The sequence below is a fragment of the Tenacibaculum crassostreae genome, from assembly GCF_964512405.1.
In the GTDB taxonomy this organism is placed as follows: Bacteria; Bacteroidota; Bacteroidia; order Flavobacteriales; family Flavobacteriaceae; genus Polaribacter; species Polaribacter crassostreae.
In genome coordinates this window covers 173,014-288,356 of the sequence record NZ_CAZELE010000003.1, presented here as the reverse complement: position 1 = coordinate 288,356, position 115,343 = coordinate 173,014, and the positions used below count along the sequence as shown (strand labels likewise).

The window sequence follows — 115,343 nt, the reverse complement described above, 5'->3', positions numbered from 1 at the left end:
TAAAAGAACGTGTTGGTGAAAATTCGCCTAATTTATGACCTACCATGTTCTCAGTAACGTAAACTGGTACAAACTGCTTACCATTGTGTACAGCAATTGTTTGCCCAACGAAATCTGGAGTAATCATACTTGCTCTTGACCAAGTTTTGATAACTGACTTACTTCCTGCTTCTACGTTAGCTAACACTTTTTTCTCTAACTTATAGTGAACGTAAGGTCCTTTTTTTAATGATCTTGCCATGGTTTATTATTTCTTTCTACGTTCTATAATATACTTATTACTAGCTTTGGTCTTAGATCTTGTCTTGAATCCTTTAGCTGGGATACCGTTTCTAGATCTTGGATGTCCTCCAGAAGAACGTCCTTCACCACCACCCATTGGGTGATCAACTGGGTTCATACGAACAGCATTCGTTCTTGGTCTTCTACCTAACCATCTACTTCTACCTGCTTTACCAGATACTAATAATTGGTGGTCAGAGTTAGACACAACTCCGATAGTTGCCATACAGGTTAATAAGATTAATCTTGTTTCACCTGAAGGTAACTTTACTGTTGCATACTTACCATCTCTTGCCATTAATTGAGCAAATGAACCAGCTGAACGAGCCATAACAGCTCCTTGCCCTGGGTGTAACTCGATACAAGAAATTGTAGTACCTAATGGAATATCGCTTAAGAACATAGCGTTACCAACTTCTGGCGTAGCTTCTTTTCCTGATACGATTGTTTGACCTACTTTTAATCCGTTTTGTGCAATTACATAACGTTTTTCACCATCAGCATAACTAACTAATGCAATAAATGCAGTACGGTTTGGATCGTACTCGATAGTTTTTACTGTTGCAGGAACACCTTGCTTATCTCTTTTAAAATCGATAATACGGTATTTTTGTTTATGACCTCCACCGATGTTACGTGTAGTCATTCTACCCTGATTGTTTCGACCTCCAGATCGTTTTTTCGGAGCTAATAAAGATTTCTCCGGCTTATCAGTAGTAATGGTGTCGAACCCATTTACAACTCTAAAACGCTGACCTGGTGTTATTGGTTTTAATTTTCTAACTGACATTCTGTCTTTTCTTAAAGATTGTTATAAAAATCAATAGTTTCTCCTTCAGCTAACTGAACGATTGCTTTCTTGTATCCACTTGTTAATCCAGTAACTAAACCTTTTTTAGTGTATTTAGTTTTTCTTAATGCTGGATAATTCATAGTTTTTACAGACTCTATCGCTACACCATAAGCAGCTTCTACAGCTCCTTTGATTTCTAATTTGTTAGCTTTCTTGTTTACAACAAATGCATAACGGTTATTTAACTCGCTATCATTTGTAGCTTTTTCTGTAATAATAGGTTTAATTAAAATGCTCATTTTCTTCCCTATTTACTTAAATTAGACTCAATTCCTTCTAAAGAGCTTTCAGCAATAACTACAGTGTTAGCATTTAAAACGCTATATGTGTTAACCCCTGAAGCATCTACTACTTTAGAACTTTTTAAGTTACGAGATGATAAGTAAACATTTTTACTTGCTTCACCTAATACGAATAAAGACTTTTTAGTGTCTAATTCTAAAGCTTTTAATACATTGATAAACTCTTTAGTTTTTGGAGTTTCAAAATTGAAATCTTCAACAACAACTAAATTGTTTTCTTTTGCTTGAATACTTAAAGCAGACTTACGTGCTAAACGCTTTAAGTTTTTATTTAATTTGAAAGAGTAATTTCTTGGTCTTGGACCGAAAATACGCCCACCACCTCTAAAAACTGGAGACTTGATACTACCTGCACGAGCTGTACCTGTTCCTTTTTGTTTTTTAATCTTTCTTGTACTACCAGCAATCTCAGCTCTTTCTTTCGATTTGTGAGTACCTTGTCTCTGATTAGCCAAATACTGCTTTACATCTAAATAAATTGCGTGATCGTTTGGCTCAATTCCAAATACTTCGTTAGAAAGTTCAACTTTTCTACCAGTATCTTTTCCTGTAATATCTAATACTGCTACTTTCATTATTTCTCGATAGTTACATAAGAGTTTTTGTGACCAGGAATAGCTCCTTTTACTACGATAAGATTCTTATCAGCAACCACTTTTAACACTCTTAAATTTTGAACTTTTACTTTGTCTCCACCCATACGACCTGCCATACGCATTCCTTTGAATACTCTTGCAGGGTATGATGCTGCACCAATTGAACCAGGAGCTCTTAAACGGTTATGTTGACCGTGAGTTGCTTGTCCAACTCCGCCAAAACCATGACGTTTAACAACACCTTGAAAACCTTTACCTTTAGAAATCCCTGATACATCAACGAATTCTCCTTCAGTAAATAATTCAACAGTAATAGAGTCTCCTAATTTGTACTCTCCATCAAACTCTTGGAACTCAACAACTTTCTTTTTAGCAGATGTACCAGCTTTTTTAAAGTGACCATCTAAAGCTTTATTAGAGCTTTTTGCTTTTTTGTCATCGAAACCAAGTTGCAAAGCGTTATAGCCGTCAACCTCTTCGGTTCTGACTTGGGTAACAACGCAAGGACCTGCTTCGATTACAGTACAAGGAATATTCTTCCCGTTCTCATCGAATAAGCTGGTCATTCCAATTTTTCTTCCTATTAACCCAGACATATTTGTTAATTTTAAGACGAATAGATCTAATTTTATCCAGCGCGTCTATTAATAAATGATTATTTGAAACAAAAGTTTCTGTTTTTTCCTTTGAGTTTTTCAAAAAAAAAGAGCGAAAAACGCCTTCACTCTGAATTTGTTTTTACCATTTTTCCTTCGCGAAACCCTCAGGACATGTTATTTCTGCATACTTTACAGAAATTTTTACACGCCGAAACGTAAATTTCGGTGTGCAAAAGTATAAAAAACTTTCGGCTTAACAAAATTAAACCGAAAGTTATTGATTTACTTATACTTTGATCTCAACTTCAACTCCACTTGGTAACTCAAGTTTCATTAAAGCATCAATAGTTTTTGATGATGAACTATAGATGTCTAATAATCTTTTGTAAGCAGATAATTGAAATTGCTCTCTAGATTTTTTGTTTACGTGTGGTGAACGTAATACTGTAAAAATCTTTTTATTTGTTGGTAAAGGAATTGGTCCGTTTACTACAGCACCAGTACTCTTTACTGTCTTTACGATTTTTTCAGCAGACTTGTCTACTAAATTATAATCGTAAGATTTTAACTTTATTCTAATTTTTTGACTCATCTTAATTAACCTTTAGCGTTAGCGATTACTTCTTCTGCAATATTACTTGGAGTTTCTGCGTAGTGAGAGAATTCCATAGTAGAAGTTGCTCTACCTGAAGATAATGTTCTTAATGAAGTTACATATCCAAACATTTCAGATAATGGAACGATTGCTTTTACTACTTTAGATCCAGCACGGTCGCTCATATCGTTAACTTGTCCACGTCTTCTATTTAAATCTCCAACGATGTCACCCATGTTTTCTTCTGGAGTTAACACTTCTAATTTCATCATTGGCTCCATGATTACAGCTCTTGCAGCTTTTGCAGCAGCTTTGTAACCCATTTTAGCAGCTAATTCGAATGATAATTGATCAGAATCTACAGGGTGGAATGAACCGTCAACTAATGTAACTTTCATTGCATCCATTTCGTATCCTGCTAAAGGACCATTCTTCATTGCTTCTTTGAATCCTTTTTCTACAGAAGGAACAAATTCTTTAGGAACGTTACCACCTTTAATGATAGATTCGAACTCTAAACCTTGCTTACCTTCTTCAGCTGGCTCCATTTTAAATACGATATCAGCAAACTTACCACGTCCACCAGATTGTTTCTTATAAACTTCTCTGTGTTCAGCAACAGCAGTAATAGCTTCTTTGTACTCTACTTGTGGTTGTCCTTGATTTACTTCAACCTTAAACTCACGCTTTAAACGGTCTACAATAATATCTAAGTGTAACTCACCCATTCCTGAAATTACAGTTTGACCTGAAGCCTCATCTGTTTTTACAGTAAATGTTGGGTCTTCTTCAGCTAATTTTGCTAAAGACATACCTAACTTATCTACATCAGCCTTAGTTTTAGGCTCAACAGCGATACCGATTACAGGATCTGGGAAATCCATAGATTCTAAAACAATTGGGTGTTTTTCGTCAGATAACGTATCCCCTGTTTTAATATCTTTAAACCCTACAGCAGCTCCAATATCTCCCGCTTCGATAAAGTCGATAGCATTTTGCTTGTTAGAGTGCATTTGGTATATACGTGATATACGTTCTTTTTTACCTGAACGGTTATTTAACACGTAAGAACCTGCATCTAAGTGACCAGAATATGCACGGAAGAATGCTAAACGACCAACGAAAGGATCGGTAGCAATTTTAAATGCTAAAGCTGAAAATGGCGCTTTTGCATCTGGCTTACGAGTTTCTTCTTCACCTGAATCAGGATTAGTACCAATGATATTTTCTCTATCAACTGGAGATGGTAAATAACGACATACAGCATCTAATAAGAACTGAACACCTTTATTTTTGAATGAAGAACCACAAACCATAGGAATAATAGACATATCCATTACAGCAGCTCTTAATGCAGCGTGCACTTCTTCTTCTGTAATTGAATCTTCATCCTCCATGTACTTCTCTAATAAGTTTTCGTCATAAGCAGCAACCTCTTCGATTAACTTACCACGTAACTCACGAGCTTCTTCTTTTAATTCTTCTGGAATATCTACAACATCGAAAGTTGATCCGTAGTTATCATCATGCCATACAATAGCACGGTTTTTAACTAAATCAACAATACCTTTAAAATCTGCTTCATCACCAATGTTTAATACGATTGGCACTGCGTTAGACTTTAACATGTCTTTTACTTGCTGACATACTGCTAAAAAGTTAGCTCCTTGACGGTCCATTTTGTTAACGAAACCGATACGAGGCACTTTATAGTTATCAGCTAAACGCCAGTTAGTTTCAGATTGTGGCTCAACTCCGTCTACTGCAGAGAATAAGAACACTAATCCATCTAATACACGTAATGAACGGTTTACCTCTACAGTAAAGTCAACGTGACCTGGAGTATCAATAATATTAAAATGGTATCCTTTAGCATCAGCAGTAGGCTGTCCATTTTCTGTTGGGAATTGCCATGTACAAGTTGTAGCTGCAGAAGTAATAGTAATACCTCTTTCAGCTTCTTGCTCCATCCAGTCCATTGTAGAAGCTCCATCATGAACTTCTCCAATTTTATGAGACACTCCCGTATAGAAAAGGATACGCTCAGTTGTTGTTGTTTTACCAGCATCAATATGAGCAGCAATACCAATATTTCTTGTATATTTTAAATCTCTTGCCATTTCTTATTAAAATCTAAAGTGTGAGAATGCTTTGTTTGCTTCAGCCATCTTATGAGTATCAACTCTTTTCTTAACAGCAGCACCTTCTTCTTTAGCAGCAGCTAAAATTTCAGCAGCTAAACGTTGCGCCATTGTTTTTTCATTACGCTTACGCGCATAAGAAATCATCCATTTAATCGCCATAGAAACCTTACGGTCTGGACGAATTTGCATTGGAATTTGGAAAGTTGCACCACCAACACGGCGAGAACGAACTTCTACGTGAGGCATCACGTTAGATAAACCATCTTTCCACACTTCTAAAGCTGACTTTTCTTCGTCAGTCTTTTTTTCATTTACGATATCCATTGCATCGTAAAACACTTTGAATGCTACAGATTTTTTACCGTCCCACATTAAGTTATTCACAAAACGTGTAACTAATTGATCATTGAATCTTGGATCCGGTAACAAAACTCTTTTTTTAGCTCTTCTTTTCCTCATGTCTTTACATTAAAAAAGTTACTAATTAATTTTTACTTTTTGTCTTTTGGGCGTTTTGCACCGTACTTAGATCTACGTTGGGTTCTACCCTCAACTCCTGCAGTATCTAATGCTCCACGTACCACGTGATATTTAACACCTGGTAAATCTTTTACCCTTCCACCTCTAACTAATACTATCGAGTGCTCTTGCAAGTTGTGCCCCTCACCTGGAATATACGCGTTGATTTCATTACCATTTGTTAAACGTACCCTTGCAACCTTACGCATCGCTGAGTTAGGTTTCTTAGGTGTAGTGGTATACACACGCGTACAAACTCCACGTCTTTGTGGACATGCTTGTAAAGCAGCCGATTTACTCTTCTTAGTTATTTTGGCTCTTCCTTTACGAACTAATTGTTGAATAGTTGGCATACTAAATTATTACTTGTTTTTAATTTGTACTTAAATCTCTAATTTTTAAGAGGGTGCAAATGTACAATATTTTTTCAATATTTCAAACCTTCAATACTCTTTTCAATACTTTTATCCACTTACACCTAAATTCACCCTATACAAAACCTTAAAAATTTAACAATTTTAAGTTTTTTTTAGGTTTTTTTTAGGTTTTTTAAGATTAAATTATGATTTTTGGCTCAATTAATTCAAATAATTACACAATGAAAACAAAGTTTAATGGAATTTTAACGCTTTTATTAGCGTTGGTCGTGCAAATATCTTTTGCACAAGACAGAGCTATTTCTGGTACTGTCTCAGACGAGTCTGGACCTCTTCCTGGGGTTACCATTCTCAAAAAAGGAACTACTCAAGGTACAGAAACAGATTTTGATGGTAACTTTTCTATCCAAGCAAAGACAGGAGATGTTCTTGTTTTTAGTTTTGTAGGCATGAAAAAAATCGAAAAAACAATTGGTTCTTCTAACACATACAATATTACAATGGAAGCAGATAATGTATTAGATGAAGTTGTTGTAACTGGTGTAGCTGGAGCTACAAGCAGAAAAAAGTTATCTGTAACGGTAAATAAGGTTAGTTCTAAAGAATTGGAAAACGCACCTTCTACTTCAGCTGCAAGCGCACTTCAAGGTAAGGTTGCTGGTGTAACTGTAACTAATTTTGGTCAACCAGGTGATGGTGCTACAATTAGACTAAGAGGAGCAACCAATATTTTCGGATCACAAGCTCCATTAGTTATTGTAGATGGTGTTATTGTTGAAGGCGGACTTCAAGATGTAAACTCTGATGATATTGCCTCTTTTGAAGTAGTAAAAGGAGCATCTGCTTCTGCACTTTATGGATCTAGAGCTGGTAATGGTGTTATTGTTGTAACTACAAAAAAGGGTAAGTTAGGTAAAATGCAAGTAACATTAAAAAGCGAAGTAGGTGTCTCTTCTGTTAACAACTTTATTAAATTAAACCAATCTCACCACTATGATTTAGCTTCAGACTGGCAAAGCGTACAAGGTGTTTACACAAAGTTTGCAGGAGTTACATACCCAAGCAACTATAATGGTTCAGACTACAGAAACGTATCTGGAGGTAGAATACTGTCATCAGACAACTATGCAGATAACCCATATGGTGTTTATTACAACAACCAAAAAGCTTTCTTTAAAGAAGGATTTAACAACAACCTTTATGCTTCAGTTTCAGCTGCAACAGAAAACACTAATATTTATTTCTCTGCAGAAAAAAACAACACTACTGGTGTATTGAAAGAAACTCAAGGATATGAAAGAGTTGCAGCAAGACTTAATGCCGATATTCAAGTAAATGATTGGTTAAAGTTTAGTGCTCGTAATCAGTTTGCTCGTACTTTTAACAGAACACCTGGTGGAACTAATGGTATCTTTTTTGACTTATCTGTTACTGCTCCAGATGTTAATTTAAATGCACCAAACTTAGACGGACAGCCTTATATTTTCACTCCAAACGTATGGGAAAACACAGTATCAAACCCTTTATACCCTCTATATTCAAACCCAGAGGAACGCAACAATAATAAGTTTTCTGGTAGCTATAGTATCAATACTCGTTTCGCAGACTGGGTTAACTTAGATGTAGAATATGCTATTGAAACTATAGACTCTAGACTTGACGATTACATATCTAGCACAACCTATCAAGCTGGTGGTGGAAAAGATGAATTATACTCTACATACTCTACAGGAAACTTCACCAAATCATCATTTAGAAATGTTTCTCAAAAACTTCAAGGTACTTTAAATTTTAAAACTGACTTTAACGACTTAACTGTAACTGGTAAATTAAGTACATTAATAGAAAACTCTTCTTACGAAGATTATTATGCTTTTGGTAGAGACGAAGTATTTAGTGGAGGAACTAAATCATTAGATAATTATTCTGATCAATTTATAGGATCTGATGGAACTGAGGAAAGAGCTATAAATCATTTTGCTATTTTAGGTTTAGATTATAAAGATCGTTATATTTTCGACGGTATGTACAGAGTTGACCAATCATCTTTATTTGGAGCTAATGAAAGAACTAATAGTTATTTTAGAGTATCTGGAGCATACAGAATTTCAAAAGATTTTGATATTCCTGGCGTTCAAGAACTTAAAATACATGGTGCTTTTGGTACAGCAGGGCAAAGACCTCAATACAACTGGCAGTATGGTAGAGTTCCAATAAATAACGGAACTTTAAACCCAGTCAGAACAAGAGCCAACCCTAACTTAAAACCCTCGAAGACCACTGAATTAGAATTTGGATTAAGTTCAGACTTTTTAAATAGATTCCATTTAGAAGCTGTATATTCAAAAGCAAAAACAGAAGATCAGTTCATGTTAGTAAACTTATTCTCACCTAGAGATAATCATGAAAATGAATTCCAAAATGTAGGTACGGTTAATTTTAATACTATTGAAATAGCATTAGATGCTAAAATTCTAAAAGACACTGAGTTAAAATGGGATATGGGTCTTGTTTTTGAAAAAACCAATAATGAGATTACTGAATTAAATATTCCTGCAAGAATTGTAGGGCCTACGAATGGTGACGTATTTAGACTTCAGGAAGGTATTGAATTTGGTACAATGTGGGGTAGAGAGTTTGTAACTAGTTTAGATCAAATGGCTTTACAATTACCTGCTGGAGAATCTATAGATAACTATGTTGTAAATGCTGATGGTGTTGTTGTTGATGCAAGAACTATAGGTACTATTAATGAAAAAGCAATTGTTAGACTGAATGCGGACGGTAGTGTTTGGCAAGGTGAAATTGGTAACTCTACAGAAGATTTCAAATTAGGTATTAGAAACAATTTAAGCTATAAAGGTTTTAACTTCTATATGTTATGGGATTGGAAGCAAGGTGGTGATATTTACAACAGAAATGGGCAATGGTTAACTAGAGATGACAGACATGAAATGATTGATCAAGCTGGGAAACCTGACCACGCAAAAAAAACAGTAAATTATTATCAATCTTTATACGATGTTAACCAAAATAACAAGTTTTGGGTAGAAGACGGTACTTTTGTTAAACTAAGAGAAGCATCTTTATTCTATACATTTGATAGTAAACAACTTGAAAATGTAGCTAACGGTTTCTTTACTTCATTAAAACTTGGAATTACTGGTACAAATTTATTAACATTTACAGATTATTCTGGTTGGGATCCTGAAGTACAGTTATACGACACTAATACTTTCCAATATTATTCTGTTGATTATCAGGTTTATCCTCTTAGTTCAACATACACATTATCTGCTACATTAAAATTTTAAATAAAATAAAATGAAAAAAATAAATTTTCTAGTTCTATTTTTCATGTTTTCGATGATTTTCACTTCATGTGAAGATTTCTCTACAGACTTAGAACCAGCTTTCGAACAAGATCCTACTCCAAGAGAAGCAGTAACCGAGAACACTGCTCAAGGGATATTTAAAGGATGGTATCAAACAGTAAATAATGTTTTTGATACTGGTGGACCAGGCTTAGCATTTACAACGATGGCTGATATGGGTACATGCTCATGGGGTAACTTAGCTATGAAAGATTTATCTAGTGAACCTCGTGTTGCATGGAATAACGCAACTACCTATGGAAACAAAGATGCTACTGAGGGTTTTTTTAATGCTTGTTACACTCTCTTAGCTGACTGTAATGCTTTATTAGCAAAATTAAAAAATGAAGGATCATCAACTTACGACGACCCAGCTAGAGTTGAAGCTTTAGCAAGATTCGGACAAGCCGCTTTCGTAGGCACTATTGCACTAACTTTTGATAGAGTTTGGGTGAGTAACGAAGACGGTCCTATGTTTGATGGAGAAGCAGTCTCTCCTAACGAAGCCCTTGCTGTTGCCTTAGAAAACCTTGATAAAGCTATAGCTATTGCTGAAAACAACTCTTTTACTTTAGATAGTGATTTCATAAATGGAACTACATTATCTAGTGCAGAGTTTGCTCAATTTTTAAACACCTATGCAGCTCGTTTAATGGTTAACATGCCAAGAAACGCTTCTCAAGCTAATTCTGTAGATTGGGCTAGAGTTTTAGCTTATACTGAAAAAGGATTGACTTATGACTTAAAAGTAACAAGTGACGGATGGACTACTTGGTACTCTGAATGGGCAATCATGTCTGTTTACCCAGGTTGGTTAAGAGTTGACATGAGAGTTATTAATTTAATGGATCCTAATACCATTGATTATTGGACTAGTTCTAACCCTACAATAGCTCCTTCAACAAGTGTAGACAACAGATTAGCTACAGATTTTGAGTATTTAGACGGTCAAAGTTTTAAAGCTGATAGAGGTTTATACCACTACTCTAGTTATAGATTCTCTAGATATGATGCAGTGGCTCAAGATTCTGATTGGACTGGAGCATTTAATGAAATGTTACAAGCTGAAAATGAAGTTTATAAAGCTGAGGCATACTTAAGACTAAATATGTTAGATAAGGCTGCAGGCGTTTTAAATGCTCCAACCAATGCTCGTAAAGTGAGAGGTGGTTTAGCTGATGTACCAGAAAATGCTATTGCTATAGCAGATGCTATTCATTACGAAATTTCTGTTGAGTTATTTGCTACTGGTATGGGGCTTGGTTTCTTTGAAATGAGAAGAAAAGATCTTTTACAAAAAGGTACTCTTTTACATTTCCCTATACCTGGATCTGCATTAGAAGCTGCTGGTATACCAAATTACACATTTGGAGGAACTACTGGTGTTGCAGGAGAAGATTACTCTAACGGTGGTTGGAGATAATCTAAAAAATTAAATCTAAATAATCAATAATGAAAAAAAATAATATCTTAAAATTAGCCAATATATTTACATTACTTGTATTTAGTATTCTAGTAAATATTTCGTGTTCTGATAATGATGAGTTACAAGATGACTCTTCAAAAGTGATCCCTACAATATTTGATTTCACAGGAGCTAACAAAGCTTTCTCAGGTACAAGTGAAATTTATTCGGTTCTTCCTAGAGGTGGTTCTGAGTTTATATGGACTGTAACTGGTGCAGAAATGGAAGCTATCCCAGGTAGAACAGATCAAATAAAAGTGAATTTTGTTCAATATGACGAACTAGCATCTGTTTCTGTTTATGAAAAAGCAGCAAATGGATCTGTATCTGAAACAAGTACTATTGATGACATCAAAGTTTTTGGACCTCCTTGTAATTGGTCTTTAGAAATGAACGATGCCTACGGAGATGGATGGAATGGAGCTAAGTTAGTCTTTACTTTTGATGGTTTTGATGGAGGTGAATTTACATTAAAAGATGGTGCAACAAGTACAATTAATGTACCTGTTCCTAATGGAAGTGAGCTTAAAGTTTCATTCGTTTCTGGTGATTGGGACGAAGAAGTAACTTACAAGTTATATGACGCAAATGGAACATTGATTAAGGAAGATGGGCCAACTCCAGAAGTTGGTGAAGTCGTTTCTTTAACTAATTCATGTCCTTTATAAAAATTATCCAAAATAATTTTAAAGCCATTTCAAAAGAAATGGCTTTTTTTTGTTAAAAAATTGTTTATTTAAGTTTTAATTAAGACTTTAGCGGTTAATTAATTCAAATAATTACATAATGAGAACAAAGTTTAATGGAATTTTAACGCTTTTTCTAGCGTTAATTGTGCAAATTTCTTTTGCACAAGATCGTACAATTTCAGGTTCAGTTTCTGACGAAGCTGGTCCATTGCCTGGTGTTACGATATTAAAAAAAGGGACCACACAAGGTACTGAAACTGATTTTGATGGTAATTTTTCTATCAAAGCCAATACAGGTGATATTTTAGTCTTTAGTTTTGTTGGTATGAAAACTCAGGAAATGACTGTAGGTATTTCTAACACTATCAATTTAGTTTTAGAGAGTGACTCTTTATTAGAAGAAGTAGTTATAGTTGGTTATGGTACAGCAAAAAAAGGTAAAATTGCTGGTTCTGTATCTGTTGTTTCTGCTAAAGAAATTGAATCTGTACCAATAGCTTCGTTTGATCAGATATTACAAGGGCAAGCACCTGGTTTATATGTTACTGCTGGATCTGGTCAACCAGGTTCAAGTGCTAAAGTAAGAATAAGAGGTACTAGGTCTATTAATGGGGGAAATAGCCCTTTATACGTTTTAGATGGTGTGCCTATTACTAGTGGTGATTTTGCAGCTTTAAATGCTAATGACTTTGAAAGTGTTTCTGTCTTAAAAGATGCTGCTTCAGTTGCTATTTATGGTTCACGTGGTGCCTCTGGGGTTATTTTAATCACTTCAAAAAAAGGTAGATATAATAGTAAAACAAATTTCACTTATAGATCTCAATACGGAGTGTCTGAAGTAGGAAAGGCTGGTTTTGATGTTATGAATGCTTTTCAAAAAATGACTTTTGAAAACATTTTAACTCCAGGTACGTGGAGTCAACAAGACTTAGAAAATGCTAAAGTAAATTCAACTAATTGGAAAGATGTTTTTTTTAGAACTGGTACTGTTAGTTCTCATGAATTGTCTGCAGCAGGTGGTGGTGAAAACTCAAGGTTTTTTGTTTCTACATCATATTTTGATCAACAAGGTATTGGACTAAGGTCTGATTTAAAAAGGATTCAATTAAGACTAAACCTAGAAAATAAAGCATCAGATAATCTTACATTTGGGGTTAACACTTCACTTGGATTTACAAAATCTAATTTTAATGATTCTGAGAATGCAGTAGCCTTACAAAACCCTTATGCAGCTGTATATTTAGCAAATCCTTATCATACTCTATACAATGAAGATGGAACCTTAAATGTTGGAAGTGGTAAGGTAGGAGGAAATGCCTATGAAAACTTAGTTAGAAACAAGAACAATTCTTTTGATTCAAAAATCGTAACTAATGTTTTTACTGAATTAAAAATAACAGATAACTTAAAAGCTAAAGTTAATTTTGGTTTAGATTATTTACAAAGTAGAGATGTTAGAGCTGCTAGACCTGATACAAATTCTGGCCAAAATACTACTCCTGGTAATGAAGGTTTTTACAGAACAGATAATAGTTACAGTGCAAACATAAATTCTTATGCTCAATTAACTTATAATACGACTATTAATCAAGATCATGAAATAGAAGCTAGTATTTTTGGTGAATATAATAAATTCTATTTTGATTCTAATGGTTTTACAGGTTATGGTATTAACCCAAAATTATTTGGATACGCCAATAGTATTACTGCTGCAACAGCAGACAATGGTCTTTTTCCTAACACTAGAGGTAATAATGTAGAGCGAGGTCTTTTATCTTATTTCATGACGGGTAAGTATAGCTTTCAAGATAAATACATTTTTGATTTTACTGTAAGACGTGATGCTTCATCAAGATTCTCTAAAGCTAACAAATGGGGTACTTTCTGGGCAGCAGGTATCTATTGGGATTTAATGAAGGAATCTTTTATGAATCAGAATGGCTTTTTAAATACACTTAAACTAAGAGCTAGTTATGGTACTACTGGTAACCAACAAGGTATTGGTTCTTTCCAAGATGAAGGAATTTATGGAACTTCAAGCTATGCAGGAGAATCAGGTATAGCTCCTACAAGTATTGGTAACAACAAATTAAAATGGGAAGAAACAGCTAAATTAAACTTTGGTTTAGATTTTGGTTTTTGGAATAATCGAATAAATGGTACTATTGAATATTATATTGATAAGACTTCAGATTTATTTATAAATCAACAACTTTCTGGAACCTCAGGGTTTACCTCAATCGATGCTAATGTTGGTAAAATGGAAAACAGAGGTATTGATGTTAACTTAAGTGCTATCGCTCTTCAATCAGAGGATTTTAGTTTAACTGTGAATGGTAACTTCAACTATAATAAAAATGAGATCACTGATTTAGGTCAAGAGTCTGAATATGAAACAGGAACTTCAATAGTTAGAGTTGGATTGCCTATAAACACTCATTACATTGTAGGTTGGGCTGGTGTAAACCCAGCTAATGGTCAACCTTTATACCTTGATGCTAACCAAAATGTAACTACTACATTTTCTGACAATAATAGATTAGCTATATTTGGTAGTTCTGAACCTGTATATACAGGTAGTTTTGGAGCTGACATTAAGTATAAAAACTTCTCATTATCAACTCTTTTCACTTTTGCCGGGGACTATTTCAGATTTAATAATCAATCATTTTTTCAAGAAAATCCAAACTTTGCACAATTTAATTTATCAACAGAAATGTTAGATATATGGCAACAACCTGGGGATGTTACAAACATTCAAGCTGCTCAATATAACAGAGAATTTACGTCTAAAGACATTGAAGACGCATCTTATTTAAGGTTTAGAAACGTTGTATTAGCTTATGACATGCCTTCTGAGATCTTTGAAAAAGCAAAATTTTTAAGCGGCGTAAGGTTTTATGTTCAAGGTCAAAATTTAGTTACATGGACTAATTTTACTGGTTTTGATCCAGAGGATGATAACAATATAGCTCAGTATGAATATCCTACTCCAACAACTTATACTTTTGGTGTAGATATTAAGTTTTAATTTTAACTGTAAACAAAATGAAAAAAAATAATATATATATATCTTTAATGGTATTCATTCTTGCATTTGTTACTTCTTGTCAAGATGCCATAGATGTTTTACCTAAAGATGAAATAACTGAATCTAGTGCTCTTGAGACAGTAGATGATATTGAAGATGCAGTAACTGGTGTATATGCTGCAATATCTGGTTCAAACCTTATTTCTTGGAATTCAAGATTTTCTGACAATCTTAAAAAAGGAGCGGGAAATAGAGGGCAAGGTGTTCAGGTCCATACTTGGAGTATCGTAACCTCTACTAATGAACCTGATGGTTTATGGCGTAATATGTATCTGGTAATAAACAGAGCTAATAGAATATTAGCTGTTATTGATAACATACCTACAAATTCGTCTGCTGATGCAAGTAAAATAAATGTTTTTAAAGGTGAACTACTAACTATCAGAGCTTTAATGCATTTTGATCTTGCTAGACTATTTTCTACAAGCTATACTGATTTAAACGCTTTAGCAGTACCTTATGTTGATTTTCCTGTAGTATTAGAAAAACCTGCACGTAATACTCTAGGAGAAGTATATACAAACATAGAAAATGATCTAATTGAAGCAAGTTCTTTAATTTCTTCTTCAAGCAGATCGAATATTTATGTTACACCAGACGTAATTCCTGCACTAAAAGCTAGAGTTGCTTTATATAAAAATACTAGTGCTGATAATACTGTAGCTATAAATAATGCAACTACAGTAATTAATAATAATAGTATTTCTTCTATTAGCAATATGCCGTCTGTTTGGACTGATGATTCAGAACAGGGCGTAATATTTAAGCTTAAAAGAACACCAACAAACTTTGCTGTTGGTACATTATTTACTGATACAAATGGAGATGTTTTCTTTAGTCCTGCTAAACAGCTAATGGACTTGTATACAAGTAATGATGCTAGAAAAAGTTCTTATTTTGCTTCTTCTGATGAAGTAGGTAAGTATCTTGGTACTTCATCTGTTTTTGGATTAAATGACATAAAAATGTTTAGAGTTGCTGAACAATATTTAATTAGAGCAGAAGCATATGCTAGAGAGAATATGTTAACTGAAGCTGCAGCAGATTATAATATGGTAAGAAAAAACAGAATTTCTTCTTACACTGATGAAAGCTTTGCTAACAAAACTGAGGCTCTTAATAAAATTAGAGAAGAAAGAAGAAGAGAATTAGCATATGAAGGTCACAGATTTTTTGATTTAAAAAGAGATGGATTACCTGTTACAAGGTTAGCTGATGATTGTGCTCCAAACTCTTTTGCGTGTGATTTACCTGCTAGCAGTCATAAATTTACATTACCAATTCCTCAAACTGAAATATTTGCTAATCCAAATATTGCTGACCAACAAAACCCAGGTTATAACTAAAATTAAATTTTAATATGAAAAAAATATTTTATATGTTATTTGCAGCGGCTTTAATTACCGCTTGTGGTGACGTCGAAAATCCAGATTTAGGAAAAGATTCTAAGTGGATACAATTTGGAGCAAAATCATATAGTGGTAATGAAGGTGATGGTAAAATAATGGTACCTATTCAACTTGCCTCTATTGATAACCCTGATGACTTATCTGTTCAATTTACTTTTGAGTCTTCTGATAACACAAAATTTAACGTTGTTCCTGCCGACGGTAATGTTACAATACCAAAAGGAGAATTTGAAGCTTTTGTTGAAATTACACCAGTAGACAACTCAGATGTAAACGAAAACCTTAGCATTAAGTTATCTTTAGTGGAAAATGACAAATATAAACTAGGATTAGCAGGTGAAGGTTTAGAGCAAAACTCAACTACTGTTACAATTCTTGACGATGATTGTCCTTTAGATATTACTCAGTTTTATGGAACTTATTTAGCAAATGAAGATGGGTATTGTGATGGATGTTACGAAGTTGTAGTTTCTGCTGGGCCTGTTCCTAATACCTTAACGTTATCAAATTTGTATGAAACTGGTGGTACAACAATTATTGAACTTGACAATTCAAACCCTAGCTCTCCTCTAATTACTTATAGAAGTAAAGAGTTTGATGCTGCTTTACAAGTTAGTTCCACCTATGGTAACGTATGGGCCACAACACCTAGCGATAATTCTTCTTCTTTTAGAACTTGTGATCAATATATGGATTTATACTTCAGAAGATGTGTATCTATAGGTTGTTTCTCTGGACAAGTACATATTCAACTTACAAAAAAATAAGTTTTATCATTATATACTTAACCAAACCACCTCTAACGAGGTGGTTTTTTTATACCATAAAATGAACTACATTTGCAGCATGGAACAAAACACAAATATTTTTGGTATTAGAGCTATAATTGAAGCCATAGAAAGCGGAGCTTCAATTAACAAAGTATATCTTCAAAAAGGATTACGAGGAGATTTATTTTTTCAACTAGACAAACTATTAAAGAAGAACAAAATATCAACGAGTGTTGTTCCTACTGAAAAGCTAGATCGTTTATCTAAACATAATAACCATCAAGGAGCTGTAGCTAAAATTTCTCCTATTGAATTCCACAATCTTGAAAGCTTGATAGAAGAAACTCTTAATTCAGATAGCACTCCCCTATTTTTATTATTAGACCAACTTTCTGATGTTAGAAACTTTGGAGCAGTTATTAGAACAGCTGAATGTACTGGTGTAAACGGAATTATTATTCAAAAAAGTGGTAGTGCTCCAGTAAATGCTGAAACTATCAAAACTTCTGCAGGTGCTGCATTTAAAGTTCCTATTTGTAAAGTAGATCATATTAAAGACGCCATATTTCAACTTAAGGCTGCAGACATTAAATTAGTAGCGGCTACCGAAAAAACGGAAGACTCTGTTTTTGATGTTGATTTTAATCAACCAATAGCAATTATTATGGGATCGGAACATAAAGGGGTTAGTACCTCTGTGCTAAAAATGGCAGACTATAAAGCGAAATTACCTTTGCTTGGTGAAATTGAGTCCCTAAATGTATCGGTTGCATGTGGTGCCTTTTTATACGAAGCTGTAAGACAACGTTTATAAAAAAATTGAATCCTGCTTTTCAGCAGGATTTTTTATTCCTCTTCTTTATAGATATATCGGTAGTTAATTTCTTCTAATTCTGATTCTTCTTCTACAATTGGTGGCATATAATTACCATTTTCATCAAACATTGTATCAAATTCGGATTTAGAAAACTTGAACTTTTCTTTTACAATTCCTCTTTTTCTGTATAATACCGCAAACACAAAGCCAGTAATTAATCCAGATAAATGTCCTTCCCACGACATTCCTTCTTTAATAGGCAAAACATACCAAACCATACTTCCGTATAAAAAAATTGTGATGAATGATACTGCTACTAATCGGTAATGCCTTTTAAAAATTCCACTGAAAAGTACAAAGCTAAAAAGTAAATATACGATTCCGCTTGCTCCTATATGATACGATTCTCGCGCTATAACCCAAGTTAAAAAACCAGTAATCATTCCTCCAAAAACCAAAACTTTTATCGCTACTTCCTTATAAAAATAAAAAAGACACGCTGATAGCACAAATAACGGAACAGAATTATTAAAAAGGTGCTTTGTGTCGCTATGAATAAAAGGCGAGCAGAAAACACCCTTTAAACCGTTAAAATTTCTCGGAAAAACACCAAATTTATTAAAATTCCATCCAAATTTAATTTCTAACCAATACACAAACCATATTATAAAAACAAACAAGAGTGGTAATGTAAAAACTGTTGGCGAAAATTTAAGCTGCTGTTCTGTATTCATATTTTGAAAATAACAAAAATAAATCCAAATTAGTATTTCTGAATTTCTGTCATAAATCTTTGCTATTTTTACCATATGAATCAACCTTTGGCAGAAAGAATCCGTCCGCAAAGTTTAAGCGATTATATTAGTCAACAACATTTAGTAGGCGAAAATGGTATTTTAACCAATCATATCAAACAAGGAATTATTCCTTCGCTTATTTTATGGGGACCTCCTGGAATAGGCAAAACCACTTTGGCTAATATTATAGCCAATGAATCAGGACGTCCTTTTTATACACTAAGTGCTATTAGTTCAGGTGTAAAAGATGTTCGAGAAGTTATTGAAAAAGCTAAAAAAAGTGGTGGATTGTTTACACAAAAAAATCCTATTTTGTTTATTGATGAGATTCATCGTTTTAGTAAATCTCAACAAGATTCTTTATTAGGTGCTGTTGAAAAAGGTTGGGTTACTTTGGTGGGTGCAACAACTGAGAATCCTAGTTTTGAAGTGATACCCGCCCTTCTCTCTCGTTGCCAAGTGTATATTTTAAATTCTTTTGATAAAAATGACTTGATAGCTCTTATAAATAGAGCTATGGAAAAAGATGAAATTATTTCAAAAAAGAAAATCAATTTAAAAGAAACTGACGCATTATTGCAAGTTTCAGGTGGTGATGCAAGGAAACTCCTCAATATTTTTGAGTTATTAGTTGCCTCGGATGATAAAATTGACATTACCAATAAGTTGGTTTTAGAAAAAATTCAAAAAAATACGGTTCGTTACGATAAAACTGGGGAGCAGCATTACGATATCATTTCTGCTTTTATAAAATCGATTAGAGGTAGCGATCCTAATGCTGCTGTTTACTGGTTAGCGCGTATGATTGAAGGTGGTGAAGATGTAAAATTTATTGCCCGAAGAATGTTGATTTTAGCTTCTGAAGATATTGGAAATGCAAATCCAACCGCATTGATTTTAGCTAATAATACTTTTCAGGCAGTTTCTGTAATTGGGTATCCAGAATCAAGAATTATATTGAGTCAATGTGCTGTATATTTGGCTAATTCAGCAAAAAGTAACGCTTCGTATATGGCTATTGGTGAAGCACAAAACTTGGTAAGAACTACAGGAGATTTATCTGTCCCTCTGCATTTAAGAAATGCCCCTACTAAACTAATGAAAGATTTAGATTACGGAAAAGATTATCAATATTCTCATAATTATGCAGCCAATTTTGTTAATCAAGAATTTATGCCTGATGAAATTAAAAACACAAAACTGTACGAACCAGGGAATAATGCTCGTGAAAATCAGTTTAGAGAATTATTAAAACAACGATGGAAAGACAAATATGATTACTAATTAAAATATTAATTTAAATTGGATTTTGAAAAGGAAATAAAAAAGGTAACTCATAACTTAAATACTGAACTACATTCAAAAAAAGAAAAAGTATATTTTTTAGACGGTCATAGAGAACCTTTTGAAACTTATAAAATTAAATTGAGTTATAAAAACTGTGATATTATAATGACTAATACCACAGGGGTTCAAGCATCAGGAAATATCACTTGTCATTTATCAAACAATGCAAAACTTATTGAGTTTGAAATTGATTCAATAAGTCATTTTATGAATTTATTCTTGAGAAAGAATAGCAGATTTAAGGTAAAATGTAAAAACAAAAACTTTAACTTTTATTTAAAAAATAAAGCTCTAAAAGAGCTTTCAGAATTAAGTAAAAAAACTGCTTTTGATCCTTATATATTTTCAAAAAAGCAAGGTGATAAAAACCTAATTATTACAGAATACCACCTTGCCTTTGAAAACTCTCCTTATGCCATCGAACCATTGTTAAAGTTTTATAAAAGTGTTATAGATTTTTTATTATCAAATTAAAACTTTACTTTGTATTCTTTAACTACTTTTCCATCAACTGTGTAACATTCTGCAAACCAAGAATTACCATTCTTATATAAAATTCCGTTTTTATCTTTAATGACAAAAACATCTTTCACATTGGTTTTTAACACTTGAAAAACTACTTCTGGCTTCATATTAACCAATTGAAATCCGTTAGCTATGGGTTGTGCATATAACACGTTCTTTTTATTAGTTTCTGGTTGATTAGCAACTTCAATAGGTTTACTTTCAACAACCTTTACTGTAGGATTTACAACAGCAGGAACATCATTTGATTTATCTATCACCTCATTTTTTAATGGTTGATACTTATATTTTAATGCTTGAACAGATGCAAATGCATTACGAATAGCTTCGTGATACGCTTTCTTGTATTCTTTTTCTTTACTTCTTCCTTCTTTAGAGGTAAAAACGACTTTGTTACCACAATCTCTTAATTCAATGATGCTTTTTGTAGTAAACATACTAGACTCATCTTTAACTGTTCCTGTTAAGGCTAAACATCTATTATTTACTACATCAGCAGGTAATTCTTCATCATCTAAAAAAGCAGTAAATCCATATTTGTTGAACAAAAATTTTGTTAGTGAACTCGTTTGATACTTATCTTTTTCTTTAACAAAATCGAATTTACTATGTACTATTACATACTTAAAATTATTAATTGATTTTTGAGCAAAACTTGCTGTAGTAATAAACAATGCTATTAAAAAGATTCTTTTCATGTTGTTATTTTATTTAATATTATAAATATTTCTTTAATTCTATAAGTGAAGATACTCTTTGTACTCCATTTTTTTTAGTTTCTTCAGAAAAATGGATTGCCATCATACCAGAGTTTAAAGCTCCCATAACATCAGCCTCATAACTATCTCCAATCATAATTGATTCATAAGGTTTAGCTTCTGCTTTTTCAAGTGCAAATTCAAAAACTTTTGGATTTGGTTTTTTTACTCCTACACATTCAGAAGTTATAATTTGTTTAAAAAACTTATTTATCCCAGATTTTTCTAGTTTCAAATTTTGAACTTCTTCAAAACCATTGGTTATAATATGCAGCTCATATTTGTTTTTTAAGTACTCTAAGACCTCAACTGTATTTGAAAACAGATAATTATGGTTAGGTAGATAACGAATATAATCCTCAGAAATTAAATCAATCAATTCATCTGAAACCTTATAGTCTAAAGCGTCGAATGTTTCTTTTAATCTATGATATCTAAGTGCTGGTTTTTCAATTTTATCTTCTCTGTATAATCGCCAATATTTTAAGTTTATTGGTATGTAAACTTCTAAAAAACCATCAATTGCTATCGATATATTTTGTTCTTTGAAAATTTGCTGAAATGTTAATTTCGAGTTTCTGTCAAAATCCCAAAGTGTATGATCTAAATCAAAAAAAATGTGTTTTATTTCCATAAAATTATTGTTCCTCTCTTACTATTTTCAACATTGAATTATATACTCTATTCCATCCTCTCCATCTTAAATAATTACTCAAGCTTTCATTATGAAATAAGGTGATAAAAGTTCCGTTTACTCTCTTTACTTCGTTTTTTAAATCACGAATTTTCCCCAAAGATTGTTTTGGTGTTAGTTTCATATAATCATTCAAAGTTGTGTCCATTAAAGCAAACGGGAATATTTTTAACGGAGTTTGAATTTCAAAATCTAAATCGTAAAAATAAAAAGGTGTACAAGTGCTCGCTCTAAATCCGACATGACTCGCATAACCCATCGAATAATCTTCTGTAATTTCTAAATCGATTAATTGCTGATATGTTTCAGGCAAAGAAACCCTTAAATAATGCTGTCTTGAACGATGAATTGGCATATTGGTAATTGCTTCTAATCGTTCTTTTTCTTTTTTTAACAACGAAACATCGTTCATGGTGTAATATGACGGGTGTAAACCTACCCGAGCATAATCTACCATGTCTTTTATTAATAATTTAAACTTTGCTTTAGATGCCGAAACATTCGTGTCAAATGTTGTATAATCACCTATTAAAAAGAAAAAAATTGTGCGGACTTTATATGTTTTCTTTAGTTCAATAGCTTTTTGAAAAGTATCAAACGGATCCTTTTTAAGATTGAATAATACAGCAAAACGGTCCCAAATAGTAAAAATTTTTAACTGAGAAACGTCTTTTAAAAATCCACCTAAAGTTCTAACAAAACTCTTGTGTTTATAAGCGAAAGCATTATCAACATCTATAGTAGAAATGTATTGATAACTTCTTGTTTTGTGCTCAAAATCTGGAAACTTGAATTTTAAAACTTCTAAAAATTTGTATGCCCAAATATCTACCAAAGGCTTTTCTAAAAAACCATGTTGATATGCTATACTTTGCGCTGCAGAAAAACGTCCGTGTTGATCTTTAATATGTGGTAAATACTCTTCATACCTTGAGACCAAATAAAAACTTGCAGCAAAAATATCAAACGGAATTTCAGAAGCTTCAACAGTTGAAAAAAAGCAAGGAATTCCATCCCATTCTTGCATATGTACCTCTACATCTTTAATTCCTTGTTGAAATAATAGATCATTACTTTTAACAAAAAACTCCTTTCCTAAAGCAACATTTGTGTACGAAAATTTAGGTCCGTTATACGCGACAAACTCTTCTACTTTACCTGTAAAATCGATTTCTACTTGTAAAATTCGTGTAAAAATATGCTTGAAAATATAGCGAACTCTTGGAGTTACTTTATGAGTGTAAATTAGTATCATACTTGTTAAAAACGAGTCGCAACTAACAACGACTATAAGATGCTTTCATCTGCAAAGCTAAAATACGCTTTTTCAGTAATTATTAGGTGATCTAGCAATTTTATATCTAATGTTACACCAGCTTGTTTTATTTTTTTAGTCAACTCAATATCCAATTGACTTGGTTCTAACTTTGCTGATGGATGATTATGACACACAATTAGTCCTACCGAAGAAAGTTCTAAAGCTCTTTTATAAATCAGTCTTACATCTACCAATGTAGCTGTAAATCCACCTTTGCTTAATTGATGCTTCGCTAAAACTTTATTCGAATTATTTAAATATAACACCCAAAATTCTTCATGCTGTAAATCGCCAATGAGTGGCTGCATAATATTGGCTACATCTATAGAACTACTAATCTTAGGAATACTCGTTTTATCATCAAACTGTTTGCGCTTACCAAACTCTAACGCAGTAACGATTGATATTGCTTTAGCTTCTCCTATTCCTTTAAATTTCATCAATTCCTCCACCGATAATTTAGCCAAAGCATTTAAATCGTTGTTTACCGATAGTAATATTCTTTTAGCTAAATCAACCGCACTTTCTTCTCTGTTACCCGAACCAATTAAAATTGCTATCAATTCTGCATCAGACAAAACTCTTTTCCCTTTTAACAAAAGCTTTTCACGAGGCCTATCATCTAACGCCCAAGATTTTATAGAAATCTTTTTCATTTCATTTTTAAATATCGTTGCACATAAATATAATTCATTTTTTGCACAACCAAAAGAAGCACAGTATCTTTGCAGTCTATCTTTTTTAAATTTTAATATGAAGATTATAATAGCCGGGGCTGGAGACGTAGGTTTTCATTTGGCTAAACTCCTCTCTTACGAGGCTCAAGATACATATGTGATAGATTTTGATGGTGAAAAACTTGATTATCTGAACAATCACTTAGATGTAATTACCAAAAAAGGTGATGCAACTTCAATAAAACTATTGAAAGAAATCGGTATAAACTCTGCAGACCTGCTCTTAGCAGTAACCGAAAGTCCTAATACAAACTTTACCATATCAGTAATTGGTAAAGCTTTAGGGGTTAAAAAAACTATTGCGAGAATTAGCAACCCTGAATTTTTAGACAACCCTTGTATCGATTTTAAAGAATATGGTGTTGATTTTATGATTTCTCCAGAAGAATTAGCTGCTGAAGAAATAAAGCTATTATTAAATCAATCATCTTTTAACGATACAGTAGCCTTTGAAAATGGTGTTTTCAATATTATGGGAACTACCTTAGGCTATAAATCTCCAATTTTAGATTTAACCGTAAAAGAAGCTAAAGACAAGTATAGTTTGGTAGATTTTATCACCATAGCTATCAAACGAGAAGGAACTTCTCAAACGATAATTCCACGAGGTGACACAGAATATAAAATGAACGATCAAGTTTATTTTTCTGTTCCAAAATATAGTATCGATAAACTTTACCCTATTATTGGTAAAGAGCATATAGACATTACCAATGTAATGATTTTAGGAGGTAGTGGCGTTGGAAGAAAAACTGCAAGAAAACTTTGTAAAGACAACTTTAAGGTAAAACTTATTGAAAAAGACAAAGATAAAGCTATGCAATTAGCCGAAGATCTTCGTAACACACTGGTTATTTATGGTGATGGTAGAGATTTAGAGTTGTTAGAAGAAGAGAGTATTAGAGAAATGGATGCATTCATTGCAGTAACTGGTGATTCTGAAACAAACATTATGTCTTGTTTAGTAGCAAAATCTAAAGGAGTTAAAAAAACCGTAGCCCTTGTTGAAAATATGGACTACATTAATATTTCTCAAACTATTGGTATAGATACACTTATCAACAAAAAACTAATTGCTGCAAGTAATATTTTCAGACATATTCGTAAAGGAGAAATTGTAGCTTTAGCAAATTTACACAACGTTGATGCCGAAGTTTTTGAATTTGAAGTACAACCAGGAGCTAAGGTTACCAAAAAAATAATTAAAGAATTACGTTTTCCTAGAGAAGCTATTATTGGTGGAGTTATAAGAAACGGAGAAGCTTTAATGTCTTTTGGTGATTTTCAATTGCAAAGTGGTGATAAAGCTATTGTATTCTGCTTACCAGAAGCCATAACAATTGTAGAAGATTTATTCAACTAATGGAAAACCTTAACCTTAAATTAGTTTATCGTTTTTTAGGAGTAACAGCTATCCTAAACGGATTGTTTATGTGGCTTGCTTTACCCTTTAGCTTTTATTATGATGAACCTGCTAAATTAGGAATTCTAAATGCAGGAATTATAACCATTGCTTTAGGTTCACTTCTTTATTTTGTTAACAAACCAGATAACAAAAACATCAACAAAAAAGAAGGATATTTAATTGTATCTTTAGGTTGGCTAACACTTTCTTTTACAGGAATGTTACCTTATTTACTTACCGAAAGCATCCCAAATGTTACCAATGCATTTTTTGAAACCATTTCTGGGTACTCAACTACAGGATCATCAATTTTAACAGATATCGAATCGATGCCAAAAGGTATTTTGTTTTGGCGTAGTTGTACTCACTGGATTGGAGGTATGGGAATTATTGTACTAACCATCGCTATTTTGCCTTTATTAGGTATTGGAGGAATGCAGCTTTTTATGGCTGAAGCTCCAGGACCTTCAGCAGATAAATTACACCCAAGAATTACCGATACAGCTAAACGTTTATGGTTAATATATGTACTGTTAACAAGTGTTGAATTCCTTTTATTAAAAGTTGCTGGCATGACATGGTTTGATGCTATTAATCACGCTATGGCAACAGTAAGCACCGGTGGTTTTTCAACAAAAAATGCAAGTGTAGCTCACTGGAATGGAACACCTTTGATTCAGTACATTATTATCTTTTTTATGTTCATAGCAGGTACAAATTTTGTACTTACCTATTTTGCTTTAAAAGGTAAAGTGAGAAAAGTAATTCAAAGCGAAGAATTCAAATATTATTTATTTGGAATTGCTGGTATTTCTGCAATTGTTGCGATAATGATTATCTTTTTTCAGGATCCAAACTTACAAACTACAATTGAACACCCAAAAGTATGGGGTGAGACAGAAAGTGCTATTCGTCACTCGTTATTTTCAGTAATTTCAGTTGTTACAACCACAGGTTTTGTAACTGCCGATTTTACCATGTGGAGCTTTTTTGTAACCGCTATATTCTTCTCTTTATTTTTCTTAGGAGGATCTGCAGGATCTACCTCTGGAGGAGTAAAAATAGTACGCCATATCATCATGTTAAAAAACAGCTTTTTAGAGTTTAAAAAGTCATTACACCCTAATGCTATTATACCTGTACGTTATGACGGAAAAGCTGTTAATCAAACAATTGTATTTAACATACTTTCTTTCTTTGTTTTGTACATGTTAATTTTTATCATCGGTACCGTAATATTAGCATTCTTTGGGCTTGATTTGTCTTCTGCATTAGGTGCCTGTGCTTCTTCATTAGGTAATATAGGACCTGCAATTGGTAGCGTTAGTCCTGTAGATAATTTTAACCATTTGTCAATAGGAGCTAAATGGTTTTGTTCTTTTTTAATGTTAATTGGTCGTTTAGAATTGTTTACTGTCTTAATTTTATTAACTCCTTTCTTTTGGCGTAAAAATTAAACTTCACAAAAGGTATATTTCCTGTTCATTAAAAGGGTTTTACCTCCGAAATAACGAGCGGTTATAGTGATATATTTGGTTGAAACTAACCAAATTAATTTATCATGAAACTTAAAATCAAACTATTCGGAGCATTCCTTTTAATTTTCTTATCAAACACTTCAGTTAAAGCTCAAGAAGGTTTTATAGGAGAAATCAGAATGTTTGGAGGAAACTTTGCTCCTAGAGGATGGGCATTTTGTGACGGTCAATTACTAGCGATCTCTTCTAACACTGCTTTGTTTTCAATTATAGGAACAATGTATGGAGGAGACGGTAGAACAACTTTTGCATTACCTGATTTAAGAGGTAGAGTTGCTATAAGCGCAGGGCGTGGTCCAGGGTTACAAGATTATAGACAAGGACCAGGAGGTGGTTCAGAATTTAGAACTTTATCTGTTGCTCAAATGCCTTCTCACAACCACATACTTTCTCTAACTGGTTTAGCTGGTGCAGTTGATATCCCTGTAAACACTAACTCAGGTGATGAAGACGAATCTAACCCAGGAGCTGGAGTATTAGCTAATAACGGTGGTGATCGTTTTGCTTCTGAAGCTACACCAAATGCTAAGTATGGAGGTCAAACTTTACCAGTGACTGTTACTGGAAATGGTACAACACTAAACAATGGAGGAAACCAGTCTTTTGATAATAGACAGCCATATACAGTAGTGAGATATATAATTTGCTTACAAGGAACATTTCCTTCTAGAAGCTAAACTAAACTTTTTTTATAACTAAAATTATCATATCATGAACTCAATAAAAAAAATTATCGGGCTGCTATTTATTTGTTTCTTTTTATCTAACAACTCTGTTAATTCACAAACCCCTTTTTTAGGAGAAATTAGAATGTTTGGGGGAAACTTTGCTCCTCGTGGATGGGCGTTTTGCGATGGTCAATTATTATCTATTAATCAAAATCAAGCATTGTTTTCAATTATAGGTTGTCAATACGGTGGTGATTGTAGAACAACTTTTGCTTTACCTGATTTTAGAGGTAGAGTTGCTATAAGTGCTGGACAAGGACCAGGGCTGCAAAATTATCCACAAGCGGCTAAAGGAGGTGCCGAGTTAAGAACTTTAACGATTACTCAAATGCCTTCTCATAACCACACGCTTTCTCTAACAGGTTTAGCTGGTGCAGTTGATATCCCTGTAAACACTAATTCAGGTGATGAGGATGAATCAAACCCAGGAGCAGGAGTACTTGCTAATAATGGTGGTGATCGTTTTGCTTCTGAAGCTACACCAAATGCTAAATATGGGGGTCAAACTTTACCAGTGACTGTTACAGGAAATGGTACAACACTAAATAATGGAGGAAACCAGTCTTTCGATAACAGACAACCATACACAGTGGTAAGATATATTATTTGTCTTCAAGGAATCTATCCTTCTAGAAATTAACAATCAACTGAAAAACAACATTTTACAACCCCAACTGAATATTTTTTCTAAATATTTATTCTTTGGGGTATTTTAATGTTAAATATGAATATTTAGAATTATAAACACTAACATCAAACTTAAAATGATTAAACAAATTACTTTTAAAAAAATAATTCTCTATTGTTTTTTGTTCTTGACATTTACCTACAGTTTACAAGCTCAAAATAATAATGGGGCAATTGATGCACCGGGAGATATTGCATTTGTTGCATATAATGATACTCCTGATGGTTTTGCTTTTATTTTATTAGATGATTGCCCAAATACAACATCTATAAGATTTATAGATGAAGAATGGACAGGCGCTGCTTTTGCTTCAACAACTAGTGAAGGAGAAGTTTTATGGGTAAACGATACAGGAAGTACAATTTTAAAAGGTACTGTAATAACAATTGAAAATGCTAACGATGAATTTACTATTAGTGCTTCTACAGGCACTGCGACTGAAGACGAACTAGGCTTTACTACTGCCAATATTGATGAACTTTTTGCAGTTACTGGTACTAGAGCTGCACCAGGTACCTTTTTATCATTTATCGGAGATGATGTTGGAAATACACTAGCTGGAACAGGATTGACAGATGGTGTAAATGCTCAAATAATCACTGTTGAAGGCTATTACTCTGGTAGCACTACTTGTAACTCTACTTTAGGAGATTGTGCTGCAATGATTAATAATTCTTCAAACTGGACCTCTGGAGATTCAAGTTTTCCTTCTGTCGTACCTGGAAACTTTTCCGGAACTGCTATTTCTTCATGTACAGCACCTGATACACCAACAGTATCGGCTACAAATTCATCAATATGTACAGGAAATAACACTAATTTAAATATTACCGGAAGTTTAAATGACGCTACTAATTGGCATATTTATACTGGTTCATGTGGAGGAACTCAAATAGGAACCACTGCTACAGGTACTTTCAATGTAAGTCCAACGATGACAACTACGTACTATATTCGAGGAGAGGGAGGTTGTGTTACTCCCGGAAGTTGTAATACTGTTACTGTTACTGTTAATAACTTAGATGATGCTTCTTTCTCTTATGGTGCCTCTTCTTATTGTAAGAATGCGGCAGACCCAACACCTACAATTACTGGATTAGGTGGAGGAACATTTAGTTCAACAGCTGGACTAACTATTAGTGGTTCTACTGGACAAATTGATGTATCAGCTTCTACAGCTGGAACGTATACTGTAACGTATACAACTGCAGGAACATGTCCGAACTCAAGTAATGTTTCAGTAACAATTAACAATTTAGACGATGCTTCTTTTAACTATAGTGCATCCTCATATGCATCTACCGATGCTGACCCAACACCTACTATTACTGGATTAGCCGGAGGAACATTTAGTTCTGCAGCTGGACTAAGTCTTAATGGTACAACAGGACAAATTGATGTATCTGCTTCCCTTCCGAATACCTATACAGTTACTTACACAACTAATGGAACCTGTCCTAATTCTTCTAACCAAACTATAACAATTACTGGAACTTATATTTGGAATGGTAGTAACAACAATGATTGGCACACCTCATCAAACTGGAATTACAATGCTGTCCCTTCATCTAGTGCTGATATAGTAATACCTTCAGGAATTACAAACTACCCAACAGCTTCATCTGCTGTTACATTTAATACCCTTACAATTAACACCGGAGCTAGTTTTATTCCGCAAAGTACTGTTACTGGTAGTATTACTTATAAAAGAGATTTGGCAACTACTAATTGGTATTTAGTATCATCACCTGTTAGCGGTGAGACTACTCAAGACATTATTGCCAATCATACATTAGCCTCAGGTGCTGGTGGTAATTTAGGATTTGCACCATACAGCAATATTACCGGACCAGCATGGTTATATGCTCAAAGCGGTAATACAGGTTCTTTAACTAACGGAAAAGGATATTCTATTAAATTAGCTACTCCTGGTACAGCTTCATTCACAGGTACAGCTAATACTTCTAATGTTTCTACACCAATTTCTACCGGAAGTAGAACTAATTTTAATTTATTAGGTAATCCTTACACATCGTATATAAATTCAGCTAGTTTTTCTGCTGCAAACACAGCTATTCTTGCTAGTGAAACTATATGGCTTTGGGATGGAACACAATATATAACTAAAAATGCTGTAGATGATATCGAAATTGCTCCAGGTCAAGCATTCTTTGTAGAAGCGTCTACAAGTAATAATGTTATATTCTCTTTCGCTAATCAAGGTCATCAAGGAGTAGATACTTTTATGAAACAAGAGCCAATTCCTTCTATAGAGTTGTTTGTTGATAATAATGAAATTAAAAGATCTACAAAGGTTTTCTATCTCTCAAATAAAACTACTGGCTATGATAACGGCTATGATTCTAAAATGTTCGGAGAAGATAATTCTAAATTAGCTGTTTTTACTGAGTTGCTTAATAATAATCAAGGTAAACATTTAGCTATACAAACATTACCTAATAACGATTATGAAAGTATGATTATTCCTATTGGTGTAAAAGCAAAATCAGGTGAAGAAGTAATATTTTCAATAAACAGTAAAAACTTACCTTCAAATTTAAATGTGTATTTAGAAGATAAAACTACACAAACATTTACTAATTTATCAAAAGAGAATTACTCAATTACTCCTACTGTTGATTTAAGTGATACTGGGCGATTTTATTTATACACAAGCGCTAAAAAATTAGATATACAATTACCTATAGCGACTTCAATTAATGAGGTTAAACTATACAAACCTGAAAGAAGCAGTAATATTATAGTTACTGGTTTACAGGAAAAAAACATTAAATTAAAAATGTTCTCTTTATCTGGAAAACAAGTTTTAAATAGAACTTTTAGCTCTGATGGTTATTCAGAAATCAAAGCACCTAAACTAACTTCAGGAGTATATCTTATTGAATTAGTTTCTGACTTAGGAAAAACAAGCACTAAAATTATTTTAGATTAAAAAAACTAGAAATCATGAAAAAAGTTGATAATAAAGATATTACCAGAAAAGAGGCCTTAAAAAAAATAGGAAACTATAGCAAATATGCTGCTTTAACAGCTTTAGGAACTTATATGATTCTAAATCCTCAAAAAGCTCAAGCTCAAAGTCCTGGACCAGAAACCCCGGGTGGTGGTTTTGATTAAAAGTTAATAAAAAAACCTTAAGAAATTTCTTAAGGTTTTTTATTTTTATACCCTATGCTTATTAAAAATATTGAAGATAAATCTATTGTCTGGTTTGAAGATTCTAACGAGTATATTGTAGTTGAACCCATCGTTAGTGAAATTTTAAATTTAGTAAAGAATGGTACTAATAGAGAAGAAGTTATAAATTCTATCGCAGAAAAAACAAAAATTCCTAAACCTACCATTGCTAATTTAGTTGATGATGTTACTTCATTAATAACAACTTCTAATTCGAACCCTAAAGAGATTAAAAAAAGGCATATTAAAAAACCAGAAATCTTTTATAAAACTGTTTTTTATAAAATAAATGATCTAATTTTTAAAATAGATTTTGCTACTGAATATGAACTTTATTTGGTCCATCCTAAGTTCGCTCATTTAGAAATCAGTTCTGTAAATAAATATGACCACAACTTTAATGTGTTTAATGATAAGAACGATACAGCATTAATTGTTGATAATGAATTTATAGGATTATGGTCTCATGATAAAGTTCATTATTTTCAAGGTAAATTCTCAATGAAAATTGTGGAGTTAATCCACCAAAAAACAGAAGACGAATGGATGGGAGTTTTCCATGCATCAGCAATTAGTAATGAAAATGAAGCTATGTTATTTCTGGGAGATTCTGGAAACGGAAAAAGCACATCTTTAGCTTTGTTACAAGCAGGTGGATTTACTTGTTTAGCTGATGATTTTGTTCCTGTAGCTATTAAAAATAAAGAAGTTTACAGCTTTCCTTCTGCTATATCCATAAAGAAAAATAGTTTAGAAACTCTTTTACCTATTTACCCTGAACTTAAAACATCTGCTGAATATAATTTTAAACGATTAAATAAAATTGTAAGGTACTTACCTCCTCAAAACTCAAACTACACAAAACATTTGCCTTGTAAAAACTTGGTGTTTATTAAATATGAAAAAGACAGTGGATTAATCTGTCATAAAATTTCAAATTTAAATGCTTTTGAACAACTAGTACCAGATTCTTGGTTATCTCCTATCAAAGAGAATGCAAAGGTGTTTTTAGATTGGTTTTCTGAGCTAAATTTTTACCAACTAACCTACTCAGACAACAATCAAATGATTACAACAGTTTCAAAAATATTTGACAATGAATTATAAAGACACTTTATTTTTTATTGGAAAATGCTTGACCATTACTCACGAAAAACACAATCGTTTTTTAGTTGAAGAACAACTAAAAAAAGGAAATATTAATTGGGATAATATTATTAAAATAAGTACTTCACACTACGTTTTTCCTGCACTATATTGTAACTTAAAACGTGTTGATTTTTTGAAGTACCTCCCCAATGATTTGGTTGAGTATATGAAATATATTACCGATTTAAACAGAGAGCGCAATCAACAAATCATTGAACAAGCTAAAGAAATTAATGAACTACTAACAAGCAAAGGAATTACTCCTATTTTCTTAAAAGGAACTGGTAATTTATTGGAAGGATTATATGATGATATCGCTGAGCGAATGGTAGGTGATATTGATTTTTTGGTAGAGAAAAATTTAGCAGATGAAGCTAATAAAATTCTAGTTTCATCTGGATATACAGAGAAAATCTCTGAACTTTTTGACGATCATAGACATTTACCAAGAATTGTTAATCCAAAAAGAATTGCTGCGATTGAAATTCATAAAGAGATGCTTGTTTCATCCAAAGCAACTTTTTTCAACTATGACACAGTAGCTCCTACCCTACAAGAAACTAAAAACATCCATACTTTATCTACCTCTGATAAAATAAAACTAACAATCTTTTCAAAATATATAAACGATGATGGTTATACTTTAAGAAGTATTAACTTAAAAGTAGCTTACGACGTTTTCTTACTAGGAAATAAACTAACATCTGACTTTATTATAGAAGAATCACAGTTGTCAAAACAACTAAAAGCTGGACTAAAAATTAACACTAGTGTTCTGAGTAAACCAAAACATATTCCTGAATTAAACGACGCTTTTTCTAATCAGTACTATTCTGATTTTTTAAAATATTTGACCTCAACAAAAAACACTACTAAAAAATATTTATGGTTTAGTAAGAGATTACCAATCTTAAAAAGACTCTTCTACAAAAAATCTTACTTCAAGTTTGTTTTTTCTAGATTAACAGACATCAATTGGTATCGAAGAAAGTTTAAACCAAACTCTTAACCTCATCAAAATCTAAACCTCCGTAATTACCCGAACTCATCAATAATACTGCTGTATTTTCTATATTCTCACTAAATAAAAACTCTTTAAACTCTTGCGGATTTGTGTAAATAATCAAATCATCACGTTCAAAAGCTTGAGCTATTTGTTCTTTAGTAACTTCTTCTAGCTGTTTTATTTTAACTGCATGTGGTGAATAAAAAACCACTGCTTTATCCGCATTATCTAATGTACCTTTGTACTCTGATAAAAATTCAGCGTTTAAACTTGAATACGTATGCAACTCTAAACAAGCTAACAAATTTCTATTAGAATATTGATCTTTAACTGCAGTAGTGGTCGCTTTTACTTTACTTGGGCTATGTGCAAAATCTTTAAAAATAACTGTTGATGAATTCTCAACTATCTTTTCTAAGCGTTTACTCGCTCCTTTAAAACTAGCTATGGCTTCGTAAAACTCATCTTCATCAATTCCCATATGCTGACAAATCCATTTAGCACCTGCTAAATTTTGTAAGTTGTGTTCTCCAAAAATCTCTAATGGTAAATCTCCTTCCGAAGTTGTTAAATAGGTGGTTCCATTGTCAATAAAATAATCGGGAGTTGTGTATGGGTACTTTTTTATAGGATGTGTAGAATTCTCTACAACTTCTTTTAAAACTGTATCTTCTTCATTATACACCATTATTCCACCATTGGTTAACGAATCTGTAAAAATTGAAAACTGTTCTACATAATTCTCAAACGTTGGAAACACATTAATATGATCCCAAGCTATTCCGCTTAACAAAGCTATGTTAGGCTTGTATAAATGAAATTTCGGACGCATATCAATCGGTGAGCTTAAATACTCATCGCCTTCTAAAACAATAAACTCATTTTCTTCAGTTAAATGCACCATGGTATCAAAACCTTCTAACTGAGCACCTACCATATAATCTACTTCTCTATCATGATAATTCAACACATGTAAAATCATAGATGTTATGGTAGTCTTACCATGCGAACCACCAATTACCACACGAGTTTTATCTTTAGACTGCTCATGTAAAAACTCTGGATATGAATAGATTTTCAACCCCAACTCTTGTGCTTTTAACAGCTCAGGATTGTTTGGTTTTGCATGCATTCCTAAAATGATAGCATCTAAATTTGATGATATTTTCTCTGGAAACCACCCAAACTCTTCTGGCAACAAACCTTTATTAGCTAATCTCGATTTAGACGGATCGTGAATAGTATCATCACTTCCTGTTATTTGGTATCCTTTTTGGTGTAAAGCAATAGCAAGGTTATGCATTGCACTACCACCTATTGCTATAAAATGAATTTTCATGTGTTCGTCTTGTCTGATATCAAAGTCAAAAATACAAAACCAAGAAAGATTTTAACTATCTTTAAAACGAAACTCATTGAAAAGTTCATTTCACTCAATCAAAAGACGTTTTTATACATTTTTGATTGCTAAAAAACACATTTTATCCGTGATTTGAACACACAAATGGAACCAGTTATGAAAAAAACAGCATCAATAGTACTAATGATTTTATTTTCAACCTTCTTAAATGCACAAGACAACTACACTAATTTATGGGAAAAAGTGCATAAGTTTGAAGTTGAAAACTTACCTAAATCGGCTTTAAAAATTGTTGAAACTATATACAGTAAAGCAAAAAAGAGCAACAACGCTCCTCAAACAGTAAAAGCTTTATTTTATAAAAGTAAATATTCACTAACCTTAGAGGAAGAAGCGCAATTAAAAATCATCAATGAATTTAAAAAAGAAATCAGTAACAGTACTTTTCCTACCAAGAATGTATTAGAAAACGTATTAGCCAACCTGTATTGGCAATATTTTAATGAAAATAGATGGAAGTTTTACGATAGAACACAAACCGAACAAAAAGTTGACACCAATGATTTTAGAACTTGGGATTTACTAACGCTTTTTACTGAAACCCATACCTATTATCAAAAATCTTTAGAAAACGAAGCTGAATTACAAACCACAGATATATACACTTTTGGCGATATTATTCACGCTCAAAAAGGTGCTAAAAAATATCGTCCTACCCTTTTCGATTTTTTAGCTCATAACGCTTTAGAATTTTATAAAACTTCAGAAACCACAATAACGAAGCCTTCTTATCAATTTAAAATTGATGATGCTACTTATTTAAGTGAAGCTAAAAAGTTTGCTAAACTGAATCTTAGCACAAAAGATGATTTGTCTTTGCAATTCAATGCCTTAAAAATCTATCAAAAATTAATTGATTTTCATCAAAAGAATAAGAATTTAAACGCCCTGGTTGATGTAGATATTCAACGATTACATTTTGTACAACAACATGCTACTTTTAGCAACCAACAAGAAGAATTTCTAAAAACGCTAAAAACTTCTGCTGAAAATTACAAAAACAACGAGGTTTCAGGATTGTATAATTATGAAATAGCTCGTATTTATAATCAACAAGCTAGTTCATATCAAACAGACAAGAACGAAGATTTTAGATTTAAAAACAAAGAAGCCTTAGTTATTTGTGAAAGTGTAAATACTCAATTTCCAAAAAGTATAGGAGCAAAAAAATGTGCTAGTTTACAACAACAAATAACGCATCCAACAATTAGCATTCAAGCAGAAAAATTTATTCCAATCGCTACTCCTTCAAAAGTATTAGTTACTTACACAAATATTGATAAATTATATTTTTCGGCATACAAAATCAATACGAAACAATTAGAAAAGCTACATAAAACACATATTGAAAAAGAACAAATACAACTTATTCAATCTTTAGAAAAAGCTACTTCATGGAACAGTTCTTTACGAAACGAGAATGATTATTTACAGCACACTACTGAGGTTATTGTTCCGAAACTAGCACAAGGTAAACACCTAATTATAACACATCAAAACCCAACTCTTAATGCAACCAATTTATATGCTTTTGCAACGATACAAGTTACCAATTTGGTATTGATTGAAAACAACAATAACGGAATTAGAACCTATCAAGTTGTAGATAGAAATAACGGAAAACCTGTTAAAAAAGCAGAAGTTTTACTACAAAACAAGCAACGCAGATACGGAAAAAGCATCTATAAAAAATTAATAACCGACAAAAACGGATTTACCTCTTTTAAAAGTGATGATAATTACGGTAATGTATATGCAACAGTTACTACCAATAACGATTCAGCTATTTTTGGTAATTATTATTTATACAAACACCATGAAAATTCTACAACTGAAAGCAACAATTCAATTCAAATAAAACCTTTTATTTTTACGGATAGAAGTATTTACAGACCTGGTCAAACCGTATATTTTAAAGCAATTTTCATAAAAAAAGAGGGAGATAAATCTACACCGTTTACCAATGAATTCGTACAAATAACCCTGAATAATGTTAACGATGAAAAAGTGCACACCTTAGAGCTTAAATTAAACGAATACGGTGCTGTATCTGGTGAGTTTATACTAGCCAATAGCGGATTGACAGGTGAATATTCCTTCTCTATTGACGAAAGTGAAAAGACAGAAAGCAAGTTTTATGACAACGCCGATTTTTATTTTACTCAAGACGAATACATCTCTCCTATTTCGGTAGAAGAATACAAACGTCCTAAGTTTAAAACCGAATTTGAACCTGTTACCAAAACCTATAAATTAAACGATAGTATTACAGTTCACGGATTTGCCAAAGCTTTTGCAGGTGCGAATATAACCGATGCCAAAGTAGTATATCGTGTACACCGAAAAGTGCAATATCCGCGTTGGTGGTATTGGCGTAAACCTCATTTTACATCCGAAGCGCAAGAAATTACTCATGGAGAATTAACAACCGATGCTAAAGGAAACTTCAATATTACTTTTAAAGCTATACCAGATGAAAGTGTTGACAAGAAAAGTTTACCCGTTTTTGAATATGAAATTACTGCCGATGTAACCGATATTAACGGAGAAACTCGCTCTGCAACCACCTTTGTAAAAGTTGGGTATCATGCGTTGTTGGCGACTTTACAAATTCCTTCAACAATAAACAAATCGAACAAAGAAACCAAGATTGAAATTAGCAGTAAAAATTTAAATGGTGAATTTGTTCCTGCGAAAGGAAGCATCAAAATATATAAACTACAAGCACCTGAAAATCCACTTCGTAAAAGACCTTGGAACACTCCCGATTATCAAGATATTTCTGAAGCTGAATTCAGAAAATTATTTCCACATGAGGTTTATACTTCTGAAGAAGAAAATTCAGATAATTGGAAAAAAGGAACACTGGTTTTTCAGCAGGATTTTAATACCAAAAACTCAAAAGAAATCGTCTTAAAAAATTACAAACAATGGAACTCAGGTAAATACATTGTTATCTTAGAATCTAAAGATGATTTCGGGCAAACAGTTACCGATAAAAACCGATTTACGTTGATAAACTCCTCTAAAAACAAGGTAACAGACAATCAGCTATTTGTTTATAACATCGATAAAACAAGCTACAAAATTGGCGAAACTGTTTGCTTACAAATAGGTTCTGCTTCTAAAGACCTTACTGTTATAGTTCAAATAGAAAAGAATCATGAAACTGTAAAAACCGAACTTATCCATCTAAATAATGAGGTAAAAAACATTGAAATTCCTGTTACAAAAGATGATGCTGGCGGATTTGCTATTAACTACTATTTTGTGAATTACAACAGTTTTGTAAGCGGTAATATTCCAGTTTTTGTTACTAATGAACAAGAAAGTATTAGCATTGAAACGGCTACTTTTAGAGATAAATTACAACCTGGAGCAGAAGAAACTTGGAGTTTTACCATTAAAAATGATAAAAACAACAAAGTTACAGCCGAAGTTTTGGCGAGCATGTACGATGCCTCATTAGATGAATTTAAACCGCATAATTGGCAATTCAATCCGATTAATGTTCCTAATTATTATTCAAACGGAAATAATGCAAATGCCTATCAAAGTTTTGGCAACGAACATTTTAGAATTTATAACAGAAACTACACTAGCCACCTTTACCATAACCAACAATACGACCGTTTAAACTGGTTTGGGTTTAGTTTTTCTAGAAACAGAAATATTCTTTTAAGAGGAGCAAGAAAAATGGAGGTTGTAGAAAACGAAGCAATGATTGAAGAAATCGCTTTTGATTCAAATAAAAACAATCTAGATGAAGTTGTTGTTACTGGTATAGAAAATAAAAAAACTAACGAAGAAAAAGTTTCATTAGATGGAATACAGATTCGTAAAAACCTTCAAGAAACTGCGTTTTTTTATCCGAATTTACAAACTGACAATAAAGGAAATGTTAGTTTTAGCTTTACTACTCCTGAAGCGTTAACACGTTGGAAACTACAATTACTTGCACATACGAAAGAATTACAGTCGGCTACAAAAACCTTAACTACCGTTACTCAAAAAGAATTGATGGTGTTACCCAATGCTCCGCGTTTTTTAAGAGAAGGTGATAAAATTAAGTTCAGTTCTAAAATCGCTAATATATCCGATAAAAACTTACAAGGTGTAGCGCAATTAGTCCTTACAGATGCAATTACAGGAAAAGAAATTGATTTGTTTACAAACTCTACAAAAAACCAATCTTTTACTGTGGATGCTAACGGAAACACCAATATTTCTTGGAACTTATCAATTCCAGATACTGTACAAGCTGTTCAGTATAAAATTGTAGCAAAAGCAGGCGATTTTTCAGACGGAGAACAAAACGTACTACCTGTGTTATCAAACCGAATGTTGGTTACCGAAACACTACCTATATGGGTAAAATCAAATCAAACTAAAACCTTTAGTTTAGATAAGTTAAAAAACAATACCTCATCAACATTAAAAAACCATAAGTTAACTTTAGAGGTAACTTCAAACCCATCGTGGTATGCGGTACAAGCCTTACCGTATTTAATGGAATATCCGTATGAGTGTTCTGAGCAAACTTTTGCAAGATATTATGCAAATACATTAGCAAGTTATATTGCCAATTCAAACCCGAGAATTCAAGAAGTATTTAATGCTTGGAAATCTTCGGATGCTTTATTAAGTAATTTAGAGAAAAACCAAGAACTAAAATCCTTGATTATTCAAGAGACACCTTGGTTGCGTGATGCACAATCAGAAACTGAGCAGAAAAAGCGTATTGCGCTGTTGTTCGATCTCAACAAGATGAAAAACGAGCAAGAAAAAGTATTGGGAAAATTAACCGAAATGCAACTAAGCAACGGTGGATTTCCTTGGTTTAAAGGAAGTAATTATCCGAATACCTATATCACCAATCACATTGCTACTGGTTTTGGGCATTTGCAAAAACTAGGTGTAACTGAAATGGATAAGGCTACAAAAACAATGCTTGTAAACGCTATCTCATTTTTAGACGCTGAAATTGAAGAAATGTATCAAAAGTTATTGGAAAATGCGAATCGTATTAAAACAACCAAAGGGCAAAAAGAATATGAAGAGTATTTAAAGAAAAATCATCTGAATTATTTTACTATTCAGTATTTGTACATGCGTAGTTTTTATAAAAATATCGCTATTAAAAATACTACTCAAAAAGCTATAGATTATTATAAAAATCAGACTACAACTTATTGGAAAGAGTATAATTTATACGCAAAAGGACAAATTGCCTTAGTACAGTTTAGAAATGAAAATACACCTGTAGCTACTAAAATTTTAAAATCCTTAAAAGAAACTAGTATTACTTCGGAAGAATTGGGCATGTATTGGAAAGAAAACCAACCAAGTTGGTACTGGCATCAAGCACCTATTGAAACCCAAGCGTTACTAATTGAAGCTTTTTCAGAAATTGAAAAAGACACTGCAACTATTGATAACCTTAAAATTTGGTTACTTAAAAACAAGCAAACCAATCGTTGGAAAACCACCAAAGCAACAACAGAAGCTGTGTACGCTTTGTTATTACAAGGAAGCGACTGGATTTCTATAACCGATATGGTTGATGTTACAATTGGCAATCAAACAATTAATCCATCAACGTTAGAAAACACAAAAATTGAAGCGGGAACAGGCTACTTTAAAACCTCATGGAATGGTCATGAAATTACCCCAGAAATGAGTACGGTTTCCATCACAAAAAAAGACAAAGGAATAGCTTGGGGTGGATTGTATTGGCAATATTTTGAAGATTTAGATAAAATTACTTCCGCAGAAACACCTTTAAAACTTCAAAAGAAATTATTTAAAAAAGTAAATTCTGACACGGGTAAAAAATTAATTGAAGTAACCGATCAAACTATTTTACAAATTGGAGATCTAATTACCGTAAGAATCGAATTACGCTCAGATAGAGATATGGAGTTTATTCATATGAAAGATATGAGAGCTAGTGGTGTTGAACCTATTGATGTTTTATCAGAATACAAATGGCAAGATGGTTTAGGGTATTACCAAAGCACCAAAGACGCTGCAACAAATTTCTTTTTTGAACGTTTACCTAAAGGAGTGTATATTTTTGAATATGATGTAAGAGTTAATAATACAGGTGATTTTAGTAATGGTATTACAACTATACAAAGCATGTATGCTCCTGAATTTAACAGTCATTCAAAAGGAACAAAAATTTTAGTTAAATAAAATTTATATATTAGTACTAACAAAAATCAAAATTTTTAAATTTTAAATTATGAAAAAAACACTTTTAATTATCGGTTTAATTGTAGCTGGAGTTTTTTCAGCAAATGCTCAAGAAATTTCTAAAAATGCTCTTGGTGTACGTTTGGGTGATAGTGATGGTTTTGGGGCAGAAATTTCTTATCAAAGAGCTCTAAGTGATAATAACAGATTAGAGTTTGATCTTGGTCTTAGAAGCGGTAAAGGTTACGATGGCTTTAAACTAGCAGGTCTATACCAATGGGTATGGCAATTAGACGGACGTTTTAATTGGTTTGCTGGTGTTGGTGGTGGTGTTGGTTCATTCAGTTTTGACAACCCTTTATCTAATGGTGATGATAGCGAAACATTTATTTTTGCTGCTGGTGATGTAGGTATAGAATATAATTTTGATATTCCGCTTTTAATTTCTTTAGACGTAAGACCTGAATTTGGTTTTGGAAACTTTAGAGATGACTTAGATTTTGATATTGCTTTAGGAATCCGTTACCAATTCTAAAAAAAGTAATTTTTATATAAATAAAAACCTCCGAGATTCGGAGGTTTTTATTTTTTACTAGATTTTGCTAAAGGATTAAAATCCAACGCTATTTGTAACCATTTATGTAAATCTTCATCTAAATCTGTAGCATCTTCATTTAAAAAGACATAACCTTTCATAGGTCTTCCCGTAAAATTCATCTCACTACATCCTTTTTTAGTCAATGCTTCTTCATAAATATCAGGATTTATTCTAGCCATTACCTCATCTTTTACTACTCCTACACACATCTTATCATTTACCATAAAACACATACCTCCAAACATCTTTTTTTCATAAAAGTTTACTCCTTTTTCCTTAAAAAATTGAGAAATTCTATCTGATAAAAACTCATTATAAGCCATGATTCTTAATTTTTAGGTGGGTAATTCGCTAAAACTTTATTTAAAATTGTTTTGTAATGCTTTACTCTTTCTTCTGGTGTTGTCTTTTCTCTAATTTCACTATTAGATATACTTTGCCATATCAATTGATTGTTCTTGCTTTCAACAAAATCAATAGTTAATTGTTGATTGATTTTTCTACTTTCTATAGGAATACCTCCAGAAATACCAAAACCAACATTTCTTCCTCCGCTTCCAATACCGATACCTATGGTATTTCTATTTAACGATGGTCTTTCTTCTGAAAGTAAATTTATATACATATCAGGGTTTTCAGCTAGCTTCATTCCTTTAGCTTCTAATCCGCTAATTAGCTCCTGCTCTATTCTTTTTTTATCTAAATCACTCAATCCTTTTCCTGCATCTTCAAAAAAATTAAATGTTTTATAACTTAAAAAATTTGTTTGACTGTCGTAATCATATACAATCTTTGGTGATGCACAAGAAAGAAATATCAGTAAAAATAAATATCGGTATCTTTTCATAAATTCTGTTTTATTTAAACACTACAAGAATCATACCTTATAAAAATACAAAAAGCCTCACAAAATGAGGCTTTTCTTAGGCTAGTTAATTGATTTTTATTGAACTGCTTTAAGCGCATCAATATTTCCATACCCAAACTCTGAATGTTTGTTTGGATAAAAATCTGCGGATTCTTTCATTTTTTGTAAAACTTGCTCGCGTGTCCAAGTTGGGTGCTTTGCCCATACCAACGCAGCAATTCCTGCAGTAGTTGCAGTCGCTACCGATGAGCCTCCTACATAATTAGCTTGTCCATTATAATAACTCAACACAGGTACTTTATTATCAGTTCCGTTAGTTCTTTGCATTTGCACTGTAAAATCAATTTGAGAACCTGTATGACATACGTCACATTTGTTATACTGATTTTCTCTTACACCTGTAACAGCAACAGTTTCAGACATGCTTGCAGGGAAAATCACTCCATACCAAGTAGTAAATGAAGTTGAAGTACCGCCTGCAGCTAAAATCATTTTTCCTTTACTATGAGCATATTTTACAGCATCAGAAACATTACCAATACTAAAAGGGTATCCTATAGACATTGAAATTACTTTTACATCGCTTCTATTAGCTAACGCAGTTAATGCTTCAACCACACCTCTTTTTTCATGGTAGTCATCAATTACTACATTTTCAACAGCTCTGTAGGTAACTAAATTCGCGTTATAAGCCACTCCTACTGGTAAATTATCATTGTTTCTAGGTGCAGTTGCAACTGCAGCCATTTTTGTTCCGTGACCACATTTATCATTTACACCATCGTAGTTATTAGACCATGCCCACCAAGAATCTACAAAAGTTCCGTATTTTTGAACAAATCTTCCCGAAGAATATCCATCATTAAAATATTCATTCATCCAACGTTGCTCTGGTGACAAACCAGAATCTACAATAGCAACCGTAACTCCAGCACCAGTACTATAATTCCATGCTTGAGGAATATTATGCTTGTCAAAAGACCAAGGTACTCTTGCTCCTGGTGAAACCGTACGATAATCGCTAGTATTTAAAGTAGCTGTACCATAACCACAACCTGAAGACCCAGAAGAATCTGACTTTGCTTGTGAAGTTGACTCTAAGTAATTATATGCTCCAGGTTCAATGTAGCGAACTCTACTATCTTTTAATAAAACTTCAATTGCTTCTTTACTGCTTACCTTCATATCAATGTAATTGATATTTTCATTAACATAAACATCATCATTTCCTTTAGCTGAAGTTGGCTCAAAACTTTTAACTAAAGCAATTAATTCATCTTTAATGCTTTCAGTGTTTTCACTTTTTGCATAACTATTTTTTGTTTCTCCATAACCTATGGTCAACACATTTTCTCCGTGACTAACCGCACTAAAAATTGTGTGAGCATCTTGTGACATCCAGTCAAAATCTCCAGTTTGTTGAAGTGACAGATCAATTTTAGCATTGATTTCTTTCTTGGTAAGTAATTCTTGATCTTGTTTTGTATCTAACGTTTCGTCATTTTTTGAACAAGAAACCATTGCTAAAACAACCGTTAGACTTAGTAAATACTTTTTCATTTTTAAAAGGGGTTTAATTATTGACTTAAAAAATACATAAAATTTTAATATAATTTTAACGTTTTATGTAAAATTATATTACATTTATTTTAAAATTCATATTCATCAAACAAAAAAGTTCAAAAAAAAGGAGCTCTAAGCTCCTTTAAATAATCTACAACTAATTTCTTTATTTCATCTCAACTCTGGTAGGTGTATCAATTCCGTTAATAATGCTTTCTGTTCCTCTTGCAACAGCTTTCACAGTTTCGGTTAGTACCGTCATATTTAATGTTTCTGCTTCATCAGTTACCTTATGATAATCTGTATCAATATCAATAGGAGTTGTAGAAAAAGTATGCGATGGCACTCCTAAACGAGCTAAAGAAGCATTATCTGATCGTAAGAAAAGTTGAAATTTAGGATACGGATCTGGAAATAATTGATACCCAGAACCAACTAAGTTCTTCTGAATTATTTTTCCAAAATCAGACTTATCAAAACCTGTTAACCACGCTGTTTTAGGACCAGTTTTAGGTTCTTTACCTATCAATTCTAAATTGATTCCTGCGACAAATTTTTCAGCATTTATTCCTTTACCAAAATACTCAGAGCCAACTAATCCCATTTCTTCTGCAGTAAAACAAACAAATAAAATACTACGTTCGTTCGTTCCTTTACTTGCATAATATTCTGCCAAAGCTAGCACTCCAGTTACACCAGATGCGTCATCATTTGCTCCGTTAAAAATTCTATCACCTTCTCCGTCTTTTTTCATCCCTAAATGATCGTGATGTGCAGATACAATTACAAACTCGTCTTTTTTAGATTTACCCTCTAGTAAACCAATAATATTACTCATTTTTATTCCTTTGTATTCAAAGTTTTGACGGTAACTTTCTAAAGAATCTAATGTTTTTAATCCAATACGCTTATATTCTTGCTCAATATATTGCGTTGCTTTTTCCATTCCTTCTGTTCCTGGTTTTCTTCCTTCCATCTCATCAGAAGCCAACGTATATAAATGCTTTCTTACGGTAGCTGAATCAATTTCAACTGTCTTAGTAGTTTTATTATTTGTCGATTCTTTTTTGGTCGATTTTTGTGCCTGTAAACATGAACTCAACGAGCCGATAACCGCTAGTGAGAAAATTATTTTTTTCATCTGTTTTAGTATTTAAAAAGCTAAAGATAGCTAATTTTATTTCTTAGTAAATCGCATAACAAAAAACCTAGAGGCACAATTTTTGATATTAAATATTGTTTTTAGAATATTATGAAGCAACTATTTATATTATTATTTCTCTTAAGTTATACAGCAAACGCTCAAGATTTTTCTTTTATTGAACAAAAAGTAGCTAACTACCCAAAATTTATTAAGGTTGAAGATTTAGCAACAAAAATCTCTAACGATTTCACTTCAAAAGAACAGCAAGTAAAAGCTACGTTTTATTGGCTTGCTACTAATATCCGATACGATTTAGATGGATATTTTAAACCTCGAAGAAAAAGAATTTCTTTTCGTTATAGAAATGAACAAGAAAGATTAGAAAAGCTTCAAGCAATAAAAGATGAAATTATAACTGAAACATTACTTACTAAAAAAGCACTTTGCGAAGGTTATGCACAAACTTTTGCTAAAGTTTGTGATTTACTAGAAATTAAAAATAAAGTTATAAAAGGATATGTTAGAAATTCGTCTAACGATATTAACAATTCTAAATCGAGTTCAAACCATGCTTGGAACGCTGTAAAACTTGATGATAAATGGATTTACATTGATGCTACTTGGGCAGCCGGTGCTGTTACTAATAACGTTTGGGTATCTGCTTTTAATGAGTATTACTATAACATTTCAAAAAGTAATTACTTTAAAACACATTATCCTGAAGATACACTTTGGCAATTACGAGTTGGTAGGATAGAAAAAGAAGATTTTTACAATCAACCTATTTATCATTCAGCATTTCTTAAATCAAACTTACAATTGGTTTCCCCTAAAAAAGGGACTATAAATGGTAAAAATACAGTAGAAATTAAACTTAAAAATTTACCATCTTCAAAATCAGTATTTTTAGGATATAGCGGTTATCGATATGCAATTAAGCCTAATACTGTTACGACTAAAAATAACATTACAACAATTACAACTTCTCCTCCAGAAAACAGTAAGCAACTCTTTTTAATTATTGATAAAGAAATTATGTTGGAGTTTTTACTTCTGTAATTTTCGTATCTTACATTTTAAAAAAAATAATGAAAAAAGCTTATCTAATTATTTCTGTTTTATTTCTTGTTAATCATAATATTTTCTCCCAAAATCTTCATAAGGTTGATAATATTGTTAAACATTACCCTGAAATAAATTCAATAAAAGAATTGGCAGAAAAAGTTAATTACGACTTTAAAAACAGTGATTTAGAAAAGATTAGAGCTATATATACTTGGATAGGCTTAAATTTAGAATATGATGATTTATCTTATAATTCTAAATTATTAAAATCTCCAGAACTTGTATTTTATTATGATAAAGATGATTTAGAGTGGATAAAGAGAAGAAAAATAAAAGAAATAGCAAAAAAAACTTTTTATACTAAAAAAGGACTTTGTACAGGATATGCTTACCTTTTTTATACACTATGTAATCTTATGAACATAGACAATGAATTAATTTACGGATATACTAAAACCTCTTTTAGAGATATTGGTGTAATTCCTGATTCTAAAAACCATGTTTGGAATACTGTCAAAATAAATGATAAATGGTTATTTTTTGATATCACTTACGGTTCAGGATATACTTATAAAGGTGTTTGGCAAAGAAAAATGAACTATGCTTTTTTTAACGCTGATAAAAACTTATTAAAACTCACTCATTTTCCTTCTGATCAGAAATGGAATAGACATATTGAACAAAAAAAGTTAAACCAATTTTGCTATGACCCTTTTTATCAACAGGCTTATTTAAAAAATAAAATTGAAATTATAAAACCTAAAATTGGTGAAATTATAGTCAATAAAAAAGAAAAAATTAAATTAACACTAAAAAAATCTAAGAAAATCAATGACATTAAATACCTTTATTTACATGATAATAAAATATATAGTGCTCAAATTGATAATCGAGATGATTCTTTCACAAGTATATATTTTAAAAACCCAAAGAAGAACACAAGCTTACATATATATATAAATAATGAATTAGCCTTAGAGTATAAAATAACAGTTCATTAGTTCTTTTTCCAAAAACCTTTGTGATGGTGTTTTGCAACTTCCTGTAAAACTTGAAGCAGTATTTTTTCGTCAATATCTTCTGCAGAAGTATAACGAAGTGATTTTACCACTGTTCTTCCTTCAGAAATTAAAAAAGAATTAAAATCTTCTAAAATACCTTTAGCCCAAAAACCTACATCTACATATCCTTTTTTATGAGAAGCATTTAAATAGCATAGTTGATGTTCGTTAACATAATACACAGGAATTTTCCATTTATATTTTAATTCAACATCGGTAAAATTACTTTCAATTAACACTTGCAAATGCAGTAAAATAGACTTAAAAGGTTCTGGTTGATTGAGTATATATTCTTCAGCTGGCTTCATGTATTAAATTTAAGAAACTCTACGGATTTTTCTTAAAATATCTTCTAACCCATTTAATTTTAACTCGTAAACCAATTCTAACATCATGCCTAATTTACCACTCGGAAACCCTTTGTTTTTATACCAAACAATATAGTATTCAGGAATATCTATTAAATAGATTCCTTTGTATTTACCATAAGGCATCTTCATATTGGCGGTATCAATTAAAAATTGTTTATCTGGTATCATAGAAATAAAAATCCCGCAAAAAAGCGGGATTAACATTAGTTTTATTCTTTTCCGTCTACATAATCTTGAAGGTAAGCATAACGTTCAGTTAATTTACCATCACTAGTGGTCATTTTTGCTCTTTCTAAAATTCCGTCTTTATCATTGTTATAAAAAGCAGGAATTACATGCTCTAAGAACATTTCTCCAAACCCTTCACTAGCATCTTTTGGCAATTCACACGGTAAATTATCAACCGCCATTACCACAATTGCTTTTTCGTCTTTAAAATCGATTTCAGATTCTGTTTCTGGATTGTACCCAAAAATTGGATCAGCTATTGTTGAAGGGCGAATGGTACAAGCTACTGGTCCGTCAATATCACAAGACACATCAGCAACATACTTGATTTTAAACTCTGGATGTTTTGCGTCTTCACGAGTGAATAAATACGGAGCTCCGTCCCCATAAAAATGCCCTGAAATAAAATAATCGGTTACTTTAGCAAATCGCATAAAACTTGATTCGTATTGTTCTGGATTGTTATAAAAATCGTACTTATCTAATTCTTGACCGTCTTTACGCTTGTTGTAATCTAATACATCAACTAAACAATAAACTGCCTCAGTAAAGTCTTCGGTTAGGTAAGCTTCAACATTCACTTTGCGAATGTTCATCGCATCTAACATTTCTTTAGCGCCTTTCATAACCTTACCACTACCTGTTAGCAAAATCTTAAAGTTAGGTAAGCTGATTTTGTTTAATTCATCAATCAACTCTTGTTGACTATCTAAATTTTCAGCTTTTGGTAATTTGAATGTTTCATTCGCTAAACCTATAGCTCTAAATCCGTTGTAAGCTCCCACAATACCTGCATAACGTCCGAAACCAATTAAACGAGAACCATTTTCTTTTACAATAGTTTCATGGTCGTATATTTCTATATTTTTCTCTAACATCGCTTTTAACAACTTACGATTGTATGGTTGTTTTTTGATTGTATGAGAAAAATAAAAGTATTTTTTATTCGGAATTAATTCATCTACAGGAACTTCCTTTACTCCTAATAGCACATCGCAATCAGCAACATCATTAGTTACTTCAAACCCAGAATTTTTATACGCTTCGTCTGAAAAAACTCGGATATCTGAACTTTCTACCACTATTTCTGCTTCTGGAAATTGCTTTTTAAATTCTTGCAATTTTTCTGGTGAAAACACTACTCTTCTATCTGGTGGGTTTTTACGCTCTTTTATGATTCCGAATTTCATTATTGATTTTGTATTAAAATTAAACAATTTAACGCATAATGTTATATACTATAACAATTATGGCGAAAATACTCGTTTTAAAACGATTGTACAAATAGTATTTTTTTATATTTGCGTGCACTTATTTTGCGTTAGGGATTGAACGGCGTGTTTGAGCTCTCTCGAGGTATCGAGAAGCGAGTAGTGAAAGCCCGCTAGAACGCCCAAATACTCCAATTCTCCATATATAAATTGGTATGTTTTTTGACAGAAATAGGTAAATTCTTTGACATATTGGGGACGACTGGTTTTGACAGCAAGACGAGTGAAAATGTAAGCATACCGAGGAGTGAAATGACAACTCGTTAAACTTATTTCAAACATTTAAACGGCGAAGATAACTACGCTTTAGCTGCTTAATCTGAATTTATAGTAAGATAGAGCCTCGGCACACAAGGTGTGCAAGCTGAATGTCCACGAAAAGCCTTGGTTTGCGGCGTTTCATTTTTGGGCATCGTAAAAGTAAACATAGAAAACTTAGTGCTTCGATAGGTTTTCGAAATTAAAGAAGCTAAGTTAAGATTGGACTGTTTTTGGTCAGATTTTAATCGAAAATTAAACAAAAACTAAGTATGTAGAAAGCTTTTGAGCTGCTTGTTTGGACCCGAGTTCGATTCTCGGCGTCTCCACTACAAACTCTTACAAGCCCAGTGTTTGTAAGGGTTTTTATTTTAAGGTGTCAATTTTGGTGTCAAAAAAAACAATTACATCATATTACATTAGAAAGCCAAACCACTAAAATTATTTAGTTGGATCTAAAATATTAGCTTTCATCAAACCCCATTTAATATATTCTTCTATATCATTTGTTAAATTACCTGATTGACGACATTCATCCTCAAAAGCTTTTAGATAATCACGAACTTCTTTTGCTTTAATGAAGTTTTCTGAATCAGTAATTAGTTGATTTAGCTTTGTGTTTTCAATTTCTATAATCCTAGCCTTCTCTTCTTCTCTCTTAAGCTCGATTTCTCTTTGTTCTTCTTGTAATTTTTGATTCTTCCTTAAATCAGCCCACCCTTTACTATCCTTTTCAATATAATCATAAATTATTTGTAAATAATCTTCCAACTTTTTTATTTTCCTATCAATCCAGCTTTTACAATAACAAGAGCCTACTAGAAATTCTAGTTTATCACTTTTTTCATACGATTGGAATGAATAACCTCTGTCATTTTGAACTCTTTTACGATGGTATTTTTGTCTTAAATTGATTTCGGTTAATTGTCCGTACATTTCAATATGACATCGTTTGTATTCAAACTGAATTGTATGGTTGTTTTCTTCTAGTAACTTTATTAGAGCATCCATGAAATCTAATGCTCTTTTTCTATGTTTAGGCTCAACCGAAATAGGTAAGAATTTTGAATTGTATTCTTGTTGTACTTCCCAACTAATACTTTTTAACTTATCTAATTTTAGTAATTCAATCTTGGTTTTTTTAACGAGTGGATGGTATCTATTTTTCATAAATAAAAAAGCCCAGTACATTTACTGGACTAAAAAATTGATTATCTTTTATTGATTCAAATTTAAAAGATCTTTTATCCTAGAGACGAGAACATCTTTTAATACTAAGAAATCATGCTCTAATGTATTTTGATTTAAATATGTTTCATTGAACATCTCAAAATTGATTATAGGTAATTGAGCCATTTTGATTTTAATTGTTTCATTATTAGCTAACTCATCAATAACTTCCATAGCTGAATCATTTAATATTTCATTATTAATAGTATTAGGATAGAATAGTATTATTTCTTTTAGGTTAAATCTAATTGCATAGGATACCATTTGATACAAATCCGTTTGTGAAATTCCTTTTTTAGGGTCAGTTTCATCCTCATATACAATCTTATATTTTGTGTCTGCAATGATTTTCTTTAAAGGTAACTTAAGAATTAAATCTGGTTTTAGTTTAAAGTTATTTGTTACATCTAAATACTTAGATGAATTTTGATATTCAGCATTTACTTCTTCTATTTCCTTATCAATAAAACCAAAAATAAAATCTTCAAACACATATTCCATCGGTAATAAAAAAGCAAATAACTTTAAGTCATTTTTGTAATTAAACGAAACACTATTTTCTAAAAATAACACACAATAATCTCTTACGGTTTCAAAATTTGAAAACATAGGATTAAAGGATAATCTTTTTAGTTGAGTTGATGAAATAGCAGTATCACTTACCTCATCTAAAATAAATAGTATATCACTTAAGAATCGTTTACTTTGATTTTCTTTCGTTATGGGAAGTAATAGCTTAGCTACAAATTTAACACCTCTATTAAACTCATTATCCATTTCAAAAGTATCAAACTCGCAACTTACTTTGTGAAACCTTCCTTTGGCTAAATTATTATTTATATAAGCGTTAAAACCTATTCTTCCTTTTACAAAAGACAATTCTTCATTAACCTCTGTATAAGTTTGGTAGATTGATGAGTTTAACAACTCACGTGTATATTTACCAAACAAGTAAATTAAAATCTCAAAAAAATCAGCCTTATCTGTATGTAACCCTGATAAATAGTTTGGAAATCTTAACTTTCTACAATAGCTTAACCACCAAAGTATATGCTTGTTAATAGCTTTAACATTGGGCTTTTCATTTTCTTTAGGGTTAAAAAAAATCTTAGGTAATAGGTTTATGGTATCTCTTTCAAAGTGAATAACACCTACATACTTATTAGATTTTAATGTTTTGTCTTTATGAAAAAACTGGAGAAAACGTTGCACTTCAGCTTTACTATCCTCCTCATTAGTATAGTTACTTGATTTTTCACGTTTTGACCAAACTTCATCTAAAAATATTTCTAGCTCCTCAAAACGTTTCTCAGAAAACTGTTCTCTATTTTTGTATTCAAAGAGATTAGTTTCCATTTGATAAAAGTTTTAAAGGCCAACCTCCAACTTTTGCATCTTCTAATTTTAGAGCCTCATTCAATATTTTTGTAACTTCAAGATCATCATTCATAAAGTATTCTAGAAGTAATGGAATTACTTTATTATTGATTGTATTTTCAAAATCAAATGCTTCATTTTCATCACACATAAAATAGGCATGACCAATAGTAAAATCATACCCTTTATTAGACTTTACAATCAAATCGTTCAACGATTTTAAAAATGCTGCTTTATGTATATTTTCAACTTCGTAATCTGGATACATTGGTTTAAATTCAAAACGTCGTCTTAAAGCAATATCTAACAACGCAATAGATTTATCTGCGGTGTTCATGGTACCTATTATGTATAGATTTGAAGGTATTGAGAATTTTTCACCTGATGGTAAAGTTGCTGTTAGTGGAATTTTACCTCCATAACGCTTATCTTTTTCTATTAAGGTAATTAATTCTCCGAACACTCTTGAAATATTAGCTCTGTTAATTTCATCTATAATAATTACATAGTTTTTTAAACTTATATGTTCTGCTTCATTCAGTTTTCCAATACCCAACAATTCATTTAATAACGGCTTATAGTATGATGATAAGCCTTGAATATTTCTTGTACTTTCTTCATTATACATCTCCTCAAGAGTTTTAATACTTAAGGTATGATCTGTACCACCACTCGTTTTTCTAAATTCAATTGATTTATCTTTGATATTGGTAATAAAAAATGAAACTTTCTTCATTTTTATTTCTATCTCATTTTTCTCCCCTTCAACCAAAGGAGCGATAAACTCTTCAAAAACTTCAGAAAAATCACGTTTTTTCTGAACTTCTGTATTAGATGCTTTTAAATTTTTTAATGCTTTATCTGCTATCTTTTTAAAAACTCCATCTTTTTTGTAGAAAGACAAAACTCCTTGGTCTCCTGTATCGGGGCGCAAACCTTGTATAAAATCTTCATAGCTATAGTTTTGATGAAAAGTGATAAACTCTATTTGATTACCCATATAGTTATTAAAAACCTCTAGAGCAGCTTTATAACTAATGGATTCATTTCCTGTAATAATTTTAGCAGCTTCTAATACTGTATTGTAAGTTTTTCCTGTTCCAGGAGGGCCGTAAAAAATTTGGTTTAATGAAGAGATGTAGTTGTTTTCTTTCATTTTTTCTTGAGGTACATTGTTTTCATAAGTATGATTCCAAATGGCATCTACATGTTCTTTATTTTTTATTTCGTTAACTCTCTTACGATAGTTATTCGTGAAATCTACTTCAAACGGAATAAAGTTTTCTTCCCAATCTACCTCTAAACCAATACCATCATTGAAGTTTAAATTAACTATCCCTCTTGCTTTTATTAGCATTACAGACTTGGTTTTATCTTTTACATAAGAAGCTTTAATTGCTATTTGAGTTCCTTCAGGAATATTTAATATTTTATTTTTGAGTTTTCCGTCAGATCCATTTTCCCAAATACCTTCGTTTACAAATCTTTCAGTTTGATCTCTTGGATTAGCATCATCCCAATAAGCTCCTACTAAAAAATATTTTTCACCAACTTTATACTCACAAAAAAAAGTATCATATACAGTTCGTAAAGAATATTGATTATACTTAAACTTTAAAGTATCGGTGATATTTTTAACTTTTATAACCTCTTTTAGTAATTTATCTTTTCTAACAGCCCCTTTTCCTGTATAACTTAGATTATTCCTAAAACTTTCTAGCACATTTTTGTCTGTAAAATCGTTATGTAATATTTTCAATTCTCCATTGTCAAAGTGAAAATTTAAGTCTTCTGACCAACTAATATCAGATGGTATACCATAATTAAAAATCGTTTTACGGTATAAATCTTCATTTTTATAAAAGTCTGAATTACTTATTTCTTCTAAGTTAATTTGCTTTAGAGGTTCTAGTTTAAAGAAAGCTCTATTTTTAGCTGACCTTGAGGTATGGATAATAAGGTCTGTTGTAAGCTTAAATAGCTTTAGTGCTGTAAATCTATTGGTTTTAATGCCTAAATTACTATTTAAGATATCAAACCATAAGCATTCCTTTTCATTATGCTTACCCCACTCTCTAGCTTTCCATAATTGTATTTTGTCTCCGCCAATTATATACGCGAAGTCTCCAACTTCTATATCCCCAAACCAAGTGGAGCCTTTTGCAGCTTTATAGTAACCTTCGTTTATTTGTTCTTTTTCGAATTTGGTGGAAATTTTTCCAAAAAATATATTCATAGTTTTTATTTAATTAAATTATTTTGCCAAAGTGCCAGTACCACATCCATTTGAGAATTGTGTGTTTTTTCACCTAAAGCTAATCTTTCTCTTACTTGATCCCATAGTTCATTTTTAGAAACGTTGGGATTTTCTTTTAGTTTTTCAACAGCTGCTATTGCATATTTTTTGTTAAGGTTTTCATTTTTACTTTTAAGGTAAACACTTACTTTTATTCCTTTTACTAAACCTGCTTCACACAATCCTAAAAAAGCATTTCTAGGGCAAGCTTTTTGTCTTGAGCTTTCAGATGAAAAATATTTAGACACCACTTGTTCCCAAGAGTCAACAGGGTTTTTACCTATTTCTGAAGCTTCTTTTGCTACTGAGCCATATTTATTATAGTTCTTCACCTTAAATTATTCTATTTTTATTTGTTCATAAACATCTTTATACATTTTACCTAACTCTTTCGACAAAATCTCATGAACCTCAATGGGTACATCTTTTAAAACTGCTTCTTTCCAATCTAAAGCTCTAGGAGGTTTTGATTTATAATAGTTTAGATAATGTTTTATAAAAGTATTTGCTTTTGCTAAATGAATTTGATATCGTTGATTTAATTTTAAGTCCCTATCTGAAAAGTCGTCTCTATACCATTCATTTTTTATCAATTTTAAAGAGTCTGTTACTCCATCAATTACAGTTCTAGAGCTAATTTCAAATTTATAGTTATCATTAAATGATTCATAAAAAGGTTGTTGATGAGTTTCTATACAGAAATCTTTATCTCCTTTTTCTCTGGAATTACAAGTATTGCAACAAGGAATTAAGTTGTAATAAGATAATGCAAAATAAGGATGTTGAGATTTAGGATAAAAATGATCTAAATCTAAATAGGCTTTATTTATTTTTCCTTCATCTTCTTCTTCACTAATATCAATGACTTTTATTGAGTTTTCGTTACAATAAGGGCAAGTTGTGTTTTCTATATTAGCATCAACTAATAATTGATAAGAAAATTGAGATTGTCTGAAAGCTTTGTAATTAAATAAATTTGTAATTAGTAAGTTTCCAAAAACTGTTTGTTTAACTTTACCCCTAACTATTTCAGAAAAATCATCTTGATTTACAATAGTTAATATTTCTGTTTTTAATTCCAATAACCTTTGTGGTCTTGAAACAACCAACTCCTTCAATTTAGAACCTCCATCTTCTATTAAATAGTCTAAAAAGTTTTTTTGTCTCTGAAATTTATCGACATCATTATTAGCATAATCATTAAGATAGTTTTCTTCTTCTAACTTTAGTTGTAGTTTTACCAACTTTTTAACCAAAGAGTTTTCATAATATTCTTCATCTTCTCTTTTTTTATTCAAGTTTTCCCACATTTTATTCGCTAAAGAATCTAAAAAAGTATCAGCATCTTCTCTATTTAAGTACTCTTGTATCTTAATCATTATGCAGTTTTTTCATTAAATGAAACTTAATAACCTCGTCTCCGATTAATTCAATTCTTCTTTTTAAGCTTTCCTCATCATATTCTAATGTAGAAGTATCTTTATTTTCCAACTCTTCAAAAATCTGTTCAATTTTTTTCTTTGCAAAAAGACTTATTCTTTGATTACCTAAAAAAAACGGTCCCTCATATAATGAGTATATATTACCTGCAAATGTTTCTGTATCTAACTCATTTCCATTTAAAGTTTTTTCTTCTTCATTAGGTGATACAACTGTAATATTTTGTTTTGGAAGATCCGATAATAAAAAAGGAGAGTGTGAAGTTAAAATTATCTGAATATTACCTTTGAAAATTTCAGGCAATACAGTTACTAACTTATCAAAAAATTCAATTTGCCATTGTGGGTGTAAATACAAATCACCTTCATCTATACATAATAGTAAGTTTGGTCTTCTCACTCTTTTTAATTCATGATATATTAATGAAAAAATATTTAAGTATGCCTTATGCCCTGAACTAATACCTAGCCAATTCACATCAAACATTTTACTATTTTCAAAAAGTTCAATGTATTTTACAACCACGTCTTTTGTTTTAGGAGAATAATCAAATAAAAAATATTCTAAACTTCTATTTCTTGTACCTTCTATTTTATATTCGAAATCTACTTCAATAAGGTGATTTCTTATTTCAAAAAGAATTTCCAATCTTTCTCTAAAAGAGGTTAATTCTTTTTTTTCTCTGTAATTTACTTTATTACTATAGTTTTCCAAACTATCATTAATATAGCGCATCCATTTTAACATACTATCAGTCATGGATTGGGTGCTTTCCCCTTTATAGAGTTTAGTTTCTCTAAAAAACTCGTCTAAGTAATATTCGTTTTTACTATCTAGATTAGATATAATTGATAAATTCTTAATTGTCTCTTCAAAAAATGCATAAACAACATTGTAATAAAACTTTTTATTTGATTTTATATCTCTTAACCTATTTTTATATAGTTCTCTAAATTCTTCTATACCTCTATCAAATAAACTATTTCTTCTCGAACCCGCAACTTTAAACTTAGGGTTCCATAACTTACTAATAATTTGAATTTTATTAGGGGTTTGAATATTCAAACCTTTAAACAAAGGAGAGTTAATAAAACGGATTTGTTTTTTAAAGTCAGTTTCTAAGTTATAATTAGAAAAGGTTCTTTTAAATCTTTTGTTGTAAGAAACATCTGAAATATCATTATCAAAATTATTTTTACGTTCATCAAAAACATTAGAGAAATAAACAATTTTTAGAGGGTCTATATTTTTTTCATAGTTCTTTAGCTTTAAAGGGAAATTATAATTTAATACCCAAACACTATCACTTGATCTATAACAAACAAATTCATCTTCTTCTTCTGTAATAATTAAAAAATCTTCTGTAACAGAAGTTTTCCCTCCTTTTAACAGCTTGCATACTAACTCTAAAGCATTACTCTTTCCTGAACCATTTTTACCAATTAAAGCTGTAACTTCGGATATTGACTCACCAAAGAAATTGTTAGGTAATTCTTTTATTTTTTCAATAGTTAACCTGCCTTTTTCATTATTATAATGAAACTTTTCAGAGCTAGAAAAATTAAAACCAGTATTCTCAAAGTTTCTGAATTGATTAACCCATATGTAACACAATTTTAAGCTCATAATAATTTTTTTCTTTCCTTTTTACTTAACAATTTGTATTTTCTAATGTATTTATTTATAAATCCCTTTTAAAATTGGGCTTGCCATACTTGTTTTACCATAAGACTCTTTACCTGTTTTATGACAATAATTTTCTGGATAATCATAATTACCATAAACATCCCACATTCGATAAGCGCTTAATGAAAATGGTTTATCTGGATTAAAAGGAATTTCTTTACCTGTTCTAATACAGTAACCTATTTCTTCTTCATTAACTTTTGTTCTTTTCAAAGATGTTCTTTTACTAAGAGTTTCTATTGGTTCTTCAATACTTTCATTAGAACCTTTATTTACTTCAAAAGTATCAGTGTTTTTTTCTCCTCTTTGGGGTTTTGCACTAAACTTCTTCTCTAAAACAGATTCAACTTCTAAGTCAAAACTATTTAGAATTCTTTTTTCATAATCTTCATTATTTGCAAAGAAGTCTTCTGAAATATCAAAGATTATTTTAGAATCTTGGTATTTTTTCCCCATGCTTAAAAATCTTTTAGAATATTGCGGTTTTTTTAGATAAATAACGTCTGACTTTTCGTACATCAATTCATCCGTAAATATTGCAGTATCTTGAAAAAGCTTATCAGTACGTATTAGACCATTTGTAAAATGTACACCATACTCTACGTTATTTATCATGGAATAATCATAAAGGTTTAACGAAGTGATTAACCCCTCATTTTCATTACAATAATGTTTAGCATGTAAATCTTTGTTATAAAGAATAGTTATGTTTTTAAACTCTGTAAAATATTGAAAATCTTCTCTACTAATACTACGATTACGACTATTCTCATTTTTACCAAATAGTAGATAAAACTTTATATCATGATGAGTCTTTACTTTTTCTAGTATATTTTTCACATAATCATCTAATTTTATAAATGGCGATACTATGATTATGTATTTTTTTGCGTTCCAGATTATATCTGTTAGTTTGTCTTCTAATTCTTTTCCTGTTAAAAATTTACTCATTTTCTTTTCTTATTTTCGGGGTTTACTATAAGTTTTTCTCTACTTTAAAAACCATTATCAATCTCTGTTATTGAAATTTGAAAACTTGAACTTTTCATTTCTTTCACACATTGTATTAATGAATATTTTGCAATATTTGAATTTGCTTTATCAATATTATCTTTAACTTTTTCTCCTGACTTCCAAGTACTTTTAAAAGCCAAAACATATATAATTTTCTTCTCTCTAAATTTTGCAAAAAATTCTAGTTTACTTTCTATTTCTGGCTTTGTTTCTTCTTTTTTATTATAACTATCAATGACTTGGTTTATAAAGTTAAAATCACCTGAATCTAAAGAGTTTTTTAATCTTTTTGCAGAAATTATTATTTGATTTGATAAATCTCTCATTTTTGCATCAAAACCAGACTTTACATGCACTAAGTAAATTTTCTCTTCAGTTTCAATCATTATATCACACAGCTCAATATTATCTCCTAAACATTTATCCAAAACCCAATAATTAGGACGATTGGAATATTGTAAGTTGTAACTACCTTCTGAAACATCTTTACCCCATGTTTCTTCTAAAAGTTCATCTTCTAAACAATACTCTTCTAAGTAACCCTTACACAACTCATTAACTCTATCTTTAAAATCACTTTTTACTTTATACCAATTACCATCAATCTGAAAAACTGGTTGCTTATTGAACTCTAATTCACATGTAATATATTTGAAAAAAGGCGCTTTTATAACTTTACCAGACTTATAACACAGTACTAATAACTTCCACATCGAATTATTAAAATCTCCTTGACTTACTTGTTCTCCTAAATCATCATAGATGTACTTCAATCCTTTTTTAAAAATCTTACTCCTATCATTAACCTCTATTCCTTTATGATCTCCCTTCCATTTAATCACATATTTATCACTTTCATAATAATCTTTTATTTTAGAGGGGTGCACAAAATCTATGTCAAATTTTTTCACTCTTTTTCTATCTGAACCAAATTCATAAACCATCACATCCCTTAGTTCTTTCATTAAAAGTTTAGGATATTCATCATCTTCAAACTTTTTATCAGTTACTTGAACAAATGAAGTTAAATAAAGCCTATTCCTGTTTTTTAGAATTTCATCAATTCTAAAAAATAAATTATGCAACTCATAAAAACTAATCCTTTGCTTTATAAAAAAAGAAGAGCTTATTTCTAACTTAATATTTCTATCTTCAAAATCTATAAAATCAAAAAAACTATCTTTAATATAATCTGTTAAACTTAAAACTATATTTGTGGGAATACTATCAAACTCCAGAGTATCGCTTAACCTTTGTCCTTCTTTATAAATCAAATTACTTTGATTTAATGTTCCAGATATTCCTCTATAAGTTATAGAAATAATTTCTTCACTATTTTTTTCTGTCAAACGTTCAAATAATTCAATTCCAAACCTATCATTTAAATAAGGTTTCACTACTCTTGTCCCTCCTCCTCCTATAATAGCAAACACATTATTATTGACATGTGCAAAAAGCACAAATGACATTCTATCTATTTTAAAATCTAAGTTTTCTTTCAATTCTTTTGGCAAGAATTCTACCCAAAAAGAATCCTTTTCTTTTTCTTTATATAAATATGAATAATAATTAATTTCATCAACTTTTATTGGTCTTAAATAAGAAGCTTCTTGGTCTATTTTTTCTTTATGAAGATTAATTATTTTTTGAATTTTATCATCAACCGATGTTAAACTTCTTAATTTATAATGCCATAAATCAAGTTGATAAATTTTTATATTAAAAGAGTTATCAGATTTTAATCTTAACTTCGAGGTTAACAGCTTAATTTCTTCTTTCATTTTCTTTTTTTAGCTTTTATATTACTTCGTCCCTCGCAATGACGCTATGAATTTTCTACTATTGCAATCTCTTCTTCGGTTAAACCATACAACTCATATACCATAGCATCTATTTCTTTATCTGTTTGGTCAATTTGTTGTTGCAAGACTTGTGCTTCTGCCTTTTTAGTTTCAAATACATCCATCCAATCCATTTCATCTAGTTTGGTTAAGGTCGCTATTGGTGTTTCTTCTTTTTTAATACGCTCTTTGTTTTCTTTTTTTATAGTTTTATTTACTTCTTTTATAAAGTCTCCAAATTCTAACTCGTGCCAATTTTGTAGTTTTTTGGAGAGCTTTTCTAATTGGAATTGTGAGGTTATATATTTTTTGAATTTATTAGATAATTTATTTTTACTGGAAGTGAAATCACTTATTTCATTAACTAATTCATAGAACAGTTCTTGAATGCTTGACTCAACTTCTTTTAATGGAAATCTTCTAATATCCCCTATTAGAACCTTAGGAAAAGTTGTTCTTTTTCCTTTTGGAGATGTTTTCAAATTATACCAAGACATCAAGGTAGAATTAATAACAGCCAAAAGGCATTCACTACTCATATTTGAAATATTCAAACATGAAATTATTCCAGGGTCATGATATAAAACATCCTTATATATCGCTGCACTAATTCTAGGTGGATTCCCTCCTGTAATTTCTTGAATTAAAATCCTATCTCCATTAAAATATTTTGATTTCCTTGACCTATGCAACCAATCTCCATAGTTTAAATATTCTTCAACAGAATCATCAATACAATATCTTTTTATAGATCTACCTTGAACCCATTTACCATAATTACCATCTTCTTTTTTGTTACTATGATATATTCTTTCTTTAATCTGTTCTTTTGATAAATGTTCAGTTGAATAAGGTACAATTCCTTGACAAACATCTAAATAGTCTGATCCAATATTCGACTGATTTGAAACTTTTTTAATTATACTTATATCAGTTTCATTTTGCCAAACTTGAAATTGATTATCAATAGAATTTTTCCAACTTGCTATTTTCACTTTTTTAATATCGAAATTGCTCACATTTAATTCAAGTATTTTATTTTCAGTATGAATAATTAAACACTCTTTAATAAAATTATTTTTCGTTAAGATAAAAACTAAAGCATTAACACTTGCATCAGCAAAAACAGAATAACTAAAAGTTACAATATTTTCAATTCCATAAATATCAAGAACATGCTTTCTTAACTTTTGAGCTTGAGGTATATTTATCCATGTATCTGGTGTTATATAACCTACCTTTCCTTTTTCTTTAAGTATACTATCTAATAATTCAATAAAGAAAAAATAGATTTCATGATTACCTTGAAAAGTATTAAACTTAGAAGCATAATATTTTTTTGAATTTTTGTCTAAATAAGCACCATAAGGCGGATTTCCAATAATGACATCAAAACCTCCTTTTGCAAACACTTGCGGAAACTCTGTTTCCCAATTAAAGGCTTTGTCGCCTGCTACAGCTTTGCTATCTATTAAAGAGTTACCGCATTTAATATTGTTACTTAAATCGTTAAGTTTGCGTCGTGGTTGCGCAGTACGCAACCATAAAGATAATTTCGCAATTTCTACAGATTCTTCATTCAAATCAACCCCATAAATATTGTTTTCTAAAATGGTATTTTCAATATCTGGGAATTGCAAACCACCACCTAATACTTTTGTTTTTAGCTCGTCAATATATTGGTGTTCGGCTATTAAAAAGTTTAAAGCTTGGTTTAAAAATGCACCTGAGCCACAAGCAGGGTCGCAAATGGTAAGTTGCAGTAGCCAATCTCGGTAGATATCTAAAATTGTTACTAGCTTTTCAATCGTTGCTTTTTGTCGGTTTTTGCGTCCTTTAAAATATTCTTCTTCTTTAAAACCTAATTCGGTTTTCTTTTCTTCACACAGTTTACCTACTGTATTTTCTACTATGTATTTGGTAATGTATTTGGGTGTATAAAAAACACCATCTTTTTTACGCTTGCTTTTTTGCTTGTCAAAATCTCCTCCTTCAATTTCAGCATTAACACTTTCAATTTCATTTAACGAATTTTCAAAAATATGCCCTAGAATATTAACATCTACTTGACTTTCAAAATCGTACGATGCTAATTTGTAGGTATGCTTATATAAGAGTTCATTATCTATTTCAAGTGCATCAAGTATTGTATCAGGTTTAAACAACCCTCCATTATAGGCATATATTTCTGCCCTACTTTTAGTTCCTGCTCTTCCTTGGTCTAAAAAATTAAAATATTGCTTAAACAAATCATACAACGGTCTTTCATCTCCAAAATCTACATCATCTTTCCATTTATCTAATATTTGTACAGTACTATTTGCAGGTAATAAACCACGATCTTCAGCAAAGAAAATAAACAAATATCTATCTATTAATTTTTGCGACTTCTTAAATAACGTAAGTTTTACATTTTTTTCTAAACGCAGTAATTCTTTTTGCTCTTCTTCGGTAGTTTCTTGCGTTTGCGTTTCAGTTGCACGCAATTGCGCTTCGTTTTTTAATTGCTTTGCGTTGCGTTTTACTAAGTCTCGGTATAATTCTCTTTTAAATAACGAGTAATCTTTATAAAATTGTTTGGTAATTTGCTCTTCTTCAACTACCGAGGCTTCTTTAATAGTAAGCGGTATATTGTTTAAAACATTGTCTTTTTGCAAACACAAATACAGCAACGCAAATCGTTCTTGCGTTAATTCAAACAAGTTAAACTCTTCAAACTCGGTTGCATCATTGATATAAAAACGCAATTTTTCAAAATTGGAAGTTATTACATATATACACCCTTTTTGATTAGCTTTATAATCAAAAGCTTGTTTGCGAATACTTTCTAAGTCCTTAGTATTTGTGCCTTTTAACTCGATTACGCCTATTGCGTTTTCATTGCGTAAAATTGCGCCATCTGCCTTACGTGCATTGTTTTGGTTTTTATACTCTGCAACTAAATTGTAATTGGCATTAGGTTTTAGAGTGTAACCTAATACATTAACAAATAACTCTGTTAAAAATATACCTTGGTACTCTTCTTCTTTTGAAGCACGAATATTTTCTTGTATTGTAGTGTTTAAGAAATACTTTGTGTACTTTTTATATGCTTTTTCTAAAGCTTCTTTATCTAGTAATTGTATGTGTTGTTTTAATACTGAGGTTTGGTATAACGACATTAATAGCTAATTTTTACTAGCTATAAAATTACTTTAAAAAAAATAATGTGCAATTATTATTAGTAATTAGTTATTTAAACATGTTGATTTGTTGATTTACGCAATAAAACGCAATTCATTTTTTAAAAAACATACAACCTACATTTACTGTACATAATATACTATTAGTTCAAGCACAACTTAAACGCAAACCGTAACCGCAAGAAAAACGCAAAAGCGCAATTTTAAAAACAAACAGTTTTATTATACTCTTATGATTTAAAAGAAAATCACTATTTTTACACCATTAAGAGTTGTTTAAACCTTTGACAATTGGAGTCTTCTGGTAATTAAGCAACTCTTTTTGTTTTTAAATTGAGTCCTTAACCTAGACTTTGCGCTTTAATTATAAAAACGCAATTAACAAACAAGCGTAGTATAAAAACCTCTGCGCATTATAATTCAACTCTTTTCACTTCTTTAACATTTTTGCGTAAATAGCGCAAAACGCAATAATTCATTTAATTAAAAAAAAATCAAATAGCTAAATTTTCGTTGTTGTGTTGAATAATAACTATAACCTTTTGAAAAAGAAGGGTTACAAACTCAACAAAAAATCAACAGTTGGTCAACATGCGTTTTTTGCGTTTTGTGTTGACTAACTGTTGAACATTTGTTTACATTTTAAGAATCTGATTTTCAAATAAATTGCGTTTCTAAGTCAACAGTCAACGAGCTATCTATGAAATCACTTTTTAAAAACTCATAGTATCTCCCTTTTTTTGTTTCAAAATCGACAATTGTTTTTTGTGAAGTATTAAGAGTCAAAAAGTATTTTTTATAACTTCCATTAAAAGGTTCTAACTTATAATCGTCTTTCAAACTTTTTGAAATTTTTGACCGAGTAGTTCTTAATCCTTTACTTAATTTTTCAAATAAGTCGGTTGCGGTGTAACGCAAAACATCAGCTTCAAACGCAATAAAATCATCAATTATAATTTCTTTAATTTCCTGACTCAAATAGGTTTTGTTTCCTTTTACAACCTTGTCTAAAGCAGGCGTATAAATTTGTTGTTTAGTAAACCACATTCTAGTTTTTCTTTCCGATACTATTTTTCGATTATTTAAAAAGTATAAAAAATGAGGAATTTCATTTTTCAACCTCTTCAACATATCTACATCTTCAACATGAAAAGAATTTACTTTAATTACCCAGTAACGAATTTCATTTTCATCTATTTGAATAAAATTTTCTTCGTTATTAGAACACAATATAAACTTACCAAAGAAATTAGTTTCTACTTTGTCTTTTCCTTTAGATTCTATTTTATATGTACCAGCTGTTGAAAGGTTTTTAATTCGTTCACTATCTTCTCTTCTATCTAAAAGAACTTCATCTACAGAAATAATTAGTTTAGATGCCCAGTCGCTATTAAATCGACTTCTAAAATCCTCATTTTTATCAATAGTCATATTACCTTGAAATATAAGCTTTAACCATTTTAAAAATGAAGTTTTACCCGTGTTTCGAGAATTGCTAACCAAACATAAAATAGGCAAAATTTGCGTTGGAATTTGCCATAATATTGTAAGATAATCTAAACCTAACTCATATTGTTCTCCGAAAATATGTTTCAAAAACTCCTTTGTTTTATCAAACCTACCCTCTACTAAATTATATTCTAACTTTTCATATTGATTATAAAAAGAGTTTATCTCTTGTTTATAATTTTGATGATCTGGTATGGTAATAAAACCATCATACTTCTTGATTGATTGTAAAAAATCTTTGCCTTTATCTGTAATTATTTCTCCTTTCGACCATTTAAGTAATGTTCTAGTTGCGTCTCCACTATAAAGCGGTACACTACAAATCTTGTAATAATCTGTACCTATTCTAACATAATCCATAACAACCTATAGTTTAAAGTTTAACATTACTCTATTATGACTTACATCATGTTTCCAGTCAAAAAAGATATTTGCTCCTGTTAATGACTTATCTTTTTTAAAATTAGAATCAATTTCTTGTTCTAAAAGTTGCCATTTAAACCTTGGATTACTTGCCATTAGACCTTTAATCTTATCTATTTCATTAGTATAAAAATCTAAATGCTTGCTTAACAGAAAATCTGAAACCCTGTTAATTTTCAATTTGTACATTTCTGACTGAAGATTATCAGCTATAAGAATCAAATTATTATTAAAGGACTCACTTTGTATATTAAAATCTTCCATACTATCTACGATATTTTAAAGATTTAACCTCCTTTAATGTACCTTCTAAAGCTTCAAGGTTTATAACAATTCTTCTTCCAATTTTTGAAGCATCAATCACACCTTTTTTAATATAGTTTCTTATTGTAAGTTCTGTAACATTTAACCTTTTTGCAGCTTCTTTAACTGTTACATTTTCTTTCTTTGGATTTAACTTACTATTGATTAAATCTTCTAATGGATTAATCCTTGTTGATACCGCTGTATCAATTATACCTATTAATTCTTCTGGGGTTGTTACTATTATACTTTTCATAATATGTTTTTTTATTTTAATTAATATTTAAAAACATATCATATTCAGTAATTACTAATATCCATGGATTGAATATTTATGTTTTATTACCGCAAAGATTAGTGGTTTAATTATAAAACTAAAAAAGTTGGGGAAAGCTTGGAGAAAGCTTGGAGTAAAACAAAACACTCATTAACAATAAATTAAACACATTTAAGATGTCGTTTTTTAGTAGTTTTTGGGTTAAGAAAATTTCATTTTGAACATTTCATGATTTAGATATTCTGCAAAATTATTCAGTTTAAAAGCTTTACACTTTTCAATCAAAATTTTTAACCTATTCTTTTTTTCTCTATCAGATCCACCATAGTAAATATAACCTTTATGATATTTTTCATAAACAGTATCTTTAACTTTTTCTAGTTTTTTTCCTGTAAAAACGTCACAAGAAATTTTTAAAATTAAGGTTAATTCATAAACTGATAATTTCTTTTCTTGTGTTCTTTCATATTCAAATAAATAACGTATTAAAATAAACTTTTCCTCTTCGGTAAAAGGATTATCATATGCTTCTTTATTCAATTTAGCATTGTTTTTTTCCACTTTTTTATCAGCCTCTTCTGAAGGAATACTTTTTTTACTTCCTACAGCTTCTTTACTTAATACCAATACATTTAAATCATTCTTAACATACTTTATATTAAAAAAAACCCTAGCCTTTTCTTCATCAATAAATGAACAAAAGAGCCTTAAGTTTTCACTTAAAAATAAACTATAATTAAGAAGCACTAAGTACTTTGAATAACACTCCAAAAAGTGATTAAAATCTTTATACTGGGAATTCTGTGCATGATCCATAAAATAGTTATAAATATCTCTATTTACTATATTCTCTATCCTATTGAATTTATACTGCTTATTCATATAACCTAATGAAATACCAGTAATAGATGTCTCTTTTCTTCCTTTATTATCATTTTTTTCAATTTCATTTTTCTCTCTACGCATTTCATTCACATACTTAGAATATAAATCATTTGAAACTTCAGGAGAACCATAGTCTTTTTCAATTCTTTTTATAATAACTTTTTTAAAGGCTGAAAGCTCTTCATTATATAACTTTATAAACTCTTTCCCGTAATTCATTATTTGCTATTTCTTTTTTAAAATTTTATATCAAAAGTTTCATTTACTGCCTCTTTCACATCTTCATTTGAAACTTGGTAATATTGATTTAATGTTTTCATATCATTATGTCCTGATATTTCAGCAATTAGTTTATCGCTTTTACCATTTCTTTTCATCATCGTAATAAATGTTCTTCTAGCCGTGTGAGAACTTATTCTCTTATAAAAAGGCATCTCTTCTCGTATTACTTCTTTACCTCTAGTAGAAGTTTTCACAACATTATGAGTATAACCAGCTTCTTCAAAAACATCTTTTATATAATCGTTGAATTTCTGATTAGCAATTATTGGCAAAGTATAATCATATTTTTCTAAAACATGCAAAGCAATACTACTTAAAGGAATTTCTCTGCTCTTTTTACCAGATCCTTTTTCTTCTTTTAGTAATAATGTTTTTCCTTCTATAATATTTCTAGAGACAAACTTTAATTCACCAAACCTCATACCTGTAACACATGAAAATATAAAAACATCTTTTACTCGTTCCAATTTCTTAGAAGGCATTTTTGATTTCAATAAAGTTTCTAAATCTTCTTTTCTAAGGGCTATCTGATTTGTAATAACTTTAGGCTTTTTCTTAAAGTTTATGAAATCTGCTTTATAAGTATGACCGTTTTTCAAAGCCCAAAAAAGAAAAGTTTTAACCAATCCTACATTTCTAGTAAACGTATTATTTATATGCCCTCTATTTACCATACAAAAATCGGTAAACTCAGTATAAAATTTTTGGTTAATAGTATCAAATGTGATTTTATACTTTTTTGATTTTTCAAAATCTTCTAGTAAAGCTTTGATATTATTATATCTTTTTATCGTTGCTTTAGACCATTCTTGATTTTTTTGCTTAAAAGACATAAACTCATCATAAGCTTCATAAAATTTATTTTTTCCAGCTGTAACTCTTTTAAATTCTTTATCAAATTCTTGTCTAATTTTCTCTACTGTTAACTCTTGATTTGTATTCTTATAAGTTTCCGTAATTAACAAAAACAAATTAGAATACCTATCTAATTGTCTTTTTATAGTTCTATGACTATCTGCTTGTGAAGTTCTTCCTGTTAAATTATTCGGTTGTCTATTTTTAAAATCCCATTCATTTGGATTAATAGACTCACCTGTTGAATAAACAAATCTTTTTCCTTCTTTTTTAAAATAGGCTTTTAAATAGATTAAGGTTAATCCATTTTTCTTTTTATCCTTAAGATTAAATGTACATGTCATAGCAAATGGGTGTCAATTTAGGTGTCAGTAAAGGTAGTATTTGATATATAATTCACCATAAAATAAATTATAAAAATTTAAGAAACCTAGTGTTTTCAATAGATACAATAAGGGCTTAGCTATAACAAGGCAAAAGAAGGTCTATTCTCGGCGTCTCCACAAATAAAAACCTCTGTAAGTATTTATTTTACAGAGGTTTTATTGTAAGTTGACAATTTTGGTATCAATACAACTTAGTGATTCGAGTTCTCGTCTTCTTTCACATCTCCTTTTAGGCTCATTTCCATTCCATGGTCATATTGACAGCATCCAGGTAAATTTTCATAAGCAGATTCACTTCCCATTACTTTATCTGTATCATAACCTGAGGCTGCTATTGCGTTATGAATAGCATCTACATTTGTTTTTGATTCATCATAAGAAACGTTTATTTGCTTTCTTAACTTATCCCATTCTGCCATACTAACTCCTTCTACTCCATTAGCAGCTTTTTCAATGGTATTTTTACACATTCCACAATTTCCACGTACACCAAATGTTGTTTCGATAGAGGCTACTTGGTTGCTTGTTGTTTGCTCTGTTTTAGTTGTTTCTTTTTTTGCTTCGTTTTTACAACTTACTAACCCGATGGTAGCTATAATTGCTACACTTAAAATTACTCTCTTCATTTTAAAAAAAATTTACTTGTTATTTATTACTTGTTTTACTTCACCACATTTCAGCATCATATCGCCGAAATACGGGTTTAATACTTGTTTTTCTTTACTTAACCAATACGCTCCTTTGTCGCTATCTGCCATTGGGCAATATTGCTTATAACTAATTTCGTTTATACCAAAGGATTGTACAGCCAAAATAAAATGCTCTGACAATATCTTAAATTGTTTACGCTGCACTTTTATATCTTCGGAATTAGCAATAGCATTACTACTTGACTGCAAAGTTTTATTTAGCATCATCCATTGTGTGTGAGCCTCATTATTGGCTAACAATTTCATATCAATATTTTGTAATTCCTTGTGTAAAGTTGATGCACTATTTTTTGATAATTCAGCACCTGATTTTATGAGGTTGTCTTTCAGTTTGATATACTCATCATAAGCAGTTTGTAATTGCAATTTGAATTTTTTGCTCACTTCAAACTGTTCGCTAATTTCTTTTTTATGGTTCATCATCGACTTTTTGCCCTGTAATTGTGCAGACGCATCAATAGTAAATACTCCGTTAGTTACAATTTCATTGCCTGATTGCAAGCCACTTTTAACTTCATAATTCTCACCTAATTTACTACCTAATACTATTTCTTTCATTTCAAAAATAGGATTGTTCGCATCTGGTTTTACATACACTATCGAGCGTTTTCCTGTCCATAAAACAGCCGATGCAGGTATCAATAATTGCGCTTTGGTATCTTTTACTTTAGCATCTACTTTTCCTGTTACAAACATTTCGGGTTTAAACAATTCTTTTAGATTGTTTAAAACAGCTCGAACAGTTACGGTACGTGTTTGCGGGTTTAAAACAGGATTGATAAACGAAATTTTCGTATTAAAAACTTCGTTAGGATACGCATTGGTAGTAATAGCAATAGTTTGCCCAACTTTAAAATTACTGATTTGATTTTCGTACACATCAAAGTTTGCCCAAACCGTATTCAAATTGGCAATTTTAAGTAAAGGTTGCCCTTGTTTTATATAATCGCCTTGTTCTACTAATTTATCTGAAACCGTTCCTGATACAGTAGCATACACATGAAAATTTTCTTTTACCTTTTTAGAACTTTCAATTTGATTGATTTGATTGTCTGACAGCTTCCATAATTTTAACTTATTACGTACCGCTTTGTACAATGCGGGTTGTGTTTCTTTTAAGGAAGATGCGGTTAATAGTTCTTGTTGTGCCTTAACTAATTCGGGTGAATAAATAGTGGCTAAAAGCTGTCCTTTTCTAACGTTTTCACCTGTAAAATTGATGTTTAATCGTTCTATTCGTCCTGCAAAATAACTTACTTGTACTGCATTGGCTTCTTCGTTTTCGGCAATTTTTCCTGATAAGGTTATTCCATTATTCATATTTGCAGTAGCACCACCAATAATAGTAGTTTCCACGTTTGCTAATGCCATTGCATTTTTTGTAAGTTTAAATTGATTGGGAGATAAACCTTCTGCACCTGCTTCGGCAGGAATTAAATCCATACCGCAAATTGGGCAATCGCCTGCTTCGGGTTGCATAATTTGAGGATGCATTGAACAAGTCCATTTTTGTTTAGCATCACTCATTTCTTTATGATTAGGAGATACTTTTTCAGTAGATGAATTTCCAAAAAGTAACCAACCCAACAATAAACCGATTGCTAATATTCCCGAATAAATTATATATTTCTTCATATTTACTTATTATTTCTTCTTACTAATTTTCTTACTGTAGGTGAAGATGTAAACCATAATAAAAACCCACTTAATACAGTGATTAACCCTAATAGAGAAAAGGCTCTTAAAACGGTAGTGTTAAAATCATCTCTTCCTTCATAATCCATAGTATGTGTCATCCATAGAAAATCAAACCAGCGCCAACTTTGATGTCGTACAGTTTGGAACTTTCCGTCTTTAATAGATACATAGGCTTTTACCATTGCATCTGTTTTATAAGAAATTACATATGCTGGTAATAATTTTTCACGATATTCATGATGTTTCCCTGCTTCTATGATACGTTCAATAGATGTTACTTCAAGATTGGACTTCATATAGTTTTTTGCTATATAAAGTGCTTCTTCTTTAGTAATAGTATCTTTCTTATCACCGTTAACTGCGTTGTACAGTTGTTTATTATTTATCCAATAGTAGGGAGTGTTATTAATATCTCTTAGTTCTATGTTTTTTATACCTTCAGAGATTTGAAGTTTAGAAGGACTAATTAAGTCATTAAATGCCTTAGATTGGTATTCTAAATTTTTATAATGGTCACCATGAATCTCATCTATATCTGTCCAACTAAAATATAAGCCACTTATCGTCCAAAGTAAAAACTGAATTCCTAAAAACAATCCTAAATAACGATGTGTTTTTCTAATTTTTAAGGCTGTATGTCTGTTTACCATCATAATTAACTTATTAACATTAGTATTGCCATAACAATCATTATTGCGTTTTCTATAAAAGTCGCTTCTGTCATCGGTAGTTTTAAGGCAGTACCTAAGCAAGCACAACGAATTGCTTTTTTATCTAATAATGTTTTGGTTACTCCTATTGTTGTTATTCCTAATACGATTAACGTTATTATTAAAGCTATTTTAACTTCAAAACGCAATAGAAACATAAGCCCTAAAGCGGTTTCTATAAATGGGTAAACCTTCGCATAGACTGGAACCTTTTTTGCTAAAGGGTCGTACATTCTAAAAGAATCAGGAAACCCTTTTAAATCTAACATTTTAAAAAAGCTAAAAACGATATAAAACAAGCCCATAAAATCGAGCATAAACTCACGCCAACTCCAATCTTTATAGTGTAATAATATACTTGTAACTGTGATATATAATAAGATTAAAAACAAAGGTTTTAATTGTACGAATTTGCTTTTTTCTTGTGCAATTTCAAAATCCGAAAAAGTGTTTGAAGCTACCTTTTTAACAGGTGTTTTTTCAGAAATAGTGTATTTTTCTTGTAACACATTTTGTAAATCTGATAAACCAATATGCTTACTCATAGTTATTTCAGCTTCTTTATTTTCAAGATTTACCTTTACATCGGTAACGTTATCCAAACTACCTAAACTCTTTACTACGTTAGCTATACAACTACTGCAAGTCATTCCTTCAATTCTATATATATGTTTCATTTTTACTGAATTAAATAGTTAATAATGGCACTTTGCTCATAATAATTTTGCACCGCCTTAATTTGGTTTAACTGAAATTTTAACTGCAATTCTTGAATGTCGAGAATATCGTTAAAATCAATTGTGCCTGTTTCGTAACTTTTAACAAGAATGGTTTCGGCATTTTTGGCTTGTTTCAAGTTTTCGCTTTGTGTGTTGTAGATTATTCTTGCCGATATACGATCGTTAATTGCTTTATCTAGCAAGGTTTCTAACTTATTAAATCGATCTTGTTTTTGACTGTTAAATTCTTCTTGCTGAATTTCGTTTTGCTTGGTTTTCGACTTATATTTTTTATTGAAAATTGGAATCGACAACGACACCATTGGCATTACAATATCTTTTCCGTTATCGCTAAAATTCATATCAGTACGTTGTGCAACGTTAACATAATCGAGCCCGAAACCTATCATTGGACTACTTTCTTTTTGGTTTAATAGTTCAGATTTTTCAACTGATTGATACAGCTTATCATATTTTAGTATTTCAGGATGAAATTGTAAACTATCTGCATTTATAGTTTTGTCTTCTAACGGAATTTCTAATTCTTGCACCACATTTATCGCTGTGTTTTTATCTCTGCTCAGCAACTTATTAAAGGCTGTTTGTTCGGCTAAAAATTGTTGTTGTAAAACGGCTTTAGATTGGTTTAAATCGTTTTGTCGCATTTGTAGACGCAACACATCTACAGCAGATGCTTTGCCAACTTCAACCGACGTTAACGCCATAGTTTCGTAGGTTTTTAGCAAGTTAATGTTTTCGGTTAAAACTTGCTGTTTAGCTTTAATTGTGTACAAGTTGTAATATGAAGTTGATACCGACGCGATTAATTGTCGTTTAGCAATAGTAATATCTTCAAACTTGGCATCGGCTAACGAACTCACGTAATCTTCTCTCGAACTAATTGTACCAAACCAAGGCAACATTTGGTTTACTGATACTTTAAATCGTTGTGCTCCTGTTCGTGTTTCGGGTTCGCTTACAAAATAACCTACACCAATATTTGTATTGGGTAAGGTATTTACTTCGTTTACCTTTTCTGAAACTCGTTTGTATTGCAATTCAAACTGTTTAATTTTTGGATTGTTTGCCAAGGCTTCATCAATAAGCGATTGCAAATTCTGTGCATTAGAAAACCCACTAAAAACAAGAATGATCAATATGGATAATATGTTTTTAGTTTTCATTTGTTTTTTTTCTTTTTAATAAAAATTCTTCTCGTAAACTGTACAAAACAGGCAATAAAAAATAGGATGTTACGTCGATAATCATACCGCCAAAGGCAGGAATAGCCATTGGTATCATAATATCGCTTCCTCTCCCTGTGGATGTTAGTACAGGTAGTAATGCCAATACGGTTGTTGCTGTTGTCATTAAACAAGGTCTGATACGTTTTTCGCCTGCTTCCACAACCGATTTTCTTATATCCGCTTTTGTAGTTGGTTCGTTTTTAGCAAAGGTTTGTTTTAAATAGGTTGCCATAACCACGCCGTCATCAGTGGCAATACCAAACAAAGCAATAAATCCTACCCAAACTGCCACACTTAAATTAATTGGATGCATTTGAAACAGTTCTCGAATGTTTTGCCCAAAAACGCTAAAGTTTAAAAACCACGATTGCCCATAAAGCCACATCATTATAAATCCGCCTGCAAAGGCTACGATAATTGCGGTAAATACCATTAAAGAAGTCGTTGTTGAACGGAACTGAAAATACAAAATGATGAAAATGATAAGTAATGCCAATGGCACAACTACCGATAAGGTTTTTTCAGCTCGTATCTGATTTTCATACGTTCCTGTAAATTGAAAATTAATACCTTTTGGTACAATCAATTCACCACTATCTATTTTTTTCTGAATGGCTTTTTGTGCATTTTCAACTACAGTTACTTCGGCAAAATCGTTGAGTTTATCAAATAACACATAACCAATTAAAAAGGTGTCTTCACTCTTAATTACTTGTGCGCCTTGCTCGTAACGAATTGTTGCCAAATCACTTAATGGCACAGAGTTTCCTTTATTTATCGGTACATAAATTTGTTCTAAATCGGTTGGTGTAGTGCGAAGTTCTCTTGGATAACGAACGCGCACACCGTAACGTTCTCTTCCTTCAACAGTTTGAGTTAACGGCATACCACCAACGGCTACTTTTAAAACATCTTGCACCTCTTGAATTGAAACGCCATAACGTACTATTTTTTCTCTATCGATGTCAATTAACAGATATGGTTTTCCTACAATTCTGTCAGCAAAAACGGCTTCTTCTTTAACACCTCTAACTGTTTTTAAAATGCTTTCTAATTGCACACCAAAGGCTTCAATTTCTTTTAAGTTTTGTCCTTTTACTTTAATACCCATTGGTGCACGCATCCCTGTTTGTAGCATTACCAATCTGGTTTCGATAGGTTGTAATTTTGGTGCAGATGTAACACCTGGTATTTTGGTTGCTTTAACTATTTCGTTCCAAATATCGTCGGTAGATTTTATGTTAGGTCGCCAATTTCGGTAAAACTCGCCGTCGTTGTCTTCAATTAATTCATCCGTAGAAACATCTGAAAATATAAATTTTGAAGTCGCATCGGTTGAATTTGGATTGGCTACTGTTTTGCCGTTTTTTAATATAAATAATCCGTCATTATTTACCCTATAACGTTGGCGTTCGCCGTGGTTATTAAGTGCATATTCGGGTTTATAAATAATTACGTTTTCATACATTGAAAGTGGCGCAGGATCTAAAGCTGATTCGGTTCGTCCTGCTTTACCAACTACCGTTTTTATTTCAGGAATATTGGCAACCCCCATATCCAACTGCTGTAAAACACGTTTGTTTTCTTCTACGCCCGAATGTGGCATTGAGGTTGGCATTAGTAGAAACGAGCCTTCGTTTAAAGACGGCATAAACTCTTTGCCTGTGTTTTTGAAAATTAAAAACCCGAGAATGGTAATCGTAGTTGGAATTGCCAAAAAGAGTATTTTGTTTGCTAATGCCCATTGTAAAATTTGAGCATAGTATTTTCGTAATAACGAGAATGCTCCTAACAATCCGAAACAGATAATGGCTACAAACAAGAGGTTTAAGAATAAACTTTCTCCTACTCCTAAAGGTCGCCAATATTCAGCCAATAAAAACACGATAGCTACTGATGCAATAACTATATTAATCAAGTTTACTTGTTTGTTAGAAACTTTTTGTTGTAGTTTTAAAATACCTGTACTACCGAAAGCGATTAAGAGTATTCCTAACCAATTTCCAAAGACAATAGAAATAACACCTAAAATAATTAATACAATATTGATGATGTACGACAGGTTTTTGGTAATACTTCTTCGTTTAAAAATGATAGTTGCAAATGGCGGAATTAAAAACAACGCCACCACCAATGCCATAATAAGTGCAAAAGTTTTGGTAAAAGCCAACGGACTAAATAATTTACCTTCTGCACCAACCATTGTAAATACTGGCAAAAAGCTAATTATTGTGGTCATTACTGCGGTAACAATTGCGCCCGAAACTTCGGCAGTAGCATTGTAAACTACGGTATTGATTGGTAGATTATTTTCGTCCTTTTCTAAATGATTTAAAATGTTTTCTGATAGAATTACCCCCACATCTACCATTGTTCCGATTGCAATTGCAATTCCTGATAAAGCAACGATATTAGCATCGACACCAAAGGCTTTCATTGCAATAAACACCATTAAAACCGCCACAGGCAACAAGCTCGAAATTAATATGGATGCTCGTAAATTATACACCATTACTATAATTACTAAAATGGTAATGAGTATTTCTAATGTTAAGGCTTCGTTGAGTGTTCCTAATGTTTCTTGAATAAGTTCTGAACGATCGTAAAATGGTACAATGGTTAATTGTGATGTTGTGCCGTCTGCTAAAACTTTTGATGGTAATCCTGCACTTAATTCTTTAATTTTTTCTTTGGTATTATTGATTACCTCTAACGGGTTTGCGCCATAACGTGCTACCACAACACCCCCAACTACTTCGGCACCCTCCTTGTCTAAAATTCCTCTACGAGTTTTTGCACCAAGCGATACTTTCGCTATATCTTGTATTTTTATTGGTGTGTAATTTGCTGATGAAACCACCGCATTTTCAATATCTTTTATAGATGTGAGATAACCCAAACCACGTACCAAATATTCTACTTGGTTAATTTCTATGGTTTGCGCTCCAATGTCTTGGTTGCTTTGTTTTACAGCTTTTACTACTTGTTGCAAATTGATGTTGTATTGACGCATTAATTCGGGTTTTACGTCAATTTGATATTCTTGTACATATCCGCCAATAGAAGACACTTCAGACACACCTCCTGCCGATGATAAGGCGTATTTTACATAGTAATCTTGTATGCTTCGTAGTTCGTGTAAATCCCAACCTCCAGTTACGTTTCCGTCTTTATCTCTTCCCTCTAATGTATACCAATATACTTGCCCTAAACCTGTGGCATCGGGTCCTAAAGTTGGATTAACCCCCTCTGGTAATAAACCACTTGGTAACGAATTAAGTTTTTCAAGAATACGTGAACGACTCCAATAAAATTCGACATCTTCTTCAAAAATTACATAGATGCTCGAAAACCCAAACATTGAAGAACTACGAATGGTTTTTACACCAGGTATGCCTAACAATGATGTGGTTAACGGATAGGTTATTTGGTCTTCTATGTTTTGTGGCGAACGACCTTCCCATTTAGTAAATACAATTTGTTGATTTTCGCCAATATCTGGAATGGCATCTACCGCTACAGGTGAGCTTGGTAAAAAGCCTGTATTCCAATTAAAAGGTGCGTTTACAACTCCCCAACCTATAAATAGGACGAGTAATAAAACCGCAATAAGTTTGTTTTCTATTAAAAATTTGATGCTTTTATTGAGCATAAAAAAATGATTTTAAATAATTAGACATTGGTACGGTAAATACCGTGTACGACAACATATCCTTTGAAATAGCAATGGATATAATTGGTCTAATACGTTAAAATCAGATTAAATATACTTCGTCGAGAACATGAATATCCTTGACGACAAAAGGAGGTGAATAGTCTTTAAAAGGAATTACCCTATTGTGTAATCCTTCAAATAAATTAAAGTAAGAATAATAAAATGCAGCTATGAAAAGTTGTTGGTCGTAAGACAAGCTATCAAATACAGATTTTTTAAAATTATCTTGTCCCTTGATAAGTTGTGTAACATCTTTACAACAGTTCTTTTTTGTAATGGAACATTCTTTGTTGTTCTCTTGCTTCATTTCCATTCCGCAAGTTTTTGCCTCGCTAAAATAGCTTGTATTTATCAATGTATCACCACAAAAATGACTATTGATAGTAAACGACATAGTAGAAAACACTACTACTAATGCCATCGTAATGGACGCTATTTTATAAAACAACTGCTTCATTATTAGAAGCAAAGGTATGAAAAAATAAAAAATCAAAGTCTTAAACAAATAGTTAAATTAACTATACATAAACATTTATTCTTTAAAAGAACCTAAATCTACCTTTTTGATTTGGATGGTATCCACCGCTACTTGTACATCTAGATTATATTCAATAACTAGTCTTTTCCATCTATGAACACTATTTTTTGTTTCTTTCTATCTCGGTATCTCCACTAAATAAAAATTTCAACCAGTTTTATTTTGTTTGAAATTTTTATATTTTACAGACAATGAAAAATATTTTGACTTGTTTAACTACAATTGACCTAAAATCAATTTTAATTTCAATAGTTGTATTTATCATAGCTATTAGTATAACAAACTTCTTAAAAAAGAAACGAGATAACTATTAATTATTCAAAAGAAAAACGCAACCAAATTGGTTGCGTTTTTCTTTTAAATTGTTTCTCCTAAATCTTTTAGTTTAGAAGTATTTTCTGCGAGCATTAACTCGTCTATAATTTTTTGAATATCACCATTTACAATATTCGATAAATCGTATAAAGTTAATCCAATTCTATGATCAGTTACACGTCCTTGTGGATAGTTATATGTTCTAATTTTAGCAGAACGATCTCCAGAAGTTACCATAGATCCACGTTTAGCAGCATCTTCTTCTTGCTTCTTCGCCAACTCCATATCATATAAACGAGAACGTAATACTTTAAACGCTTTTTCCTTGTTTTTATGCTGCGATTTTTGATCTTGACATTGCGCTACTAATCCTGTAGGAATATGCGTTAAACGTACAGCTGAATACGTTGTATTTACCGACTGACCTCCTGGTCCTGACGAACAGAAAAAATCGATACGTACATCTTTTGGGTTGATTTCTATATCAAACTCTTCTGCTTCTGGAAACACCATACAAGTTGCTGCTGATGTATGTACACGTCCTTGTGTTTCTGTTTGTGGTACACGTTGTACACGATGCACTCCTGCTTCAAACTTTAAAGTTCCATACACATCTTCCCCTGTAACTTCAAACTGAATTTCTTTAAATCCACCATTGGTTCCTTCAGAAAAATCTACTGTAGAAACTTTCCATCCTTTACTTTCGCAATATTTAGTATACATTCTAAATAAATCTCCTGCAAAAATACTCGCTTCATCACCACCAGTACCGGCGCGTAATTCTACTACCGCATTTTTAGAATCTTCAGGATCTTTTGGAATTAGTAAAAACTTAATCTCTTCTTCCAATTCTGGAATTCTAGATTTAGCTTCTTCCATTTCCATTTTAGCCATTTCTACCATTTCTGCATCCGAACCGTCTGCAATGATTTCTTTAGCTTCTTCAATATTATTTAATAAAGTTTCGTACTCGTTTGCCTTTTTAACAACCTTTCCTAAATCTTTATACTCTTTATTTAATTGTACGTAACGTTTCTGATCAGAAATAACATCTGGTTGGATGATTAAGTCTGACACCTCATCGTAACGTTGTTTAACTATCTGTAATTTATCTAGCATAGTATCATTTCTTGGGCTGCGAATTTACGATTTTTTATCGAATTTAATTCATTATCTTTAATCCTTTAAGACTTTTATAATGCGAATTTTAGTACTATTTATTATCGGATTTTTACTTTGTTCTTGTCAAAACACAACAGAAATTAAAAAACCTACTTGGTTATTGGGTAAATGGAAACGCATAAACAATCAACCCGAGAAACTTACTTATGAGTTTTGGAATGATGATTTTTCTGGAATTGGTTTTACCTTAAAAGAAAAAGACACTGTGTTTAAAGAGGTATTGGATATTATTCAAAAAAATGATTCTTTATATTTAAAAGTTACAGGTGTAAATGAAAAGCCAACACTTTTTGCTTTTACTAAGCAAACCGACACTTCTTTTACTGCGGAAAACAAAAAAAATAAATTCCCTAAAACAATTCAATATTGGACAGAAAATAATCAATTAAAAGCTAAAGTAGCCAATGATGAATTTTCGATTGATTTTGTTTTTGAAAAACATCAAACAAACAACTTACAAGAAAAAATTCCGCAAGGAAAATTTACCTACGAACTAATTTTTGCAGAATTCCCTGATAGATTTAACGATTCCACTTGTTCTATTGAAATAAATGGGAATCATATTATCGTTAAACAAAATGAAACTACTAACTTAACAGGAGGTGAGATTATTTATGACGGATTAATACTTAAACACAAAAGTGGAAAGTGGATTTTAGCCAACACAAATGAATCCACCAATGCAGATGAAATTGGGGGATGCACAGATTATCCTATAATTAATTTTAACGAAAAGCTTATTGAATGGTGTTAAACTTAATATTCAAAAGTTCCGTACTCACTTTTAATAGTTAATAGTTTAAATTTTTACATCTATTCACACTTCTTTTACATTCATTTGACACTTTTTTTTGACATCTAAAATAGTTTTACTCAGAATTTAAAAATCAAATCAAATGAGAAAAATTATTATTGTATTTATCTGTCTTTTTTGTTTATCAAATATTGTTAGATCTCAAGAAAAATTAAACATCAACACAAAAGAGAGCTCTATTAAATGGATAGGCGAATTAACATTTCATTTTGGCGGACATGATGGTTTTATTGACTTTAAAGAAGGTTATTTTATAAAAACTGGTGATATGATTACAGGTGGTGAATTTATTATTGATATGAATTCCATCACGAATTCAGACATCAAACAACAAGAAGGAAAAGACAACTTGGTAAAACACTTAAAAGAACCCGATTTTTTTGATGTAGAAAAATTTCCTTTAGCTAAACTTACAATTACAAAAGTTAAATACTCTAACCCTACTCATGCACGAGTTGAAGCAAATTTTACTCTTAAAGATATTACCAAGCCTATTAATTTTAGAGTTGAATTTAATTCTGAAGAACAAAAAATGACTACTCGATTTAAAATTGATAGGCGAGCATGGAACGTAAGCTATAAAAGTAAACTTAGAGATTATGCCATTTCAGACGCTATTGGACTTGAAGTTTTGGTTAAATTATAAAGAATGAAAAAAGCAATCACCTTTCTACTGCTACTAAGTATAAATTTACTGGTAGCACAACATAAAAAAGACATTAACTTAATTGACCTTGATAGTACTTGGGGAAAAGAAATATTTCCATTTCCTTTAAGTTTTGCTCAAAACATCAATTATCAGGGTATTGAAGAAGCTCGCTTCCCTCCTAAAGGATGGTCTGATGCAACACATCCTAATTTTTGGTCTTACACTTTTGTTTGGAAAATTGATAAAAGACAAGACATTACTACCAATATTTTAGAAGATAATTTACAAAAGTATTTTGATGGCTTAATGAGAATAAATACTACAGAAGAATTAAAACACTATAAAACTGTAGCTTTATTTATAAAGAAAAAACACAACTCTTTTACAGGAAAAATAAAAACTTATGATCGTTTTACCACTAAAAAACAGCTGATTTTAAATGTATTAGTTGAAAATCACTTTTGTAAAAAACAACAAAAATCAATACTTCTATTTAAATTTTCTCCAAAAGACTTTACACATCCTACATGGAAAATGCTTGAGGAAATAGAACTCACAAGCAATTCTTGTGATGAATAACAATAAAAAATCCTCAGATTTCTCTGAGGATTTTTATGTTTTATCCTATACTATTAATACTCAAAAGTTCCGTATTCACTTTTAATAGTTAATCGTTTTTTATCAGAAACCTCTACTCTTCCCACAATTTGTGCATTTACATTGAATGATTTTGAGATTGTAATAATTTCTTCAGCTACTTCAGGAGAAACATATAGCTCCATTCTATGACCGCAATTAAACACTTGATACATTTCTTTCCAATCGGTTTTTGATTGTTCTTGTATCAACTTAAACAATGGCGGAATTGGAAACATGTTATCTTTTACAATATGTAAATTATCAACAAAGTGTAATATTTTTGTTTGTGCTCCACCAGAACAATGAATCATCCCATGCACTTCTTCCGAAGAAAATTTTGATAAAATTTCTTTTATAATCGGTGCATATGTTCTTGTTGGAGATAACACTAACTTACCTGCATCAATAGGTGAGTTTTCAACTTTATCTGTTAGTTTTACATTTCCTGAATATACTAAGCCAGAAGGTACTAAAGCATCAAAACTTTCTGGGTATTTTTCTGCTAAATAATTATGAAACACATCATGACGCGCAGAAGTTAATCCGTTACTCCCCATGCCTCCGTTGTATTCTTTCTCGTAAGTTGCTTGTCCGAACGACTCTAAACCAACAATAACATCACCAGTTTTGATATTTGCATTATCAATTACATCCGAACGCTTCATACGAGCCGTAACTGTAGAATCAACAATAATGGTACGAACCAAATCACCTACATCGGCAGTTTCACCTCCTGTTGAATGAATCGTCACACCAAATTCTTTCAATTCATTAATTAACTCTTCAGTTCCATTTATAATTGCCGATAAAACTTCTCCAGGAATATTGTTTTTATTACGCCCAATAGTTGACGATAACATAATATTATCGGTAGCTCCCACACACAATAAATCATCAATATTCATAATTAATGCATCTTGTGCGATTCCTTTCCAAACTGAAATATCTCCTGTTTCTTTCCAGTACATATAAGCTAAAGACGATTTTGTTCCCGCGCCATCGGCATGCATAATTAAACAGTAATCGTCATCGTTTGTTAAGTAATCTGGAACTATTTTACAGAAAGCTTTTGGAAACAATCCTTTATCAATATTCTTGATAGCATTGTGCACATCTTCTTTTGATGCAGAAACACCACGTTGTGCGTAGCGTTTAGAAATTTCTTGACTCATTTTGTTGTGTTGTTGTTGAGTGCAAATTTAGTTTATATTGCGTTTTTACCAAGAAAAAGACGAACGTTTTTTAACGATCGTCTTTAAAAATTCTTCTTTGTTTATTATCTTGTAAACAGTAACTCTCTATACTTTGTTAAAGGCCAAAGATTATCATCAACCATTAACTCTAATTTATCGCAATGGTAACGGATTTCATCAAAATATGGTTTTACCTTATTACAATAAGCATCTGCATTTTTTTGACCTTCGAGTTTATTCGCTTTTTTACGTTCTTCAATCATCAACTCAACTTTTGAATTGATTCCAGCTATATGACTCGATATTTTTTGAATTAAATCAATTTGCTCGTTTGCATATTTTTCAAAATTATTTCCAAAGATTTCTTTTAACCCTTTTACATTTTCTATTAATGTATTTTGATATTGAATTGCAGTTGGAATTACATGATTTCTGGCAATATCACCCAATACTCTACTTTCTATCTGAATTCTTTTAGAATATTCTTCTAATTCAATTTCATGACGAGCCTCTACTTCAACCTTGTTCATTACTCCCATTTCTTCAAAAAGTGAAATTGCTTTTTTAGAAATTTTTGCTTTTAAAGCTTCTGGAGTAGTTTTATTATTCGACAATCCTCTTTTCTTCGCTTCTTTTTCCCAAGCTTCCCCATATCCATCTCCTTCAAATCGAATATTTTTTGACGCTTTAATATATTCTCTTAATACATTAAAAACCGCCTCATCTTTTTTAAGATTTTTAGTATCTACCAATTTATCAACTTCTTCTTTAAACTCAATAAGTTGCTTTGCTATGATCGTGTTTAAAACCGTCATTGGTCCTGCACAGTTTGCCCACGAACCTACAGCACGTAATTCAAATTTATTTCCTGTAAAAGCAAAAGGAGATGTTCTGTTTCTATCGGTGTTATCTAATAAAATCTCAGGGATTTTACCAACTATATTCAGTTTTAAATCTGTTTTTTCCTCTGGAGATAATTTTCCTTTCGTTACATTTTCTAATTCATCAAGCACTTCAGATAATTGCGTTCCAATAAAAACAGAAATTATTGCTGGGGGTGCTTCATTTGCTCCTAAACGATGGTCGTTACTTGCACTTGCAATTGATGCTCTAATCAGCTCTTCATAATCATGAACAGCTTTGATAGTGTTCACAAAAAAGGTTAAAAACTGCAAATTCTTCATCGGAGTTTTACCTGGACTTAGTAAATTCACTCCCGTGTTAGTAGATAAACTCCAGTTATTATGTTTTCCTGAACCATTTATCCCTGCAAATGGCTTTTCATGAAATAGCACTTTAAATTTATGCCTTTGTGATACTTTTTCCATCACATCCATTAATAATGAATTATGATCTACCGCTAAGTTTGCTTCTTCAAAAATAGGTGCTAGCTCAAACTGATTTGGCGCCACCTCATTATGACGCGTTTTTACTGGAACACCTAACAGCATACATTCGTGCTCTAAATCACGCATAAAATTCAATACTCTAGTTGGAATCGACCCAAAATAGTGATCATCTAACTGTTGACCTTTTGCAGGTGCATGTCCTAACAAAGCTCTACCAGTCATCATTATATCAGGTCGCGAAGCTGCTAATGCTGTATCAATTAAAAAGTACTCTTGTTCCCAACCTAAGGTTGCATTTACTTTGCTTACATTTTTATCAAAATACTTACAAACAGCAGTCGCAGCAGTATCTACTGCTTGCAAAGCTCTTAACAACGGAGCTTTATTATCTAACGCCTCACCTGTGTACGCAACAAAAACAGTTGGTATACATAATGTTGTACCATATACAAAAGCTGGTGAAGTAGGATCCCAAGCTGTATACCCACGTGCCTCAAAGGTGTTTCGGATTCCTCCGTTTGGGAAACTCGAGGCGTCTGGTTCTTGTTGTACCAATTGACTTCCATCAAACTTTTCCATAGCACCACCATCAAAAGTTTCAAAAAAAGCATCGTGCTTTTCTGCTGTTGCACCAGTTAAAGGCTGAAACCAATGTGTATAATGTGTTGCTCCTTTAGATAACGCCCAATCTTTCATACTTACCGCAATTTGATCGGCAGTAGTTCTTTCTATCTTCGTTCCAAACTCAATAGCATCCATCACACTTTGGTATGCTTCTTTCGTCATATGTTGTCGCATTGCTTGTTCGTTAAAAACATTCCTTCCAAACAACTCAGAACGACGTTCATTCTCTTCTACAATTAATGGTTTTCTATTCAAAACCTCTTGTAATGCATTGAATCTTAAAACTGACATATTATATAAAGTATAAAATTAGACACTTCAAAAATACATAATTTTACCTTTTAAAAGACATACCCCCTAAAAAAACAGGGGTTAGCTTTAAATTAAAGTTAATTCTAACAACAAACACCCCTTAAAATTTTGCATTAACAAAAAAAATACACACATTTGCAGTATATTTAATTCCATAACAACACAAAAACAAAAATCATGAGTAAATCAAAATTAGAATATATTTGGTTAGATGGTCATGAACCAACTCAAAACATGCGTAGTAAAACTAAAGTTGAAGAAAACTTTAGTGGTAAGCTAGAAGATTGCCCTATTTGGTCTTTTGATGGTAGCTCAACTGAACAAGCATCAGGCGGTGCTTCTGATTGTTTGCTAAAACCAGTTGCTATTTACCCTGACCCTACAAGAAGAAATGGTTTCTTAGTAATGTCAGAAGTTTTAAATGCAGACGGAACTCCTCATGCATCAAATGCGCGTGCAAGAATTGACGATAACGATAATGATTTTTGGTTCGGGTTTGAGCAAGAGTACTTTTTAATGGACACAAAAACTGATTTACCTTTAGGATTTCCTCGTGGAGGTTTCCCTGGACCTCAAGGAAAATATTATTGCTCTGTAGGTGGTCGTTACACTTGGGGTAGAGATTTTGTAGAAGAGCACGCTGATTTATGCATTGAAGCTGGTTTAAATTTTGAAGGAATTAATCAAGAAGTAGCCCCAGGACAATGGGAGTTCCAACTATTCGCCAAAGGAGCAAAAAAAGCTGGTGATGAAATTTGGGTAGCTCGTTATTTATTAGACCGCTTAACTGAAAAGTATGGATACTATATTGAATACCACCCAAAACCTGTAAAAGGTGATTGGAATGGTTCTGGTATGCACGCTAACTTCTCAAACACCACTTTAAGAACTTGTGGTTCAAAAGAAACTTACGAAGCTATTTGTGAAGCTTTTAGACCTGTTACCGAAGAACATATTGATGTTTACGGAGCTAATAATGACGAACGCTTAACCGGTTTACACGAAACAGCTCACGTATCTGATTTTAGTTATGGAGTTTCTGATAGAGGTGCGTCTATCCGTATCCCTATTATTACCGTTGAAAAAGGATGGAAAGGATGGTTAGAAGACCGTCGTCCTGCTTCCAACGCTGACCCATACAAGGTAGCTGGAAGAATTATTGAAACAGTAAAAAACGCAAAAATTTAATTTTAGCACACACATACAACAACACACAACACAACTAAAAAAGCCGCTTAATGCGGCTTTTTTTTATCTTTTAAATCATTCTTTTTTAAAAAACAGTTAAATACACAAAAGTGATATAAGCTGCTAATAACAAAATACCATCTCTCCATCCTAAACGCAATCCTTTAGGTATAAACACCAACGGTAAAACTGCGAATGAAATAGCCAACATCCAATAAATATCATTATCTATTAAACTGTAAGCATCTGGTTTTACTTCAACAGGAGTTATCATAGCAGTAATACCTAATACTGCTAAAATGTTAAACACATTTGACCCCACTAGGTTACCCAGCGATATTGCTTTTTCTTTCTTTAAAACTGCGATGATAGACGCTGCCAATTCAGGAACACTTGTACCTACTGAAACTATTGTAACTCCAATAACCGCATCACTAACCCCTAAACTTTTTGCCAAAGTAACCGAACCATTAATTAACAATTCAGAACCACCCCATAAACCAACTCCTCCAATTGCTAAGAATAACGCAATTTTATACAAAGGAAGTTCCTCATCGTCTTCTGGCATTTCATCTACAACCGCTTGCTTTTGAAAACGTAAAAGGTAAATTAAAAAAGCAATTAACATTGCAAATAAAATAGCTCCTTCATAAAACTGAATTGTTTTATCATTTACAATAAAAACATACAGCATTATTGATGCAATCATCATCACGGGCCAATCGGTTTTATAAAAACTTTTTTGAACATCAATAGAAGATAAAATTACAGTTATTGCCAACACCAATCCTAAATTAGCGATATTAGAACCAATTACGTTTCCAACCGCCAAACCAGTTGCTCCGTCTAAAGCCGATTTAATACTTACAATCAATTCTGGTGCTGAAGTAGCAAACGAAACCACCGTCATACCAATCACAATTTTAGGAATGTTTAGTTTTAGTGATAGTCCTACCGCAGCTTTCAATAACCAATTCCCTCCTAAAACTAACAAAGTTAACCCTCCGATTATATATAATATACTCATGTATGTTTTTTTTGCGAAGATAACCTTTTTAAAACATCATTTTTTTACAATAAAAAAACTAAAAAACACTTCGAAATAATCTATGATTTTTGTCAGCTACAATTGAATCAAAAAAAACTGAAAGTTCATTTTTCAACCTTCTAAAACATCATTCTTCCTTTGCTTTTTTAAAACCCTAAAAAAACACCCATTATTTAATTACACATTAAAACAATAAAATAAAATTCAATTTAATTTAAAAACAAAAAACAAGTAAATAAAATTACAAATTAAAACATATATAACTTTTTTAACTTCATATATCAATTCAAATTAATTAATTCTTCAAAAATCTCTTGGCAGGTAGTTTCAACACCTCATATATTAGAAAAACAATTCCGGAATACTAACTATTATAACTATTTAAAAACATCAAAAATCACATGATTACTATTATTATTAAATTAACTATTATTGCACTCAAAATTGCAGCAGAAATTGCACAACACATATTTTAATCAACTTTTTAAACAACTATTATTATGCTAACATTTATTGGTATTTTATTAGTTATCACGGGAGTGGTGGCTATGATCTTGAAAACTATCTTCAACAACAACAAAATTCTTAATTGGTTTACAGCCCAAAGAAGCATTCAGTTTATAGGAATTGGTATTGTAATGAGTATCATTACCGGAATGTTCTTTTACGCTGAACCTGGTACAGCTTACGCAGTTCAATACCCTTGGGGAGGGCAAAAAGCCGTTTTTCAACAAGGTATTAAAACTAAAATGTGGGGACGATTAATCCCTATCCAGTTTGAAATCCCAATTAAGTACGTGATTCCTAACGGTGACGGAAAATACGGAGACGAAAGTAAGTATGCTTATGTTGACAATGCTCGTCAATGGGAATTTAACGATGCGGTAAAAGGGCAAATTGCAACATCAATTGTAATAAGTATTAACACTACTGATGAATCTCAATTTTTATCGGTTGCCGACAGAAATAAGACTGAAAAAAACCTGATTAGATCTCGTATTGTTCCTAACATCGATCAATCTATCAAAAACACCTGTAAGCTAATGGCTGCTCAAGATTATATCTCAGGACAAGCAGCAGATTTTGACCGTTATTTTCAAGATCAGTTAGAAAACGGAATGTACGTTTTAGAAGAGTATGTAGAAAACCAAAAACCAGATGTTATTGGTGATAGCACAGTGGTTAGAACTGTTCCTAACAAAGAATCTCGTCAAAAAAGATTCAGAATAAAATTAGAAAACGGAGAACCAGTTCGTGTACAAGGAAACTCTTTAAAATCATACGGATTAACTGTTGTACAAGCGGTAGTTACTGAAATTGACTGGGAAGAAACTTTTGACAACCGTTTACAATTACAGAAAGAAGAAGTAGCTCAAACTCAACTGGAAAAACAACAAGCTGAACGTGAATTTTACCGTGCACAAAAAGAAAAAGCTAAAGGAGAAGCTGAAAAAGCTACTGAAAGAGCTCGTTTAGAAAAAGAGCAAATTCAACAAACTATTGCAGCTGAAACAGAAGCAAAGGTTGCTGAGTTTAATTTAATAAAAGAGAAAAAGCAATATGAAGTTGAACAATACAAAGCTAAGAGTAAAAAAGTTGCCGCTGACGCACAAGCTTACGAGAACCAAAAATTAGTAAGTGCAGGTTTAACTCCACAAGAAAAAGCTGAATGGGAATATAAAACCGCTGTAGGTGTTGCTGAACAAATTAAAGATTTAAAACTTCCTAGTACTTATATAGAAGGCGGAAGTAAAAACGGAAACAATGGGAATTTGCTAGAATCATTAATTGGTGCAGATTTAGCCAAGAAAATGATGGAAAAGAAAAAATAACAGACTAAACACAAAGTCAGAAAGTAAGGAAGCTTACTTTCTGACTTACAATAAATTATTTTTCGTTATTTTTGATATAGAATCAACTACTAATGAAAAAAAGCATTTTTAAACTATTAGCTAAACTAAATAAGACACTACTACCCTCTTTTACCAAAAAAGAGCTGGATATCACTAAAGCTTCTAAAATTCAATTAGCAGTTATTGGATGGCGAGCTTATGTTACAATTAACTCTTTAGATTAAAAACTTACATATTATGAACAAGCATATTAAAGTTTTTTCGGGAACTCAAATTTTTGTTAGTCGACTAAGTCAACTACTTGATGAAATAAAAATTCCTTATTTAATTAAAGATAATCAAGAAGCTGGAAGATTGGCAGGCTTTGCTACTTTAGGCAACTCAGTGGATGTATTTATCTATGAATCAGACCTTGAAAAAGCGCAGAGTACCATTAATGATTTTAAACACGAAATAGAAGCGGATAAATAAATTGAAAAAACACGAAAAAAATTATTTTTTTGCTTTACAATTTAAAAAACATCCTTATATTTGCACCCGCAAAAAGGCCTCGTAGCATAACTGAATAGTGCACTTGATTACGGCTCAAGAGGTTGCAGGTTTGAATCCTGCCGAGGTCACAAAAAAAGCTTCTCAATTGAGAAGCTTTTTTTATTAAAACCATTTTTTATACTTAAAGTATCCCAGCATAACTACTACGGTTAGCAAGATTACTCCCCACATTATAAAATATCCATTTCTATATGTTAACTCTGGTATATAATGAAAATTAGTACCGTAAACACCCGCTATAAAAGTAATAGGTATAAAAACGACAGAAAATATCGTAAGTATTTTCATGATATCATTCATCCTGTTATTTACATTGGTAGAATAGACTGTTAACTGTTCACTCAACATACTTTTATAGTTTTCAACAGAATCGTAGCTTCTTTCAACCAAATCGTTCAAATCATTAAAAAAAGGTTGCTCTTTTTTGGTTATTAATTCCGTTTTAAAATCTTTAAAATAACTTATTGCCTCTCTCGCGGGTCTTATCGCTTTTCTAAAGTAGTTTAGTTCAATCTTATTTCGATTTATCTCTTGTAAAATATTCTTATTAGGCTCTAAAAGAATTTTATCTTCCAACTCTTCAACTTTTTCACCAAAAATCTCCATCAAAAAGTTATAATTATCAACAATCACATCCAACAAACAATACATTAAATACGTTGTATTATAAGAACGAACTCTTCCTTTTTTATTGCGCAACCTATCTCTTACAGGTTCAAAAATATCTCCTTGCTTTTCTTGAAATGTTATCAATACATTTTTTAACAAATACATTGAAACTTGCTCTGCTTCTAATTGATGTTTTTGGTTATTTAAAAACATCATTTTTATACTGGTAAAAATTGAATCTTCGTCAATATCAACTCTCGGGCGCTGGTCTGTATTTACAATATCTTCTAAAATAAGAGTGTGAATATTAAAAAGCTTACCTATTTGCCTTATTAATTCAATATCATGTAAACCATCAATATTTATCCATATCTTTTTATAAACGGTTAAATATGTTTCGAGTTCATTTATACTTTGCAATTCCAACTCGTCAATAACATTTTCATCATACCCTATTAATCGGATACGAGTATTCTCTTCTTTTTGATGACCAACAAATACTGGACTTCCAGGAATTACATTTTTGGTGTTTTTTTGTTTGATTATAAAACGAGTCATGCTTTTATTTTAAGCGAGTTGAAATAATTTATACAGTTTGGCAAGTATAATGAGTTCTGATTTATTTTTACTTGCTGTTGCATCTGAAATTTCGTGTGATGCTGCTAATAAATTATGAATAGTTTCTTTAGAAAACTCTTTTTTATGTGTTGTGTAGTAATTTTTAAAGTTTTCATAAGCTTCGTCAGAAGTAGTCTTTTCTTTAAGCAACGATCTTAGTTCTTCATAAATTAATTCACTTTCTGAAGTATCTTTTGAAGTATTCCAGTTCTTCTCTACTCGCTTAACGATGCTTTTCTTTTCTTCAACAGTCATATTTTTATCTGCCATAGAAACAGCATAAAATAAGTTTGCAATGCTTTTATAAAAATCTTCGGTAAATTTCATAACTACGTAATTTCTGGCAATATTAAAATAGGGATCTTACTATGAAATGCTGATTTTTTAATCACATTTTCTTCCAACAAGCGATTAAAGAAATTGTATTTATGATTTATCAAAACTAATAATTCGCTGTCGGTTTCATCAATATGCTTTTCTATCGTTGACGTTTCTGAACCTTCCCAATCAATCTTTTTATAAACAACGTTTAAGTCTTGTAACATTTCCCTCAACCTAACTTTATGCTTTTGTTGATTTTCAGTTAAAAAACTCTCTTCTGACAAATTAACAACTTCTACCAAACATTTTTTTAGCGCGCTTAAACTTACCAAAAACTGTAATTCTTTAGCTGAATACTGTCTTTTATAATTTGTTGAAAATACAATTTGATGCAGCGGTTTGTATTTATAATTCATGGGAACTACAATTAACGGACAATCATTAATTGCAGTAATCATTTTCATAGTATTAGTTCCAATAAAAGTTTCAGCTAAACTTTTCGCTCCTTTTGTTCCCGTAACAACAACATCTATATTTTTATCTTTTATTGCATTTACTACAGCTTTCGTCAATGAATTTGAAGCTACTAGTTTTTCAAAAGTGAACGAACTTTCTTCTCTATTTAAAACTTCAATTAAATATTTTAGTTCATTTTCAATTTCATCATCCATCTCATTAAACCACTTGTCATTTTTTTCTTCGCTTAACAATTCTGAAGGCTGACTAACGTAAACATCCAACAAATAAATGGTTGCTTCAACCCCTTTAAACAACTGCTTGGTATAATTCAATGCATTTATTGCTACTTCTGAAAAATTATACGGAATTAAAATATTTTTCATAACTAAAAAATCATGATTACCTATCAAATATAATTTTTTATTTCGAGATTATATTAACGAAACCAGAACTATCTTTGTATTAAAAAACTAAATCATGAAGAATCGCTTTTTAGAGTTATCTATTTATAATCCTCTATTACAATTTTTACTTTTACTAACGATTTTGTTTTTTTTAATTTATTTAACCAAGAAACTTACAAGATCATATATTGTAAAAAACGCTATTGAGCCTCATAGAAGAAAGCTAATTTTAAATCTAAGCTACTTTTTATACTACACCCTAGCGTTTTTTATTTCGTTAATCATTTTCGGAATCAACTTAAAAGAAGTTACTGTTTTCGCATCATCTATACTTGCTGTACTTGGGGTTGGTTTTTTTGCTCAATGGTCAATTTTATCAAACTTAACTGCCAGTATTATCTTGTTTTTTTATCACCCAATGCGTATTGGCGATACCATAAAAATAATTGACAAAGATTTCGACTTACAAGGAGTTGTAAAAAACATAACCGGATTTTATGTTTTACTTTATATTTCTGAAGGAAAAAGAGAAATAACTATCCCTAATACTATTATTTTATACAAAGGAATAGAGTTAGTTAAAAAGAAAAACAACAGCTAACCTACTACAAATTAAATATTTAAAAAAAATAAAAAAAAGTTTGTTGTATTAAAAAATAGTTTACATTTACCTCATCTTATTATATAAGTCGAATGTTACGTTTTACTTATTTCGTCACTAACTTTTACGGGAAGATTAAAAGTTATTTAGTGTTTGGGAAACACAACGAAAAAATTAAGGTTTCTTCCACTCCTCAATACTCTTTACCACTGAATTTTTATAAACAGTGCGGTGATTGTTTAGCTTTAAGAGTCTAACTATTCATTTTATTTTGGTTTAATCATCTTGTTAAAAAACAACGATGCTTGTTACACTTTTTTATTTAAAATAAGTTTTTGGCAAAGCCTTAGCTTCTTTTTTAAATAATTCTTCTGTACTTAAAACACAGAAACAACTAAAATAATAATGAATACTAAATATAAAGACTTAATAGAACAAACGTTTGATTTTCCTCAAGAGGAATTTCACACAGAACAAAACAACTTGTTTTTTCACAACATTGATATGATGGAATTAGTGAAGCAATATGGCGCGCCATTAAAATTCACTTACTTACCAAAAATATCAGAAAACATAAACAAAGCTAAAAACTGGTTTCATAAAGCCATTGAAAAACACAATTACCAAGGAACTTACAACTATAGTTACTGTACCAAAAGTTCGCACTTTAAATATGTGTTAAACGAGGCTTTAAAAAACGATATACACATCGAAACATCTTCTGCTTTTGATATCGACATTGTAAAATCATTAAAAAAAGAAGGGAAATTAAGTGATGATGCTTATGTATTATGCAACGGTTTTAAACGCGATCAATACATAGCAAACATTATTAGTTTAATAGATGGTGGACATACCAACTGTATTCCGATTATAGACAATTATGAAGAACTAGATTTACTTTTAGATGAAACTAAAAGCAAGTTCAATGTTGGAATTCGTATTGCTTCGGAAGAAGAGCCTAAGTTTGAGTTTTACACAAGCCGTTTAGGAATTGGTTACAAAAACATCGTATCGTTTTATGAGCGTCAAATAGCTAACAATCCGCAGGTTGAACTAAAGATGTTACACTTCTTTATCAATACAGGAATTAAAGACAACGCTTATTACTGGAACGAATTGTTAAAGTGTTTAAACGTATACATTAAACTTAAAAAAGTTTGTCCAACCTTAGACAGCTTAAATATTGGTGGAGGTTTCCCTATTAAAAACTCATTAGCTTTCGATTATGACTATGAGTACATGGTAGATGAAATCATCAATCAAATAAACGTAGCTTGTAAAGAAGCAGGGGTTGACACACCTAATATTTTTACTGAATTTGGAAGTTTTACTGTTGGTGAAGCTGGTGGAGCAATTTACGAAGTACTGTATCAAAAAAGACAAAACGATCGTGAAAAATGGAACATGATTAACTCATCTTTCATTACCACTTTACCAGATTCATGGGCTATTAACAAGCGATTTATCATGCTTCCTATTAACAAATGGAATCACAGATACGAACGTGTGTTATTAGGTGGATTGACTTGTGATAGCGATGATTATTACAACTCAGAACAACACGTAAACGGAATATATTTACCAGTATACGAAAAAGAATCTCCTTTATATGTAGGCTTTTTCAACACAGGTGCTTATCAAGAAACTATAGGTGGTTTTGGCGGACTACAACACTGTTTAATTCCAACCCCAAAACACATATTAATTGATAAAAACGAAAATGGTGATTTCACCACAAAATTATTTAAAGAACAACAAAAAAGCGAAGAACTATTATCAATCCTAGGGTACTAGTTTAATATTAATAAAAATGGAAAAAAGAAATTACGCAGGTATTCCTGATCAATACGCAAAGTTAGAAACTGCTAAAGTAGTATTAATCCCTGTTCCTTATGACGGAACTAGCACTTGGCAAAAAGGAGCAGATAAAGGTCCTGAAGCTTTTTTAAACGCTTCAGAAAACATGGAGCTTTACGATATAGAAACTGATAGTGAAGTGTACAAAGAAGGAGTTTATTTAGCTCCTGCTGTTACTGAAGATTCTTCTCCTGAAGCTATGGTAGAAGCAGTACATGAAACGACCAAAAAATACATCAATAAGAATAAATTTGTAACGCTTTTTGGTGGAGAGCATTCAATTTCTATCGGAACAATTCGTGCATTCAACGAGTGTTTTAACAACTTAACAGTGTTACATATCGATGCACATGCCGATTTACGTAAAGAGTACGAAGGAACAAAATGCAACCACGCTTGTGCGGTTTACGAAGCAAGCCAAAACACTAACTTAGTACAAGTAGGAATCCGTAGTATGGATATTACAGAAAAGTCATCAATGAACTTAGATAAAGTATTCTTTGCGCATGATATGGCTGTAAATGAATATTGGATGGATGATGTTATTGACCAATTAACAGGAAACGTTTTTATCACGTTTGATTTAGATGCAATTGACCCATCATTATTACCAAGTACAGGAACACCAGAACCAGGTGGGTTATTTTACTATGAAACACTTGAGTTCTTAAAGAAAGTATTTACTGAAAGAAACGTAGTAGGATTTGATATCGTAGAATTATGCCCTAACGAAAACGAAAAGTCTTCAGACTTTTTAGCGGCTAAATTATACTATAAAATGTTGAGTTATAAATTCGCATCTAACATGGAAGACGAAGAAGATTATAGCGATGATGATAGCTCACCATTTAATAAATTATCGAAGTTTAAAAGCAACGACGACGATTATTAAAATGCGCTTACAAACCATTGCGTATCATTTAGAAAAACGAATTTTACTTAGTACAGTTCGTAAACAATTTAAATCGTACAACCTAGTAAAAAGAGAACACTCTTTTTTACTTTATAAATTTAAAAACGACTCATACATCTACGTAAAAGATTATGGAAGTGTAGTTTTTATAAATTGTGAAGAAGTTGTTATAACCGAAATTGTTAATTTTTTAGCAGGTAAAGAAATCGCAACCTTCGATCAATTACCATCAGAAAAATACGAAATCACTTTTTCTGATACGATTGAAGTTGATTTTGGAAGCATACAAGTTAAAGAACTAAATGACGATGTAGCACATACCATCATGCTAAATTTAGCACAATCGGTAGCATTGATGAATTATGTGAATAAAACATCTGATTTGCACGATAAAACATTAATATATTCTAAGCAATTAGAAAGAACAGGAAGCTTTAAGCTTTCTAAAGTTCAAATGAGAAAATTCATTGGTAAAACCATGAATTTAAAAAATAACATTGCAGAGAATTTGTTTGTTTTTGACTCACCAGATGTAGCGTGGAGCAACAAAGATTTATCGGATTTAGATTACAAATTAAAAGATGAATTAGACATTGTAAAACGCCATCAAGGAATAGAAAATAGTTTAAACGTAATTAAAGAAAATTTAGATTTATTCAACGATATACTACAACACAAATACAGCAGTATGCTAGAATGGATTATTATTATTTTAATCCTTTTTGAAGTGGTACAGGTTATTATTGAAAAATTAATATAAAACACAGAGTTTATGAAATTACTACATAAAAAAAACTCATGGTAATTTCATAAACTCACAAAAAACAATAAAAATGGATAAGCCAATAACCAATTTTATAGAAAAATACTTTTTACACTTTAACGCTGCTGCATTAGTAGATGCAGCAAAAGGATACGAAGCACAATTAGAGCAAGGATCTAAAATGTTAGTTTCATTAGCAGGAGCAATGAGTACTGCAGAATTAGGAAAGATTTTTGCCGAAATGATTCGTCAAGGTAAGGTTGATATTATTTCTTGTACAGGTGCAAACCTTGAAGAAGATATTATGAACTTAGTAGCACATTCGCACTACAAAAGAGTTCCTAATTACCGTGATTTAACTCCGCAAGACGAGTGGGATTTATTATTAAAAGGATTAAACCGTGTAACTGATACTTGTATTCCTGAAGAAGAAGCTTTCCGTCGTTTACAAAAACATGTTTTCAAAATTTGGAAAGATGCTGAAGAAGCAGGCGAGTGTTATTTTCCGCATGAATACATGTACAAATTATTACTTTCTGGTGTTTTAGAAGAATACTACGAAATCGATTTAAAGGATTCTTGGATGTACGCTGCTGCAGAGAAAAACTTACCAATCGTAGTTCCAGGGTGGGAAGACAGCACGATGGGTAATATCTTTGCTTCATATGTGGTAAAAGGAGAATTAAAAGCATCAACCATGAAATCTGGAATCGAATACATGACTTTCTTAGCAGATTGGTATACAGACAATTCAGAAAAAGGAATCGGATTCTTCCAAATTGGAGGTGGAATTGCAGGTGATTTCCCTATTTGTGTTGTACCAATGTTGTATCAAGATTTAGAAAGAGAAGACACTCCTTTTTGGAGCTATTTCTGTCAAATTTCAGATTCTACAACAAGCTACGGTTCGTATTCTGGTGCAGTACCTAACGAAAAAATTACTTGGGGTAAATTAGACATCGATACTCCTAAGTTTATTATAGAAAGTGATGCAACTATTGTTGCTCCGTTAATTTTTGCGTATCTTTTAAACATGTAATACATGAAACGAGTTATTGTAGACTATTCAAAACTAACTACCGATATATTAGATTTATTGGTAGAGAAATATCCTGACGGATACGATCATTCAGACATTATTTCCTTTAAAAACAGTAAAGGAGAAACAGTAAAAGCAGTAGAAGTTAAAACTGAAGACACTTTGTTTTTAGTGAAAATAAGTTCTCAACTGCAACAAACTATGGAAGATTATGATGCAGATGATGTAGATGATGATGATGACAACGATGACGAGTTTGATGAAATTGAAGTATCTGATAATTTTGACAATGATTAATTAAAAAACCATGAATCCAGCATTTCACATGTCGCTTCCATGTTTAAACATTAAGGAGACGATAAGTTTTTACACCGATGAACTAGGTGCTACAGTTGGAAGAGTAACCAAAGAGTGGGTAGATATCAATCTTTTCAATAATCAATTAACCTTTGTTTTAGTTGATACATTTAATTTTGAATATCCTAACTACCAATTTGAAAACCATTCTTTACCTACTTTTCATTTCGGAGTAATTGTGAACAGCAATGAATGGGAAGAAATTTACGATAGAGTTAATTATTGGTTATCGGGTCATAATATTAAAAAAACTTTTTTAAAAGATAAACATGGTGAACACGTGTCATTTTTTATAAAAGATCCTAACGGATATACTTTAGAATTTAAAACTTTTATACAAGAAGACGGAATGTTTATGATGTAAATTAAAGCGCGCTATGGCTTATTACAACTCTCAACAAACAGTTACATTAGTCGGCGTATATCAAGGATACACAAACGGCTATTACGTTTTTGAATTAGAAAATGGTGATATTATCGATTTTGAACAAATCAACAAAAAGAATTTAGAAGCTTTCGATTTAAAATCATCTGCATTCAAAAACAAGAAGTTTAAAATAACTTACAAAGAAATTTTTGACGATGTAGACGATGAAAATTTGGTTATTTTTAAATTAGACAACCTTCAATTACTTTAAAACAAAAAACCCATTCTAAGTAAAGAATGGGTTTTGCTTTTATAAAATTTTAAGTATCGATTTATATTGGTCAAGATCTATTCTTCCACTAAAAATCTTAGTGGTTTTCAAAATAATCTCTTCTGCCTTTTCTTGAGAAAAACCTAACTGAATTGCATATTTTAATATTAGTTTTCGCTCAGCATCATCAATTATATGATCAGAATAAATTATTTTAAACAAATCTAACAAGCGCTCTAACCTATCGTCAGTATTAATATGAGGTACTACTGGATATTTTTTAGAATTTTTCAAAATTTCTTGATATTCTTCTTCTGTTATATCAAGCTTTCTTGCAAAACGATTGACAAGCTTTTGCTCATCTTCATTCAAATCACCATCTACAGTAGCAAGGTTTACAATTGCACTAAAATGCGCTACGTTATTTCTATGTTTACTTGACTCATATAAATCTACAATACTCATAATCACTCTATTTTTTTAATTGATTGTAACACTAAAACTTCAATATCTTCATCTTCTTCTGAAGCTTGATAGTCGTATGTAATTTCAAACTCTTGATCTATAAACTTACTATCTTTTAGGTTGTAGGTTTTTAATATTTTTTCTGAAACTGTTTCGAAAGTAATTACCTCTTCATCGTTGTCATCATTTACAAACGAAAATGTATATCCATTATCATCAAATCCCTGAAAAGTTGCTATAACTTTTGTTGGCTCTTCTGTGTTTTTATTTTTTGTAGTAAGCGCTAAATTAGTAGCTATAAATAATATAAAAATTGCTTTAATAATACCTGTTTTCATTTTCTTTTAAATTTAAGTATATATAATTTACTTTCTTGGGTATTTACCACAACAAGCCCAACTTACTTTTAGCAAAAACCTAAAATAGGTCATGCTCGTGGAAATAAAGAAAATGATGTTACATAGGCATTAATTTTACGCTATACATTACTATATAAATATACGTTATTTTTTGTTCAGTTTAACAAAAAAATAATTCAATAAAAAAGACCTAAAACTTTCGTTTTAGGCCCTTTCGTCTAACCAAACTTAGTATAAAAACTAACTACTACTATTTTTATTTTTTTGAAGAGACTTCTCTTTTCGGATGAAAATAATTAAGGTGTATAATCTTAATCGGAGAAGCCTATATATTTAAGGGATAAATACCTACTTTGAACTTTTTAAAAGCTACTTTTCTGTTTCGCTTTCATATAATAAGACACAGCATTATTTAATAAGTCACATGAAAACATAAAAAAGCTCAAAAATTTCTTTTTGAGCTTTTTATTAGTATAAATATTTTCTTAAAACTACTCTATGTTCTGGTATCGATTTATCATAATCAGCTACTAGTAACTCTAGTATTTCTGGCGGTTTCTTTCCTATTTCTTTTTTTGAATTGTATTTAGATACATATAGATTATAAATTGTTGCTGTATCTTCAATTTTCTTTTCAAAAATTAAAAAATGCTGTTCGTTTAATTCTGAAAAGCAAATATCATTCTTTTGAAATGTTTCAGAATTGTCTGTAAAAAAACCTGAAAATTCGTAATACCTAAAAACGTTTTCCATTCTTATACAATCTCTGCTGACAACCCTAACTCTAACAACTTAGAGCATCTAGGTTCTAAATCTTTGTACTCTCCTGTTTTAACAGCACACTTTCCTTTGTAATGAACTAAAATAGTACATTGTTCTGCTTGTTCTAACGTATGATCGCACACTGTAACTAAACTATCAATTACAAAATCAAAAGTATTTACATCATCATTGTACAAAACAATTTCGTGTTCTGTAGTTTCTTGCAATAAGACGTCAAGCTCTTCTTGTATTTTTTCAATCGTACTCATTGGTTTTATTTTTGATACTGCAAAGCTACCCAATTATTTCTTTCGATAGTATTTTTTAATGTTAAACCGTACTTAGAAACCTCATTATCAATCGTTGGAATATCTTCCTTATAAAATCCACTTAACAATAAAGTTCCTTCTTCGTTTAAACAATCTGTATACGTTTTCATGTCATTCAGCAAAATATTTCTATTAATATTTGCTATAATAACATCATAGTTTTTACCTTTTAAAAGCAATGCTTCTCCTTCGTATACAGAAATATGTTTACAGTTGTTTCTTTCAACATTTTCAAGCGAATTCTCATAGCACCAAGCATCAATATCAATAGCATCAATAGGTTGCGCGCCTTTCATTTCAGCAAAAATTGCTAAAATCCCTGTTCCGCAACCCATATCTAACACTTTTTTACCTTCAATATCTAAATTAAGTAAATGTTGCACCATCATATGGGTGGTTTCATGATGTCCTGTACCAAAACTCATTTTTGGCTCGATAACAATATCGTATTTCAAATTAGGATTTTCATGAAAAGGCGCTCTTATACTTACTAAATCATCAACCTGAATAGGATTAAAGTTCTTTTCCCATTCGGCATTCCAATTCGTTTGCTCAATTTCTTTGTGTTCAAATTCAATAGAAAATTCTTCAGAGTTTAGCACAAAAACATCGTCTAAAATATCCGAGTTCCATACTTCTTTTTGAATATACGCAACAACTCCGTTCTCATTTTCAACAAAACTCTCAAACCCTACCGAACCTAACTCTGCAATTAAAATCTCAGTTGTTGGCTCTATCGGCGTAACTTTAAAAGTATATTCTATGTATATATTATCCATTAAATTGATTTAATAATTGCTACAAAATCTTCTGTTTTTAAGGCTGCTCCTCCAATTAAACCGCCATCAACATCAGGTTTAGAAAAAATCTCTTCAGCGTTAGCTGGTTTAACACTTCCTCCATATAAAATTGAAATTGCATTAGCTGTTTCATTTCCATAAACATTAACAAAAAGTTCTCTTACAAAAGCATGCATTTCTTGTGCTTGTTCTGGTGTAGCGGTTTCTCCTGTACCAATAGCCCAAACAGGTTCGTATGCTAAAACAATATTCTTAAAATCTTCATTTTTTAAGTGAAAAAGCGCTTTTTTTACTTGACTTTCAACTACTGCAAAATGATTTCCTGATTTTCTATCTTCTAACAATTCACCAAAACAAAAGATTACTTCTAAATTATTAGCTACAGCAGTATTTACCTTTTCAGCTAACAACTCATCAGTTTCACCAAAATATTCTCTGCGTTCTGAATGCCCAAGAATAACGATATCTACACCAATTTTTTTTAACATATCTGCAGACACCTCACCTGTAAAAGCACCACCTGTTGCTTGATGCATGTTTTGAGCTGCAACCTCAACAGCAGATTTTTTAGTCTTTTTAGTAGCATAATTTAGGTTTACAAAACTTGGAGCAATAATTACTCTTGTATCTTCTGCTAAACCGTTTTTTACTTCTTTCTTAATACCTTTAATTAGCTCTTTAGCTTCCTCAAGGTTTTTATTCATCTTCCAGTTACCTGCTACTATTTTTTGTCTCACTTTTGTTCTTTTTTCTGGTTATTGATTTATGGAATGCAAAATTACATTATTTCTAGGCTTTGACGAATTAATTTATCGGTTGCTTTTGTTGCGTTAAAAACCATAATTTTACCTGTTTCGTCAATTACTAAATATCTAGGAATCCAATTTAAACCTAAGAATTCACCCATTTTTCCTTCCCAACCTGATTGCATAAAATAATGATCTCCTTTAAGTTTCAAACGTTGTAAAGCTGCTTTCCAATCGTTTTGATTTCTGTCTAACGACAAAAACACATACACAACATCAGTGTTTTCTTCTTGAATTTTTCTAATTTCAAGTAAACCTTCTAAACAATCAGGACACCAAGATGCCCAAACATTAATCACTATTTTCTTGCCTTTGTGTTTTTCTAAAATATTTTTAAACGGAACGTTTTCTTCATCTACCGAAATAAAAACATCTTCCAACGCTTCTTTTGAAAACTGCTCTGGATTTTCTTTTGAACAACTTGCTATTGTTAAACTCACTAAAAATATAATCAAGAATTTCTTCATGCTACTGTACTTTATTTGTTAATTTATCTGATACTTTTGACGATTTGAATAATGATATTTTTCCATTTTCGTCAATGATTAAAAACCTCGGAATCGTTTTTAGTTTTAAAAACTTCCCCAATTCACCATCTCCTTTCTTCGGAATGTAATAATGCTGACCTTTTACCGGAATAGTTTCCAATCCTCTTTTCCAGTCGTGATAAGAATGATCAACTGACAAAAAAACATATACAACTTCTGTATTTTTCTCTTGAAAAGCAACAACATCCTTAAAACTATCTTGACTTACAGGGCAATAATTTGCAAATATTTGCACAAACTTTTTCTTCCCTTTATTTTTTGTTAAAATTTCTTGAAGTGTAGTCGATCTACGTTCTAAAGTAAGCAGTTCTTCGTTTAACGCATCATTTGTAAAATGTTTTGGCTGAAAAACAGCACAACTTGACAAAAAAACTAGTAAAATCAATAAAAAATAAAGTCTCATTTTATTGTAATCTTATTCGAGGATCTAACCAACTATATAAAACATCTACTAAAATATTTATGATGATAAATAGTGTTGCTACTACTAACACAGCTCCCATTATTACAGGTAAATCTAACGTGTTTAGCGAGTTTACTATTTCTTTTCCTAATCCGTTCCAGTTAAAAATGTACTCTACAAAAACCGCACCAGCTAACATCGAAGCAAACCAGCCCGAAATTGCTGTAATTACTGGATTTAACGAGTTTTTTAACGCATGATTTTTTATTACTTGATACATCGTTAATCCTTTCGCTTTTGCGGTTCGTATATAATCTTGACTTAAGGTTTCTAACAACGAATTTCGCATTAACTGAATTACCACTGCTAACGGACGAATACCCAAAACTATTGCTGGTAACAGTAAGTTTTTCCATTGAATATGAGTTCCTTCACCAAAATCATCAACTTCATATAAACTTCCTGTCATTTCTAAATTCGTATATTTATGCAACACAAAACCGAATAACCAAGCAAACAAAATTGCCGAAAAGAAAGAAGGCACGCTCATTCCTAAAGTACTAATAACCGCTATGATTCTATCAAAAAAAGTGTCTTTAAATAAAGCGGAAAAGATCCCTAAAACTATTCCTAAAACAAGGGCTATAACTATTGCCACAATTGCTAAAATTGCTGTATTGGGTAAAGTTTCTTTAATTACTTCGGAAACGTTTTTACCATTCTTCTGAAAAGATTGACGTAAATACGGAGTTTTTATAATCACCTTCGCATTTCCAACAGAAAACAAGGATTTCGCATTGTATTTTCCTTCAGACAAAAAAGTATAATCATCTACATTTTTACTATGAAAAGATAGCGGAGAAACATCATTTAAATAATATAAATACTGTGTGAACATAGGTTTGTCGAATCCGTATTTCTTACGAATATTTTGCAGCTGCTCGGTATCTTCTCGTTGATCTAACATCATACGAGCAGGGTCTCCGGGTAAAATATTAAACAGTAAAAAAATAACTGTTACCACCCCGAATAAGGTTAAAAATCCGTAAAAAAATTTATTGATGATATATTGAAACATATGTAACAAAGATAACAGAAACTGCTAAATTTATGTACTTTTGCCTAACTTTTACAACAACACATGACAACACAACAACTTGTATCTGAAATTCGAAAAAAGAAATCGTTTTTATGTATTGGACTCGATGTTGATTTAGACAAAATTCCAGCACATTTACTTCAAGAAGAAGATCCTATTTTTGCTTTTAACAAAGCTATTATTGATGCCACACACCATTTATGTGTAGCCTATAAACCAAACACTGCTTTTTACGAAGCTTACGGCATTAAAGGATGGAAATCTCTTGAAAAAACCATTAACTATTTAAACGAAAAACATCCAGAAATTTTCACCATTGCTGATGCAAAACGTGGCGATATTGGAAATACAAGTACCATGTATGCTAAAGCTTTTTTTGAAGATTTAGCGTTTGATTCGGTTACTGTTGCTCCGTATATGGGAAAAGATTCTGTAGAACCTTTTTTAGCTTTTGAGGACAAGCACACCATAATGTTAGCCTTGACTTCTAACCAAGGTGCTTTCAATTTTCAAACAAAAACTGTTGAAGGCAAAGAATTATATAAACAAGTGATTGAAACTTCAAAATCTTGGAAAAATTCACAAAACTTAATGTATGTTGTGGGAGCTACTAAAGCTGAATATTTAGGAGAAATTAGAAAAATTATTCCAAATAATTTTTTATTAGTTCCTGGAGTTGGTGCACAAGGTGGAAGTTTAGAAGAGGTTTGTAAGTATGGAATGACTGATACTATTGGTTTACTAATCAATTCTTCTCGTGGTATTATTTACGCTTCTAACAAAGAAGATTTTGCTAAAGCCGCTGTTGAAAAAGCTAAAGAATTACAATCTCAAATGGAAAAAATATTAAATCTGCAATAAATCACTATTTAAATGAAAACAAAAATACTACTTGCCCTATTCACATTATTTTTACTTGAGTCCTGTTCTAATGAACCTGAAAAAGAATCAACAATAACAATACCTGAACTTACTAATGAGGTTTTGGTATATGTTCCTGAAAAAATTAGCAAAAATTTAGTCTTAGTTGATGATGCTGCTAATACAGAAGTTTATTTATTAAAAAAAGACGGACAAAAATTTCATGAGTGGCAGTTAACTAATAGACTAGGAAATGATGTTGTTTTAGAAGAAAACGGCAAGCTTTTAGCCTTATTAAAGACTGATAACGATAAAATTACCTTTGGAGGTTCTGGTGGACAAATCCAAGTTATAAACCCTGACAATTCAGTTGATTGGCAATTTGTGTATTCTACAGAAGAGTATAATTTGCATCACGACATAGAAAGGCTACCAAACGGTAATATTATTGCTTTATTATGGGAAAAGAAAACAGCTGCACAAGCTCAAGAAATTGGATACAAACTAAACAAAGACATTTATATTGAGTCAGTAATAGAAATCAATCCAAATACAAATCAGATTGTTTGGAAATGGAGTTCTTGGGATCACTTAATTCAAGATGCTGATTCAAACAAATCTAACTTCGGATCTATATCGAATAATCCTCAATTGATTGATATTAATTTCAATAATTTAGATCATGGTGATATTATGCATGCTAATGCTATTGAATATGATAAAAAAAATGATTTAATTTTCATTAGTGTTAATTTTTATCATGAAGTTTGGGTAATAGATCATAGTACTACTTCCGAAGAAGCTAAAAATAATTCAGGTGGAAACTATAACAAAGGAGGTGACTTGTTATATAGGTTTGGAAACCCTTCAGCTCATAAGACAGAAGGAGATCAATTATTTTCAAACAATCATCATTGTAACATTATTAATGATAATTTACCAGGCGCAGGAAATATGCTAATTTTCAACAATGGTGCTGACAATAAACAATCAATAGTTTATGAACTACAACTTCCTAGTTCCTTTGATTTTAATAAATCCCCAGACATTATTTGGTCTTACACTAATTCTAATTTATTTTCTGCAAAAGTATCAGGAGCTCGAAGAGTAGAAAACGGAAACACTTTAATAACTGAAGGTGATTTTGGATATTGGGAAGTTACTCATAATAAAGAATTAGTTTGGCAATATAGTGGCTCTGGTTTCTTTTGGAGAGGATATCCATATAACTATACAGATTTAGCAATAAAAAATCTGAAGTCTAACTAAAATAAACAAATTCATTACCAAAACAAGCCTCAAGCCTTAGTTAAAGTTTTAATTAAGGCTTGTTTTTTATATTTAGATTTTTTTTTGAGATTTTAATTTGTTATAATGAAGATAGCAGTAACATATAGTTTTTATTGTATTTCAATTAATATTAACTCAGTTTTCAACTCAAAAAATATTTTCAATATTTAGCTATTTAATAAACCTTTATGTTAGAGTTTAATCGTGAAATTAAAAGAATAATTTCTCTTGTTCCTAGTCAAACAGAATTGTTGGTTGATTTAGGATTGGAAGACAGCATTGTTGGGGTTACTAAATTTTGCATTCATCCAAAAAATCTTTTAAAAACCAAAACAATTGTTGGAGGAACAAAAAACATCAAGATTGATAAAATAAAAGGACTTCAACCAGATATTATTCTTTGTAATAAAGAAGAAAACACTAAAGAAATTGTTGAAGCTTGTGAAAAAATTGCTACAACTCATGTTTCTGATATTTTTACACTTGATGATGCTAAAGAACTTATTCTACAATATGGCGATTTGTTTTCTTGTAAAATGGAAGCCTCAAAAATTGTTCAAGAATTAGATTTTAAAATCAACGATTTTAAATTATTCATCAAAAACAAAAAAGAGAGAACCGTTGCTTATTTTATTTGGAAAAATCCGTGGATGGTTGCTGCAAACAACACATTTATCAATCATTTACTAGAATTGAATAAGTTCAAAAATATTTATGCTAATCAAGAGCGTTACCCTGAAATTAGTTTTGAAACTTTGATAAAAGACAATCCTGAATTGATTTTACTTTCTTCTGAACCTTATCCTTTTAAAGAAAAACACTGTTTAGAAATAAAAAAATCCGCACACAATTCGACTCCCATATTGGTAGATGGTGAGTTCTTTTCTTGGTACGGTAGTAGGTTATTAAAAGCTTTTGACTATTTTAAACAATTACACAACAGTATTTGACATATCTTCATCTAAATATTTAATTCTATTTAGCTTTTCTAATATTTTCATTGCCTTAAATGCTGAACGATCGCTTTTGCACTCGTCTACATATTTATAATCATTAGCCGTTTCAACCAAGCTTCGGTATCTTTCTTCAAGATGTTTCTTATATCTTCGTAATTGAGCTATTCTAGACATTTCTAATAAGGTTAAACGGATTATAAATATACATAATTATTTGACTTACAATTTAATACACTTTAACAAATTATTAAAAAAGGGAAAAATCCTATAAACACAACTTTGTTATATAAAAAAAGACCTTCAAATTTTGAAGGTCTATTATAATAATTCTTTATTATATTATCTATTATCTTGTAAAGCAAAAACTTGACGTAATAAAGCTGTATCTCTTAAACCTACTTTTTCACGGATTCCTTTTTCTTCAACCGCAATCATTTTAAATACTCCTTCTAAAGCTTCAGTAGTTACATAATCAGTTAGATCAGGATTCACTTTATTTACAAATGGGATACTATTGTATTTCGTTATTAAATCTGACCAAATTCTATCTGCTCCAACTTTTTCAAATGAGTTTTTAATTACTGGATTAAACTTACTATACAAAGCTTGAGATGTTTTTCCTTCTAAATACATCGTTGCTGCATTTTGTTCTCCTAATAAAATATTCTTCGCATCAGCAAACGTAATTCCTTTTACAGCATCAACAAAAATAGGAGTTGCAGTTTTTACCGCATCTTCAGCAGTTCTATTTATTGCTTTTAATCCCTCATCAGCTAAAGAACTTAATCCTATTTTACGTAATCCTTTATCGACTACTTGTAATTCTTCTGGAAGTAAAATCTTAACCAAGTCATTTTTATAAAAACCATCGGTAGCTGTTAATTTACTTACTTGGTTTTGTATTCCGTTATCTAACGCCTCTCGTAAACCAGCTCCTATTTGCTCTTGCGATAGTACACCTCCTTGAGGTAATTGATTTACTACTTTTTGTAATTCGGCACATCCTGTTAAAACAACAACAAATGCCAACGCTATAATTTTTTTCATCCTAATTCAGTTTATATATATTTGATACAAATACTTACTAAAAGTCACTTTTTTTTTTAAAACTATCTGTTTTTTTATCATATCCGTACGGACAATGTTTACATCCACTTTTACAACAATACCCACGACGTAAGTGGTAATTTTCTTTAAAAACCCTATATCCTTGTTCGTTGGTATAATACTCGTCAGGAGTCGGTTTTAATATTTCATTTCTCATACTACAAATATCACAAAAAAAATACGCTAAACAGGAACGATACCTAATTAACGTATTCTTAATTATATAAAATTTACTTTGTTTATTTTTTACTTGGTGGATACTTTGCCATTATTTCTGCGACAAATTCTTTAATACGTGCTTCTTTCTTTTCAATATTCTGAATTCTTAAAGCTCCTGTACCAATTCCTTGCCAAACCAATTCTTTGTTTTTTGCATCAATAATATCTAAAAACAAGGTTCCTTCGGTATATTGATTAACATCTAAACGATTGGTTCCTCCCCACATCCAAGGATTCCATCCCCAACCGTAACCCCAGTTGTTATCGTTGATATTAATTCGTTCTCTTGATTTTGTAAACAAACTCACCAACACATCAGGAGTCGCAGATTTTGTCATTCCTTTTGCAAGTAATTCAGCTTCAATCGCGCGCATTATACGTTTTTTATCTAAATCAGATATTGTTGCTTTATCAATTCCTGTTTTATAAAACGCAAATGTTTTATACTGGTTAAAATCAACCTTTGTGTCATAATCAGTCATCACTCTTACCGAACTACATGATGTAATTAGTAAAGCGATCATTGGTAAAAAAAGTAATTGTATTCTTTTCATTTTCTTAGGGTTTATACATTTTCTAATAATGCATCATCCACTAAGTTTGGTAACGTTACTTTTAAGTTAGGTTCAACATTCATGGCACGTTTAATGGCAAAAACTGCTTCTTCATTTCTTGCCCAACTACGACGTGCAATTCCGTTATTAACATCCCAGAAAAGCATTGATTTTAAGCGTCTTGATGCATCTAAAGAACCATCAAGAAGCATGCCAAATCCACCATTCATAACTTCTCCCCATCCTACTCCACCTCCATTGTGGATTGAGACCCAAGTTGCCCCTCTAAAGCTATCTCCAATTACATTATGAATAGCCATATCTGCGGTAAAACGTGACCCGTCATAAATATTCGAAGTTTCTCTATAAGGTGAATCTGTTCCTGATACATCATGATGATCACGACCTAATACTACTGGACCAATTTCTCCTCTTTCGATGGCTTCATTAAACGCTTGTGCTATTTTCATACGTCCTTCAGCATCTGCATATAAAATACGTGCTTGAGAACCAACTACTAATTTATTTTCTTGCGCTCCTTTAATCCACTGGATGTTATCAGCCATTTGTTGCTGAATTTCTTCTGGTGAATTTTTCATGATTTCTTCTAAAACTTCACAAGCAATTGCATCAGTCTTTACTAAATCTTCTGGTTTTCCTGAAGTACACACCCAACGGAAAGGTCCGAATCCATAATCAAAACACATTGGCCCCATGATGTCTTGCACATAACTCGGGTATTTAAATTCTCTTCCTAAAGTTGGATTTGGATTCATAACATCGGCTCCTGCTCTACTTGCTTCTAATAAAAAGGCATTTCCATAATCAAAGAAATACGTTCCTTTTTCGGTATGCTTATTAATCGCTTTTGCATGACGACGTAAGGTTTCTTGTACCTTTTCTTTGAATAACTCAGGATTATTCGCCATCATTTCGTTAGATTCTTCAAACGATATATCTACAGGATAATATCCTCCTGCCCATGGATTGTGTAAAGACGTTTGATCAGATCCTAAATCAATATACACATCTTCTTCAGCAAACTTCTCCCAAACCTCTACAACGTTTCCTAAATACGCTATCGAAACAACTTCTTTATTCTCTTTTGCTTTGCGAACACGCGCTACTAATTCATCTAAATCTGTAATCTTTTCATCAATCCACCCCTGATCTAAACGTACTTGTGTAATTTTCGGATTTACTTCAGCACAAACAGTAATACATCCAGCAATATTACCTGCTTTAGGTTGTGCTCCACTCATTCCACCCAGACCAGCAGTAACAAATAAATTTCCTTTTGGAGACTTTCCTATTTTTCTAAATCCATTTAACACAGTAATTGTAGTTCCATGAACAATTCCTTGTGGTCCAATATACATATAACTACCCGCAGTCATCTGTCCATATTGCGTTACTCCTAACGCGTTGAACTTCTCCCAATCATCTGGTTTTGAGTAATTCGGGATCATCATTCCATTGGTAACAACAACTCTTGGCGCATCTTTATGTGAAGGGAATAATCCCATTGGATGTCCTGAATACATTACCAATGTCTGTTCATCGGTCATTTCCGACAAATATTGCATGGTTAGTAAATATTGTGCCCAGTTAGAAAACACAGCTCCATTCCCTCCATATGTGATTAATTCATGTGGGTGCTGTGCAACTGCATAATCTAAATTGTTTTGAATCATTACCATAATAGACCTTGCCTGTAATGATTTTCCTGGATATTCCTCAATTGGTCGTGCATACATTCTGTAATCAGGTCTAAAACGATACATATAAATACGTCCGTATTTCTCTAATTCTTCTTTAAATTCAGGTATTAGTTCAGCATGATGTACTGCATCAAAATATCGCAAAGCATTTCTTAAGGCTAACTTTTTTTCTTCATTCGTTAGTATTTCTTTACGCTTTGGAGCATGATTTATAGTTGTGTCATATTCCTTTTTATGTGGTAATATAGTTGGTATTCCTTGTTGAATTTGTTCTTTAAATGTCATTTTGTACGATTTTAGCTTTCATCATATAGATGAAAACTGGTTAATTTTTAAATGCTTTGATAAACGTAAAAATGAAAAACTATGGATAACGGATATCTGCTCTGTGATACTGAGCTTCTATCCTTTTTTTATATTTTAAAGTTAAAAAATCCATCTTTTTTGAAGTTTGTACAAATATAGGCTTATACCTCTAAAAACCTGTTTTTAAACGGTAGATTTTTTTGAATCTCTATACTGAAATTTAAAAAAACGTATCTTTGGTAAGGTTATTGCAAAAACAGGCTCGTGATATTTATTTCAAAATATATAATACCTAAAGGTTTTGCCGGATTAACATTGTATCCGTTTATTTTTCTCAAAAGAGAAGACTTAAAAGGGAATCCTGTTTTGATAAACCATGAAAAAATCCACTTAAAACAACAACGAGAATTATTAATCATATTCTTTTACTTTTTTTACCTTATTGAGTGGTTTATTAGATTACTCATCTATCGTAAAGCTTCATTAGCCTATAAAAATATTAGTTTTGAAAGAGAAGCTTATCAAAACGAATACAATTTAGAATATTTGCAGAACAGAAAATTTTGGGCGTTTCTTAACTATATATAATTCCTAAAAAAACATCATTTTCCTTAATATTTCCGTAAATTGCGTACCCAAAAATTAAGACAATTTACGAATGGAACAAATAGCTCCTTATAAACCAAAACATAAAGTACGAATTGTAACTGCAGCCTCTTTATTTGACGGACACGATGCAGCTATTAATATAATGCGTAGAATTATTCAATCTACTGGGGTTGAAGTAATTCACTTAGGACACGACAGAAGTGTTGAAGAAGTGGTAAACTGTGCAATACAAGAAGATGCGAATGCAATTGCAATGACATCGTACCAAGGAGGTCACAATGAATACTTTAAATATATGTATGACCTTTTACAAGAAAAAGGAGCAGGTCATATTAAAATATTTGGTGGCGGCGGTGGAGTAATTCTTCCTGAAGAAATTAAGGAATTAATGGATTACGGAATTACTCGTATTTATTCTCCTGATGATGGTCGTGAGTTAGGCTTACAAGGAATGATTAATGATTTAGTTGAAAAATCTGATTTCGCAATAGGAGATACATTAAATGGAGAAGTTAGCAAATTAGCTGATAAGGAAATTGGAAGTATCGCTAGGGTAATTTCTTCTGCTGAAAACTTTCCTGAGGTTGCCAAAGATGCTTTGGATATCATTCACAACAAAAATAAAGATTCTAAAACTCCAGTTTTAGGTATTACAGGTACGGGAGGAGCTGGAAAATCGAGTTTAGTAGATGAGCTAGTTCGTCGTTTTTTAATCGACTTTCCAAATAAAACTATCGGATTAATTTCTGTAGATCCTTCAAAACGTAAAACGGGAGGAGCTTTATTAGGTGATCGTATTCGTATGAATGCTATTAATAACGAACGTGTATATATGCGTTCGCTAGCAACACGTCAATCTAATTTAGCACTATCAAAGTATGTAAATGAAGCAGTAGAAGTTTTAAAAGCTGCAGAATTTGATTTAATCATTTTAGAAACTTCTGGTATCGGACAATCAGATACTGAGATTATTGAGCATTCTGATACTTCGTTGTATGTAATGACTCCAGAATTTGGTGCTGCTACTCAGTTAGAAAAAATTGACATGCTTGATTTCGCTGATTTAGTTGCCATCAACAAATTTGACAAAAGAGGAGCTTTAGATGCCTTACGCGATGTAAAAAAACAATACATGCGTAACAACAATTTATGGGATGTTCACATGGATAACATGCCTGTTTTTGGAACTATTGCTTCTCAATTCAACGATCCAGGAATGAACTCGCTATACAAAGCGATTATGGATAAGTTAGTGGAAAAAACTGAAGCTGATTTACAATCTACCTTTGAAATCACCAAAGAAATGTCTGAAAAGATATTTGTAATTCCACCAAGTAGAACACGTTATTTATCTGAAATTTCAGAAAACAATAGAGCCTACGACAAAAAGGTTGATGATCAAGAAAAAGTAGCTCAAAAATTATATGGAATTTATAAAACTATCGAAAGTGTTTCAGAAACTGAAATAACAATAGATAAATCTGGAATAGAAGCGAGTTCAATAAATTCAAACGAAGAAAATAAAGACTTTTTAAAACTTTTGCTTGCTGAGTTTGATAGAGTAAAAATGAATTTAGACCCTTATAACTGGGAAATCATTTTAAACTGGAAAGAGAAAGTAAAAAAATATAAAGACCCAATTTATTCGTTTAAAGTTCGAGACAAAGAAATTAAGATTGAAACTCATAGTGAATCGTTATCTCACTCACAAATACCTAAAGTTGCTTTACCAAAATACCAAGCTTGGGGAGATTTGTTACGTTGGAACTTACAAGAAAATGTTCCTGGTGAATTCCCATATGCTTCTGGATTATATCCATTTAAACGTACTGGTGAAGACCCTACAAGAATGTTTGCTGGTGAAGGTGGTCCAGAAAGAACTAACAGGCGTTTCCACTACGTAAGTTTAGGAATGCCAGCTAAACGTCTTTCGACAGCTTTTGACTCGGTAACTTTATACGGAAACGACCCTGGACATCGACCAGATATTTACGGTAAAATTGGTAATGCAGGAGTTTCTATTTGTTGTTTAGATGATGCTAAGAAGTTGTACTCTGGTTTTGATTTAAGTCACGCCATGACTTCTGTTTCTATGACTATTAATGGTCCAGCACCTATGTTATTAGGATTCTTTATGAATGCTGCCATAGATCAGAACTGTGAGAAGTACATTAAAGAACATGGTTTAGAAAGTAAAGTAGAAGCCAAACTTAAAGAACTATATGACAATAAAGGTATTGATCGCCCTAAGTATAACGGAGACTTACCAGAAGGTAATGACGGATTAGGTTTATTACTTTTAGGAGTAACTGGTGATCAAATTTTACCTGCTGATGTATATGCTGAAATTAAAGCAAATACCTTAGCACAAGTTCGTGGAACTGTTCAAGCGGATATTTTAAAAGAAGATCAGGCTCAAAATACGTGTATTTTCTCTACAGAATTTGCGTTGCGTTTAATGGGAGATGTTCAGGAATATTTTATCGAGAAAAATGTTAGAAATTTCTATTCTGTTTCTATTTCTGGGTATCATATTGCTGAAGCAGGTGCAAATCCAATAACCCAATTAGCATTAACCTTAGCAAACGGATTTACATACGTTGAATATTATTTATCAAGAGGAATGGATATCAACGCATTTGGTCCAAACTTATCATTCTTCTTCTCTAATGGTATTGATCCAGAATACGCAGTTATTGGTCGTGTTGCTCGTAAAATTTGGGCAAAAGCATTGAAATTTAAATACAATGCAAACCCAAGAGCACAAATGTTAAAGTATCACATTCAAACTTCTGGACGTTCATTACACGCACAAGAAATTGACTTTAACGATATTCGTACAACGTTACAAGCATTATACGCTATCTACGACAACTGTAACTCACTACATACAAATGCATATGATGAAGCGATTACAACTCCTACGGAAGAATCTGTACGTCGTGCAATGGCAATTCAGTTGATCATCAACAAAGAATTAGGGTTGGCTAAAAATGAAAATCCTATTCAAGGTTCATTTATTATTGAAGAATTAACAGATTTAGTAGAAGAAGCTGTATTAGCAGAATTTGATAGAATTACAGAACGTGGCGGGGTTTTAGGAGCGATGGAAACCATGTACCAGCGTTCTAAAATTCAAGAAGAAAGTTTATACTACGAAACCTTAAAACATACAGGTGAATTTCCTATAATTGGTGTAAACACGTTCTTGAGTTCTAAAGGCTCTCCAACTGTTACTCCGCAAGAAGTGATTAGAGCTACTGAAGAGGAAAAACAGTTCCAAATTAAAACTAAAGAAAATCTTAATGAGGCCAACAAAACTAAAGTCGCAGAAGAATTAGCAAAAATTCAGACTGCTGCTATTCAAAATGAAAATATTTTTGAAAAATTAATGGAAGCTTCAAAAGTATGTTCTTTAGGTCAAATTACTTCTGCTTTATTTGAAGTTGGTGGGCAATACAGACGAAATATGTAGTAAACAATGTTTACTGATAATCATAAAAAACCTCACAAATTTGTGAGGTTTTTCTTTTTATCAAAAAAAAACAATTATTTCTGTAATAATTTTAATTCTAAGATTACTTATTAATAAAACACAATTTTGAGTAACGATTTTTATACAACATCCATTTTACCACATGCTGGTATTATTATTAAAATTTGTAGAGCTTACACAGACTCTCAAGAAGATTTTGAAGACTTTTATCAAGA

At 31.5% G+C, this 115,343-nt stretch carries 105 protein-coding genes, 1 tRNA gene and 1 other RNA gene (2 of these 107 only partly in view); 43 read left to right on the top strand and 64 right to left on the bottom strand.

Annotated elements, in window-relative coordinates:
* The 9 genes from rpsS to rpsL all read right to left on the bottom strand — a co-directional run.
* Positions 1–241: the 5' portion of a 30S ribosomal protein S19 gene (rpsS, locus tag ACKTST_RS03545; RefSeq protein ID WP_024740610.1), read on the bottom strand. Its footprint begins 38 nt before the window's first position; 241 of the gene's 279 nt are visible here — the first part of the coding sequence; its start codon is at positions 239–241; its stop codon lies beyond the left edge, outside the window.
* 6 nt (positions 242–247) lie between these two features.
* The gene (gene rplB / locus ACKTST_RS03540) at positions 248–1,072 is read right to left on the bottom strand and encodes a 50S ribosomal protein L2 (protein ID WP_028890728.1); all 825 of its coding nucleotides are present in this window, start codon (positions 1,070–1,072) and stop codon (positions 248–250) included.
* A gap of 11 nt (positions 1,073–1,083) precedes the next feature.
* Positions 1,084–1,374, bottom strand: a complete 291-nt coding sequence (gene rplW / locus ACKTST_RS03535; RefSeq protein WP_408046417.1) for a 50S ribosomal protein L23 — start codon at positions 1,372–1,374, stop codon at positions 1,084–1,086.
* 8 nt (positions 1,375–1,382) lie between these two features.
* On the bottom strand, positions 1,383–2,012 hold the full coding sequence (rplD, locus tag ACKTST_RS03530; protein ID WP_408046416.1) for a 50S ribosomal protein L4: 630 nt from the start codon (positions 2,010–2,012) through the stop codon (positions 1,383–1,385).
* Entirely contained in the window at positions 2,012–2,629 is a 618-nt protein-coding gene (gene rplC / locus ACKTST_RS03525) for a 50S ribosomal protein L3 (RefSeq protein WP_298997725.1), read from the bottom strand. The genes rplD and rplC overlap by 1 nt, the downstream gene beginning before the upstream one ends.
* A 289-nt stretch (positions 2,630–2,918) precedes the next feature.
* Positions 2,919–3,224, bottom strand: coding sequence for a 30S ribosomal protein S10 (gene rpsJ, locus ACKTST_RS03520; RefSeq protein WP_024740605.1), 306 nt, complete (start codon positions 3,222–3,224; stop codon positions 2,919–2,921).
* 5 nt (positions 3,225–3,229) lie between these two features.
* Positions 3,230–5,347: an elongation factor G gene (gene fusA / locus ACKTST_RS03515; protein WP_408046415.1), complete on the bottom strand. Its 2,118-nt coding sequence runs from the start codon at positions 5,345–5,347 to the stop codon at positions 3,230–3,232.
* Between the two features lie 6 nt (positions 5,348–5,353).
* A complete protein-coding gene (gene rpsG, locus ACKTST_RS03510) occupies positions 5,354–5,830 on the bottom strand; it encodes a 30S ribosomal protein S7 (protein WP_028890723.1) in 477 nt (158 codons plus the stop codon).
* Positions 5,831–5,862: 32 nt separating this feature from the next.
* Positions 5,863–6,243 (bottom strand): 30S ribosomal protein S12, encoded by a 381-nt coding sequence (gene rpsL / locus ACKTST_RS03505; protein ID WP_028890722.1) that lies wholly within the window; start codon positions 6,241–6,243, stop codon positions 5,863–5,865.
* A gap of 245 nt (positions 6,244–6,488) precedes the next feature.
* Between rpsL and ACKTST_RS03500 the strand changes: the two genes are divergently transcribed.
* The 7 genes from ACKTST_RS03500 (at position 6,489) to rlmB (ending at position 17,879) form a co-directional block, all read left to right on the top strand.
* On the top strand, positions 6,489–9,581 hold the full coding sequence (locus ACKTST_RS03500; protein ID WP_408046414.1) for a SusC/RagA family TonB-linked outer membrane protein: 3,093 nt from the start codon (positions 6,489–6,491) through the stop codon (positions 9,579–9,581).
* A gap of 10 nt (positions 9,582–9,591) precedes the next feature.
* Positions 9,592–11,064: a RagB/SusD family nutrient uptake outer membrane protein gene (locus ACKTST_RS03495; RefSeq protein ID WP_408046413.1), complete on the top strand. Its 1,473-nt coding sequence runs from the start codon at positions 9,592–9,594 to the stop codon at positions 11,062–11,064.
* A gap of 29 nt (positions 11,065–11,093) precedes the next feature.
* On the top strand, positions 11,094–11,774 hold the full coding sequence (locus tag ACKTST_RS03490) for a hypothetical protein (RefSeq protein ID WP_408046412.1): 681 nt from the start codon (positions 11,094–11,096) through the stop codon (positions 11,772–11,774).
* A 118-nt stretch (positions 11,775–11,892) separates the two neighbouring features.
* On the top strand, positions 11,893–14,826 hold the full coding sequence (locus ACKTST_RS03485; RefSeq protein WP_408046411.1) for a SusC/RagA family TonB-linked outer membrane protein: 2,934 nt from the start codon (positions 11,893–11,895) through the stop codon (positions 14,824–14,826).
* Positions 14,827–14,843: 17 nt separating this feature from the next.
* Positions 14,844–16,232, top strand: a complete 1,389-nt coding sequence (locus ACKTST_RS03480; RefSeq protein WP_408046410.1) for a RagB/SusD family nutrient uptake outer membrane protein — start codon at positions 14,844–14,846, stop codon at positions 16,230–16,232.
* 14 nt (positions 16,233–16,246) lie between these two features.
* The gene (locus ACKTST_RS03475; protein WP_408046409.1) at positions 16,247–17,062 is read left to right on the top strand and encodes a hypothetical protein; all 816 of its coding nucleotides are present in this window, start codon (positions 16,247–16,249) and stop codon (positions 17,060–17,062) included.
* Positions 17,063–17,141: 79 nt separating this feature from the next.
* Positions 17,142–17,879, top strand: coding sequence for a 23S rRNA (guanosine(2251)-2'-O)-methyltransferase RlmB (gene rlmB, locus ACKTST_RS03470; protein WP_408046408.1), 738 nt, complete (start codon positions 17,142–17,144; stop codon positions 17,877–17,879).
* Between the two features lie 32 nt (positions 17,880–17,911).
* Here rlmB and ACKTST_RS03465 read toward each other — a convergent pair whose 3' ends face one another.
* On the bottom strand, positions 17,912–18,616 hold the full coding sequence (locus tag ACKTST_RS03465; protein ID WP_408046407.1) for a rhomboid family intramembrane serine protease: 705 nt from the start codon (positions 18,614–18,616) through the stop codon (positions 17,912–17,914).
* 75 nt (positions 18,617–18,691) lie between these two features.
* Between ACKTST_RS03465 and ACKTST_RS03460 the strand changes: the two genes are divergently transcribed.
* The gene (locus tag ACKTST_RS03460) at positions 18,692–19,963 is read left to right on the top strand and encodes a replication-associated recombination protein A (RefSeq protein WP_408046406.1); all 1,272 of its coding nucleotides are present in this window, start codon (positions 18,692–18,694) and stop codon (positions 19,961–19,963) included.
* 18 nt (positions 19,964–19,981) lie between these two features.
* Positions 19,982–20,500: a hypothetical protein gene (locus ACKTST_RS03455; protein WP_408046405.1), complete on the top strand. Its 519-nt coding sequence runs from the start codon at positions 19,982–19,984 to the stop codon at positions 20,498–20,500.
* On the opposite strand, the gene ACKTST_RS03450 is transcribed toward ACKTST_RS03455, so the two are convergent.
* The 4 genes from ACKTST_RS03450 to radC are packed head-to-tail and all read right to left on the bottom strand — an operon-like array spanning position 20,497 to position 23,977.
* Positions 20,497–21,249 carry a hypothetical protein gene (locus ACKTST_RS03450; RefSeq protein ID WP_408046404.1) on the bottom strand — a complete coding sequence of 251 codons (753 nt, stop codon included), beginning with the start codon at positions 21,247–21,249 and terminating at the stop codon, positions 20,497–20,499. The genes ACKTST_RS03455 and ACKTST_RS03450 overlap by 4 nt on opposite strands.
* 19 nt (positions 21,250–21,268) lie before the next feature.
* Positions 21,269–21,943: a YjjG family noncanonical pyrimidine nucleotidase gene (locus tag ACKTST_RS03445; RefSeq protein WP_408046403.1), complete on the bottom strand. Its 675-nt coding sequence runs from the start codon at positions 21,941–21,943 to the stop codon at positions 21,269–21,271.
* A 4-nt stretch (positions 21,944–21,947) separates the two neighbouring features.
* The gene (locus ACKTST_RS03440; RefSeq protein WP_408046402.1) at positions 21,948–23,258 is read right to left on the bottom strand and encodes a polysaccharide deacetylase family protein; all 1,311 of its coding nucleotides are present in this window, start codon (positions 23,256–23,258) and stop codon (positions 21,948–21,950) included.
* A gap of 32 nt (positions 23,259–23,290) precedes the next feature.
* Positions 23,291–23,977: a RadC family protein gene (gene radC / locus ACKTST_RS03435; protein ID WP_408046401.1), complete on the bottom strand. Its 687-nt coding sequence runs from the start codon at positions 23,975–23,977 to the stop codon at positions 23,291–23,293.
* A gap of 97 nt (positions 23,978–24,074) precedes the next feature.
* Between radC and trkA the strand changes: the two genes are divergently transcribed.
* The 8 genes from trkA (at position 24,075) to ACKTST_RS03395 (ending at position 33,773) form a co-directional block, all read left to right on the top strand.
* On the top strand, positions 24,075–25,421 hold the full coding sequence (gene trkA, locus ACKTST_RS03430; RefSeq protein ID WP_408046400.1) for a Trk system potassium transporter TrkA: 1,347 nt from the start codon (positions 24,075–24,077) through the stop codon (positions 25,419–25,421).
* Positions 25,421–26,920, top strand: coding sequence for a TrkH family potassium uptake protein (locus tag ACKTST_RS03425; RefSeq protein WP_408046399.1), 1,500 nt, complete (start codon positions 25,421–25,423; stop codon positions 26,918–26,920). The genes trkA and ACKTST_RS03425 overlap by 1 nt, the downstream gene beginning before the upstream one ends.
* Before the next feature lie 104 nt (positions 26,921–27,024).
* Positions 27,025–27,678, top strand: a complete 654-nt coding sequence (locus ACKTST_RS03420) for a phage tail protein (RefSeq protein ID WP_408046398.1) — start codon at positions 27,025–27,027, stop codon at positions 27,676–27,678.
* A gap of 34 nt (positions 27,679–27,712) precedes the next feature.
* Positions 27,713–28,369 carry a phage tail protein gene (locus tag ACKTST_RS03415; RefSeq protein ID WP_408046397.1) on the top strand — a complete coding sequence of 219 codons (657 nt, stop codon included), beginning with the start codon at positions 27,713–27,715 and terminating at the stop codon, positions 28,367–28,369.
* A 124-nt stretch (positions 28,370–28,493) separates the two neighbouring features.
* Positions 28,494–31,370 (top strand): T9SS type A sorting domain-containing protein, encoded by a 2,877-nt coding sequence (locus tag ACKTST_RS03410; RefSeq protein ID WP_408046396.1) that lies wholly within the window; start codon positions 28,494–28,496, stop codon positions 31,368–31,370.
* A 14-nt stretch (positions 31,371–31,384) separates the two neighbouring features.
* Positions 31,385–31,555 (top strand): hypothetical protein, encoded by a 171-nt coding sequence (locus ACKTST_RS03405; protein WP_408046395.1) that lies wholly within the window; start codon positions 31,385–31,387, stop codon positions 31,553–31,555.
* 54 nt (positions 31,556–31,609) lie between these two features.
* Positions 31,610–32,722, top strand: coding sequence for a hypothetical protein (locus ACKTST_RS03400; protein ID WP_408046394.1), 1,113 nt, complete (start codon positions 31,610–31,612; stop codon positions 32,720–32,722).
* The gene (locus ACKTST_RS03395; RefSeq protein WP_408046393.1) at positions 32,712–33,773 is read left to right on the top strand and encodes a nucleotidyltransferase family protein; all 1,062 of its coding nucleotides are present in this window, start codon (positions 32,712–32,714) and stop codon (positions 33,771–33,773) included. Before ACKTST_RS03400 ends, ACKTST_RS03395 begins: the two co-directional genes overlap by 11 nt.
* On the opposite strand, the gene ACKTST_RS03390 is transcribed toward ACKTST_RS03395, so the two are convergent.
* Positions 33,757–35,109, bottom strand: coding sequence for a UDP-N-acetylmuramate--L-alanine ligase (locus ACKTST_RS03390; protein ID WP_408046392.1), 1,353 nt, complete (start codon positions 35,107–35,109; stop codon positions 33,757–33,759). The two genes, ACKTST_RS03395 and ACKTST_RS03390, sit on opposite strands and share 17 nt — an antisense overlap.
* A 177-nt stretch (positions 35,110–35,286) precedes the next feature.
* Here ACKTST_RS03390 and ACKTST_RS03385 point away from each other — a divergent pair, with 177 nt between their 5' ends.
* Positions 35,287–41,388, top strand: a complete 6,102-nt coding sequence (locus ACKTST_RS03385) for an alpha-2-macroglobulin family protein (protein WP_408046391.1) — start codon at positions 35,287–35,289, stop codon at positions 41,386–41,388.
* A 49-nt stretch (positions 41,389–41,437) separates the two neighbouring features.
* Entirely contained in the window at positions 41,438–41,923 is a 486-nt protein-coding gene (locus ACKTST_RS03380) for a hypothetical protein (protein WP_408046390.1), read from the top strand.
* Between the two features lie 47 nt (positions 41,924–41,970).
* On the opposite strand, the gene ACKTST_RS03375 is transcribed toward ACKTST_RS03380, so the two are convergent.
* The 4 genes from ACKTST_RS03375 to ACKTST_RS03360 all read right to left on the bottom strand — a co-directional run bounded on the left by ACKTST_RS03375 (position 41,971) and on the right by ACKTST_RS03360 (position 45,558).
* On the bottom strand, positions 41,971–42,309 hold the full coding sequence (locus ACKTST_RS03375) for a TfoX/Sxy family protein (RefSeq protein WP_408046389.1): 339 nt from the start codon (positions 42,307–42,309) through the stop codon (positions 41,971–41,973).
* 5 nt (positions 42,310–42,314) lie between these two features.
* Positions 42,315–42,833 (bottom strand): DUF4136 domain-containing protein, encoded by a 519-nt coding sequence (locus ACKTST_RS03370; protein WP_408046388.1) that lies wholly within the window; start codon positions 42,831–42,833, stop codon positions 42,315–42,317.
* Positions 42,834–42,929: 96 nt separating this feature from the next.
* Positions 42,930–44,414 (bottom strand): S8 family peptidase, encoded by a 1,485-nt coding sequence (locus tag ACKTST_RS03365; RefSeq protein WP_408046387.1) that lies wholly within the window; start codon positions 44,412–44,414, stop codon positions 42,930–42,932.
* A gap of 169 nt (positions 44,415–44,583) precedes the next feature.
* Positions 44,584–45,558: a M28 family peptidase gene (locus ACKTST_RS03360; protein ID WP_408046386.1), complete on the bottom strand. Its 975-nt coding sequence runs from the start codon at positions 45,556–45,558 to the stop codon at positions 44,584–44,586.
* Between the two features lie 111 nt (positions 45,559–45,669).
* Between ACKTST_RS03360 and ACKTST_RS03355 the strand changes: the two genes are divergently transcribed.
* Entirely contained in the window at positions 45,670–46,620 is a 951-nt protein-coding gene (locus ACKTST_RS03355; RefSeq protein WP_408046385.1) for a transglutaminase domain-containing protein, read from the top strand.
* Between the two features lie 29 nt (positions 46,621–46,649).
* Positions 46,650–47,627: a transglutaminase domain-containing protein gene (locus ACKTST_RS03350; RefSeq protein ID WP_408046384.1), complete on the top strand. Its 978-nt coding sequence runs from the start codon at positions 46,650–46,652 to the stop codon at positions 47,625–47,627.
* Here the strand turns inward: ACKTST_RS03350 and ACKTST_RS03345 are convergent.
* The 3 genes from ACKTST_RS03345 to ACKTST_RS03335 are packed head-to-tail and all read right to left on the bottom strand — an operon-like array spanning position 47,624 to position 49,476.
* A complete protein-coding gene (locus tag ACKTST_RS03345) occupies positions 47,624–47,995 on the bottom strand; it encodes a DUF1801 domain-containing protein (protein ID WP_408046383.1) in 372 nt (123 codons plus the stop codon). The two genes, ACKTST_RS03350 and ACKTST_RS03345, sit on opposite strands and share 4 nt — an antisense overlap.
* 9 nt (positions 47,996–48,004) lie before the next feature.
* Positions 48,005–48,226, bottom strand: coding sequence for a DUF3820 family protein (locus tag ACKTST_RS03340; protein WP_408046592.1), 222 nt, complete (start codon positions 48,224–48,226; stop codon positions 48,005–48,007).
* Positions 48,227–48,267: 41 nt separating this feature from the next.
* Entirely contained in the window at positions 48,268–49,476 is a 1,209-nt protein-coding gene (locus tag ACKTST_RS03335) for an NAD(P)-dependent oxidoreductase (RefSeq protein WP_408046382.1), read from the bottom strand.
* Between the two features lie 275 nt (positions 49,477–49,751).
* On the opposite strand from ACKTST_RS03335, the gene ssrA reads away from it, so the two are divergent.
* Positions 49,752–50,147, top strand: a transfer-messenger RNA (tmRNA) gene (gene ssrA, locus ACKTST_RS03330).
* Positions 50,148–50,256: 109 nt separating this feature from the next.
* Here the strand turns inward: ssrA and ACKTST_RS03325 are convergent.
* The 22 genes from ACKTST_RS03325 to prfA form a co-directional block, all read right to left on the bottom strand.
* The gene (locus tag ACKTST_RS03325; protein WP_408046381.1) at positions 50,257–50,985 is read right to left on the bottom strand and encodes a hypothetical protein; all 729 of its coding nucleotides are present in this window, start codon (positions 50,983–50,985) and stop codon (positions 50,257–50,259) included.
* A 48-nt stretch (positions 50,986–51,033) separates the two neighbouring features.
* Positions 51,034–52,401 (bottom strand): McrC family protein, encoded by a 1,368-nt coding sequence (locus ACKTST_RS03320; RefSeq protein WP_408046380.1) that lies wholly within the window; start codon positions 52,399–52,401, stop codon positions 51,034–51,036.
* Positions 52,391–54,658 (bottom strand): McrB family protein, encoded by a 2,268-nt coding sequence (locus tag ACKTST_RS03315; RefSeq protein WP_408046379.1) that lies wholly within the window; start codon positions 54,656–54,658, stop codon positions 52,391–52,393. The genes ACKTST_RS03320 and ACKTST_RS03315 overlap by 11 nt, the downstream gene beginning before the upstream one ends.
* A 5-nt stretch (positions 54,659–54,663) precedes the next feature.
* Positions 54,664–55,050, bottom strand: a complete 387-nt coding sequence (locus ACKTST_RS03310) for a DUF6979 family protein (RefSeq protein ID WP_408046378.1) — start codon at positions 55,048–55,050, stop codon at positions 54,664–54,666.
* A gap of 6 nt (positions 55,051–55,056) precedes the next feature.
* Positions 55,057–56,097 (bottom strand): HNH endonuclease, encoded by a 1,041-nt coding sequence (locus tag ACKTST_RS03305; protein ID WP_408046377.1) that lies wholly within the window; start codon positions 56,095–56,097, stop codon positions 55,057–55,059.
* Entirely contained in the window at positions 56,090–57,784 is a 1,695-nt protein-coding gene (locus ACKTST_RS03300; protein WP_408046376.1) for an AAA family ATPase, read from the bottom strand. Before ACKTST_RS03300 ends, ACKTST_RS03305 begins: the two co-directional genes overlap by 8 nt.
* 51 nt (positions 57,785–57,835) lie before the next feature.
* A complete protein-coding gene (locus tag ACKTST_RS03295; protein WP_408046375.1) occupies positions 57,836–58,795 on the bottom strand; it encodes a phospholipase D family protein in 960 nt (319 codons plus the stop codon).
* Positions 58,796–58,839: 44 nt separating this feature from the next.
* Positions 58,840–60,639 carry a DUF6119 family protein gene (locus ACKTST_RS03290; RefSeq protein ID WP_408046374.1) on the bottom strand — a complete coding sequence of 600 codons (1,800 nt, stop codon included), beginning with the start codon at positions 60,637–60,639 and terminating at the stop codon, positions 58,840–58,842.
* 44 nt (positions 60,640–60,683) lie between these two features.
* On the bottom strand, positions 60,684–63,860 hold the full coding sequence (locus ACKTST_RS03285) for an Eco57I restriction-modification methylase domain-containing protein (RefSeq protein ID WP_408046373.1): 3,177 nt from the start codon (positions 63,858–63,860) through the stop codon (positions 60,684–60,686).
* Between the two features lie 678 nt (positions 63,861–64,538).
* Positions 64,539–65,750, bottom strand: coding sequence for a primase-helicase family protein (locus ACKTST_RS03280; protein ID WP_408046372.1), 1,212 nt, complete (start codon positions 65,748–65,750; stop codon positions 64,539–64,541).
* Positions 65,751–65,756: 6 nt separating this feature from the next.
* Entirely contained in the window at positions 65,757–66,002 is a 246-nt protein-coding gene (locus tag ACKTST_RS03275; RefSeq protein WP_408046371.1) for a hypothetical protein, read from the bottom strand.
* A 76-nt stretch (positions 66,003–66,078) separates the two neighbouring features.
* Positions 66,079–66,372: a helix-turn-helix domain-containing protein gene (locus ACKTST_RS03270; RefSeq protein WP_408046370.1), complete on the bottom strand. Its 294-nt coding sequence runs from the start codon at positions 66,370–66,372 to the stop codon at positions 66,079–66,081.
* A gap of 222 nt (positions 66,373–66,594) precedes the next feature.
* Positions 66,595–67,497 carry a hypothetical protein gene (locus ACKTST_RS03265; protein WP_408046369.1) on the bottom strand — a complete coding sequence of 301 codons (903 nt, stop codon included), beginning with the start codon at positions 67,495–67,497 and terminating at the stop codon, positions 66,595–66,597.
* 17 nt (positions 67,498–67,514) lie between these two features.
* Positions 67,515–68,759: a tyrosine-type recombinase/integrase gene (locus tag ACKTST_RS03260; RefSeq protein ID WP_408046368.1), complete on the bottom strand. Its 1,245-nt coding sequence runs from the start codon at positions 68,757–68,759 to the stop codon at positions 67,515–67,517.
* Positions 68,760–68,992: 233 nt separating this feature from the next.
* Positions 68,993–69,427, bottom strand: a complete 435-nt coding sequence (locus ACKTST_RS03255) for a heavy-metal-associated domain-containing protein (RefSeq protein WP_408046367.1) — start codon at positions 69,425–69,427, stop codon at positions 68,993–68,995.
* Positions 69,428–69,439: 12 nt separating this feature from the next.
* Positions 69,440–71,146: an efflux RND transporter periplasmic adaptor subunit gene (locus tag ACKTST_RS03250; protein ID WP_408046366.1), complete on the bottom strand. Its 1,707-nt coding sequence runs from the start codon at positions 71,144–71,146 to the stop codon at positions 69,440–69,442.
* 2 nt (positions 71,147–71,148) lie between these two features.
* Positions 71,149–71,859: a hypothetical protein gene (locus ACKTST_RS03245; RefSeq protein ID WP_408046591.1), complete on the bottom strand. Its 711-nt coding sequence runs from the start codon at positions 71,857–71,859 to the stop codon at positions 71,149–71,151.
* 5 nt (positions 71,860–71,864) lie between these two features.
* The gene (locus ACKTST_RS03240; RefSeq protein ID WP_408046365.1) at positions 71,865–72,596 is read right to left on the bottom strand and encodes a heavy-metal-associated domain-containing protein; all 732 of its coding nucleotides are present in this window, start codon (positions 72,594–72,596) and stop codon (positions 71,865–71,867) included.
* Positions 72,597–72,598: 2 nt separating this feature from the next.
* A complete protein-coding gene (locus ACKTST_RS03235) occupies positions 72,599–73,822 on the bottom strand; it encodes a TolC family protein (protein WP_408046364.1) in 1,224 nt (407 codons plus the stop codon).
* On the bottom strand, positions 73,812–77,537 hold the full coding sequence (locus ACKTST_RS03230) for an efflux RND transporter permease subunit (RefSeq protein ID WP_408046363.1): 3,726 nt from the start codon (positions 77,535–77,537) through the stop codon (positions 73,812–73,814). Before ACKTST_RS03230 ends, ACKTST_RS03235 begins: the two co-directional genes overlap by 11 nt.
* Positions 77,538–77,640: 103 nt before the next feature.
* Positions 77,641–78,057, bottom strand: coding sequence for an HYC_CC_PP family protein (locus tag ACKTST_RS03225; protein ID WP_408046362.1), 417 nt, complete (start codon positions 78,055–78,057; stop codon positions 77,641–77,643).
* A gap of 438 nt (positions 78,058–78,495) precedes the next feature.
* Positions 78,496–79,572 carry a peptide chain release factor 1 gene (prfA, locus tag ACKTST_RS03220; RefSeq protein WP_408046361.1) on the bottom strand — a complete coding sequence of 359 codons (1,077 nt, stop codon included), beginning with the start codon at positions 79,570–79,572 and terminating at the stop codon, positions 78,496–78,498.
* A 79-nt stretch (positions 79,573–79,651) separates the two neighbouring features.
* Here prfA and ACKTST_RS03215 point away from each other — a divergent pair, with 79 nt between their 5' ends.
* From ACKTST_RS03215 to ACKTST_RS03205, 3 genes are all read left to right on the top strand, one after another.
* Positions 79,652–80,389 carry a hypothetical protein gene (locus tag ACKTST_RS03215; protein WP_408046360.1) on the top strand — a complete coding sequence of 246 codons (738 nt, stop codon included), beginning with the start codon at positions 79,652–79,654 and terminating at the stop codon, positions 80,387–80,389.
* A gap of 142 nt (positions 80,390–80,531) precedes the next feature.
* Positions 80,532–81,095 carry a YceI family protein gene (locus tag ACKTST_RS03210; protein ID WP_408046359.1) on the top strand — a complete coding sequence of 188 codons (564 nt, stop codon included), beginning with the start codon at positions 80,532–80,534 and terminating at the stop codon, positions 81,093–81,095.
* Between the two features lie 3 nt (positions 81,096–81,098).
* On the top strand, positions 81,099–81,677 hold the full coding sequence (locus tag ACKTST_RS03205) for a hypothetical protein (protein ID WP_408046358.1): 579 nt from the start codon (positions 81,099–81,101) through the stop codon (positions 81,675–81,677).
* A 53-nt stretch (positions 81,678–81,730) separates the two neighbouring features.
* On the opposite strand, the gene ACKTST_RS03200 is transcribed toward ACKTST_RS03205, so the two are convergent.
* Both ACKTST_RS03200 and ACKTST_RS03195 read right to left on the bottom strand, forming a co-directional pair.
* Positions 81,731–82,909: an AIR synthase related protein gene (locus ACKTST_RS03200; RefSeq protein ID WP_408046357.1), complete on the bottom strand. Its 1,179-nt coding sequence runs from the start codon at positions 82,907–82,909 to the stop codon at positions 81,731–81,733.
* A 104-nt stretch (positions 82,910–83,013) separates the two neighbouring features.
* The gene (locus tag ACKTST_RS03195; protein WP_408046356.1) at positions 83,014–85,194 is read right to left on the bottom strand and encodes a glutamine synthetase III family protein; all 2,181 of its coding nucleotides are present in this window, start codon (positions 85,192–85,194) and stop codon (positions 83,014–83,016) included.
* A 198-nt stretch (positions 85,195–85,392) separates the two neighbouring features.
* On the opposite strand from ACKTST_RS03195, the gene ACKTST_RS03190 reads away from it, so the two are divergent.
* Positions 85,393–86,403, top strand: a complete 1,011-nt coding sequence (locus tag ACKTST_RS03190) for a glutamine synthetase beta-grasp domain-containing protein (protein ID WP_408046355.1) — start codon at positions 85,393–85,395, stop codon at positions 86,401–86,403.
* 85 nt (positions 86,404–86,488) lie between these two features.
* On the opposite strand, the gene ACKTST_RS03185 is transcribed toward ACKTST_RS03190, so the two are convergent.
* Complete coding sequence (locus tag ACKTST_RS03185; RefSeq protein WP_408046354.1) at positions 86,489–87,430, bottom strand: calcium/sodium antiporter; 942 nt, start codon at positions 87,428–87,430, stop codon at positions 86,489–86,491.
* A 521-nt stretch (positions 87,431–87,951) separates the two neighbouring features.
* On the opposite strand from ACKTST_RS03185, the gene ACKTST_RS03180 reads away from it, so the two are divergent.
* The 4 genes from ACKTST_RS03180 to ACKTST_RS03165 all read left to right on the top strand — a co-directional run bounded on the left by ACKTST_RS03180 (position 87,952) and on the right by ACKTST_RS03165 (position 89,924).
* Entirely contained in the window at positions 87,952–89,283 is a 1,332-nt protein-coding gene (locus ACKTST_RS03180) for a hypothetical protein (protein WP_408046353.1), read from the top strand.
* Positions 89,284–89,375: 92 nt separating this feature from the next.
* A complete protein-coding gene (locus ACKTST_RS03175; protein ID WP_408046352.1) occupies positions 89,376–89,528 on the top strand; it encodes an SsrA-binding protein in 153 nt (50 codons plus the stop codon).
* Positions 89,529–89,541: 13 nt separating this feature from the next.
* On the top strand, positions 89,542–89,775 hold the full coding sequence (locus tag ACKTST_RS03170) for a putative signal transducing protein (RefSeq protein WP_408046351.1): 234 nt from the start codon (positions 89,542–89,544) through the stop codon (positions 89,773–89,775).
* Between the two features lie 75 nt (positions 89,776–89,850).
* A tRNA-Arg gene (locus ACKTST_RS03165) sits at positions 89,851–89,924 on the top strand.
* A gap of 34 nt (positions 89,925–89,958) precedes the next feature.
* Here ACKTST_RS03165 and corA read toward each other — a convergent pair.
* From corA to ACKTST_RS03150, 3 genes are read right to left on the bottom strand one after another with little or no spacing between them, the layout of a single operon-like run.
* Positions 89,959–91,023: a magnesium/cobalt transporter CorA gene (gene corA, locus ACKTST_RS03160; RefSeq protein ID WP_408046350.1), complete on the bottom strand. Its 1,065-nt coding sequence runs from the start codon at positions 91,021–91,023 to the stop codon at positions 89,959–89,961.
* Between the two features lie 9 nt (positions 91,024–91,032).
* Entirely contained in the window at positions 91,033–91,410 is a 378-nt protein-coding gene (locus ACKTST_RS03155) for a hypothetical protein (protein ID WP_408046349.1), read from the bottom strand.
* A gap of 2 nt (positions 91,411–91,412) precedes the next feature.
* Positions 91,413–92,246 carry a universal stress protein gene (locus ACKTST_RS03150; RefSeq protein WP_408046348.1) on the bottom strand — a complete coding sequence of 278 codons (834 nt, stop codon included), beginning with the start codon at positions 92,244–92,246 and terminating at the stop codon, positions 91,413–91,415.
* A 94-nt stretch (positions 92,247–92,340) separates the two neighbouring features.
* Between ACKTST_RS03150 and ACKTST_RS03145 the strand changes: the two genes are divergently transcribed.
* The 8 genes from ACKTST_RS03145 to ACKTST_RS03110 all read left to right on the top strand — a co-directional run bounded on the left by ACKTST_RS03145 (position 92,341) and on the right by ACKTST_RS03110 (position 98,438).
* A complete protein-coding gene (locus tag ACKTST_RS03145) occupies positions 92,341–92,868 on the top strand; it encodes a mechanosensitive ion channel domain-containing protein (RefSeq protein WP_408046347.1) in 528 nt (175 codons plus the stop codon).
* A 405-nt stretch (positions 92,869–93,273) separates the two neighbouring features.
* Complete coding sequence (locus ACKTST_RS03140; protein ID WP_408046346.1) at positions 93,274–94,665, top strand: arginine decarboxylase; 1,392 nt, start codon at positions 93,274–93,276, stop codon at positions 94,663–94,665.
* Between the two features lie 16 nt (positions 94,666–94,681).
* The gene (gene speB, locus ACKTST_RS03135) at positions 94,682–95,620 is read left to right on the top strand and encodes an agmatinase (protein ID WP_408046345.1); all 939 of its coding nucleotides are present in this window, start codon (positions 94,682–94,684) and stop codon (positions 95,618–95,620) included.
* On the top strand, positions 95,559–96,401 hold the full coding sequence (locus tag ACKTST_RS03130; protein WP_408046344.1) for an RMD1 family protein: 843 nt from the start codon (positions 95,559–95,561) through the stop codon (positions 96,399–96,401). The genes speB and ACKTST_RS03130 overlap by 62 nt, the downstream gene beginning before the upstream one ends.
* A 73-nt stretch (positions 96,402–96,474) precedes the next feature.
* On the top strand, positions 96,475–97,443 hold the full coding sequence (locus ACKTST_RS03125) for a deoxyhypusine synthase family protein (protein ID WP_408046343.1): 969 nt from the start codon (positions 96,475–96,477) through the stop codon (positions 97,441–97,443).
* Between the two features lie 3 nt (positions 97,444–97,446).
* Entirely contained in the window at positions 97,447–97,740 is a 294-nt protein-coding gene (locus ACKTST_RS03120) for a hypothetical protein (RefSeq protein ID WP_408046342.1), read from the top strand.
* Between the two features lie 10 nt (positions 97,741–97,750).
* Positions 97,751–98,164, top strand: coding sequence for a VOC family protein (locus ACKTST_RS03115; RefSeq protein ID WP_408046341.1), 414 nt, complete (start codon positions 97,751–97,753; stop codon positions 98,162–98,164).
* Positions 98,165–98,177: 13 nt separating this feature from the next.
* Positions 98,178–98,438 carry a hypothetical protein gene (locus tag ACKTST_RS03110; protein WP_408046340.1) on the top strand — a complete coding sequence of 87 codons (261 nt, stop codon included), beginning with the start codon at positions 98,178–98,180 and terminating at the stop codon, positions 98,436–98,438.
* Positions 98,439–98,477: 39 nt separating this feature from the next.
* Here ACKTST_RS03110 and ACKTST_RS03105 read toward each other — a convergent pair whose 3' ends face one another.
* From ACKTST_RS03105 to ACKTST_RS03065, 9 genes are all read right to left on the bottom strand, one after another.
* Positions 98,478–98,903, bottom strand: a complete 426-nt coding sequence (locus tag ACKTST_RS03105) for a tellurite resistance TerB family protein (protein ID WP_408046339.1) — start codon at positions 98,901–98,903, stop codon at positions 98,478–98,480.
* A gap of 2 nt (positions 98,904–98,905) precedes the next feature.
* On the bottom strand, positions 98,906–99,241 hold the full coding sequence (locus tag ACKTST_RS03100) for a hypothetical protein (protein WP_408046338.1): 336 nt from the start codon (positions 99,239–99,241) through the stop codon (positions 98,906–98,908).
* Between the two features lie 489 nt (positions 99,242–99,730).
* Entirely contained in the window at positions 99,731–100,015 is a 285-nt protein-coding gene (locus tag ACKTST_RS03095) for a hypothetical protein (protein ID WP_408046337.1), read from the bottom strand.
* A 2-nt stretch (positions 100,016–100,017) separates the two neighbouring features.
* The gene (locus ACKTST_RS03090) at positions 100,018–100,293 is read right to left on the bottom strand and encodes an ATP-dependent Clp protease adaptor ClpS (RefSeq protein ID WP_408046336.1); all 276 of its coding nucleotides are present in this window, start codon (positions 100,291–100,293) and stop codon (positions 100,018–100,020) included.
* 5 nt (positions 100,294–100,298) lie between these two features.
* Positions 100,299–101,132 carry a 50S ribosomal protein L11 methyltransferase gene (gene prmA / locus ACKTST_RS03085; RefSeq protein ID WP_408046335.1) on the bottom strand — a complete coding sequence of 278 codons (834 nt, stop codon included), beginning with the start codon at positions 101,130–101,132 and terminating at the stop codon, positions 100,299–100,301.
* On the bottom strand, positions 101,132–101,890 hold the full coding sequence (gene tpiA, locus ACKTST_RS03080; protein ID WP_408046334.1) for a triose-phosphate isomerase: 759 nt from the start codon (positions 101,888–101,890) through the stop codon (positions 101,132–101,134). The genes prmA and tpiA overlap by 1 nt, the downstream gene beginning before the upstream one ends.
* Before the next feature lie 41 nt (positions 101,891–101,931).
* Entirely contained in the window at positions 101,932–102,426 is a 495-nt protein-coding gene (locus tag ACKTST_RS03075; RefSeq protein WP_408046333.1) for a redoxin family protein, read from the bottom strand.
* 1 nt (position 102,427) lies between these two features.
* Positions 102,428–102,910 (bottom strand): TlpA family protein disulfide reductase, encoded by a 483-nt coding sequence (locus ACKTST_RS03070; protein WP_408046332.1) that lies wholly within the window; start codon positions 102,908–102,910, stop codon positions 102,428–102,430.
* Position 102,911: 1 nt separating this feature from the next.
* Positions 102,912–103,988, bottom strand: coding sequence for an ABC transporter permease (locus tag ACKTST_RS03065; protein WP_408046331.1), 1,077 nt, complete (start codon positions 103,986–103,988; stop codon positions 102,912–102,914).
* Positions 103,989–104,051: 63 nt separating this feature from the next.
* On the opposite strand from ACKTST_RS03065, the gene pyrF reads away from it, so the two are divergent.
* The 3 genes from pyrF (at position 104,052) to ACKTST_RS03050 (ending at position 107,110) form a co-directional block, all read left to right on the top strand.
* Positions 104,052–104,870 carry an orotidine-5'-phosphate decarboxylase gene (gene pyrF, locus ACKTST_RS03060; protein WP_408046330.1) on the top strand — a complete coding sequence of 273 codons (819 nt, stop codon included), beginning with the start codon at positions 104,052–104,054 and terminating at the stop codon, positions 104,868–104,870.
* A gap of 12 nt (positions 104,871–104,882) precedes the next feature.
* Complete coding sequence (locus tag ACKTST_RS03055; protein WP_408046329.1) at positions 104,883–106,139, top strand: aryl-sulfate sulfotransferase; 1,257 nt, start codon at positions 104,883–104,885, stop codon at positions 106,137–106,139.
* Positions 106,140–106,348: 209 nt separating this feature from the next.
* Positions 106,349–107,110, top strand: a complete 762-nt coding sequence (locus tag ACKTST_RS03050) for an ABC transporter substrate-binding protein (protein WP_408046328.1) — start codon at positions 106,349–106,351, stop codon at positions 107,108–107,110.
* Here the strand turns inward: ACKTST_RS03050 and ACKTST_RS03045 are convergent.
* From ACKTST_RS03045 to ACKTST_RS03025, 5 genes are all read right to left on the bottom strand, one after another.
* Positions 107,093–107,290 (bottom strand): hypothetical protein, encoded by a 198-nt coding sequence (locus tag ACKTST_RS03045; RefSeq protein ID WP_408046327.1) that lies wholly within the window; start codon positions 107,288–107,290, stop codon positions 107,093–107,095. The genes ACKTST_RS03050 and ACKTST_RS03045 overlap by 18 nt on opposite strands.
* 165 nt (positions 107,291–107,455) lie before the next feature.
* Positions 107,456–108,163, bottom strand: a complete 708-nt coding sequence (locus ACKTST_RS03040) for a DUF4197 domain-containing protein (protein WP_408046326.1) — start codon at positions 108,161–108,163, stop codon at positions 107,456–107,458.
* 37 nt (positions 108,164–108,200) lie between these two features.
* On the bottom strand, positions 108,201–108,380 hold the full coding sequence (locus tag ACKTST_RS03035; RefSeq protein WP_408046325.1) for a DUF5522 domain-containing protein: 180 nt from the start codon (positions 108,378–108,380) through the stop codon (positions 108,201–108,203).
* An 82-nt stretch (positions 108,381–108,462) separates the two neighbouring features.
* On the bottom strand, positions 108,463–108,996 hold the full coding sequence (locus tag ACKTST_RS03030) for a DUF4136 domain-containing protein (protein ID WP_408046324.1): 534 nt from the start codon (positions 108,994–108,996) through the stop codon (positions 108,463–108,465).
* A gap of 11 nt (positions 108,997–109,007) precedes the next feature.
* The gene (locus ACKTST_RS03025; RefSeq protein ID WP_408046323.1) at positions 109,008–111,002 is read right to left on the bottom strand and encodes a urocanate hydratase; all 1,995 of its coding nucleotides are present in this window, start codon (positions 111,000–111,002) and stop codon (positions 109,008–109,010) included.
* Between the two features lie 679 nt (positions 111,003–111,681).
* Here ACKTST_RS03025 and ACKTST_RS03020 point away from each other — a divergent pair.
* On the top strand, positions 111,682–115,107 hold the full coding sequence (locus ACKTST_RS03020) for a methylmalonyl-CoA mutase family protein (protein WP_408046322.1): 3,426 nt from the start codon (positions 111,682–111,684) through the stop codon (positions 115,105–115,107).
* Positions 115,108–115,233: 126 nt separating this feature from the next.
* Positions 115,234–115,343 carry the beginning of an RNA polymerase sigma factor gene (locus ACKTST_RS03015; RefSeq protein ID WP_408046321.1) on the top strand. Its footprint extends 373 nt past the window's final position, so only the first 110 of its 483 coding nucleotides appear in the window; it begins with the start codon at positions 115,234–115,236; its stop codon lies beyond the right edge, outside the window.

Excerpts from the sequence above, each read along its gene's own strand:
- rpsJ (WP_024740605.1), bottom strand. The coding sequence starts at position 3,224 with ATGAGTCAAAAAATTAGAATAAAGTTAAAATCTTACGATTATAATTTA.
- radC (WP_408046401.1), bottom strand. The coding sequence starts at position 23,977 with ATGAAAAAGATTTCTATAAAATCTTGGGCGTTAGATGATAGGCCTCGT.
- ACKTST_RS03275 (WP_408046371.1), bottom strand. The coding sequence starts at position 66,002 with ATGTACAAATTGAAAATTAACAGGGTTTCAGATTTTCTGTTAAGCAAG.
- rplC (WP_298997725.1), bottom strand. The coding sequence starts at position 2,629 with ATGTCTGGGTTAATAGGAAGAAAAATTGGAATGACCAGCTTATTCGAT.
- ACKTST_RS03025 (WP_408046323.1), bottom strand. The coding sequence starts at position 111,002 with ATGACATTTAAAGAACAAATTCAACAAGGAATACCAACTATATTACCA.
- ACKTST_RS03360 (WP_408046386.1), bottom strand. The coding sequence starts at position 45,558 with ATGAAAAAAATAATTTTCTCACTAGCGGTTATCGGCTCGTTGAGTTCA.
- ACKTST_RS03235 (WP_408046364.1), bottom strand. The coding sequence starts at position 73,822 with ATGAAAACTAAAAACATATTATCCATATTGATCATTCTTGTTTTTAGT.
- ACKTST_RS03205 (WP_408046358.1), top strand. The coding sequence starts at position 81,099 with ATGAAAAAAGCAATCACCTTTCTACTGCTACTAAGTATAAATTTACTG.
- ACKTST_RS03075 (WP_408046333.1), bottom strand. The coding sequence starts at position 102,426 with ATGAAGAAATTCTTGATTATATTTTTAGTGAGTTTAACAATAGCAAGT.
- ACKTST_RS03145 (WP_408046347.1), top strand. The coding sequence starts at position 92,341 with ATGAAGAATCGCTTTTTAGAGTTATCTATTTATAATCCTCTATTACAA.
- ACKTST_RS03280 (WP_408046372.1), bottom strand. The coding sequence starts at position 65,750 with ATGGATTATGTTAGAATAGGTACAGATTATTACAAGATTTGTAGTGTA.
- ACKTST_RS03105 (WP_408046339.1), bottom strand. The coding sequence starts at position 98,903 with ATGAGTATTGTAGATTTATATGAGTCAAGTAAACATAGAAATAACGTA.
- ACKTST_RS03230 (WP_408046363.1), bottom strand. The coding sequence starts at position 77,537 with ATGCTCAATAAAAGCATCAAATTTTTAATAGAAAACAAACTTATTGCG.
- ACKTST_RS03255 (WP_408046367.1), bottom strand. The coding sequence starts at position 69,427 with ATGAAGAGAGTAATTTTAAGTGTAGCAATTATAGCTACCATCGGGTTA.
- ACKTST_RS03250 (WP_408046366.1), bottom strand. The coding sequence starts at position 71,146 with ATGAAGAAATATATAATTTATTCGGGAATATTAGCAATCGGTTTATTG.
- ACKTST_RS03175 (WP_408046352.1), top strand. The coding sequence starts at position 89,376 with ATGAAAAAAAGCATTTTTAAACTATTAGCTAAACTAAATAAGACACTA.
- ACKTST_RS03425 (WP_408046399.1), top strand. The coding sequence starts at position 25,421 with ATGGAAAACCTTAACCTTAAATTAGTTTATCGTTTTTTAGGAGTAACA.
- ACKTST_RS03500 (WP_408046414.1), top strand. The coding sequence starts at position 6,489 with ATGAAAACAAAGTTTAATGGAATTTTAACGCTTTTATTAGCGTTGGTC.
- ACKTST_RS03290 (WP_408046374.1), bottom strand. The coding sequence starts at position 60,639 with ATGAAAGAAGAAATTAAGCTGTTAACCTCGAAGTTAAGATTAAAATCT.
- ACKTST_RS03380 (WP_408046390.1), top strand. The coding sequence starts at position 41,438 with ATGAAAAAAACACTTTTAATTATCGGTTTAATTGTAGCTGGAGTTTTT.
- ACKTST_RS03400 (WP_408046394.1), top strand. The coding sequence starts at position 31,610 with ATGCTTATTAAAAATATTGAAGATAAATCTATTGTCTGGTTTGAAGAT.
- ACKTST_RS03325 (WP_408046381.1), bottom strand. The coding sequence starts at position 50,985 with ATGAAAAATAGATACCATCCACTCGTTAAAAAAACCAAGATTGAATTA.
- ACKTST_RS03140 (WP_408046346.1), top strand. The coding sequence starts at position 93,274 with ATGAATACTAAATATAAAGACTTAATAGAACAAACGTTTGATTTTCCT.
- ACKTST_RS03190 (WP_408046355.1), top strand. The coding sequence starts at position 85,393 with ATGAGTAAATCAAAATTAGAATATATTTGGTTAGATGGTCATGAACCA.
- ACKTST_RS03030 (WP_408046324.1), bottom strand. The coding sequence starts at position 108,996 with ATGAAAAGAATACAATTACTTTTTTTACCAATGATCGCTTTACTAATT.
- ACKTST_RS03225 (WP_408046362.1), bottom strand. The coding sequence starts at position 78,057 with ATGAAGCAGTTGTTTTATAAAATAGCGTCCATTACGATGGCATTAGTA.
- ACKTST_RS03115 (WP_408046341.1), top strand. The coding sequence starts at position 97,751 with ATGAATCCAGCATTTCACATGTCGCTTCCATGTTTAAACATTAAGGAG.
- ACKTST_RS03245 (WP_408046591.1), bottom strand. The coding sequence starts at position 71,859 with ATGGTAAACAGACATACAGCCTTAAAAATTAGAAAAACACATCGTTAT.
- ACKTST_RS03395 (WP_408046393.1), top strand. The coding sequence starts at position 32,712 with ATGAATTATAAAGACACTTTATTTTTTATTGGAAAATGCTTGACCATT.
- ACKTST_RS03315 (WP_408046379.1), bottom strand. The coding sequence starts at position 54,658 with ATGAATATATTTTTTGGAAAAATTTCCACCAAATTCGAAAAAGAACAA.
- ACKTST_RS03420 (WP_408046398.1), top strand. The coding sequence starts at position 27,025 with ATGAAACTTAAAATCAAACTATTCGGAGCATTCCTTTTAATTTTCTTA.
- ACKTST_RS03485 (WP_408046411.1), top strand. The coding sequence starts at position 11,893 with ATGAGAACAAAGTTTAATGGAATTTTAACGCTTTTTCTAGCGTTAATT.
- ACKTST_RS03345 (WP_408046383.1), bottom strand. The coding sequence starts at position 47,995 with ATGAAGCCAGCTGAAGAATATATACTCAATCAACCAGAACCTTTTAAG.
- ACKTST_RS03155 (WP_408046349.1), bottom strand. The coding sequence starts at position 91,410 with ATGAAATTTACCGAAGATTTTTATAAAAGCATTGCAAACTTATTTTAT.
- ACKTST_RS03070 (WP_408046332.1), bottom strand. The coding sequence starts at position 102,910 with ATGAGACTTTATTTTTTATTGATTTTACTAGTTTTTTTGTCAAGTTGT.
- ACKTST_RS03295 (WP_408046375.1), bottom strand. The coding sequence starts at position 58,795 with ATGAGTAAATTTTTAACAGGAAAAGAATTAGAAGACAAACTAACAGAT.
- ACKTST_RS03415 (WP_408046397.1), top strand. The coding sequence starts at position 27,713 with ATGAACTCAATAAAAAAAATTATCGGGCTGCTATTTATTTGTTTCTTT.
- ACKTST_RS03405 (WP_408046395.1), top strand. The coding sequence starts at position 31,385 with ATGAAAAAAGTTGATAATAAAGATATTACCAGAAAAGAGGCCTTAAAA.
- ACKTST_RS03340 (WP_408046592.1), bottom strand. The coding sequence starts at position 48,226 with ATGATACCAGATAAACAATTTTTAATTGATACCGCCAATATGAAGATG.
- ACKTST_RS03410 (WP_408046396.1), top strand. The coding sequence starts at position 28,494 with ATGATTAAACAAATTACTTTTAAAAAAATAATTCTCTATTGTTTTTTG.
- ACKTST_RS03270 (WP_408046370.1), bottom strand. The coding sequence starts at position 66,372 with ATGAAAAGTATAATAGTAACAACCCCAGAAGAATTAATAGGTATAATT.
- rplW (WP_408046417.1), bottom strand. The coding sequence starts at position 1,374 with ATGAGCATTTTAATTAAACCTATTATTACAGAAAAAGCTACAAATGAT.
- ACKTST_RS03110 (WP_408046340.1), top strand. The coding sequence starts at position 98,178 with ATGGCTTATTACAACTCTCAACAAACAGTTACATTAGTCGGCGTATAT.
- ACKTST_RS03450 (WP_408046404.1), bottom strand. The coding sequence starts at position 21,249 with ATGAAAAGAATCTTTTTAATAGCATTGTTTATTACTACAGCAAGTTTT.
- ACKTST_RS03390 (WP_408046392.1), bottom strand. The coding sequence starts at position 35,109 with ATGAAAATTCATTTTATAGCAATAGGTGGTAGTGCAATGCATAACCTT.
- ACKTST_RS03355 (WP_408046385.1), top strand. The coding sequence starts at position 45,670 with ATGAAGCAACTATTTATATTATTATTTCTCTTAAGTTATACAGCAAAC.
- ACKTST_RS03065 (WP_408046331.1), bottom strand. The coding sequence starts at position 103,988 with ATGTTTCAATATATCATCAATAAATTTTTTTACGGATTTTTAACCTTA.
- ACKTST_RS03260 (WP_408046368.1), bottom strand. The coding sequence starts at position 68,759 with ATGACATGTACATTTAATCTTAAGGATAAAAAGAAAAATGGATTAACC.
- ACKTST_RS03125 (WP_408046343.1), top strand. The coding sequence starts at position 96,475 with ATGGATAAGCCAATAACCAATTTTATAGAAAAATACTTTTTACACTTT.
- ACKTST_RS03200 (WP_408046357.1), bottom strand. The coding sequence starts at position 82,909 with ATGAGTCAAGAAATTTCTAAACGCTACGCACAACGTGGTGTTTCTGCA.
- ACKTST_RS03385 (WP_408046391.1), top strand. The coding sequence starts at position 35,287 with ATGAAAAAAACAGCATCAATAGTACTAATGATTTTATTTTCAACCTTC.
- ACKTST_RS03370 (WP_408046388.1), bottom strand. The coding sequence starts at position 42,833 with ATGAAAAGATACCGATATTTATTTTTACTGATATTTCTTTCTTGTGCA.
- pyrF (WP_408046330.1), top strand. The coding sequence starts at position 104,052 with ATGACAACACAACAACTTGTATCTGAAATTCGAAAAAAGAAATCGTTT.
- ACKTST_RS03185 (WP_408046354.1), bottom strand. The coding sequence starts at position 87,430 with ATGAGTATATTATATATAATCGGAGGGTTAACTTTGTTAGTTTTAGGA.
- prmA (WP_408046335.1), bottom strand. The coding sequence starts at position 101,132 with ATGGATAATATATACATAGAATATACTTTTAAAGTTACGCCGATAGAG.
- ACKTST_RS03440 (WP_408046402.1), bottom strand. The coding sequence starts at position 23,258 with ATGATACTAATTTACACTCATAAAGTAACTCCAAGAGTTCGCTATATT.
- speB (WP_408046345.1), top strand. The coding sequence starts at position 94,682 with ATGGAAAAAAGAAATTACGCAGGTATTCCTGATCAATACGCAAAGTTA.
- ACKTST_RS03490 (WP_408046412.1), top strand. The coding sequence starts at position 11,094 with ATGAAAAAAAATAATATCTTAAAATTAGCCAATATATTTACATTACTT.
- ACKTST_RS03100 (WP_408046338.1), bottom strand. The coding sequence starts at position 99,241 with ATGAAAACAGGTATTATTAAAGCAATTTTTATATTATTTATAGCTACT.
- ACKTST_RS03265 (WP_408046369.1), bottom strand. The coding sequence starts at position 67,497 with ATGAATTACGGGAAAGAGTTTATAAAGTTATATAATGAAGAGCTTTCA.
- ACKTST_RS03350 (WP_408046384.1), top strand. The coding sequence starts at position 46,650 with ATGAAAAAAGCTTATCTAATTATTTCTGTTTTATTTCTTGTTAATCAT.
- rplD (WP_408046416.1), bottom strand. The coding sequence starts at position 2,012 with ATGAAAGTAGCAGTATTAGATATTACAGGAAAAGATACTGGTAGAAAA.
- ACKTST_RS03195 (WP_408046356.1), bottom strand. The coding sequence starts at position 85,194 with ATGTCAGTTTTAAGATTCAATGCATTACAAGAGGTTTTGAATAGAAAA.
- ACKTST_RS03335 (WP_408046382.1), bottom strand. The coding sequence starts at position 49,476 with ATGAAATTCGGAATCATAAAAGAGCGTAAAAACCCACCAGATAGAAGA.
- ACKTST_RS03095 (WP_408046337.1), bottom strand. The coding sequence starts at position 100,015 with ATGGAAAACGTTTTTAGGTATTACGAATTTTCAGGTTTTTTTACAGAC.
- ACKTST_RS03465 (WP_408046407.1), bottom strand. The coding sequence starts at position 18,616 with ATGAATACAGAACAGCAGCTTAAATTTTCGCCAACAGTTTTTACATTA.
- rlmB (WP_408046408.1), top strand. The coding sequence starts at position 17,142 with ATGGAACAAAACACAAATATTTTTGGTATTAGAGCTATAATTGAAGCC.
- ACKTST_RS03495 (WP_408046413.1), top strand. The coding sequence starts at position 9,592 with ATGAAAAAAATAAATTTTCTAGTTCTATTTTTCATGTTTTCGATGATT.
- ACKTST_RS03480 (WP_408046410.1), top strand. The coding sequence starts at position 14,844 with ATGAAAAAAAATAATATATATATATCTTTAATGGTATTCATTCTTGCA.
- ACKTST_RS03305 (WP_408046377.1), bottom strand. The coding sequence starts at position 56,097 with ATGATTAAGATACAAGAGTACTTAAATAGAGAAGATGCTGATACTTTT.
- ACKTST_RS03210 (WP_408046359.1), top strand. The coding sequence starts at position 80,532 with ATGAGAAAAATTATTATTGTATTTATCTGTCTTTTTTGTTTATCAAAT.
- ACKTST_RS03445 (WP_408046403.1), bottom strand. The coding sequence starts at position 21,943 with ATGGAAATAAAACACATTTTTTTTGATTTAGATCATACACTTTGGGAT.
- rpsG (WP_028890723.1), bottom strand. The coding sequence starts at position 5,830 with ATGAGGAAAAGAAGAGCTAAAAAAAGAGTTTTGTTACCGGATCCAAGA.
- ACKTST_RS03320 (WP_408046380.1), bottom strand. The coding sequence starts at position 52,401 with ATGGAAACTAATCTCTTTGAATACAAAAATAGAGAACAGTTTTCTGAG.
- rpsL (WP_028890722.1), bottom strand. The coding sequence starts at position 6,243 with ATGCCAACTATTCAACAATTAGTTCGTAAAGGAAGAGCCAAAATAACT.
- prfA (WP_408046361.1), bottom strand. The coding sequence starts at position 79,572 with ATGCTAGATAAATTACAGATAGTTAAACAACGTTACGATGAGGTGTCA.
- ACKTST_RS03365 (WP_408046387.1), bottom strand. The coding sequence starts at position 44,414 with ATGAAAAAGTATTTACTAAGTCTAACGGTTGTTTTAGCAATGGTTTCT.
- ACKTST_RS03040 (WP_408046326.1), bottom strand. The coding sequence starts at position 108,163 with ATGAAAAAAATTATAGCGTTGGCATTTGTTGTTGTTTTAACAGGATGT.
- ACKTST_RS03475 (WP_408046409.1), top strand. The coding sequence starts at position 16,247 with ATGAAAAAAATATTTTATATGTTATTTGCAGCGGCTTTAATTACCGCT.
- ACKTST_RS03120 (WP_408046342.1), top strand. The coding sequence starts at position 97,447 with ATGAAACGAGTTATTGTAGACTATTCAAAACTAACTACCGATATATTA.
- ACKTST_RS03300 (WP_408046376.1), bottom strand. The coding sequence starts at position 57,784 with ATGAGCTTAAAATTGTGTTACATATGGGTTAATCAATTCAGAAACTTT.
- ACKTST_RS03170 (WP_408046351.1), top strand. The coding sequence starts at position 89,542 with ATGAACAAGCATATTAAAGTTTTTTCGGGAACTCAAATTTTTGTTAGT.
- trkA (WP_408046400.1), top strand. The coding sequence starts at position 24,075 with ATGAAGATTATAATAGCCGGGGCTGGAGACGTAGGTTTTCATTTGGCT.
- fusA (WP_408046415.1), bottom strand. The coding sequence starts at position 5,347 with ATGGCAAGAGATTTAAAATATACAAGAAATATTGGTATTGCTGCTCAT.
- ACKTST_RS03150 (WP_408046348.1), bottom strand. The coding sequence starts at position 92,246 with ATGAAAAATATTTTAATTCCGTATAATTTTTCAGAAGTAGCAATAAAT.
- ACKTST_RS03055 (WP_408046329.1), top strand. The coding sequence starts at position 104,883 with ATGAAAACAAAAATACTACTTGCCCTATTCACATTATTTTTACTTGAG.
- ACKTST_RS03180 (WP_408046353.1), top strand. The coding sequence starts at position 87,952 with ATGCTAACATTTATTGGTATTTTATTAGTTATCACGGGAGTGGTGGCT.
- ACKTST_RS03285 (WP_408046373.1), bottom strand. The coding sequence starts at position 63,860 with ATGTCGTTATACCAAACCTCAGTATTAAAACAACACATACAATTACTA.
- ACKTST_RS03215 (WP_408046360.1), top strand. The coding sequence starts at position 79,652 with ATGCGAATTTTAGTACTATTTATTATCGGATTTTTACTTTGTTCTTGT.
- corA (WP_408046350.1), bottom strand. The coding sequence starts at position 91,023 with ATGACTCGTTTTATAATCAAACAAAAAAACACCAAAAATGTAATTCCT.
- ACKTST_RS03050 (WP_408046328.1), top strand. The coding sequence starts at position 106,349 with ATGTTAGAGTTTAATCGTGAAATTAAAAGAATAATTTCTCTTGTTCCT.
- ACKTST_RS03020 (WP_408046322.1), top strand. The coding sequence starts at position 111,682 with ATGGAACAAATAGCTCCTTATAAACCAAAACATAAAGTACGAATTGTA.
- ACKTST_RS03240 (WP_408046365.1), bottom strand. The coding sequence starts at position 72,596 with ATGAAACATATATATAGAATTGAAGGAATGACTTGCAGTAGTTGTATA.
- ACKTST_RS03460 (WP_408046406.1), top strand. The coding sequence starts at position 18,692 with ATGAATCAACCTTTGGCAGAAAGAATCCGTCCGCAAAGTTTAAGCGAT.
- ACKTST_RS03035 (WP_408046325.1), bottom strand. The coding sequence starts at position 108,380 with ATGAGAAATGAAATATTAAAACCGACTCCTGACGAGTATTATACCAAC.
- ACKTST_RS03130 (WP_408046344.1), top strand. The coding sequence starts at position 95,559 with ATGATGATAGCTCACCATTTAATAAATTATCGAAGTTTAAAAGCAACG.
- ACKTST_RS03045 (WP_408046327.1), bottom strand. The coding sequence starts at position 107,290 with ATGTCTAGAATAGCTCAATTACGAAGATATAAGAAACATCTTGAAGAA.
- ACKTST_RS03090 (WP_408046336.1), bottom strand. The coding sequence starts at position 100,293 with ATGAGTACGATTGAAAAAATACAAGAAGAGCTTGACGTCTTATTGCAA.
- ACKTST_RS03375 (WP_408046389.1), bottom strand. The coding sequence starts at position 42,309 with ATGGCTTATAATGAGTTTTTATCAGATAGAATTTCTCAATTTTTTAAG.
- rplB (WP_028890728.1), bottom strand. The coding sequence starts at position 1,072 with ATGTCAGTTAGAAAATTAAAACCAATAACACCAGGTCAGCGTTTTAGA.